The following is an 81,843-nucleotide window of genomic DNA, read 5'->3' as shown; positions in this document are numbered from 1 at the left end:
AGCCTGAAGAACTCCCATCATCGCAGGTCACAAGGCACTTCCTCGTTCCAAGAAGAGTTATCCACAGACACCGAATCGGTGGATCAAGGCTAAGGCAGTGGGAGCGGAGAGGAGGGCTGCGATCGCACCCAAGTCGACCATGTCCATGGAGCAATGCTGGATGACGAAGAGCTGACGCGAGTGCGGTTCAGCGCAGATTGATGAGACGGATATTTGTTCCCGCTCGCGGTTGTGGGCGCTCGTTTCGAATGTCTCCCAGACCGGGCCGCACGCCCGCGGCACCAGCGGTGCAGGAAACTCAAGAGATTGCGCGCTGACCCCAATTGATCAAGGTGCCGTACGTGAGTACTGGAGGAGCAGGGGGCTGGCCCCAAGCTGTCATGGGCCTGGAGGGCTGCCGTGCCTGAGGCACCTGCACCGTGTCACTGGCGACCGTGTTGCCGGTGGTCCCCCTGAGAGCCCTTGAACGGAGAGGGGGCCGTAGATCGGGCAGGGCTTGATGAGCCGATTGTTCATCCATTCCCGCCGGTGGTTACACCCCAGGCCCCGCCGCCAGCTGCCGACTAGCCGCAGTAGGTCCACTTCCTGTCTACTTCCGGTCAAGCGGCCAGATGTGCGTTGTGGCCAACTTGCGCCACTGTCGGGCCCGCTACTGGGCCTGTGCGCTGCATCGTCTCGACTGGGACTGGCATTTCGGCGCCATATCGTCACGCGGAGTGGCCGATTCCTCACCTGTAGAAATTTCTTATTCCGGCATGTGGCAAATTCTTTCGATTGCGGACCTCGCTGCCCGCGCGGACTCTGATGTGTCAAATATGCCGCGGACGCCGGCAGCTGAGGTATGCGGGCGCAACGATCATGGGGGAAACGGGTTGGACATCATGCAGGTCGCGGGGGTTGGGGCTGCCGCGCTGGTCACCGAGATGGCCAAGAGCACATGGGAATCGGCGCGGGCGGGAGTGCGACGGCTGTTGCGCCGGGACGGGGAGCAAGGCTCTGCGCAGGTGCTGCAGCTTGTCGATGCCGCCCGTCAGCAGCTGATCGACTCCCCGGCCAGTGAGAGGGAGGCGGTAGAGGAGCGCCTGCGCGGTGAGCTGATGATCCAGCTGGCGGCCTTCCTGCAGCGCCATCCTGACGCGGCATCTGAGCTACAGGAATTGGCGGAGCGGTCCCAGGGTGCGGACGACAGTGCCGGCGCCCGGACAAACGTGCACCACAACAAGAACAGTCAGGTCGTCATCTCGGGTGGCGCGATCAATGCCTCAGGTGGGTTCCACTACCGTGCGCCGGAGGCGGGCCAGTGAGCGAGACGAACGCCTTCGGCCCCGTCCCGCCAGTTCCGCCACAGCCGGGCCCGCCTGCGCCACCCACCGCCAATCCGGAGCCCGGGTTCCGGGTGGACGTGGGGAACAACCAGAACTCGAAGATCATCGTGGCGGCCGGTTCCGTGACGATGAACAACAAGCCCCAGCTACCAGTGGCGGACATCCCTCAGGCCGAGCTGGATGTGGTGGAGCTGGCCTGGGTGGACTTGAGCGCCCGCGACGAGAAGGTCCGCACCGCGGACGAGGCGATCGAGCGCCTGGCTCAAGAGGGGCCCCGGCTGGCTGTGGTGGCTGGCCCGGTGGGCTACGGCAAGCGCACGGCAGGAATCAAGGCCCTGTCGGGCATCTCCCGGCGAGAGCAGGATCTTCGGGGCGAGCCCCTCACCCTGCAGGAGATCCGCCCCGACTGGGAGCGCCCCGGTTCCCCTGATATTTCAGTGCTGCCCGACGAACCTGGTCGCGGCTACCTGCTGGATGTGGCGGCGGAGATCGCGGCATGGACCAACCCCGGCAATGTGGCCGAACAACTGCTCAGCTACGCGGAAAAACTCCTCTACGTGGGTTCGTATCTGGTGGTGATCGCCGACGACCATGGGTGGCCGGATGACTCGGGCACGATGGCCCGCGCGGTCGTCCGCGCAACAAAGCGGCCGTCCGCACACCGTGTGGCGAAGGCCCACCTGGAGACCGTGTACCGCAAGCCGGACCGAGTGCGATGGCTGAGCAACGTCCCCGGGGGTACCGAACAGACCGGCTCGGCCGCCCACCTCCTCAACGACAGCAGCCGGCCCGCCGACGGTGTCCGACTGGCCGCCGTACTCGCCGAAGCCGACGAGACGACAGAGGGCCTCAGGACCGCCCTGGGCACGTTCCAGCAATGGCACAACGATGTCCAACGCGTCTTCAAGGACACCAACGACGACCCAGAAGATCGGGCGCTGCTCGTCTCCACCCTCTTCCTCGACCGGAAGGACGCCCTCACCATTCAAAGCGGCGCGCGGATCCTACTGAACGAACCCCAGAACACTGACGTGCGCGCCATTTTGACCGGTCCAGACCTGACCACCCGACTTCAAAAGATGGGAGCGCAGGTCACTGGCCGGACCGTCACCCTCGAACACAGGCCCGGCTATGCGCGCGCCGTCCTGCTTCACCTGTGGCAGCAGCGTGCCGACATCCACCCGCCCCTGCTGAAGTGGCTCGACACCGTCACCGCGCCCAAAGGTCTCGCAGCCGACCGGCTACCCGAGATCGGCGACCTTCTTGTCGAACTGGCCATTGCCGAGAACGACATCCGTGTCATCGACCAGATCCACGCCTGGATCGACAACGGCGACAACAGCACCGAGCACCGCAACCTGATCGCTCGTGTCCTCACCATCGCCGCCGAATCCGACACCCTCGGCGCAGCAGTCCGCTCCCTACTGCTGGACTCCGCCCAGGAACCGTCACCTGCGGTAGCCACCGTCGTCGCTCTGGTCTGCCAAGGCGAGTTCGCCGAACACTACCCACGCCAGTCCCTCGTGCGGCTACGGCACATCCTCGACCGCACCGTGACAGACGAGGCCGTTCTGGCAGCCCAGGATGCATTACGGGACATCGCCTCCCGCGAAAACCAATTGCCGCGCGTATGGAGCACGGTCATCAAGTGGGCCACCGAGAAGAAGCATTTGGCTGGGCACCGAGCTTTCCTGTCCCTGCTGGATCCCAGCGTCGACCCCTATGTCCTGCAAGTCATGCTTGCGGCCGCCCAGCAGGACCCTGACGTCAAGGACGCCCTGGTGGAGGGCTGGAACGTCGCCTTGGCCGACTCCCGGGTAGATACGGAATGCCGCGCACTCCTCGTCGCATGGGCCCGTGCACGAGAGGCAGAGCAGGTACCAGAAGAGACCGTCACCGACATCCTCAACGACGTCGTGGTGCAGCACCTGTACTCCACCCCTATCTCCGCTCTCATTTTCGGAGAACCGGGCGTGGCCAACGACGCGGCCGTCATCGAATTGCGCAAGGACCTCCGGCTGCCGTCTCAACTGGCGGCGGCCCTGCCCGACGAGTCCTCACCCGCGAGGTCCTGACGGTGCCCTTCACTCGATGGGCCCCGCGTCGCACACGCAGACGGGTGCGACGCGGGCTGACCCGCTTCGACGCCCGACTGAGCTCTTCCTGCCCCGGCATCGGATTCACCTGCTGGATCACCGCCCACGTCCTGACCCAACCCCCGTTCCCGGACACAGATGCGGGGATCGTCTACGCGATCCGGACGGCCCTGCGAACGGCGGCCGGCGAAGTATCCGTCACCTGCGACCCGGCAGACACTGCAACGGCACACGACAAGATCGAAGAACACCTGCGCCAGGAGCGCAGACTGCCCACCGAGCCGCCCGTTGTCTACCGCGCCGAACTCGCCCTCGACCTTCTTCCCGATGACCAGGCGGCGGTGGAGGCCCTCCTTTCTGCGCAGCGCAAGCAGGCAACGGTCGACATTCTGCGCCGGCAGAAGACGAGGGCCATCGCGGCAGAATTCTCCGACCCAGCCGCTTTACTGGTCCGCTGGCTCGATCGCGAAGACGCAGACTGGTCGAAGATCCCCTCGCTCGTCGGGGACTTCACGAAGGCTGCGGAAGTATTCACGCAATACCGCCCGGAGCACGAGCGAACGGTCGAGCACCAGGCCCTCGAGGTCCTGCGCGAGTTCCTTACCAGCTTCCCCGACCACGCCCAAAAGCGCATGCTCTACACACTCCTGGCAGCAGGCATGGACAGCGCCCAGCGCCCCCACCACGCGGCGAAAGCTAAGGCACTCCTTAACGGTTATGCACCACCCGACCTACCGAGCGGCACGTGAATGGCACCACGCGCACGCCCAGATACGGTCGCCACAGGCGTCGCGGATGAGGACTTCGTTATGGCGATGTCTGCTGGCACCGCTCACGAGCTGGCGCGCATGGCACCTGAAGCGCACAGCCAACGGCACCCTCACCTTCGACACCGCGTGGAGGCGCGCCCGCATCGACCTACACCCGGACGAGATGCCCTACCGCCAGCACGGCCACCAGCCTGAGACCACCCGTACACAGCGCCCCCGCCTCCCCGGTGGATAGAGGCGGTCCGCGACCGCACTGCTGTGCCCACCGCCTCCGGAGTGCAGGTTGGTGAACAGCTGGGAGGACCCGGCGATGTGGCGGCGGCGAGGCAGCAACTGGACTCCGTCCTTGAGGCCAGGAGCGCCGTGTGCTGTTTACTCGGTAGCTCGCCTGGAGGCGCTCACCGAAGCCATCACGGAAATCCTGGACATCGAGTTCGTCTCCGACCTCTAAGAACTTGTGTTGAGGCTCCGCAGGCTGCAGGGCGTTCCACTTCTTGATCAGACGAGCGGCCGTTGGATAGGCTCCGCCGATACGGTGTGTGATGCACGGGGGACATCCTGTGTGCGGCCGCCGGTGCAGGGGGTGTGGGGTGTGCCTGACTCGATAGCCGTGCCGGCGGGTGTCCAGCCGATCAGCTTCGATGTGCACGCAGTCCGCGGGGGAAGCCCCGGCGGAGCCCGCGACGACTTCGAGACGATGATCGCTCAGCTTGCCGCCGCGACGACCCCAAACGTACGGTCTATCGCTGCCAACCCGGGCGACTGGGGTATCGACGCCTTCGCCGGAAACCTCGGCGGAGCGATCACCGTGTGGCAGTCCAAGTATTTCATGCCGGTCACCACGAAGAAGCACGTACAGCAGGTCGAGCACTCGCTCGACAACGTGCTGAAGGCGGCCGCCACGAACGGTCACACCGTCGCCAGCTGGATTCTGTGTATCCCTTCCAGCATGGACGGCCCCATGACGGCATGGTGGGACACGTGGACGAAGGCGAGGGAGAAGGAACACGGCCTAGTCATCCAGCTCTGGGACGAGACCGCCCTCAGGAAGAAGCTGCTCAGCCCCGAGGGCGACGACGTGCGTCGCGGCTTCTACGAGACGTACGCTCAGGCCGCCCCCGCCGCCGTGGAGCAGCTTCGGCTGGTACTCGACGTCGAGGACGACAAGGCGGCCGCCCTTGGCTCCGCCTTGTTCGTTCGGCAGATGACCGAGGCCGGCCACGTGGAGCTGGACTCGGCCAAGAGGCAGTTCTTCAATGCCGATCTGGTGGCTCGCGAGATCGCGCACAAGGATGTTCCGGCGGAGGTGGCGGCGCTCAGTTCCGCCGATGCGACGCTCCACGGGCTATGGGAGATGCAGTTCAACGAATGCGTGGCTGAGGACACGCTTCGGACTCTCCACACCCGTGTCTGGCGGGATGTACGCAACGAGCACGACAAGCTGCCGAAGTCGCTCCGCCTGGAGCTGGTGCACAGCTGGGGGCTGCTCCACCGGCTCGTGGACAACCGCAAGGCGGGCTGGGTCAAACACTGGCGGCAGATCGCCGCCGAGCACTCCGACGGCTGACCGCCGCCTGTCCTGTCAGAACTACGAGGAGTTTCGCTGTGGAAGCACACCGGCCGGTGATGATGCCGGAGGACGAGGTGACCTTCCGGCTGGCGCAGCTGTTGCTTCTTCTCGACGCTGTCGCCGGACAGGACGCGAAGGGGGTGAGCCTGGAGCGCATCGGCTACTACGACTTCCTGTCGGCGAATCCCTTCCTCGTCGTCGATTCCGACGGCCGGGAGGGCAATTTGCTCAGGCTGGCCGGGTTCGATCCGCGGGTGCTCTCCTACGCGTCCTCCTCGCAGCGCTTCACCAGTCGACGCGAACGTATCCAGCACGACCTCGGACTGCTCGTGGCTTACGGGTGTTGCGAGGTCCACAACCGCAACGGCGCCTTCGCCTATTCGATCAGCGACCGCGGTCGGGAACTCGGGTCTCGCTTCACCGCCACCTACGCCGCGTCGTTCACCACTGCTGCGTCCATCGTCGTGCGTCGCCTCCGCAAGCTCAGCGACAAGGCGCTGCGGGAACAGACCGCACGGTGGCTGCAGCCGGATGGAGAGGGCGGTCCCGGTGCCGCGCTCCTCAGCGTGCTGGGACCGGGACCGCAGGCATCTGACATGCCCTGGGAGGGATGACCACCATGCAGCCTCTGCCTGGCATCCGGATCCGGCGCCTGCGCCTTGCTGGCGTCAGCCGGAACTATGACGTCGATTTCACGCAGGACCAGCGGGTGCGGGGCCTGTCCGTGGTGGCCGGGGCATTCAGTTCGGGCAAGACCGCGGTGTTGGAGTTCATCGCCTACGGCCTCGGTGGCAAGCGCCATCCCCGGCACCCTGAGGTGCTGCGGAAGGTCCGTTCCTGCCTACTGGAAGTCGAGTTGTCTGGCGAACCGCACGTCATCGAGCGGCCCGTCGGGGAGCCGTCGAAGGTCGCCTACGTACGCCGGGGGACGCTGGACAGCCCGCCGCTCTCCAAGCCTGAGAGCAGGGCCATCGAGCCGGCGGGAGCGCCCGAGAGCCTCTCCGCTCTGCTGCTGGGGCACTGCAAGCTCGAGGGCGTTCAGCTGCGGGAGGCCCCCTCCAGCCGTGAGTCCCGGACCGACCCCCTGAGTATCCGCGACCTCATGAACCTGGCGTTCCTGCCCAACGAGCGCATCGCCTCTAAGAACTTCCTGTTCGAGAACGAGTACATGAAGAAGCACAAGCTGAAGCAGGTGGTCGACGTCGTCTTCGGCGTTCACGACGACCGCGCCGTCGAGCTTGGGCAACGCATCAAGGAACTGGGCGCCCGACTCACCCAGGCACGCTCCGAACTCGCCGCAGCACGGGCGTTCGTGGACGAGCAGGACGTTCCCACGGTCGGCGCGCTGACCGCTGAGCAGTACGAAGGCGAGCTGCGGGAGCTGACCGAGCAGCTACGGGCTCTCGATGAGGCGGCGCAAGCCGGGACCACCTTCGCCGGGCGTCTGCGCCGCGAGCATCAGCAAGCTGCCGAACGCGCCCGGCGAGCCGCCGGCGTGGTACGTGACTGCGAGACCCAACTCACCCGGATGATGCCGCTGCGGGCGCAGTACGCGGACGACCTCGTCAAGCTCAACATGCTGGCCGAAGCGCAGCGCCTGTTCGACCCCCTCAGCGTCATGACCTGCCCGGCGTGCCTGAATCGGCTGCCCGTTCCCCCGTCGGTGGAGAACGGCTCGTGCAGTCTGTGCAGCCGCGAGCTGCCCCACGGCGACGGGGACCTGACGCTCGGCACCGCCACCGCCGAGCACTCCTCAGATGAAGGGCGGCTGAATGTCGCGGCCGAGATCAGAGCCACCAAGGCCCGTCTGAAGGAGATCACTGCCTACATTGAGGGCCTGGACAGCTCGCTCGCCACGTTGAAGCTCCAGGCAGAAGACGCCGCCATCGACGAAGAACGTGCCGCGGCCGCGGTCGACGAAGCAACTTCGCCCACCGTCACCCCCTTCCTCGCCGCTCGCGACAACCTCCAGCGCCGTCGCGAGGAAGTCCTCCGGCATCTCCAGCACGCCGAGAACGCGACGAAGCTTCAAGCTGGCCTGGAGAAGCGCGCCGCGCTCGTGGAGCGGCAGGAAGCACAGATCGAACGCCTGCGGGAGGAACGCGACCGGCTGGGAGATGCCGCACAGGACCGGGACCTGGTCGTCGGCCGCATCAGCGGCCGGTACAGCGACCTCCTGCGGCAGTGGCGCTACCCGAAACTCAGCCAGCCCATGATCGACACGAACCTGGTTCCTCACGTACGCGGCGACTCCTACCGCGAGGCATCATCCGGCGCGCGAACATTGCTGACCCTGGCTTGGCAGCTGGCCGTCTTCGAGGTGGCCGTCGAAACATCGGCCGCCCACCCCGGCTTCCTCATGATCGACAGCCCGCAGAAGAACCTGGGGCACGGCGCCACCCGGGACGCGGTGATCGCAGACGCGATCGCCATCGACGACTTCTACCGCCACCTAGCCAGCTGGCTGGCTGAACAGGGGGCGGGTGCCCAGGTGATCATCGTCGACAACAGCCCGCCAGTGCTCGTGGAAGAGAACGTTGTGGTCCGGTACAGCCGCAATGAGGACCGCCCCCCGTACGGTCTGATCGACGACGAGACCACTACAGACGAAGGCAGCCCCGAATAACCAGGTTGAGCCAGCAGGCACCGACGCAGATGAGGGCTTGACGGATACGGGGATGGTCCTCGAGCTAGGCCCGGGCGGACACGCTGCTACGACTCGGCAGGTTGTCCGATCCAGATCTGGCCAGTCGGTTTGCCCTCCTCCAGCGCAGACCCAGGTGTTTTACGGTCCGCAGTTGCAGTCGACTTCGGACTTGAACCGGTGTCCCTCGGGCGACCAGGCGTGTGCGGGCGGGAAGGCCAGTGGGATTACTTGCCCCAGCTCGCCGGCGCGGATCACCGTCGCGTCGTCGGGCGGTCGCGTGTAGAAGCCGATGATCCTTGCCCTCTTGGAACGAATTACGGGTCCTTGGAGCGTGTCCAGGACCGGGTGCGGCGCCAGGCGCGCTCTCAACGGGCAGGATGCGGCGGACCCGTGAACGGCTCAATTCGACGCCTTCGGGCACGCTGCCGGAGCCAGGGAATCCAGGGTCCACTCGGGCGGTTCGGAAGGCCCACAGCTCTCCGATTGGCTCCCACCGCAGCCGCCCCGGCGGCATTCTCTTGACCAGGGCGATGAATCTCGATCGCTCCTCCTCGGTGATCCGCCCCTTGCGCCCCTGCCCGCCCAGATCGTCCAGTCCCCACAGACTTGGGCGGTTGAAGCGGTACAGCCAGCAGCGGGGCCGTCTCTGACCGCAGTCCCGTTTCTCGGCGATCGCCGGTACTCGTACTGCTGATCAGCTCAGCAGGATCAATAGTGCCCGCATCAGGCATTCCGCGGCGCCTTCCCTGCCCGCGATACTCGGTGAACGACGGCCCGTTCGTTCTCATTACGCCCCAGCCAAGCTCGTAAGACCACCGTCCAACACCGTCCCCGAGCACCCCCACCCCAATATGCGTCGCGTGCGAGGGGCCGATCTGGTCGGGATGCTCCTACATGACGTGCTCAAGAGGGCGAGAGCTACCACCAGCCGTGTGAGGAGCGATCGAGAAGGTCGCAGAGCCGAACAGCGAGTTGCGGAAACTCCCTGTGCCCCACCGCGCTGATCCGGGTGGTTTTCGATGGCATCCGAGGGACGAGGCGCCTGAGACGGCCGACTCTGGCGTACCAGTCTCGGCGAAGGTTGATGGTAGGGCTGACCCGCTGGCGCGGCCACTAGGTAAGGAGCTCATCTGTATCTGCGGAGGCTGAGTTCGGGCAATTGGCAGGCTACGGTCCGGGACGGTGCGGGCAGACGCTCTTCTGCGACGTTCCCGCTGAAGGTGCAGGCCCGCGCCTGGGGTGTCGAGCGAGAGGCGAGTCTGTGCATCCGTGATCCTCGGGATCCGAGGGAAAGTGCGGTCAGGTTCCGTGAATGGCACGCACGGTGGTGGAAGGCGAGGGTGGTCGCCCCGCGCACGATACTGGGCGACGAGTCCGTCATGAGGAACCACGTCCTGCCCTACTGGGCGGACTGGCAGCTGCGGGACATCCAGCGCATCGACGTACAGACGTGGATTCGCCTGCTCGCCGACAAGGGGGTGGGGCTGTCCGCTGTCAGACGGTCCTACCACCTGACATCGTCGCTGCTGAGCGCGGCCGTCGATGACGGCCTCCTTGTGATCAGTCCATGCCGGCATATTGCGCTGCCGCGCCTTCCGGACCGCCCGCCGCAATGGTTCACGCCCGGCCAGGCGCAGAGCGTGCTGTGCTCACTACCGTCGGCCTGGCGCACCATGTGCTTGCTGGGCTTCTACACCGGGCTGCGTTGGGGCGAGCTCACTGGTCTCCGCTGTCGCAGCGTCGACCGTGATCGATCCCGCTTGCTTGTCGTTGACGTCAACACTGGCAGGGGCATCGAGCCGTACCCGAAGACGACGAAGAGCCGGCGCGAAGTCCCGCTCCCGCCCAATGTCCTCGACGCCCTCGAACGTCACATGCGCGGATTCGCCTCCAGTGATCTGGTCTTCACCACACTCACCAAGGGCCGTGCCGGGCGACCGCTGAACGACGGGAACTGGCGCCGGTACATCTGGTGGCCTGCTCTGGACAGCGCCTATTACCTCGACAGTCTCGGTGATCAGCGGCTCGTCCCGCGTTACTCGCCGCACTCCATGCGTCATACCTGCGCCTCCTGGCTCGTCCAGATAGGGGTCTCCCTGTACGAGGTTCAGCATTTGCTCGGACACGCGAACTATCAGACGACCGAGCGCTATGCGCATCTCCAGCCCGGAGCCCACGAAGCGGTACTTGATGCGTGGGAAGGCATGGGTGCTCGACTGAGTCTCGTCGCGTAGTTCGCTGGCAAGGCGTGGAGTAGCCGGACTCGGCGACGAGGGAGACTGCTGTGTCTTTCTCAGCCCGGTGCGTTCCGGGCCCCCTCAGGCCGGCCGGGCTGTCCCAGGAAGGTTGAGAGGCTGCACTCCCGGCGGCAAGCTTGCCGGTGCGAATGCGTATGGCGGCGATCGCAAAGCTAGTGCATGGGTCCTATTTGGCCTGGCAGTGGGGGCGTGCAGAGGGTGAGGCTGCCGTGCCCACCTGGGAGACAGCTATCAGGCGCCCGCCAAACTATGTGCAGTGCTCAGGCGGCTGTCCGGTGGAACGGTGACCCCTTCGTGCCTGTCGCGATCAAAGGTGAGGTCTCTAGTCGGCCGGTCCTAAGGTGCTGGCCAGGCGGAATCGCTTGACGCTCGTCTGACGCTCAAAGGGGGTTTCGGGCAGGTGGGTGGGCCCGAAAGTGCCGCCTGACCTGGGGTTTTAAGATGATCCGATTTTCGGACCTGTTCCCGCTCGCGGAATGCGTCGACTGAGGTTCGCTTGTGCAGAACGCTCTGAGCTGCAGGTTCGAGGGCCAGCGTGGGTCTTGCGGCGACGTGGCGATGCGCAATGCAGGATTTTTGACGCTCGGATGACGCTCGAATATCGGAAGCCTCAGCCTCGGACCTCTCCGGCCCTGGGCCGCAGACCGGGGCCGTTGGCGCGGGGCAAGGACTCCGGTTTGGGTGGGCCGACTGCACCTCGCCAGCGGCGGCGCGTGCTGCTACCTCGTCGCACGCACCTCGGAACCGAGACCGCGGCCCGACCGGGCCACGAAGGACGGATCCGTATGCTTTCGCGAGATGGGGCAGCGGGTCCGCTCGGCGCGAGAATGGCGTCCCACGCGCCTTCCCCTTTGGGCGGCATCCCTTCGCCCTCCGACTGCCGAGCAGCCGTGGAGAACCGTGCGGCGCACGTCGGCGGCGACGGCTCGTCGTAGGAGGCAGGGCCGTGCGGCTCCGTGGCCGATGCCACGGAGCCGCACGTTGGTTACCGTCAGAAGCCGACGCTCGGATCGTCCGTGTCCTCTTCCGGGTCCACGCTGTACAGCGGGCGGTCCTCGATCCCCAGGGCGCGCATCAGCTCGTTGGTCGGAATCCTGTACCTACGTCCGATGCGGAGGACGGGGCAGGGGAACTCATGCTCGCGGATCAGCCGGTACGCGGTCGTCGAGCCGATTCCGAGTGCTCGGGCCGCCGTGCGCAGGTCCACTGCGACGGGCAGGTCGAACATCTCCGTGAAACTGAGGCGGCCCTCTGCCGGGTCCTTCACCCTCGCCTCCCCGCAGGTCGGACCGGCCGGGTGTCCGCGCGGCGCCTGGGCCGTCGCCTCTTCCCGGGGCTGTGACCCGCCGAACGGTCCTGCGGCCCGTCGTCGGTGTCGATGAAGATTCCCTGTCGGCGCAGATGCTCTGGGCGCACCCGGAAACGCAGCGGTGCGCACAGCCCGTCCGGGCCGTCCGGACGGTCGACCCGTACGTCCAGGCTCTCCGCCGGAGCGTCCGCCTCCTCGCCGGACGCAGTGAGAGCGTGCTCCTCGGCGATGCGTTCGATCTGGGTGGAGGGAAGCTCCCGCAGCCCTTCCCGGGCGAGATGCCACGCCCTGGCGCGCGCCGCGTGCAGCAGAGAGGAGTCGGTGAGACAGCTCGCGCCGTCCCGATCCGCCAGCTTCTCCAGGAGAGCCAGGACCATCTCGGCCTCCACGTCCGACCGGTCGGCCCGCAGGCGCGTGCAGACCCGGTGGACCGTCCCCGTCAACCGGGGCAGGGCCAGCCAGATCGCCAGGAGTTTCCCCGTGCTGTCTGGAGTCAGGTCGCTCTGTGCCGTGCGGATGACCTCCTTCCAGACCGCGTTGGCGAACTGAGGGTCGGAGCCGGGGCCGTACAAGGCCTCGTGCGTCTCGGCGGCGGTCAGCCAGACCGGATCAGCCTCGTCGGTGTGCGTGGGGACGAGCACGAAGACCGCGTCACTGGTCCGGGGATCGTCGAAGTGCCGCCTCACCGAGGCGAACGCACTGCTGCGCAGTGGATACATCAGGAAATGTCCTCTCTCGGACTGCGGAAACCTGAGTCCGGAGGTGCTGGAGATACCGAGATGCTGGACGAGGTGTGTCCTGTGGTGGAGACGTATCGCCTCATATCCGCGTCAAGCGGAGACGAGTCCCACCAGCCTCACTTTGATGCGTGAGCATGCGGTAGTGGTCTTCTCGACCAGGTAACGCCGCCTTTGACCACGAGCGTGTGACAAGCGCGGCAGCCAGGCCGCGAACTCGCCGGTGACGAAGTTCGCGAGGCTGGTGGGTGCCCGTACAGAACGGGCACCCACGAACTGTTGCGCTCAGGCGGTCTCGGAGGACGAGGTGTCCGGCGCCTCGGTGGGCGGGGTCGCCGGGGTGGTGTCCTCGGTCCGGACGGCCGCCCGCCGGCGGCGGCTCGGCGGCCAGTCGGGGGACTGGCGCAGACGGGCTGCCCGGCGGTTCCGCTGACGGCTGTTCATCGGGTTCGCGGTTCCTCTCTGATGAGTCGATGGATGACTAAGCCGCCGTTTCGTGCTTCTGCGAGCGGCTGGTGCCATCGTGCCTGGGGGTGAAGCGGGGCCGCAGAGCGAAAACTGAGGGATAACTGAGTCCCTGGGGGGCGTGAAGAAGCAAGCGCGTGTGAAGAGACACAGCGCGGCGCACGGATGAAGGAGCGCCGGCGAGGGGCCGGATCACTGACTGCGGTGCGGTGAGGGGGAGGGCGATGGAGGGGTACGTGCTGGGCCCGGTGCGAGCCGAAGGGGGCGGCGGCAGGAGGGTGGTCGAAGGGTCGAAGGTGGCGGCCCTGTTCGCGCTCCTGGTGACCTCGCCAGACTGCCGATGTAAGAGGAAGGACATAGCCGAAGTCCTCTGGGAGGGCGTCGAGGACGTCGGCGATCTGGTCAACCGCGTCGTCTCCGACCTGCGGAAGCGGCTGGGCCAGGAGTGCGTGCCCCATAGCGGCAAGTCGGGTTACTGCACGCTCCGCGTGCCGGTGGGAGACGTCGACCTGCTCCGTTTTCGCGAAAAGGTGAAGCAGGCTGAGGGGCTGACCTGCAAAGCGCAGTTCGAGCTGCTCGGCGCGGCCTTGGAGGAGTGGAACGGCGAGGACGAACCGCTGCACGGACTGTCCGAGACCGGCTTCCACTTACGTCGGGAGGAGCTACGGGCCGAGTTGATGGCCGCCGTGTACGCGCGGCTGGAGGCCGCCTACAAGTCCAGGGAGGTCAAATGGCTGCGCGAGGAGACGGAGAAATGGTTCGAGCGCGCGCCGGAATTGCCCCAGATCTTCCGGTTCTACCTGCTCGCCCACGCAGACCTGCCGGAGTCCCGACGTGAGCGGCTCATCAAGAAGTGGGAGGAGCGCAACGGAAAAGCGGACGTCGATGTACAGAGCGCCATCGACCAGGTCCGGGGAGAGGGCCGCCGGCCGGGCGGGGCGCTCCTGCCCCCCGTTCCCGACCAGTTGCCCGGCGGCAGGCGCAAGCCGATCGGGCAGGACGAGCTGATCGGTGACCTCTTCGAGGCCGTGTGCGCGGAACAGGACGCCGGCAATCTGGCGCTGGTCCTGATCAGCGGCATGGCGGGCGTCGGGAAGACCACGGTGGCCGAGAACCTCGCCGGTCGGCTGCGGGAGCGGTTTCCCGACGGGGTGCTGCGCGGCGAACTGAACGGATTCGCCGACGGAGACGTGCGGCCCGCCGAACCGGACGAGATCCTGGACAGCTTTCTGGCCGCGCTGCCGCCCTACACCACGGTGACCGGAACGGAGAGCAAGAGCAACGCGCTGCGGTCGGCGCTGGCCCACCGGTCGGTGCTCATCGTCCTCGACGACGCGCGCAGCGCCCAGCAGGTGCTGCCGCTGCTTCCCGGAGACGGTACCTGCGCCGTGATCGTCACCAGTCGTAACGACCTCTTGCGGCTGCAGTCCGAGAGAAAGGTGCTGTTCCGCAAGATGGAGCCGCTGCACGAGGCGGACGCCCTGGAGGTACTCCAGGAGAAAGTGTCGGCCGAGGACCGGACCAAGCACGCCGTGCCCTTCAGCAAGCTGGTTCACCTCTGCGGTCGGCTGCCGTTGGCCCTCGTGGTGGTGGCCCGGCTCTTGGAGGTCGGTGCGCGTCCGCTGCACACCCTCCCTGCCCTGGTGCGGGAGATGGAGAAGGAGCTGGAGCGGGCGAAGCTGGACACCCTGGACCTGCCCGAGCACGAACTGTCGGTCCGCGCCGCCCTCAACTGCTCCGTGCGCGTGCTGAATGAGGAAGCCCGGCTGCTGCTGTGGCAGCTCGCCGTCCACCCCGGGCCCAGCGCTTCCTGGGAGGCGGTGATGGATCTGGGACGGGCAGTGGACGAACGGACGCGTACCGACCTGGCCCTGGTGGACCTCGTGGCGGCGAACCTGGTGGAACATCACGGCGACCGCTACGGGCTGCACGACCTCGTGCGGGCCTTCGCCCTTCGGCACGTGCGGCCGGTGCCGGACGGCGAGAACGCGGAGATCGAGCGGGCGACCGTACGACAGGTGCTGGAACACCAACTGCACAACGTCCGCGCCTGCGACCGGGTGCTCGACCGCGAACGCACCCTGCCCACCGGCGAGCCCGGAGCGGTCAGGGTCACCGACCCCGCGGACCTCGCGGAGGCGATGGCGTTCCTGGACAAGGAGTACGCCACCGTCCAGCGAGGCATTCACTTGGCGATCAATCGGCGTATCGACCGGTATGTATGGCTGCTTCCGATGGCCCTGGTCATCTACCAGTGGCGCCGCCGCCTGCTGGATGATGCGCGGCAGAACCTCCGGTACGCCGCCGAGGCGGCGGAAACCGTCGCCGGTCCGGTCGATCGCGCCATGGTCCACCGGTCGCTGGCAGGGACCCACTGGCGGCTCGCTGAGTACGACTTGGCGGTGGGCGCCCTGCGCAGGGCCGTCCGGCTCAGCGAGGAGGACCGCAGCACGGAAGGCCGGCTGAGTCTGGCCCGTACGCTGCACCGGCTCGGGCTCACCCTGCGCAAGCAGGACGACCTGACGGGAGCGGACGAAGTGCTCTGCCGTGCACTGGAGTTGTGTCGGGAGGTGTCCGACCGGGTCGGGGAAGCGGCTGTTCTGAACGTCCTCGGCGCGATCCACCTCGACCGGGGCGAGCACGAGCGGGCGCTCCGTCGGTGCGCCGACGCTCTGGGCGTGGTGGAGCGCACGACGGAGCGCAGCGGCCTGGCCGATGTGCTGTTCACCCTGGCCAAGGTGCACCTGGCCCGTTCCGAACGGGACGAGGCCATCACCCTGTACCGGCAGGCCTCCGACATCTACCGCGAACAGGAGAACTGGCCCAACGAGGACAAGGTACGGATGCTCTTCGCTGATGTCCTGGTGTCCGCCGGCGACACCGACGCGGCGGTGCGGGAGCTGGAGAGAGTCATCGTGCTGCGTGAGCTGATGGGCGGTGAGGGGGTGCGGGAGGTCCGGGAGCGGCTGGAAGGGCTGAGGTGACCCGCCCGGTCGGCGGCCGTCGGCTCACCGTCAAAGCCGGGGCGGATGCGTGCGGTAGTACTCGGTCGGGTCCGGGCGCAGGGGCTTCGATGGCCGTTGCGAGCCGAGCTGGGGTAGGTAGCAGCGGAGCCGATCGAACACTTCACGGACATCCGCAGGGCGCTCCGCCGCCTTCCACCGGACCATCCACAGCGCCAGGGAGGCGAACTCCGGGGGTAATTTGGCGAGCCGGTCGGCCGGCAGCACCGGGGTGCCCTCTTCCGCCCACTCGTCCTGTCCGCCGTAGGGCAGGCGCATCACGGTCATCTCCAGCAGGATGCAGCCGAGTGCGAAGATGTCCGCTTGCCGCGTCAGACCTGACGGGCACGCGTCGGACTGCTCGGGGGAGGCCCAGCCGCGCGTGCCGCGTGCGCATTCCGTCTTCTGATCCGCCACGACCGCGTGGCCCATGTCAATGAGCCGGAGACGGCCGTCCGGCTGCACGATGACGTTCTCGGGCTTGAGATCGCAGTGCACCAGATTCCGGTCGTGGACTTCTGCCAGAATTTCGCACAGTTGGCCGATGACGGCCGCAACGGTCCCAGGATCCTTAACGGGCAGGGCCGCCGACAGGACCTTCTGCAGTTGGTGCCCTTCGACAAATTCCATGACCAGGCACCGGCGTCGCCGGTGTGTCCCCGTGGCGATGACTTCGGGAATCGCCTGGATTCCCGTCAGCATCATCATGCGTGATCCCTCTTTGAGGAGTTCATCGCCGGCCCAGTGGAAATCGCTCTCGGGTCCGAGGTCCCGGGCCTTCTGAAGCTTCAACGCCACTTTCTGCCCGCTGTTGCGGTCACGCCCGAGGAAAAGGTCGCCTTGGCCGCCGTCGCCGACCATGTCCAGCACTTCGTAGCGCCTCTCCACATCGCCGATCTCCTCGATCTCCCTCACGGCCATCCACCTTTCCTCCGTACGGAAATGGAGCATGAAATGTCACAGCCATGGCTGCCCCCCGACGGGGTGACCCGCACCTCCGAAGTCATCACGGTATCCGCCGGAATGTTCAAGGGTGGAGAGTTCCGATGCCCCGCCGCTGACGCTCTCAAGACCCGCGGCTACCACACCACCGACCCCGTACCGCGCCGCCGTGAGAGGCTGGAGCACTTCGCTCTGGGCCCCTTCATGGCTGCCTGCGACATCCGTTCGGGGCCTGCCGGCAGCCCGCCTCGGACACGTACCGGCCCCCTGCACGACGGTCTGCGGACCTGGTCGGAGCACGGCGTGCAGATGTACGAGTCGGCCTTCCCTCTCGACCCGGAACGTCCCCTGCACGAGGTGCTCGAGCCGTGGACGTACCGCTACCGGCCGTCCGGTCCCGACCCGCGCGACGCCCAGGAGTACCGCCTCACCGTGTGGGGCCGCTGCCTGGCTTCCCCGGACGGTGCCTACCGCGAGCTTCGTCTGCCCGTGCACCGCCTGCGGGACTTGCCGCCCGACGGCTTCACCGCGGCCGTCGCCCTGGTGCTGGCCGAGGGCGCCCCCGGACCGCCGCCGGAGCACGTACGGATCGTGGAGTTTGCGCTCTTCGACGGCCGTACGCGGGAGCTCTTCGCGGGAAGCCGGGAAGAGGCGCGCGCCCGGTACCGCGAACACGGCCCCGCCGCCTTGGCCGGCGTACTGGACGGACGGGAATACCGCCCGGGGTCCGCCTGCGGCGGATGCCCCTACCTGTCGGTGTGCCCGGCCCTGCGCAAAGCGCCCGGACTGCTGGGCATCGAGGCGCACGACCGGCCCCGCCGCACCTGGTCGGTCACCAGCGGGCGGGCCTACCGAGCCTGCCCGGCGCGTGACCACATGCGCCGGCTGCACCTGCCCACGGCGGACTCCGTCGAACGCGAGGTGACGGCCGAACGCGGCCGGGCCTTGCATGCCTACCTCGCCGAACGGCACGCCCACGGATCGCCTCGGCCCTGCACGGTCGAGGTCCCCGAGGAGTGGGTCCCGCAAGGATTCGACCTGCCCTCAGACGAACGCGCACTCGGCGCCCTGCTGTTGCGGCGGCACGCCGCGGTCTGCCCGCTGCGGTACGTCGGGGACGGCACGGATGTGCGGACCGAGCCCCGGGTGGTGCGGCACGACACCACCGCCGACGTGGTGGTCCTGGCCGCGCCCGACCTGCTCTACCGGGATGCCGGATCATGGGTGTGGCGCGAGACTAAGACCTCCGTCACCGACCGGCGGTCCGAACGCCCCCTGCTGGAGCGTTATCCGCAGTTGGCCCTGGCCGTCGTGCTGATCGCCCGCGGTGACCTGGGCGGTGAACCGTTCCGCGCCCGGGTCGAGCTAGAGGTGCTGCGCCCCGGCGGCGCCGACCTGGAGATCATCGATCCCTTCGCCCCGGCCAATCGGGTCACTGCCGAGAAGGTACTGCGGGCGATGGTGGCCGACTGGCACGGTGACGACCAGTACGCGGCCCGGCCCGGACACTCCTGCGAGCGGTGCGAAGTGGCCCGCTGGTGCACGGCGTCGTCCGTCAGCGAGGCCGCGGCATGAAGGCGGGGTCGGCCGGCCGGGCCGATCGGCCGGACGCCGGCGAGGCGCCCGAGGGCGTGGGCAGCGACCTCTTCGGCGAACTCGCCCGCATGGTGGCGGCTCTCTCCGAGGTCCAAGGGCTCCGCTCCTTCACCCTGCCCTACCCCGGCCTCGCCCAGCGGGCGCTGGATCACACGGTGATGCGCTGCCTCGAAGCGGGGGAGTCGGCGCCGAGGAGTCTTCCGGAGCTGTGGGAGTGGTGCCGGACCAGGCCGTCCGACGACTCACTCTTCGCGGTCCCCTCCTCCCTGGTCTCGCCGGGCACCACGCTGGTGCACCGGGTCGGCCGGATGCCGACCCGGTCGTGTCTCGAGGTGGCCTCGCACGGACCGGGTGGAGGCGTGGCGGCACACGCCCGCGCGCTCCTCGGGGACCTGCACGCGCGGAGCGGAACGGAAGAGCGCTACCGGCAGTGCCGGGCGTTCCTGGCGCGTCACCCGGTCGTCCACCAGCAGGACCGCTTCGCGCCGGGTTGGAAAAGGGCGGTCTGGAGCCGGGTCAAGAACCTCTACGGTCCGTTGCCCGAGTTCCTGCTCGTCGACGGAGTCTTCCTGTACTGCCCCTCGTGCAGGCTCCCCGCGCTGCCCCGGGACAGTGCCGTGCCCGTACCCGGACCGTCCGGCACCGGCGCGGAAGTCTGGTGCGAGGGGGAGGACTGCCCGCGCGACGCCCCTCCGCGGCTCATCCGTGAGCCGGACCAGGCGTGGATCCTGCAGCGCTCGCTGCGGTGGTACCTCGTACTGCCGCACCGCACCGACGAAGCCGCCCGGGAGGCACTGGAACGCGCCGAAGTCGGGTACGAGACCCTGCCCGGTCTTCTGCCCACCTACCGGCTCTGGGACACCGGCCCCCGCATCGTGGACATCCAGGTGTACGACCGCCTGCAGCCGGCGCTCCTCGCAGCCCATCTCACCGGCAACACACCCCTCGCGGACCGCACCCTCGTCGTGGTCCCCGACGCGCTCGCCGGACGGGACGGCTACCGGCAGGTCTTCACCGACGCCCTTCCCGCGCTCCTGCGGGACCGGCTGGTGCTTACCACCCCCATGGACCTCGTGCCCGACCTGGGACAGGCCCGGCGAGAGGAGAAGGACGATGCGTAGCCTCACCCCGCCCTTGACCGACGTGTTCAACGCGCTCAAAGCATTTCTGGGGTCCTCCGTGCCCCAGCCCGCGCTGGAAGCCCTCTGCCAGGTCGAACTCGGCCTGTACCTCCAGCAGAAGATGATGCCGGGCAGCCCCGCGGGCAGCGCCTGGGTGCTGTTCAGCGGGTACGGGTTCGCCGAGGCGCACCGGGCACCGCTGCCATCCGACGCGGCGAAGACCCTGCGTATCGCCCGGTACTCGCTGTGGACGCTGCGCCGGAGCCGTACCTGGCTCGATGCGCTGGACACCTACCAGAGGTTCGACCCCAGGGTGCGCGCCTACGACGTACCGGACGCCGAGACACCTGCTGCCCGCCGCGACCTCTCCGTCGCCGGCGACCGCTTCTCCGTCTACGAACAACTGCTGCGTGCCGCACCGCCGCTGGCGGGCAAGCGGCTGCCGGTCGCGGGTCAGGGCCCGCACGCCTTCCCCGTCAGTCGCACCATGGCCGTCGTTGACCTGCCGCCGGTCCCCCGCACCCCCCTCGTCGCCCACGACATGGACCTGGAACCGGCCGGCGGCGGCGAGCCCCTTGTCTTCACCAGGGAGGGGCTGGAGCGCACGGCGGCGGAAATGGACGCACAGCACACCCGCTTCGGCGAGGGACGGGCGCCACGGTGGCTGGAGCGGTTACGGTCGTTCGACCTGTCCACCAAGGAGAACGGAACCTTCCACAAGACGAGGAAGGACGAGGACTTCACCTTCACGGTCGACGGCATCCAGCACCTGCTCGGCATCGTCGGCGCCGGCAAGAGCACACTGCGCGACATCATCGCCGTCCATCTCGCCAAGCTGGGTAAGCGCACCGCCGTCGTCGTCACCGATGTCGCGGAGGTGCTGAAGCTCGTCCGGCTCTACGACCTCTATACCGACGGCGCCGCCGCACCCGTGCTGGGCTCCTCCGGCCGCGAGCGGCACGCCCAGCGGCTGCACCGCAGGCTGGCGGGCCGGGGCGAGCACCGACTGCTCGCCCACGACGACCCCGCCTTCGCCTACCTCGGCACGTCCTGCCTGCTCAACGTCAGACGGCAGGGGGCCACATCGACGACCGAACCACTCGCCTACGGCGAGGCACCCTGCTCCCGGCTCCGACCCCCGTCGGCCCTGCGCCGTGACCCGAGCGACGGACGGCACTCCGAGTGGCAGAAGAGGGCGACGAGCTGCCCGTACTGGTCCGCCTGCCCCCGTCACCACGGAGCCCGCACGCTGGTCGACGCCTCGATCTGGGTGGCCACCCCGGCCGGGCTGATCGACGCCTCGCCGCCCCGCCCTCAGAACGGCGAGCGCATCCGCTTCCTCGAACTCGCCTGCCGCCGTAGTGACCTCGTGATCATCGACGAGGCCGACCGTGTCCAGATGCAGCTCGACCGGACTTTCGCACCCGCCGTGGTCCTCGCCAGCGACGAGGACAAGGGCCTCATCGACCAGCTGAGCCGGCACAAGATCCGGGAACTCGCGGCCGGCGGACGCACCCAGCTCTCCGAACGGGACGTCGAGACCTTCGCCGCCGCCCTCAACACCGCAGGCGCGGCCACCGACCGGCTGTACGCGATGCTCGTCGCCGGGTACGAGCTGCGCAAGTGGGTGCGGACGGGCTACTTCAGCGCCTGGACGCTCCAGCTGGGGCTCCTCGACGAACGCTACGAACTCCCCGACGACAGCGGTCGGGACCACCCTCATCACGCCCCCCGCGAGGCTCTCGGGAATCTGCTCGACGCGTTCCGGGACAACCCGTTCGGTGACCGTCACCGTAGGACGGAGGAGGACTTCAGCCGGCTGACCGCCCTCCTCAACGAGCTGCTCCACACCGGCAACCCGGAGAACACCCGGCGCCGCCTCACCGAGGTCATGGACGAGGTCTTCGCCATCGACCCGAAGTACATGGCTGCCCGGCAGCGGAAGTACCAAGAGGCGTACGACGAGTGGCGGCGCGAGGAGGAGGAACAGGCGAAGAGGCGCGGACGCCGCAGGAAGCCAAAGCCTCCGCCCCAGACTCCCGAGGAATGGCGGAAGCAACTCGCGGAGCGCTTCGAGTTCACACTGTTGCTCAGCGCCCTGGAACCACGGCTCGCCATGATCAACGCCATGTGGCCCCGCGTCGAGGCCGCCCTCAGCCTGGGCTTCAACACGATCTACCGCCGGCCGCTCGACTACGGCCCGATGGTGCCCGAGGCCCCGATGGGCAATGTGCTCGGCTTCCAGTTCCGGGTCCCGGGTGAGGACAAGGGCGGAGTCCGCAGTGGCGAACTGACCTTCTTCCGGTGCAGCGGCGTCGGACGTGAGCTGCTGCGCGCCATCCCCGATCTCACCTCCGTCGACGGCAGGCCCGGTGCCCACTTGCTGCTCATGTCGGGCAGCAGCTGGGCGGGCGCGTCCAGCCGCTACCACGTCTGCGTCCCGGTCGGTGTGGTCATCGAACCGCCGGCCGAGGTGACCGAACGCATCGCCAACGAGAGCTCCATGCGCTTCGAGTTCATCGACGATGGCGACGAGAAACTGCGCATGTCGGGAACCCATCCGGACGACCGCCCGGAGAAGTTGCGCCGCATCGCGTGCCATCTAGGTGAGGGCGGAGACGAGTACGAGGTCACTGAAGGTGGTCCGCTCCAGCAGGAGTTGCTCTCTCTTCCTCCAGGGCGCGACCAGATCCTTCTGCTGGTCGGCAGCTATGCCGAGGCACGTGTGGTGGCCGACACACTGCACAACCTCAACGTCCGCTGGCGCAACAAGGTGCTGTGCCTGGTGTCGGACGACGAGGAGATCACCGCGGAGGACGAGGCGCCGTCCGCCTACCACGCCCGATCACTGCGCCGGGGCGACGTCGAGCACCTGAAGGACCTCGAGGCGGACATCCTGGTGGCGCCCCTGCTGGCGCTGGAACGCGGCCACAACATCCTCAACAAGGACGACGAGGCGGCCATCGGCACGGTCTACTTCCTGGCACGGCCCCATCCGCACCCAGAGGACCTCCACCTGGCCGTCCATGCCGCCAACGACTGGGTCGTCCGCGCCGTCACCGGCGGTGACTTCGCCACCCTGGTACAGGGAAAACCCACCGTCGAGGAAGGAGCGGAGGAGTTCCGCCGCCTCGCCCGTTCGTACTGGTACCAGGTACTCGCCCATTCGATGGCGTGGAGCCGTCTCGACGACGATGTACGGGAACAAGTCACCTGGGACATGCTGGTCCTGTTGTGGCAGGTGATCGGGCGACTGGTACGCGGTGGCGTACCGGCCCGGGTGGTCTTTGTCGATGCCGCCTTCGCCCCCAACCGCGGCGCCGTACCGGCGCGGCCCGACACCCCCGAATCCAGTCTGCTGCACAGCGTCCTCGCCGTCCTGGACCCGTATTTCAACGGCGGCACGACGACCGCTGAGGAGCAGTTCATCGTCAGCGCCCTGTACGCGCCACTGCGCAGCATGCTCACCCGCCTGCTCGCCGCCGTACCCGCCCACCCGTAAGCGCCGAACCCCTGTCCCAGGAGGTAATTCCGTGTACCACCACATTCGCGTCGCGGCCTACGAACCCGACCCGCTCCACGGACCCTGGCGGGAGGAGATGAAAGTGTTGCGGCTCGGCGAGGACCTGCACGCCGAGCTCACCGAGATGCATGCCGAGGCGGGCAAGAACTCCGTCCACCCCCACCGGCTCCCCGTGCGCAGGCTCAACTCCCTGCTCCAGGCGATGGCGCCAGGCGTCATCGCGACCGGCCGCAACGCCGGGACGGATGGCCGTCTGCCGTGGCTCTACGCGCGGGAAGCCGTCCCGCCGGACGTGCTGGCCCCGGTGGTAGGAGCGTGGGCGGCGGGAATGCACCGAGAGGACGACGACTCGGAGGGCGCCGATCTCGAGGAGAGGCTCCGCTCCGGTGACCCGGCCGAGACGGTACGTCTGCCCCACTGGGAGACGGAACCGGTCGACCTCGCCGAGAGCGTGCTCTCGGCGGGCGGAACCGCCGAACCCGCCGCGCGGCTCTACAGCCTGCTGCCCGAGTGGATCGCCTTCCGGCTGGCCGCCCGGACGTTCCGCACGGGCGGCACCACACTCCACTTCCGCGTCGAGAGCTCGGGTGACGGCGCGCGACTTGTCTCCTGGCCGCCTCAGCGATACGAGCGCCGACGGCAGACCTGGTACTACTCGGCCTGCCTCACCATCACCGTCCACACCGTGCCGTTCGCCCCGCGGTTCCGTGTCCATGTGTCCACCCAGGTACGCCGGTGGGCCACCCGACTGGACGTACGCCCCCACCAGCTCGGCGGTACGACCGTCCTGCTCGACGCTCCACTGCCGTGGCCGGAAGGGCCGGACCGGGGCCACCGGCTGATGGTGAACACGCTGGGTTACGACCGGCGATCGAAGGAACTGGCCTGGCGCCGGCACAGCCCCGCACCGCTCGTGCCCGAGCTGGACATCGTGCGCAACTATCCCCGGCCCGAAGCGCTCTTCTCCGACCCCGAACGCTGGATCAACGGTTCCGGGGACGTGGCCGCCGGCATCGTCTACCACCCGTCGATCGGCCCGCACGAGGTCGGACCCGGGCTGATGCCACGGGAGCGGGCGGATCTGGACGCCTGGGTCGAGGAAGGGCTGCGCCCCCTGCTGACCCGGGTCCCCGACCTCACGCGCGTCTCCCGGAGCAACACACCCTCCTTGCTGCCCCGTTCCGGAGCCGGACGCGTCCCGGGCGTCCGCGACGCCCAGCTGGCTCTGCAACGGCGGGCGGCGCTGACACGCGCACTGAACGGCCGCCCCCTGGAGATCGACGTCTTCTGGCAGTCCCCGGAAACCCGTGCGGCGCTGCTCGCCGAGCTGCCCAAGCTCATTGGTCTTCCCGCCGGGCAGCAAGTGCCGTCGGCCGAGGGGGAGACCTGGCAGTGGCAGTGCGAGGGGGTCGACATCCGCGTCCGGGCCCGGCCCGCGGGACCCTTGGCCGACGCCCTGCCGACCACCCGAGCCCGCGGGCGCCTCAGGGCCGTCCGGCTGGCCGAGGCCATCGAAGGGCGCTGCGGGCTAGTGGCGGACCGGGCGGATCCGCTCCTCGGCGGGGCCGGAGTCGTGATCACGGAGATCGCCGGCAAGGAGCGCTTCGCCGCCGTCCCGGACTCCGACCCCAAGCATGCGCTGCGCATTGCCTGGGCACGGCAGGGACGGCTGACCCAGTTCGTGAACTCGCCCGACGACACCGACAGCGCTCTGGAACACCGGGCCAGGTGGACCTGGCTGGACGCCTTCCGGCAGCTGGGCGCGATCAGCCCGCCCGCCCATCGGGTGGGAGCCGGCATTCCGGGCGACCTTCAGTACGCGGCGCTCTGGCTCGTACGCCACACCAGGAAGGGGCCCACGCGATGCCCCGTCCACCGGCTGGTGGCGGTGCGGGTGCGCCCCGGGGACGGACCGGGCGTCATCGAGGGGTGGGACGCAGAACGAGCCGAATGGGTGCCGTATCCGAAGCTGTTGCTGCTGCTCTCCCAGGCACGGGAACCGGCGGCGAGCGGCGGGAAGGAGACCGGCACGGGGAAGCTCCTCGATGACTCGGCAGCCCCGGGAGGATCCCGGCCCGCTGCCCGCCCGGGCGTGGAGCAGGACAGGCAGCGGGAGACCGAGCGGCAGATCCGGGCACTGCTCTTCCAGCTCCGCGACCGCCCGACGCTGCTGCTGGCGGACGCCGGCAATCTGCGCCAGTGCTGGCCTGGCCTGCGCAACGGTGCACTGGACCGCGACATGCTCGGCTTCGGGGCCGAACCCGCCCAGCGGCACACGCTCTACGGCCACGACCTGCGGGTGCTGCTCGTACGGGACGCCAACGCCCGGGGTGAAGTGGCGGAGTGGTACGCCCACGACACCGAGGACGGGGTCGGCTTCGCCGAGGGTGTGTGGGGGACGGCGGATACGGAGGGCCGTGTCTTCGCGAGTACGGCCTCGAAGCCGCACACGGTGGCGAAACTGCCGAAGGGGCTCATGAAGCTGGTGCCCACGGCACAGGGCCGGACAGCGCCTGGGAAGACCGCGTGGAACCCCGGGCAACTGGAGATCACCGTGCTCGGCTGTCTGTCGGAGAAGGCGCTGACGGACTCGGGGCGTGCGGGTGACCCGCCCGACCGGCCGGCGGAGTGGGCGACGCTCACGCACCAGCTGCGTTACCACGACGACTACCCGCCGCTCGCCCGGCCTCTCCCGCTGCACTGGGCGCGTCTCGCCGGTGAGTACGTGCTTCCGGTGGCCGGAACGAAGTCAGCGGGGAGTACGTCATCCGCTTCCTGAGCGAGGTGCCGCCTGAATGGGGCATCCCAAACGATCGACGCTGACAAGGATCAATGCTTCCCTCGTGTGAGCGCCGAAGCCTGAACCTGACCACGGGGACGGCGTCTGGTGCACTCCTTGCTGGGATCACTTTACTGGGATCACTGGGCGTCCGCCGTGACGCTCGTTTGACGCTCTTCGCACCTGGTGGCCCCAAGACGGAGCCGAGGAACGGACCTGACCTGCGGTTTTCTCTGAGTTCACCCGGGTGACATGCTTCCGATGACCCATCATGTCGAGTGTGTGGCGATTCTGGAGCCTGCCACGAAGAGCCTCTGACCTGCGAGTTCTCGGATTCCTGAGGTTCCGAGCGGGTCGGCCCGACCTGTTTTCATGGGCGTATGACGTGGAGCAGGCCGCATGCCGGACGGACGCTGGCTGACCTGCGGTTTCGATCGGTGACGGGAAGGCGGACGCGTGGTGCCCCCGGCCTTCGCTGAGGCCGTGCCGGGCCGTTCTGACGCTCATGTGACGCTCGCCCTGATGGTGTGTCAGGTTGTGTAGGTCAGGGCTGGGTGGTGCGGTTCGTGCCCGGACTGCCGGTCACCTCCTTGATACGGGCGCCCATTCCCGCACTCGGAGGTGGCCCGGCGCCGCCGAGCGAACTGCTCATCCGCCGGTCACGAGCCGGTGTGCACCATGGTCGGCGGTAGGGCCCGGGCAGGTCCCAGTGCCCGGTGGGATCCCAGCCGGATGCGGTGGTCAACCGGCCGAGGCAGGCGCGGAGCGGACGCGGAATCCGTCCCGCACCCCGGCACCGTCAGCGTTGTGACGCGGCGATCCGTGCACGCAGTGCCTTCTTGTCGACCTTCCCCATCGGTGTGCGCGGAAGCTGCGGCATCGCAATCAGCCGGTCGGGGATCTTGTAGATGGCCAGGCCGCGGCCTCTGAGGAACTCCTTCATGGCGGACGGGCGGACGTCCGCCTCGTTGAGGACGACGAAGGCGTACGTCCGCTCGCCGAGCACGGTGTCCGCCACGCCGATCACGGCCGCGTCCTGCACGGCGGGGTGGGTGCGCAGTTGCCGCTCCACCTCCTCCGCGGAGACCTTCTCGCCGGCCCGGTTGATGACGTCCTTGATCCTGCCGACGATCATGATGTTGCCGTCCGGCCTGCGCCGGACGAGGTCGCCGGTGCGGAAGAAACCGTCCGGTGTGAACGACCGGGCGTTCTCCTCGGGAGCCCGGTAGTACCCGCGGATCGTGTACGGACCGCGCACCTGCATCTCGCCGGCCTCCCCGTCGGGCACCGGGTTCCCGGACTCGTCGACGATCCGGACCTCGTCGCCCGGTGACATCGGGCGGCCGTCCGTGTTCACGGCCACCTCCTCCGGGTCGTCGAGCCGGGTGTGGGCCAGCAGCCCCTCGCTGATGCCGTACCACCGCTGGATCCGGCAGCCCAGCTCCTGGGCCGCGCGGCGCGCCAGGGCCGGGTCGAGCGGGGCACTGCCCACCTGGATCAGCAGGCGGGACAGTTCGCCGGGCGGTCGTCCGGAATCGGCCCACAGCCGCAGCACCGAGGGCACGACAGTGGTCACGGTGACTGCCTCGCGGCGGATCAGCGAGAAGACGTCGTCGGGCCGCACGCTCGACGTGAGTACCGCCTTCCCTCCCATCAGGAGACTGCCGAACACGCCCGGACAGGCGAGGGCCGCCTGGTGCGCGACCGGGTTGACGGCGAGGTACACCACCTCCGGACCCACCCGCATCGCCTCCGCGCTGGCCCGCATGACGTACTCGTAGTCGTCGTGAGTCCGGGGAATCAGCTTCGGCAGTCCGGTGGTGCCCCCGGAGAGCAGGAACAGCGCGGGGTCGGACGCGTCCACCCTGGGCAGCGCGACGTCCTGGGCGTCCAGCGACTCCAGCGACTCCAGCGAAACGAACTCCTGTGCGTCGCCGCTGACGATGACGTGCGGGACCGCCGGGATCTCCCGGGCGATCGTACGGAAGTCGAACCCGCCGAACTCGTCCTTCACCACATAGGCAACAGCCCCGGAGTGACCGCACAGATGCGCGATCTCGGCCCTGCGGTGACCGGGCAGCGCCAGCACCGGGATCGCTCCGGCCCGCAGCAGCGCGAAGACCAGGACGACGAACTCCGGGATGTTGGGGAGGTGCACCACCACCCGATCCAGGGGCCTGATGCCCAGTCCGATCAGGCCGCCCGCCAACCGGTCCGCCCGCCGGGACAGCTCCGCGTAGGTCATCCGGCGTTCGCCGCACACCACGGCCACGCGATCGGCGTTCCGTTCGCACGACTCGTGCAACAAGTCACCGATCGGCCGGCCGAGCCAGACCCCTGTCCGGCGCAGGTCCGCTGCGAGCTGTTCGGGCCAGTGCACAAAACCGTCAAGCATGATCGCGTTCCCTTTCGGCGGGTCGGTCGAGGCGTGGATCGAGGGGGCGCGAAGGTCCGGGGTGGAGCCGAGCCGCGGGTGCGCTCCGTCCGTCCGGGCCGCGGGACAGCGGCGACGCGGGGTGGAGGGTGCGTGCCTTCTCACGGTGGCGGGCGGTGTCCGGTGTGGTGGTGCGCTGCGTCCGCGTGCGAGGTGAGCCCGGTGCCGTGCGGCGGCGTGCCCGCGGTCCTTGTGTCCCTTGGCATCGTCGGCGCCGCGTTCCACCGCGCCCCGGTCTCTTGCCGACATCTGTCGAGGGCCCCGCGAATCGGCGGCGAGTGGAAAACATGGTGCGGACGGAACGACGGCCGGCCAGAAAGGCGGAGTGGATGAGCCGGATACGGGAACGCGGCTGGGTGCGGTCGATGATCGCCGGTGACCCTGCCGGCGTCCGGGTGGTGTGCTTCCCGCACTCGGGGGGGTCGGGAGTCGCCTTCGGCGAGTGGTCCGCCGCGGTGCCGCCGGGTGTGTCGCTGATGGCCGTCCAGTACCCGGGCCGCGGCGACCGCTTCGGAGAGCCGCCCGTGGACGACGTGGCCGCGATGGCCGGCTGCGTGGCGGCGGAGCTGCTGCGGTTGCCGCCGGGCGACCACGTGCTGTTCGGGCACAGTCTCGGGGCGCTGGTCGCCTACGAGACCGCCCTGCTGCTGCGGGACGCCGGTGAGGAACCCCGGGCGCTCTGCGTGTCCGCCGCACTGCCGCCCGGATCCATGACCAACAGGGGTGTCCACCTGGCGCCCGACGACGAGTTCTGGTCGACCCTGTGCGCTCTGGGCGGCATCGAGCCCGCGGTCGCCGAGAACGCCGAGCTGCGCGACCTCCTCCTGCCCGTCATCCGCTCGGACCTGCGGGCCCACGCGACCTACCGGCCCCGCCCCGGCACCCGTCCGCTGTCCTGTCCCGTGCGCAGCTACCACGGCGCGGGTGACCCGCTGGTGGAGCAGGACCAGCTGGCGGGGTGGGCGAGCGTCACCTCCGGCGGCTTTTCGGGGACCGTGCGGCCGGGCGGGCACTTCCACGTGACGACCGACGTCGCGGAACTCGTCGCGGACGTGCTGAGTCAGGGCCCGAAGTGAGGCGGCCTTGACCACCATCGCCGTGATCCCCGGTGACGGCATCGGTCCCGAGGTGATCGAGCCGGCGCTGGACGTCCTCGACGCCCTCCGCCTCGGGACGCGTACGGACGTCCTGGACCACGTCAACGCGGAGACCTACCTGCGCACAGGAACCGCGCTGACCGGAGCCGACCTCGACCGGATCAGGTCCAGCCAGGCGGCGCTCCTCGGCGCGGTCGGGGACCCCCGGCTCAGCGACACCGCGTACGTGCGTACGGTCCTCACCACCCTGCGCCTCGAACTCGACCTCTACGTCAACTACCGGCCCGCCAGGCTCCTGCACGACAGGCTCAGTCCGCTGCGCGACCCGGCCCGCCGGGCGATCGACTGCGTGATCGTCAGGGAGAACACCGAGGGGCTCTACAGCGGCATCGGCGGCGGTACGCGCACCGGGACCCCCCAGGAGATCGCCATCGACGTGGACCTCAGTACCCACCAAGGCGTCTCACGGGTGCTGGAGTTCGCGTTCTCCGTGGCGCGCAGGTCGGTGTGCCTCGTCGACAAGGCCAACGCCGTCCGCAACGGCGGACAGCTGTGGCAGCGGTGCTGGAGCGAGGCGGTCGCACGGCACCCGCACGTCGAGACGTCCCACCTCTACGTGGACACCGCCGCCCTGCGACTGGCCACCGATCCGACCGCCTTCGACGTCGTCGTCACCAACAACTCCTACGGCGACATCCTGAGCGACCTCACGGCCGCGCTGGCCGGCGGCCTCGGCGTGGCGGCGTCGGCGAACCTCAACCCCGTGACCGGACAAGGGCTCTTCGAGCCCGTGCACGGCAGTGCCCCGGACATCGCGGGTACCGGCACCGCCAGCCCGTTCGGCGCGATCCTCTCCGTGGCCCTGCTGGTCGAGCACCTGGGCCGGACCGAGGAGGCGGACGCGGTCCGCCGGGCGGTCGCTGCGGCCGTCGCGGCGGGCCGCGTCACCCCCGATCTCGGCGGGTCCCTGAGTACGAAAGAGGCGGGCGCCGCGGTCCTGACGGAACTGCGGCGGCCATAGCGAGGTGCGGACGCGGACACGACCCGACAACCGTCGGCGGAGCAACGGACGAGGGGCGAGGACGGTATGAACGGGAACGGTACGGACCGCACGGACGGGAACCCGGAGACCGTCATCGTGGGGGCCGGTCTGGTGGGTGTGGTCACGGCTCTCTACCTGGCGCCCCGCTTCGGACCGGTCACCCTGCTGGAGAAACGGGCGGACCCCAGGCGGAGCTCCGGTGGACAACGCCGGTCACTGGTCGTGATGCTGTCGGCGCGCGGCTGGCGCGCCCTGTCGGACCTGGGCGTCGCGGACGCCGTGCGCCGCATGTGCGTCCCCCTGCACGGACGCTGTGGGCACCTGCCCGACGGCCGGACGCGCATGACCCCCTACAGCCGGGACGGACAGCCCATCTGGGCGGTGGAGCGCCGGCGGCTGCACCACATCCTGCTGGACGCCGCCGAGGCGACCCCCGGTGTGCGCCTCCGCTTCGGGCAGCGCGTGGGCTCGGTGGACCTGGACGAACCCGCGGTGGTGGTGGAGGACCGGTACGGCTCGCACCGGCTGACGTGCCGCCGGGTCCTCGGCTGCGACGGCGCGCACTCCGCCGCCCGGGCCGCCCTGGACGCGCGCGGCACCCGGGCCGAGGTGCGCACGCTGGACCTGGCCTACCAGGAGATCGACGTACCGGCCGGCCGGCTGGACCCGACCATCACGCACTACTGGCCCTCCGGAAAGGCGATGTTCGCCGCGCACCCCCTGCCGTCGGGGAAGCTCTCGGGCTCCTTGTTCATGCGCCTCGACGGCCCCGCCCCGTCCTACGCGGCGGCCCGCGGCGGCCAGGACCTGTACGAGACGTTCGCCGCCCACTTCCCCGAGCTGACCGGGATCATCCCCGACATCGCGGAACAGCTCGCCACCAAGGCCGTCTCGACCCTCACGGCCGTCCGCTGTGACCGATGGGTCTGGCGAGACACCTTCGCGCTGCTCGGTGATTCCTGTCATGCGATGGCGCCCTTCATGGGGCACGGCATGAACTGCGGTTTCGAGGACGCCCGGGTCCTCGTCGACTGCCTCGACGCCTCCGCGGACTGGGCGGCGGGCCTGGCAGCCTACGAGAAGTCGCGGACCGAGGACGCCGACGCGATCTCTCAGCTCTCCTACCGGCACTACTTCACGATGGCCGGCCCACCGCGCGAGGAGACCGCTGCGGAGGTGCTGCGCGGGCGGCTGACGGTGCTGTTCCCCGACCGGTTCGTTCCGCTGTACGAGCGGTGCGCCTTCACCGAGGAGAGCTACGCCTCCATACTGCGTGACGACCAGCGTCTGGACCGGCTCGTGGCGGATTTGTTGGCCCGGTACGGCACCGAGCTGGTCTCGGCGCCCGACGACCGACTGCGCGCCTGCATCCCTTCCCCCAACCCGACCACTGACACCCCGGAGGACTCCGTATGTTCGTGATCCTGTTCAAGTCGCGCCTGTCCGAGCAGGCCGGCGAGGACTACTACGCCACCGAGGAGCGGATGCAGGAGCGGGTCCGCGCCATTGCCGGGTCCGACCCGGTGGAGGTCAAGCACTACACCGGGGAGGACGGCGAACGTCTCGCCGTCATGATGTGGCGGGACGGGGAGACGCTGGACAAGTGGCGCTGCGACCCCGAGCACCAGGTGGCGCAGCGACTGGGCAGGAAACACTGGTACTCCGCCTACGAGCTGACCGTCGCCGAGGTGGTCCGGACCAGCGCGCACGACAACGAAAGCCCGGCCACAGCGGCGGAGGGCCCGCGCCAGTAGGCGGACTACGGCCGTTGGAACGCGTGGAACGCGCGGACCCGTGACCGAAAGATGTCCGAGGGTAGTTTGAAGCGGGCCGGACGGACGTTGGCCGGGGGTTTGGCGGAGTTGTTTCGGGTGTTGGCCTATTCCTTCTCGATCTCTGGCGAACATCTTTCATGCCGGTTGTTCGAGCGCATGGGCCGCGACAAGTATCGGCACGGTTGAGGCCATTGACCGGGAAACCACTTTTGCTGGGGGCATCTGGATGGGTTGTACCGGCGTCACATCCGCGCAGGAAGCCATGTGGCTCGCGCAGGAATTCACTCCGGACGTACCGAACAACGTGGCGACTCTCTGGGACATCGACGGTGACCTCGACACCGCCCTGCTCGCCGCGGCCCTGGGGGCGGCGGTGGCGGAAGCCCACGCCCTGAAGGTGAGCTTCCGCCGCGACGAGCACGGGCTGCGGCCGGTCGCCCGGGACCTCGGGGCGTGGGAGCCGTTCCGCCTCGATGTCGGCGACGCCGCCGACCCCGCCGACGCGGCCCGCGTCGTCGTCGCCGATCTCGTGCGCCGGCCCTTCGACCTGACCGAGGATGCGCTGCTGCGGATCGGCTCGATCCGGCTGGGCCCCGGCCGCCACCTGCTCGTGCTCGTCTTCCACCACATCCTCACCGACGCGTTCGGCGTTCTCACCCTGCTGTCCCGGCGGATCGCCGAGATCTACCGCGCGCTGCGCGCCGGCTCCGCGTTGCCGGAGGGCGCCCCGAACCCGCCGGGGGACGCCGCGGCGAAGGACGCCGTCTACCGGGAGTCGCAGCGGTTCGCCGACGCCGAGCGGTTCTGGCGCGACTACCTCGCAGAAGACCTGCCCGCCGCCCGTCTGCCCGCCGGTGTCCGTCCGGGCGCCGACGCCCCTACCGGCGGGCCCGGCTACTGGGACGGCCTCACCGCACCGCAGGGGATGGCCACCCGTACCGCGACGGTCCCGGCCGTCGAACTCGCCGCCTGGGAACACGCCTCCGCCGCGGCGGGGACCTCGGTGCCCGACCTGATCGCCTCGGCCGCCACCGCGTTCCTGGGGCACATGTGCGGTCTGTCCGAGCAGCTGCTGACCATCACCGTCAATCACCGCGTCGGCGCACTGCGCCGCTCGCTCGGCCTCCTCTCCAACCGGGTGCCGCTGCGCTCGCGGGTGGACCCCGCGGCCGACTTCGTGGAACTGGCTGAGGCGCTCGGCCGGGAGCGGCGCCGTGTCCTGCGTCACGCCCGGCACGACATATCCCTGATCAAACGGGCCACCGGCCACGCCGGCGACGCGCGCAGCCCGTTCGGCGCCGTCGTCAACGTGCTCCCCTCCGTCGAAGCACTCGACCTGGCGGGCGCCACAGCCCACTTCGCCGGTGGCACCTTCGGCGTGATCGACGAGGTGATGGTCTGCGTCTACACCGACGGAAGGGCCGACAGCGACCTGTACGTCCGCTTCGACGCGCCGCGCGCGGAGTACGACGACCAGGACATCGCCGGGCTCGCCGAGCGGTTCGTGACGTTCCTGCGCAGGGCCCTCGCCGACCCGCACGCCCCGGTCGGGACCGTCTCCGCGCTGCACCCCGCCGAACACCGCGCGCTGCTCACCGAGTACGCCGGACCCACGGTGACCCCACCGCCGACGACCCTGACCGAACTGCTGGACCGACAGGCCCGCGCCACCCCGGACGCCGTCGCGGTGACCTTCGAGGACACCCGGGTGACCTACCGGGAACTGGCCGAGCGGTCTGGCCGGCTGGCCCGCCTGCTGACCGAGCGCGGCGCCGGGCCCGAGCGGTTCGTCGCGGTCGCCGTGCCCCGCTCCCTGGAACTGGTCGTCGCCCTGGTCGCGGTGCTCAGGGCGGGCGCCGCCTACGTCCCCGTCGACCCTGACTACCCGGCCGCGCGGGTCGAGTTCATGCTCGCCGACGCCGGGCCCGCGCTGCTGCTGACGGTCAAGGACACCGCGGACCGGCTGCCCCGGACGGACGTCCCCGTGGTCATGGTCGACGATGCCCCGCTCACCGAAGAGCCCGTCAGGCCCGCCCCGCACCGGGTCGACCACCCCGCATACATGATCTACACGTCGGGATCGACCGGACGGCCCAAGGGCGCCGTCGTCACGCACGCGGCGATCGTCAACCGGCTGCTCTGGATGCAGGATCGCTTCCGGCTCGACGGTTCCGACCGGGTCCTGCAGAAGACGTCCGCCTCGTTCGACGTGTCCGTCTGGGAGTTCTTCTGGCCGCTGATCACCGGCGCCACCCTGGTGGTCGCCCGGCCGGACGGGCACCGCGACCCGGACTATCTGGCCGAGGTGATCCGGCGGGCCGGCGTCACCACCGCGCACTTCGTCCCGTCGATGCTGGCCGAGTTCGTCACCGAGGAGACGGCTGCCGCGTGCACCGGTCTGCGCCGCGTCGTGTGCAGCGGAGAGGCGCTGCCGGCCGAGCTGGCCGCGCGGTTCCACCGGACCTTCGGCGTGCCGCTGCACAACCTGTACGGGCCGACCGAGGCAGCCGTGGACGTCACCGCGTGGCAGTACCGGCCCGGGGCGCGGACGATACCGATCGGCACCCCGATCTGGAACACCGCGCTCTACGTCCTCGACAGCCGGCTGCGACCGCTGCCGCCCGGCGTCTTCGGCGACCTCTACATCGCGGGCGCCGGACTCGCCCGGGGCTACCACGACCGTCGGGCCCTGACGGCCGAGCGCTTCGTGGCCTGCCCGTTCGGGGAACCCGGGTGGCGCATGTACCGGACCGGTGACCTGGCGCGCTGGAACACCGACGGCGAACTGGAGTTCGCCGGCCGCGCCGACCACCAGGTGAAGATCCGCGGCTTCCGGGTCGAGCCGCAGGAGATAGAGGACACGCTGACCGACCACCCGGGAGTGCTCAGGGCGGCCGTCGTCGCCCGGCCCGGCCGAGCCGCGGACGGAGCCGCGCAGCTCGTCGCCTACGTCGTCCCGGCCACCTCCGGCGGCAACGGCGGGACCGGCACCGAATGGGACCTGCACGCCGGCCTGGACATCGCCGAGCTGCGGGGCTTCGTCGCAGCCCGGCTGCCCGCCCACCTGGTGCCCGCCGCCTTCGTCGCGCTGGACCGGATGCCGTTGACCGCGAACGGCAAGCTGGACCGGGCCGGGCTGCCCGAGCCGGAGATCACCGGCCGTGCCCACCGGCCGCCCCGGACCGGTGACGAGAGCCTCCTGGCCGCCGCGTTCGCCGAGGTGCTCGGCCTGAGCCACATCGGGGTCGAGGACGACTTCTTCACTCTGGGCGGCGACAGCATCCGGGCGATCCAGGTGGTGGGCCGAGCCCGCGCCGGCGGCCTCGCGCTCACCCCGCGCACCGTGTTCGAGTGCCGCACTGTCGCCGCGCTCGCGCAGGCCGCGACCCGCGACACCGCACCGGTGGCCCTCGCCGAGCTCGAGGGCGGGGGCGTCGGTCTGCTGCCGCTGCCCCCCATGGCCCGGCTGTACGCCGAGCGGGGCCCCGGCCTGGACCGCCTCGCCCAGTGGCTGGTACTGGAACTGCCCGCAGCCGTCGACCTCCCCGGCCTCACCGCGGCCGTGCGCGCCGTGCTCGACCGGCACGACGTCCTGCGCTCACGGCTGACGGACGACGGCCTGCTGGTGCAGCCACCCGGCACTCCGGACGCCGGCGGACTCGTCGACCGGGTCGACTGCCCCGGGGACTGGGGCGGCGAGGAGTGGCAGATCCTGCTGCGCGCAAAGGCCGCCGAGACCGTACGGCACATCGACGCCCGGGCCGGTCGGATACTCCGGCTGGTCTGGTTCCCGGGGGCCGTGGGCGGGCCCGGACGGCTGCTGGTCGCGGCCCACCACCTGGTCGTGGACGGCATGTCCTGGCGGGTGCTGCTGCCCGACCTGGCCGCGGCCTGGCGCCAGGTCCAGGAAGGCCGACCCCCCGCGTTGCCGCGGGTGGGCACCTCCCTGCGCCGATGGCTGCACGCCCTGGCCGACGAGGCGGCCCGCCCCGGACGGGTGGCGGAGACGTCGTTGTGGCGCGACCTGCTCGAGGCACCCATCGCACCCGTGGGCTCCCGGCCGCTTGACCCCGGGCGAGACCTCACCTCCACCACGGACACCGTCCGGGTCGAGCTCCCGGCCGACCTCACGGACGCGATACTGACCTCCGTCCCCGCGGCCTACCGCAGCGGCGCGGACGACGTCCTGCTCACCGCCCTCGTCCTCGCGCTGGCCCGGGAACGGCGGGGTCTCACCGACGGCACGACGGTCGTACGGCTGGAAGGGCACGGCCGGCAGGAGGAGCTGGTGCCGGGCGCGGACCTGTCCCGCACGGCCGGCTGGTTCACCACGGTCACCCCCGTACGCATCGACGTCTCGGGGATCGACGTCGACGCCGCGATCACCGGAGGAGCCGCCGCCGGTGACGCCCTCAAGCAGGTGAAGGAGCAGCGGCGGGCACTGCCCGACCAGGGCATCGGCTACACCCTGCTGCGCTACCTCAACGACGACACCGCGGCGCTGCTGAGCCCGTATCCGGCGGACGACATCGGATTCAACTTCCTGGGCCGTTTCACCTTCGAACGCCCGGAGCCGGCGCCCGGCGAGGACCCCACCCGCGGCTCCGGATGGATCCCGGCGCCCGAATGCGCCGAGTTGGTCGCCGCACCCGCCGCGGACATGCCGGCGCCCAGCGCGCTCGAACTGAACGCCCTGGTGACCGGCACCGGCGACGACGCGCGCCTCACCGCCCTGTTCACCTTCGCCACTGGAGTGCTGACCGCCGACGAGGTCCGCGCCCTGTCCGGCACCTGGTGCGCCGCACTGCGCGGTCTGCGGAGTCTGGTCGCGTCCGGCGGGCGGGGACTGACCCCGTCCGACGTCCCGCTGGTCACCGTCGGCCAGGAGGAACTGGACGGCTGGCAACAGCGCTTCGGGCGCGTCAGCGACGTATGGCCGCTCACGCCGTTGCAGGACGGGCTGCTGTATCACACGATGCTCGCGCAGAGCGCATCCGAGGCGTACCAGACGCAGTTCGTGTTCCGGCTCGAAGGCGCGGTGGACCCGGCGCGCCTGCGGGCCGCGGGCCAGGCCCTGCTCGACCGGCACCCGAACCTGCGGGTCGCGTTCCGGCCGAGCGCCACCGGTGAGCCCGTGCAGGTCGTCGTGGACGACGTCCCGCTGCCCTGGCGGCACCTCGACCTCACCGGCGAGGCCGACGCCGCCACCCGGCTGGAGGAGATCCTCGCCGAGGAGCGGGACGCCCGCTTCCGCCCGGAGAGCCCGCCGCTGCTGCGCCTGACCCTCGTCACGCTCGGCCCCCAACACGCCGAACTGGCCCTCACCGCCCACCACGTGCTGCTCGACGGCTGGTCGGTGCCGCTCGTCGAGCGCGAGCTGATGCAGCTGTACGGGGCCGACGGCGTCGACACCGCGCCGGCGCGCCCGCACGGCTACCGGGACTTCCTGAGCTGGCTGTCACGGCAGGACACGGCACGCTCCGCCCGCGTGTGGGCCGAGGAACTCGCCGGTGTGGCCGAGCCGACCCTGCTGGCGCCCACGACGCCCGGGGCCCGGCCGGCCGGCAGCGGCAGCGGGCAGATCGACGTGCCGCTCACCGGCGAGGACACCACCATGCTGGCGCGCCGGGCCGCGGAGTGGGGCGTCACCCCCAACACCCTGGTGCAGGGCGCCTGGGCCATGGTGCTCGCGCAGCTCACCGGCCGCGAGGACGTGCTGTTCGGCGCCACGGTCGCGGGCCGGCCCTCCGGGCTGCCGGGCGTGGACACCATGATCGGCCTGTTCATCAACACGGTGCCCGTGCGGGTGCGATGCACGCCGGCCGACCCGGTCCCGGAGGTGCTCGGCCGGCTCCAGGACGCCCAGGCGAGGCTGTTGGACCATCACCATCTGGGGCTCGCCGACATCCAGGGAGCGACCGGGCTGAACGCGCTGTTCGACACGCTGGTGGTGTTCGAGTCGTTCCCCGTCGACCGGTCCGGCCGCTCGGCGGCGGGCGCGTCGGCCCAACCGGTGGTGAGCGGTATCCGCCCATACGCCCCGCCGCACTACCCGCTGACCGTGATCGCGGCGGCCGACCCGCTGTTGCGGATCTCCTTCCAGTACCGGCGCAACGCATTCGAGCGGACCGCCGTGGAGGCGCTCGCCGACCGGCTGGTGCGGGTACTGCGGCAGATCGCCGCCGGTCCGCGGACCACCGTCGGCGCGCTCGACGTGCTGTCCGACGCCGAACGTGAACAGGTGCTGCACGGCTGGAACGACACCACGGTCCCGCCCCCCGAGCGGACCGTCCCCGAGCTGATCGCGGCGCGGGCGGCGGCGACGCCGGACACGGTCTGCGTCGAGTTCCGCGGGCACCGGCTGACCTTCCGGGAGCTGGACGAACGGGCCGGCCGGCTGGCGCACTGGCTGGCCGGGCAGGGTGTGGGCCCGGAGTCCCGGGTCGTGGTGCTGCTGCCCCGTTCGGCCGACCTGGTGGTGGCCCTGCTAGCCGTGTGGAAGGCCGGCGGCACGTATGTGCCGGTGGATCCGGAGTATCCGGCCGCCCGGGTGCGGGCCGTGGTCGAGGACAGCGCACCGGTGCTGGTCCTCGACCAGGAACGGCTGGCCGGGGTGGACCTGTCCGACCGGTCCCCCCACCCTGCCCACGGCCCGCGCGTTGCGGCCGGCGCCGACCACGCCGCCTACGTCATCTACACCTCCGGCTCCACTGGCACACCCAAGGGCGTGGTGGTCCGGCACGGTGCGCTGGCGATCCTGCTGACCGGTATGCAGGATCGATTCTCCTTCACGCCGGACGACCGGCTGCTGGCCTGCGCCACCGTCGCGTTCGACATCGCCGCGCTGGAACTCTTCCTGCCCCTGCTCGCCGGCGGGCGGGTGGTACTGGCCGGCAAGGACGACATCACCCAGCCGACGGCACTGCTCGACCTCGTCGAACGGTCCGGCGTCACCGTCATGCAGGCCACCCCCGCGCTCTGGCAGAGCCTGGTCACCCACGCGCCGGCCTGTCTGACCGGGCTGCGGGTGATCTCCACCGGCGAGGCCCTGCCCCTGGCGCTCGCCGAAACCCTGTGCCGGCACGCCGCCGAGGTCACCAACCTCTACGGCCCGACCGAGACCACCGTCTACGCCACCGCCGCCCGTCTGCTCCCTGGCCACGGCGGCATGCCTCCCTCGGTCGGCGGCCCGGTCGCCGGCACCCGGATCCTCGTACTGGACCGCACACTGCGCCCGGTGCCGCCCGGCGCTGCCGGTGACCTCTGGATCGCCGGCGAGGGCCTGGCCCGCGGCTACCACGACAGGCCGGGCATGACCGCGGAGCGGTTCGTGGCCTGCCCGTTCGGGCCACTGGGCGAGCGGATGTACCGCAGCGGGGATCTCGCCCGCTGGACGGTCACGGGTGAGGTGGAGTACCTCGGCCGCTCCGACCACCAGATCAAACTGCGCGGCTTCCGGATCGAGCCCGCCGAGATCGAGCACACCCTGACCCGCCACCCCGCGGTCCGCAGGGCGGTCGTCATCGACCGTGAGGACCGGCCGGGCGACCGCCGGCTGGTGGCGTACGTGGTCCCGGAGACCGGCACCGAGCCGCCCACCACGGAACTCCTGCGGGAGGCGGTCGGAGAGCGGCTGCCGGCCTATATGATCCCGGCCGCGTTCGTGACGCTCACGGAACTGCCGCTGACGCCCAACGGCAAACTCGACCGTTCCGCCCTGCCCCGCCCGGAGTTCGGCGGGGACGAGTACCGGGCTCCGCGCTCGCCCCGGGAACAGACGCTGTGCGCGCTGTTCGCCGAGGTCCTGGGCGCCGAGCGGATCGGTCTCGACGACGACTTCTTCGTCCTGGGCGGCCATTCACTGATGGCCACTCGACTGGTGGCCCGGGTACGCGCCGAAATGGGCGTGGAAATCCCCATGCGCGTTCTGTTCACCGCCCCGACCGTCGCGGAACTGACCGACCGCTGGAACGAGATGTCGGCTTCCACCCGAATGCCGCTGCGGAGAATGACCGAAAGGTAGGAAACACCATGACCCCCCTGTCGTACGCGCAGCGGCGAATGTGGTTCATCAACCGCTTCGAAGGCCCTTCCTCCACCTACAACATCCCGCTGCTCCTGCGTTGCCACGGCCCGCTCGACACGGTCGCGCTGCGGGCGGCTTTCCGTGATGTGATGATCCGCCACGAGGTCCTGCGTACCGTCTTCGCGGAGACCGACGGCCAGCCGTACCAGCGTGTTCTCGATCCTGACGAGATCGAACTGCCCTGGCAGGACTGGGGCCGGGTGGCCCCCGAACGGATACCGGGCGTGGTGGCGTCGGTGAGCGGCAGCTGGATCGACCTGTCGACGGACGTGCCGCTGCGCGGCTGCGTCCTCCAGAGCGGCGACGAGGAATTCCAGGTCGTCCTGCTGATCCACCACATCGCCGGCGATGGCGGCTCGCTGGCCCCGCTGGCACGTGACGTGTCGACGGCCTACCGGGCCCGGGTGACCGGCACGGCACCGGACTGGTCCGAACTCCCCGTGCAGTACTCGGACTACGCGCTGTGGCAGCACGAAATGCTGGGCGACGAAAAGGATCCGGACAGCGTTGTCGCGGTGCAGAGCGCCTATTGGCGCGAGGAACTGGCTGGTGTGTCCAAGCCTCTCCCTCTGCCCTTGGACCGGCCTCGTCCCGAGGTGGCGAGTTTCCGGGGCGGATCGGTTCCGGTCGGGTTGCCCGCCGAACTGCGCGCCGGGGTAGAAAAGTTGGCGCAAACCCATGGCGTCACGACGTCGATCGTGCTCCAGGCCGCCTTGGTGACGTTGCTGCATGGGCTGGGAGGAGGCAAGGATGTGACCGTCGGCTCGCCGATCGCGGGCCGTACGGAGGAGGCACTGAATGAACTCGTGGGGTTCTTCGTCAATACCTGGACGCTGCGCGTGCAGGTGACCGCGGACCAGCCTTTCGAGTGGGTGCTGGAACAGGTACGGAAGAAGGCGCTTGCCGCCTATGATCATCAGGACGTGCCGTTCGAGCGGCTCGTAGAGCTGTTGCGGCCGGAACGGTCGACGGCGCATCACCCCCTGTTCCAGGTCGTGCTGGCGTGGCAGAACAACACCCCACCGCACTTGGACCTGCCGGGTCTCACCGTGACGATGGAACCGCTGCCCACCGGCAGCGCGAAGTTCGACCTGTTCTTCAACCTGGCGCCGGACGAGTCCACCGGCTCCGTCGTCGGTGAGATCGAGTACACCACCGACCTCTTCGACCGCTCCACGGTGGAGGAGATCGCGGCACGGTTCGTGGCCGTCGTCGAGGAGGTCGTGGCCGACCCGAGGACCCCCGTCGGCGCAGCGGGCGAGGCCGGGCCCGGCCGGTCCGGCGGCACTCTCGACGCCGCCGAACGCCGGAAGATCCTCGTCGAGTGGAACGACACCGCCCGCCCGGTCCACTGTCCGGGACCGGTCCACCTGCTCTTCGAGGAGCAGGCCGCACGCCGCCCGGACGCCACCGCCCTGCGCTGGGCCGGCGGCACCATGACGTACGGCGAGCTGAACCGGTGGGCGAACCGCGTCGCCTGGGACCTCAAGGAACGCGGCGTCGGCCCGGAGACCGTCGTCGGCGTCGGCGTCCCCCGCGGCCCGGTCATGATCGCCGCCGTCCTGGGCGTGCTCAAGGCGGGCGGCGCCTATCTGCCGCTCGAACCGGCGCTGCCCGCCGACCGCGTGGCCGGCATGCTCGCCGACGCCGGGTGCTCCCTCGTGCTGTCCACACCGGACACCGAACGCTGGGCCCTGCCGGACGGCGTCCGCCTCGTCGAGCTCACCGACGCCCGGTCGCCCGGCCCCGACCACGATCCGGAACCGGCCGCGGGCCCGGACAACACGGCGTACATCATCTTCACCTCCGGCAGCACCGGGAAGCCGAAGGGCGTCGCGGTCACCCACCGCCCGGTGCACAACCTGCTCGACTGGTGCTACCGCACTTTCGCGTTCGGCCCCGACGACGTCGCCCTGTGCGTCACCTCGCTCGGCTTCGACCTCTCCGTCTTCGACGTCTTCGGCCTGCTCGGCTGCGGCGGCGGCGTCTACATCGCGGACGCCGTCCAGCAGCGCGACCCCCAGCTGCTCCTGGACGTCCTGCTCACGGAACCGATCACCTTCTGGGACTCGGTGCCCACCACCCTCAACCAGGTCGCCTCCTTGCTCACGGAGGACGGCGGGTACGAGGGCACCGACGACCTGCGCCTGGTGTTCCTCTCCGGCGACTACACCCCGCTGTCGCTGCCCGACGAGGTCCGCCGGGTGTTCACCGGCGCGGAGATCGTCAGCCTCGGCGGTGCCACCGAGGCGACGGTGTGGTCAAACTACTTCCGGGTCCGGGAGATCGACCCGGCCTGGCGCAGCATTCCGTACGGCCGTCCGATCGACAACGCCCGCTACTACGTGCTCGACGAGAACATGGAGCCGTGCCCCGTGGGCGTCGAGGGCGACCTGTACATCGGCGGGGACTGCCTCTGCGTCGGCTACGTCAACCGGCCCGAGCTGACCGCGGAACGTTTCGTCCGCGACCCGTTCAGCGCGCGTGAGGGCGACAGGCTGTACCGCACCGGCGACCGCGCCAGTTTCTTCCCGGACGGCAACATCTGCTTCCTCGGCCGCGCCGACAACCAGGTCAAGCTGCGCGGATTCCGCGTCGAGCCCGGCGAGATCGAACACACCCTGGTCTGGCATCCGGCCGTCCGCCAGGCCATCGTCACCGCCCGCGAGGACCGGCCCGGTGACCTGCGGCTGGTCGCCTACGTCGTCCCGGACACCGGCGCCCTGCGGCCCGACGGCGACGCCGACGAACAGGTGGGGGAGTGGCAGGAGGTCTACGACCAGGCCTACTCCCACGACAACGGACACGGATTCGGTGAGGACTTCACCGGCTGGAACAGCTCCTTCACCGGCGAGCCGATCCCGCTCGACGAGATGCGGGACTGGCGCGACGCCGCCGTGGAACGCGTCCTGTGCTGGTCGCCCGAGCGCGTCCTCGAACTCGGCGTCGGCACCGGACTCCTGCTCGCGCACACCGCCGGCCGGGTGGAGGAGTACTGGGCCACCGACTTCTCCCAGGCCGTGATCGACCGGCTCGGCGACCAGGTGACCCGGGCCGGCCTGGCCGACCGGGTCCGGCTGCGGCGCCAGGCCGCCGACGACCTCACCGGACTGCCCCGAGGCACATTCGACACCGTGGTGCTCAACTCGGTCGTGCAGTACTTCCCCGACGAGCGCTACCTCGCCCGGGTCCTGGACGGCGCCTGGGAACTGCTCGCGCCGGGCGGCCGGATCGTCCTCGGCGACATCCGGCGGGCGTCCTCCCTGCGCACGCTCCAGACGGGCGTCCGGCGGACGAAGCACCCCGATGCGGCACCGGCCGTACTGCGCACCACGGTCGACCAGGCCGTCCTGCTGGAGAAGGAACTGGTGGTCGACCCCGAGTGGTTCCTGCGCTGGGCGGACCGGGCCGGGGCGACCGGTGCCGACATCCGCGCCAAGAACGGCATCCACCACAACGAGCTGACCCGGCACCGCTACGAGGTCGTGCTGCACAAGCCGGACACGGCACCGGCGGACGCCCCGCGACGGCTCGACGTCGTCCCCACCCTGACCTGGGAGGGCGACCTCGGCCGGCTCGCCGACCGGTTACGTGACCGGTCCGAGCCAGCGGTGCGGATCACCGGAATCCCGAACGCCCGCCTCACCGAGGAGGCCGCGGCGGCCCGCGCCCTCGGCTTCGACGACTCCGCGGCGCCCGAACTGCCCCCGCTCGACCCCGCCGAGATCCGCGCCTGGGCCGCCCGGCACGGCTGGGACGCGGTGCCGACCTGGTCGGCCGACGCGGTCGACCTGCTCGACGTGATCGTGCTGCGCGACGGCCCGGCCGCCGGCACCACCCTCACCGGCACGTACCTGCCGGCCACCGACGGACGCACCCCGGCGAACGACCCCGCGGCCGCCGCCGCCGTCACGGCGCTGCTGCCCGCCCTGCGCGGCCATCTGCGGGAGACCTTGCCCGAGTACATGGTCCCGGCCGCCATCGTGCCCATCGCCGCCGTGCCGCTGACCGACAACGGCAAGCCCGACCGGCGCGCCCTGCCCGTGCCCGACTACGCGGTCGGCGGCGGCCGGGCCCCCTCCACCCCGGAGGAGGAGTCGCTGTGCGCGCTGTTCGCCGCGGTACTCGGACTCGACCAGGTCGGCGTGGACGACAACTTCTTCACCGTCGGCGGCCACTCGCTCCTGGCCACCCGGCTGGTCAGCCGTATCCGTGCCGAGCACGGTGTGGAGATCCCCATCCGGGTCGTCTTCCAGTCGCCCACCGTCGCCGAACTGGCGGCCCACCTGAACACCCTGAGCAACGTCCGCCCGCCGCTCCGTCCCCAGGTCCGGCCCGAACGGCTGCCGCTGTCGTACGCCCAGCAGCGGCTGTGGTTCATCCACCGCTTCGAGGGACCCTCGGCGACCTACAACGTCACGCTGGCTCTGCGCATGCGCGGCGAACTCGACGCGGCGGCCCTGCGCCGCGCCGTGCACGACGTCGTCGTGCGGCACGAATCGCTGCGCACCGTCTTCGGCGAGGCGGACGGCCAGCCGTACCAGCGCATCCTGGAACCGGCCGTGGTCGAGGTCCCGTGGGAGGAGCGCGAGATCACCGAGGCCGAGCTGCCCGGCGCCCTGCGGGCGGCGGCGCGCCGCCCGTTCGACCTGGCGGCCGAGATCCCCATCCGCTCCTGGCTGCTGCGGACCGGTGAGCGCGAGGCGGTGTTCCTGATCGGCGCACACCACATCGCCGCCGACGGCTGGTCCGCCCTCCCGCTGGCCCAGGACCTCACCACCGCGTACGAGGCCCGCCGCGCAGGCCGGGCGCCCGAGTGGGAACCGCTTCCCGTGCAGTACGCCGACTACACCCTCTGGCAGCGGGAACTGCTGGGCGACACCGACACCCCGGGCAGCCTCTACCGGCGGCAGCTGGACTACTGGACCACCCAGCTGGCCGGCCTGCCCGAGACCGTCTCGCCGCCCGCAGACCGGCCCCGGCCCGCCGCGGCGTCGTACGCCGGCGACCTGGTGCCGCTCGCACTCGACCCGCAGCTCACCGATGGCGTGCGCAGGCTGGCCCGGGAGACCGGTGCCACGGTGTCGATGGTGCTCCAGGCGGCCCTTGCCGCGCTGCTCACCAGGCTCGGCGCGGGCACGGACGTGTCGATCGGCTCGCCCATCGCCGGACGCACCGACGAAGCGCTCAACCGGTTGGTCGGCTTCTTCGTCAACACGTGGGTGTTGCGCGCGGACACCTCGGGCGACCCCTCCTTCGCCGAGCTCGTCGGCCGGGTCCGCGAGAGCAGCCTCGCCGCCTACGACCACCAGGACATCCCCTTCGAGCACCTGGTCGAGAAGCTCAACCCGGTCCGCTCGCCCGCCCACCACCCGCTGTTCCAGGTGTGCCTGGCGCTCCAGAACAACGCGCGGCCGGAGTTCCACCTGGCGGGCCTGACCGTGACCGAGGAGCCGTTCTCCCCGGGCACCTCCCGCTTCGACCTGTTCATCAGCGTCACCGAACAGGACGAGGACGGCGCGCCGGCCCGTATCGAGGGCTTCGCGGAGTACGCCACCGAGCTGTTCGACGCCGGGACGGTCAGCACGCTGCTCGACCGCTGGCTGCACTTCCTGCGCCAGGTGGTCGCCGCGCCGGGGACGCCCATCGGATCCGTGGGCGTCCTGGCCGAGCACGAGCGCGCCGCGCTCAGCGGCTGGGGCGGCGGAGGCCGGGACGCCCGGTTCGACGCCGGCACCCTTCCCGAGCGGTTCGCCGCCACGGCCGCGGCGACCCCGGACGCGACCGCGCTGGTCTCCGCGGACGGCACGCTCGCCTGGACCTACGCCGAACTGGACCGCTGGGCCAACCGCCTCGCCCACCACTTCCGGGCCCGCGGCGCCCGCCCGGACAGCCGCGTCGCGCTCGTGCTGGAACGCTCGCCGCTGCTGGTCGCCGCCGTCCTCGGCGTCCTCAAGACCGGCGCCGCCTACGTGCCGGTCGACCCCACCTACCCGCCCGAGCGCATCGACTACCTGCTCGCGGACCTCGCCCCGGCCGTCACCGTGTACGAGGACCTCGCCGAGGAGGATCTCGACGGGCTGCCCGACTCGCCGCCCGAGGCGGAGGGCGTCGGCGAGCACGCTGTCGCCTACGTGATGTACACCTCGGGTTCCACCGGCCGACCCAAGGGCGTGGAGGTGACCCACCGGAACGTCGTCGACCTCGCGCTCGACGGCTGCTTCGGCACCGGCGCCCACCACCGCGTCCTCCTCCACTCGCCGCACACCTTCGACGCGTCGACGTACGAGATGTGGGTGCCGCTGCTCGGCGGCGGCATGGCCGTGGTGGCTCGCGCCGGCCGGCCGGACACCGCGGAACTCGCCCGGGTGATCACTGAGCGGGAGGTGACGGGGCTGTGGCTGACCGCCGGACTGTTCGCCGTGATGGCCGAACAGCACGCCGAGTGCTTCGGCGCCGTCCAGGAGGTGTGGGCGGGCGGCGACGTCCTCTCGCCGACCGCCGTCCGCGCGGTGCTCGACGCCTGTCCCGGCGTCACCGTGGTCAACGGGTACGGCCCGACCGAGACCACCACGTTCGCCTCCCGGCACCGGGTGGCCTCTGCGGCGGAGTGCACCGACCCGCTGCCCATCGGCAGCCCGATGGACGGCAGCCGGCTCCTCGTCCTGGACGACCGGCTGCTGCCGGTGCCGCCCGGCGTGGTGGGCGAGCTGTACATCGGCGGCGACGGCGTGGCGCGCGGTTACGCGGGCCGGCCGGGCCTGACCGCCACCCGGTTCGTGCCCGACCCGTCCGGACAGTCCGGGGCGCGGATGTACCGCACCGGCGACCTGGTGCGCTGGAACACCGCCGGCTGCCTTCAGTACATCAGCCGCAGCGACGAGCAGATCAAGCTGCGCGGCTTCCGCGTCGAGCCTGGTGAGCTGGAAACGGTCCTGCGCGAAGAGGACGGCGTGGCGAACGCGGTGGTCACCGTGCGTCAGGACCGGCTCGGCGAACGCCGCATGGCCGCCTACGTGGTGCCCGACGGCTCCGTGTCCACGGACCGCGACGCCGCCGAACAGGTCGGCGAGTGGCGCGAGATCTACGACACCATGTACGGCGGGACGGAGGTCGACACCGACGAGTCCGAGGACTTCACCGGCTGGAACAGCTCCTACACGAGCCGCCCCATCCCGCTCCCCGAGATGCGGGCCTGGCGCGAGGCCGTGCTGCGACGGGTACGGTCCCTGCGCGCGCGCCGGGTGCTGGAGATCGGTGTCGGCTCCGGCCTGCTGCTCGGCCCGCTCGCACCGGAGGCCGAGGAGTACTGGGGCACCGACTTCTCGGCCCCCGTCGTCGAACGGCTGCGCGCCCGGACGGGCGCCGACCCGGTGCTGTCGGACAAGGTGACTTTGCGCTGCCAGCCCGCCGACGACGCCGAGGGCCTGCCCACCGGGTACTTCGACACGGTGATCCTCAACTCGGTCGTGCAGTACTTCCCGGACGCCGACTACCTCACCCGGGTGCTCGACCTCGCGATGGACCGGCTCGCACCCGGCGGACGTGTCGTGATCGGCGACATCCGCAATTACCGCACCCTGCGCACGTTCGCCGCCGCGGTCCACCGCTGCCGGCAGCCCGACGACGGCCCGGCCGCCGTACAGGCCGCCGTCGAGCGCGCGGTGCTCGGCGAGAAGGAACTCGTCGTCGACCCGGGCTTCTTCTCCCGCTGGGCCGAGACCCGGCCGGACGCCGTTGCCGCCGACATCCGCCTCAAGCAGGGCACCCACCACAACGAGCTGACTCGCCACCGCTACGAGGTCGTGCTGCACAAGGCGCCCGCGAGGCCATTGCACCTCGGTGACCTGCCTGAGGAGGTCTGGGGAGCGGAGGTCCGCGAACTGGCCGACCTGGAGACCGCGCTGGCCCGCCAGGGCGGCCGGCTGCGCCTGACCCGTATCCCCAACACCCGCCTGGCCGGCGAGGCCGCCGAGTGGGGCGCCCCCGCCGAAGTGGGCGGCACCCTCGACCCCGCCGACCTGGAGGCATGGGGCGCCCGGCGCGGGCTCGCGGTGTACTGCACCTGGTCGGCACAGGCGGGTGACTGCTTCGAAGCGATCGTCATGCCCGACGTCGACGCCGTCTGCTGCGACGGCCTCTACCGGCCCGCCGGCGCCGGCTCGGCCCGGCTGGCGAACGTGCCCGCGGTCTCCCGCCGCGTCTCCCGGCTGCCTTCCCTGCTGCGCGAGCGGCTCGCAGGCCGGCTCCCGGAGTTCATGATGCCCGCCGACATCGTCGTCCTCGACCGGCTGCCGCTCACCGAGAACGGCAAGGTGGACCGTGCCGCGCTTCCCGAGCCGGACCCGGTCGGCGGCGAACACCGGGCCCCGCGCACCCCGCGCGAGGAGGAACTCGCCGCGCTCTTCGCCGAGGTGCTGGGCATGGACCGGATCGGCATCGACGACGACTTCTTCGCCTGTGGCGGCCACTCCCTGCGGTTGACGCGCCTCGTCTGGCGGATCCACGAGAAGCTGGGTGTGGACGTCCCGATCCGCACGGTATTCCAGTACCCGACCGTAGCCGCACTGGCGGCACAGCTGTCCGCCGACGCCGAGGCCGACTTCGAGGACCCGTTCGCCGTCCTGCTGCCGATCCGCACCGATGGGCACCGGCCCCCGCTGTGGTGGCTGCACCCGGGTGGCGGGTTGAGCTGGCCCTACCTGGGATTCGCCCGCCACGTCGAGCCGTCCCGGCCGCTGTACGGCATCCAGGCACGCGGCTTCGACGGCACCACCCCGCCGGCCTGCTCCATCGAGGAGATGGTCGAGGACTATCTCGGGCAGGTGCTCCAGGTCCAGCCGAACGGCCCCTACCACCTGCTGGGCTGGTCCTTCGGTGGCACCCTCGCGCACGCCATGGCGGCCGAACTCCAGCGCCGCGGACACGAGGTGGCACTACTGGCGCTGCTGGACGCCGCGCCCTCCAGCCACTTCGCCGACCTGGAAGCGCTGGACGAGGCCATGGTCCGCCGCTACCTCGCCAACTACATGGGACACCTGGCGGGGATGGAGGAGTACCCGTCGCTGGTCACCACCGCCTCCTCGATCTTCATCGGACAGATGGAGCAGATGCGGCGGTTCACCTCACCGCGGTACCGCGGTGACGTCGTCTTCTTCAACGCACTTCTCGACCCGGAGACCCACGACAAGCGGGAACTGGACGAGGAACTGGACGTGCTCTGGCAGGAGCACGTCGACGGTCGTGTGCAGCGCATCGACATCGCCTGCGCTCACAACGAGATGTACTGGCCGCGGAACGCGGCTGAGATCAGCCGCGCCATCAACCGGTATCTGCGGGCGGCGCAGTGATCCTGTTCGAAGCCCCAACTGGTGGAACGAGTTCTGGAGGACACAGGTGACCACCAATCCGTTCGACGACGAGAACGGCCAGTTCCACGTGCTGGTCAACGACGAGGACCAGCACTCCCTCTGGCCGGCATTCGCCGAGGTGCCCGCCGGGTGGCGCAGCGTCTTCGGCCCCGCCGCAAGAGCGGAGAGCGTCGCCTACGTGGAGGAGCACTGGACCGACATGCGGCCGCGCAGTCTCCGGGAGGCGATGAACGGCTGAGGCCGTGCGGTGAGGCGCCGTCGCGGATGCTGACCTGAGGAAGCGCGGCGCCTCTGCGGGTCGAGGCCGTGGAGACCGAACCAGACCACCACGGCCTCCGGCCCTTTACGCGTGCTCGGCCGACACAAGAACGCCGTCGGCCGGCGATGACAGTGACCATCTCTTTGCGTCGACCGGGAGGCGCGTGCTGTGGGGTGCACAACCAGCGATGTCATGTTCGTCCGATGGCCGGTACAAATAGACCTTCGGAACCGATGTAAGAGGGACGGCGTACCCCGTCTCCTCGTAGTGGAGGCGGGTGCCCGTCCGCCAGTCTGCACCGATCCGTTCGAAGACTGGGTCCGAGCGCCCATCTCCCGGGATGATCTCGACGCCCGGGTCAAGGCTCTCCAGAACCGGCTCGACGACCGGCAGATACCAACCCTTGACTCCGCCGGAACGCTCAGCTACGGACCGCACTCGATCACCATCTCGAATGTCCAGACCGAATTGATGGAGCTGCTCATCGAGCACTTCGGGGAGGTGGTGTACCGGCATGAACTCACTCAACGGCTGGCGGAACGCGTGCAGAGGCCGACGAGGAATTCGCTCGACCTCCACATCATGCGGCTTCGCCGCCGTCTCTTACCGACCGACCTGGTCATCCGCACGGCCTGGGGGCGCGGTTACGCGCTGGAGACCGAGGCCGACTAGGCGGTGCGGCGAAAGCGGGTCTTGAGCCCTCAATGATCACGCTCATGACACGGGGTGATCGCACGGGACGGCACGTGGCCCGTTCCGCATCGCGCCACCCCAGTCCGTGACGGTGGGTGAAGGCACCGGCGTGATCACCGTCGGTGCGGGCGGCACCCGCGACCCAGCCCCGAGGAGCCGGCCGTCGTCCACCCCGACGCCCAGGACGACATGCCCCGCCCGCGAACCGCCCCCGGCACGATGCCGGGGGCGGTTCGCGGGCGGGGTGGAACCGACGGGGATGCGGCCCGTTCCGACATCGCTGACCGCGGCCCGCGAAAGCCGGGCAGACCGCCTCGGCGCTGTGGACACGCCCTGGCCGGCGGCCGAAGGCTATGGGTGGTGCACCTTCCCGCGCAGCCGGCGAAGTTCCGGGAAGGGCCGGGTGACTCGGCGGGCGAGGAAGTCGACACCGCTCGACCCGCCGGTTCCGCCCTGCTCCCCGACCATCTTGGACACCAGTGCCAGGTGTGCCACTTTCCAGTGCCAGTACCCGTTCCCCAGGTCCACCAGCGCTTCCGCGAGACGGTGCAGCACGCCGGACTCCACGCCACGTCGGCAGACGTCGTCCACGGTCTGCCCGTGGTACTCGACCGCCGCCGCGAACGCCTCGTAGAGACTGCCCTGGTGGTGGCTGTTGCCCAGCAGCGTGGTCAGCCGCCGGAACTGCGCGGACTGCGCGCCGCTCGCCGTGTCCAGATAGGACCGGAACTCGGCGAAGTAACGCAGTGACAGTTTCTCCAGCACCAGAAGCTGCTGCTGGAGCACCCGTATCAACTCGCCGGACCGCAGCAGGAATTCGAGCCCGAGCTCCAGATCGTGCGTGTCACAGGGCGGCAGCAGCGCCTCGGCAGTGGCGTCCAGATCAGCCCCGAGCTGCTTCAGCCACAGCTCGCAGGACTGGTGGGTGATGATGAAGAACTGCTCGGCCAGGACGACCGCACGGCCGGCCGTGTGTGGGGTCCGCGGCTCCTGGAGCGAAAGCAGACTCTCCATTCGGAGATAGTCCGCATACGTCAGACTGCTCAAGACGCCGCCTCCTCGTCAAAGGTGATCTGCCGGCCGCGCCGGACGGTCCGGCGTGGCCAACGACCCATATGCCTGAGCGTGACACGGAAGCGAACCAGCTGATCAGCAATCTTTCGTCTCTCATTCAAGGAGAAATATCTGAGCAAGAAACACCCGGCGTCGGCGCCGCCGTTGGCACGCTTCCTGCATGACCATCCCGACCGAGCTGGACCTGACCGACGCGACCGCCTTCGTACGGCACGACGCATACGAGTTCTGGCGCGACGTGCGGAAGTCCCGGCCCGTGTACTGGCACCAGGGGGACCCCGGCTTCTGGGTCGTCGCCCGCCACGCCGACGTGCTGTCCTGCTACGCCGACGTACGATCCCTGAGTTCCGCTCGCGGGACCGTGCTGGACGTCCTTCTGAGCGGCGGTGACTCGGCAGGCGGCAAGATGCTCGCGGTCACCGACCGGCCCCGCCACCGCGAACTGCGCAACCTGATGCTGCGCGCCTTCTCCCCGCGCGTCCTCGGCGCGGTCGAACAGAAGATATGGGAACGGACGTCACGGCTCATCAAGACCGTCACCGGGCAGGGCGAGTTCGACTTCGCGGCGGAGGTCGCCGAGCACATTCCGATGAACACGATCTGCGATTTGCTCTCCATTCCGGAGGCGGACCGCGAGAAGCTGCTGCGCTGGAACAAGCTGGCCCTCTCCTCGCACGACGCCGAGTCCGACAGGCTGGACTCCCTGGAGGCCCGGAACGAGATCATCGGATACTTCATGGACCTCGCCCGGCACCGCCGCGGCGACCCCGGCGACGACGTCATCAGCATGATCGCGACGGCGGAGGTGGGAGACCGCCCGCTGACGCTGGAGGAGGTCGCTCTCAACTGCTACAGCCTCGTGCTCGGCGGCGACGAGTCCTCCCGCGTGTCCGCGATCTGCGCGGTGAAGACGTTCGCCGAGCACCCCGCTCAGTGGCGGGCGCTGCGCGAAGGGTCGGCCGCGATCGACACGGCGGTCGAGGAAGTACTGCGCTGGGCCACGCCGGCCATGCACTTCGCCCGCACCGCGACCCGGGACACGGAGATAGGCGGCCGGCGCGTGCGCGCGGGCGACATCGTGACGCTGTGGAACACCTCCGCCAACAACGACGAGGAGGTGTTCGACCAGCCGCGCCGGTTCGACCCGGCCCGCTCGCCCAACAAGCACCTCTCCTTCGGCCACGGCCCGCACTTCTGCGTCGGCGCGTTCCTCGGCCGGACGGAACTGCGCGCACTGCTGAGCGCGCTCACCGAGTCGGTCAACGAGATCGAGGTGTGCGGCAAGCCCACACCGATCTACTCCAACTTCCTGAACGGCTACGGCAGCCTGCCGGTCGCCTTCCGCTGACGGCCGTCAGCCGGACAACCGGCTCTCGACGGCCGCGGCCAGCTCGCCGATCGTCGCCGCCTCCAGCACGGTCCGGATCGACAGCGCGACCTCGAACCGCTCCCGGATCCGGGCGGCCAGCCTGGTCGCCTGCACCGAGTGCCCGCCGAGCTGGAAGAAGTTGTCGGAGAGCCTCGCCTCCGGGACCTCGAGGATGTCCCGCACGATCGCGCAGACCACGGCCGCGCAGCCATCCGCCTCGGCGGCGTCCGGTGCCCGGCCGCCGTCCGGGAACCCCTCCGCCCCCGCGTCCGGCTGCGGCAGGGCCCCCCGGTCGATCTTGCCGTTGGCCAGCGTGGGGAACCGCTCCAGCGCCGTGACCCGTGCGGGCACCATGTGCGCGGGCAGCGACTCGGCGACATGGGCGCGCAGGTCATCCGGCTCGACCGGCGCCGTGGTGGTGACGTAGCCGACGACATGCGCCTCGGCCAGCTCACCCCGCACCACGGCGACGGCGACGTCCACCGCCGGGTGGGCGGCGAGCCGGGTTTCGATCTCACCGAGTTCGACGCGGAAACCGCGCAGCTTCACCTGGCCGTCCGCGCGGCCCGCGAAGAACAGCTCGCCGTCCGGCCCCCTGCGGCCCCGGTCGCCCGTGCGGTACATCCGGCTGCCGGGCGGCCCGAACGGGTCGGCCACGAACTTCACCGCGGTCGCCCCGAACCGGTTGAGATAGCCGCGCGCCAGTCCGCTGCCCGCGATGTACAGCTCGCCCTCCGTGCCGGGCGGCACCGGGCGCAGGCTCTCGTCGAGCACGTGCACCTCGTTGCCGATCCACGGCATGCCGATCCCGATGTCACCGGCGTCGCGCACCGGCCCGCCGATCGTCGCCCCGACGGTCACCTCGGTCGGGCCGTAACCATTGAACATCCGCCGTGCCCGCGACCACTTGCGCACCAGCGTCGGCGTACAGCTGTCTCCCGTGGACATGACAGTCCCGCCGAGCAGAATGTCCTCGGCGTCAGTCTCGCTGAGCGCCACCGGGGGCAGTACCGCGTGCGTGATGCCGTACTTGAACAAGGTGTTCCACAGCGGATGGCCCGGCAGCAGGTCGTCGGCGGGCACCATCACGAGTGCCGCCCCGGACAGCAGCGCCAGGGACACGTCCCAGAAGGCGGCGTCGAAACTGATGGACGCCCACTGGAGCACGCGGTCGCCCGGGCCCGCGCGCAGGACGGCCGCCTGGGTGGCGGCCATGTCGCGCACACCGCTGTGCGGCACGGCGACACCCTTGGGCGTTCCGGTCGACCCCGAGGTGTAGATGACGTACATCAGGTGCTCGGGGCGCAGTACGGCACGGCGCTCATGCTGGGCGACGTCGTGCCCCGGCAGAGCCGCGCACGCGGCGCGGAACGCCGGGTCGTCAAGGACGAGTTCCTCCGGACCCGCGCCGAGGGGCGCCACCGAGGAGGAGCGCAGCAGCAGCACCGGCCGCGCGTCGGCCAGCATGAACCGCAGGCGTTCTGCCGGATAGCCCGGATCGAGCGGGAGGTAGGCGCCGCCGGCCTTGAGCACCGCCATGATCGCCACGATCAGTTCGCTCGACTTCGGCATCGCGACCGCGACGAGCGAGTCGGGGCCGACACCGTGCGCGATGAGCCTGCGGGCGAGCCGGTTGATCCGGGTGTTCAGCTCCGCGTAACCGAGGGTGCTCTCCCTGTCGATGAGGGCGGGTTCTCCGCCCCGTCTGGCGACGGTTGACTCGAACAGTGCCGGAACCGTGTTCAAGCGCGGTCAGCTCCTTCGGGGGCTCCCTGATCGACGGCGAATCTAATCTCCGGCGACCGGGGAGCCCGGCGAATCCTTCCCGACTCTGTCAGTACCCGCTCCCAGCACCGGCGGGTACGCGCAGAAGGTCCCGGCTGACGGCGGCGCCGTCGCTGACGTGCAGGACCGCGTCGGCGGTGTCCAGCGTGGCCCGGTCGAGCGGGAAGTAGCCCTGCTGCGGGGTGGTGTCCGTCCGGGTCCGGGCGGCGGCGACCTCGCCGGTGGGGGCCATGGCCCAATCGGTGACGCGGTCCTGCAGGCGGCTCTCGTAGGTGCCCGGCTCGGGATCGCTCAGCCCGACGGCCTCGCTGCGCCCCAGGCTGCCGACGATGAAGACGTACTGCTCGCCCAGCAGCGGTGCCACGACGGTGCCGGCCCCGGGCCAGTTGACGGACAGGTCTCCCAGGCTCCAGGTGCTCGGGGTCCGCTGGAGGTGCACATTGTGGGCGAAGACCAGCGTCGCGCCCCGGCGGCCCTCGACGCTGCGGATGTCGAGGAGGTTCTGTGCCATGAGCGCGTCCCGGGTGGCGAACAGCCGGGACAGCCGGTCGTTGTTCTCCAGGCGCTGGGCCGCCTGCCGGTGGTAGCGCAGCAGACCGAGGCCGGCGGTGAGGTGTGCCCTGGCCCGGAGCCACTCCGCGCGCGAGGTCTGCGCGATCCGCTCGGCGGCGTTGGAGTGGAGCAGGGTGAGCATGTCGTCGGCGAGGGACCACAGCCGCTCGGCCTCGGGCGTGGCGCCGACCGACATGGCCGGGTCCATCACCGCCTCCGCACGGCTCCACTGCTCGTCCGCGCCCAGCAGCCCGGCGAGGTCGAGGTCGAGCCGCAGATAGTCCCGGGCGAATTCGAGACAGCGCCGCGGGCTGGGGGCACTCGTCGTCTCCGTAGGGACGTCGAAGCCGTGAAAGCTCAGCCGCTCCTCCGGCGGCCGGCTCGCGTTGTGGTCGCGCATCCAGGCGACGAGGCACCGGTTGGTCTCCAGGTTCCCGAAGTCGTGGGAGAAGCCCTCGCTCGCCACCTCGTCGAGATCCCCGTCGCCGCCCTTGACGAAGTCGTCGACGCGCAGCGCGGCCACGCGGTCGGTCTCCAGGGCGATCGAGCGGAAGCCGTTTTCGGCCAGTCGGGCGAACAGTTCGTTGCGCACCCACCCGAAGGCGGGCTCCCGGTGGGTGGGTTCGCCGAGCGCCAGCACAGCGCACGAGGACACGGGAAGGTCGTGAAAGTCCTTGCTCATGTCTGTCAATCGAATCATTGAAAGACCCGTTGAGGCTTACAGCGATGCCGCCGGTGCAGCGGTCGGACCCACCGGGCAGCGAGGTCTCAAACCGTCGGAGGGGGCCCCGGCGCGGGAGCCGGTTCCGTGGTGGCCGGCGGTCCGGCTGGGACGCCCAAAAGGGCCACGTACCCGCCGAGCTGGGACGCCGCGCCGAGCATGGATACGCCGCGTGCTGTGAGCCGTCGCCGCCAGTCGTCGAGGGCGGCGGACAGCGCCTCGGTGCCGCCGGCCGTGCGGATCTGCCGGACCACCGTGCGGATGTGCTCCAACGGGTAGCCCCCGCGCCGCAGGAGATGGGTCAGCTCGGCGTCGCGTACGTCCGTGGCGTCGAACGAGCGGTGGCCGGTGACCGGCTCGCGCGCCGGGGTCAGGATGCCCACCGCTTCCCAGTTCCGCAGGGTCCCCGCGGTCACCGCCAGACGGCGCGCGAGTTCGCCGATGCTCAGCGGCTCGCTGCCGGCGGACGTGTGCTCGGCGAGGCCGGGGGCGGAGGTGAGGTGCTCCACCGCCCGTCCCACCGCGTCCAGCGTGGCTCGGTCGCGGAGCAGTTGGGCGTGGCCGCGGTCGACGGCCGTCAGCGCGGCGTCGAGGTCGCCGGTGTTGAGCGACCGCATGATCTCTCCGCCCGTGGCGTACCCGTACGCCTGGACGAGCGCCAGATAGGCGCGCAGGGCCGCCGCGTGGGTCTCGGTGTAGGTGCGGTAGCCGGACGGGGTGCGCTGGGCGAGCGGGATGAACCCGTCCCGCTCGTAGTTGCGGACCGCCTGGGTGGAGATGCCGTGCTCACGGGCCAGGTCGAACGGACGCAGGTGCTTCACGGTTTGAGACTTTATCCCAAGGAATCCGCTTAGCTCCTCCAAAAGTCTCAACGGACTTTGCAGGTATACGCTTGAGTCCCATGAACCGGGACGTTCAGGAACTCGTCACCACGTCACCTGACGAAGGCATGCCGCGTCCGACAAACGGGAGGGACAACATGGCCGCTGGCCAGGAGACGGACACTCAGCCTCCTGGGCTGTGTGCCGCCGACAGCCACGATCTGATCCGTGTGCACGGGGCTCGTGAGAACAACCTCAAGAACGTGCATGTGGAGATCCCCAAACGGCGGCTGACCGTGTTCACCGGGGTCTCCGGCTCGGGCAAGAGCTCGTTGGTGTTCGACACGATCGCCGCGGAGTCGCAACGGCTGATCAACGAGACGTACAGCGCCTTCATCCAGGGCTTCATGCCCACCCTGGCGCGGCCCGAGGTCGATGTGCTCGACGGGCTGACCACCGCGATCCTCGTCGACCAGCAGCCGATGGGCAGCAGTCTCCGCTCCACGGTCGGCACCGCCACCGACGCGGGCACACTGCTGCGCATCCTCTTCAGCCGGCTCGCCAAGCCGCACATCGGGTCGCAGAAGGCGTTCGCCTTCAACGTCGCCTCGGCCGACGCCTCGGGTGTCCTCGTGGTGAACGGCAAGAAGATCGAGAAGGGCTTCAGCGTCGTCGGCGGCATGTGCCTGCGCTGCGAGGGCATGGGCACCGTCTCGGACATCGATCCCGCCCAGCTCCTCGACGACTCCAAGTCGCTCGCGGACGGCGCGGTCACGGTCCCCGGCTGGAAGCCCGACGGCTGGGTGGTGCAGTCGTTCACCGAGTCGGGCTTCCTCGACCCGCACAAGGCGATCCGCGACTACACCGAGCAGGAGAGGTACGACTTCCTGCACCGGGACCCGGTCAAGGTCAAGGTGAAGGGCGTCAACACCACCTACGAGGGCCTCCTCGCGCGGGTGCGCAAGTCGTTCCTGTCCAAGGACAAGGAGACGCTCCAGCCGCACATCCGTGCCTTCGTGGAACGGGCGGTGGCGTTCTCCGTCTGCCCCGAGTGCCACGGCACCAGGCTCAGCGAGACCGCCCGGTCCGCGAAGATCGACGGCCTCAGCATCGCCGACGCCTGCGCCATGCAGATCAGCGACCTCGCGGCCTGGGCCCGCGGTCTGACCGACCCTTCGGTCACGACACTGCTCACCGTGCTCGGCCAGACCCTCGACTCGTTCGTCCAGATCGGCCTGGGCTACCTCTCGCTCGACCGGTCATCGAGCACGCTCTCGGGCGGTGAGGCCCAGCGCGTCAAGATGGTCCGCCACCTGGGCTCCGCGCTCACCGACGTCACCTACGTCTTCGACGAGCCCACCGTCGGCCTGCACCCGCACGACATCCAGCGGATGAACGACCTGCTGCTGCGACTGCGCGACAAGGGCAACACCGTGCTGGTCGTGGAGCACAAGCCGGAGACGATCCTGATCGCCGACCACGTCGTCGACCTGGGACCGCACGCCGGCACCAAGGGCGGCGAAGTCGTCTTCGAGGGCACCGTCGAGGGACTGCGGACCAGCGGCACCGTCACCGGACGGCACCTGGACGACCGGGCCTCACTGAAGCCGTCCGTGCGCGAGCGGTCCGGTGTGCTGGAGGTGCGCGGCGCGAACGCCCACAACCTGCGCGACGTCGACGTGGACATCCCGCTCGGCGTGCTCACCGTGCTCACCGGCGTCGCGGGCTCCGGCAAGAGTTCCCTGATCCACGGCTCGGTAGCGGGCCGCGACGGCGTCGTCACGGTGGACCAGTCGCCCATCAAGGGCTCCCGGCGCAGCAACCCGGCCACCTACACCGGCATGCTCGAACCGATCCGCAAGACGTTCGCCAAGGTCAACGGGGTCAAGCCCGCACTGTTCAGCCCCAATTCCGAGGGCGCCTGCCCGACTTGCAAGGGCGCCGGTGTCATCTACACCGACCTGGCGATCATGGCCGGCGTCGCCACCACCTGCGAGGAGTGCGAGGGCAAGCGGTTCCAGGCCTCGGTGCTCCAGTACCGGCTCGGCGGTCGGGACATCAGCGAGGTGTTCGCGATGCCGGTGGCCGAGGCCGCCGAGTTCTTCCGCAGCGGTGAGGCGCGGACGCCGGCCGCGTATGCCGTCCTCGACCGGCTCGTCGAGGTCGGCCTGGGCTACCTCAGCCTCGGCCAGCCGCTCACCACCCTCTCCGGCGGAGAGCGGCAACGGCTGAAGCTCGCCGGTCACCTGGCCGGAACGGGCAGCGTCTACATCCTCGACGAGCCGACCAGCGGCCTGCACCTGGCCGACGTCGAGCAACTGCTCGCCCTGCTCGACCGGTTGGTGGACGCCGGCAAGACGGTCATCGTCGTGGAGCACCACCAGGCGGTCATGGCGCACGCCGACTGGATCATCGACCTCGGCCCCGGCGCCGGCCACGACGGCGGCAAGATCGTCTTCGAGGGCACGCCCGCCGAGCTCGTCGCCGACCGCCCCACCCTCACGGGCGAGCACCTCGCACAGTACGTCGGCGCCTGACACGACGCGGCCCGCCCGCCCCGTTATCTTTTTCGCGGTCCTGCAACGGGACCGCTGGCCTCCGGGCCCGGCATGACTGTTGCCCCCTGTCGAAGACATGACCTGGGGGGTGGTGTCACCGGGCCCGGAAGGTGCCGTCGGAGACGCTGATGAGAGGTCCGGCCACCGCCCGGTCCGGCGCAATGCCGGACGGCTCACGGGCGGCAGGTCTGCATAACGTGGATGCGCGCGTACGACACCCTTGCCGAGGCCGGCACCGCCAACCCCCTGGGAAGGGTGCGATGTTCGACACCGAAGACGTGGGCGTCTTCCTCGGCCTGGACGTCGGCAAGAGTGCCCACCACGGCCATGGCCTCACCCCGGCAGGGAAGAAGGTCTTCGACAAGCCGCTGCCTAACAGCGAGCCCAGGCTGCGGGCCGTGTTCGACAAACTGGCCGCGAAGTTCGGCACCGTCCTGGTGATCGTGGACCAGCCCGCATCCATCGGCGCTCTCCCGCTGGCCGTGGCCCGGGACGCGGGCTGCAAGGTTGCCTATCTGCCCGGCCTGGCCATGCGCCGGATTGCCGACCTCTACCCGGGCGAGGCCAAGACCGACGCGAAGGACGCCGCGGTGATCGCGGATGCGGCCCGCACCATGCCGCACACCCTGCGCACCCTGGAGGTGACCGACGAAATCACCGCCGAGCTGACCGTGCTCACCGGCTTCGACCAGGACCTCGCCGCCGAGGCCACCCGCACCTCCAACCGGATACGCGGCCTGCTCACCCAGTTCCACCCCAGCCTGGAACGCGTCCTCGGCCCCCGCCTGGACCACCAGGCCGTCACCTGGCTCCTGGAACGCCACGGCTCGCCAGCAGCCCTGCGGAAAGCCGGCCGCCGCAGACTCGTCGAGGCGATCCGGCCCAAGGCCCCGCGCATGGCCGCCCGGCTGATCGACGACGTCTTCGACGCACTCGACGAACAGACCGTCGTGGTGCCCGGAACCGGCACCCTCGACATCGTGATCCCCTCCCTGGCCCGCTCGCTCGCCGCCGTCCACGAACAACGCCGAGCTCTAGAGGCACAGATCGAGGCTCTGCTGGAGGCCCACCCTCTTTCCCAAGTCCTGACGTCGATGCCCGGCATCGGCGTCAGGACCGCCGCAGTCCTGCTGACCACCGTCGGCGACGGCACCAGCTTCCCCACCGCCGCCCACCTCGCCTCCTACGCCGGACTCGCCCCCACCACCAAGCAATCCGGGACCTCGATCCACGGCGAACACGCCCCACGAGGAGGAAACCGGCAGCTCAAACGCGCCATGTTCCTCTCCGCCTTCGCCTGCATGAACGCCGATCCCGCCTCACGTGCCTACTACGACAAGCAACGCGCCCGCGGTAAGACCCACACACAAGCCCTCCTCCGCCTCGCACGCCAACGCATCAGCGTCCTGTTCGCCATGCTCCGCGACGGCACCTTCTACGAATCCCGAACCCCCACCGTCACCCTCGCCGCGTGATTGAGGCAAACACCCTGAAATCCGACAGCACAGCCTTGACGAAAGACATAGAGGCACCCCCCGCCTGGTGACAGGGGGCGGGGGCGGGGGCGGCGGGGGCGTCGACCGTGGCCGGCCTGCGCCGGGCCGAAAGTCGACGTCGCTCGCACCGCCGTACGCGCACGACTGTCTGGCTCACCTCTTTCGCCCGTACCTCTCCCGCACCGCGGCGGCGACCACAATGCGGACCGACGGCCTCCGCCCGCTGACAGCCCGTTCCGGTGTTCCCCACCGCGCGCCTGCCGGACCGCACCCACGGTGGACGGACCCCGCTCACGCCGCCCGAAGGAAGGGATCAGACCGATGTCCTCGCACGCCGACCACACCACCGTGATCGTGGGAGCCGGCCCCGCCGGGCTCACCGCGGCGCTCAGCCTGGCCAGATACCGACACCCGGTGACCGTCGTGGACAGCCCTCGGGCACCGCGCAACAGCGCGTCGGCGGGTGTTCACGGCCATGTCGGAATGGACGGCGTCACGCCCGGCGAGTTCCGGGCGCGTGCCTGGCGGGAACTCTCCCGGTACGCGACCGTCGAGCGGCTGGAGGCCGACGCCGAAAGCGTGACCCCCGCTCCGGGCGGAGGCTTCCGGGTCGCCGTCGGCGGCGGTGAGATCGTCGAGGCCCGAACCGTTCTGCTCGCCACCGGTGTCGGGGACGTCCACCCGGCCGACGTGGACGGTTTCGCGGAGTGCTGGGGCCGCAGCGTGATCCACTGTCCGTTCTGCCTCGGCGAGGAGAACGCCGGCGGGCGCTGGGCGACCGTCGCCGACAACGCGGAACTCGCGGGACTGTCGGCCGTGGCCTTCCTCGCCTGGAGCGAGGACACCATCGCGATCTGCCAGGAGTCCATGCCCGGCCTGGAGACCGCTCGCGCGACGGCGCGGAGCAGCGGGGGCGAGGTCGTCACGGGAACGGTCCGCCGCCTGCACCACCGTCAAGGGGCTTTGTACGCCGTCGAGTTGGACGACGGCCGGGTCCTGGAGCGGGAGACACTGGTCTGGACGCCACGACAGCGGCAGCAACCCGTCGTCAGGCGGACCGCCGAAGAGCTGAAGCTGACGGTCGACGACGCCGGCTTCATCGGCGTCGACGCCTCCCAGTGCACCAGCGTTCCGGGCCTGTACGCGGCCGGGGACCTGACCAGCCGCTGGAAGCAGTCGGTCACCGTGTCGGCCGCGGCGGGCGCCGCGGCCGCCGACGCCATCCACATGTCGGCGTTGCTCGGCGCTGTGCGCCGCTGAACCGGTTGCCCCGCGACCACTCGATTCAGGGTTGCGTCGGATCCGGAAAGGAACCACGGCAGATGCCAGCAGCGATCAGAACGGCCGGACTGTGCAAGCGTTTCGGCTCGCTCACCGCACTCGACCACCTCGACCTCACGGTGTCCGAGGGCACGGTGCATGGCCTGCTCGGCCCCAACGGCGCCGGCAAGACCACCGCCGTCCGGGTCCTGGCCACCCTCATCAGACCGGACGAGGGAGCGGCCGAGGTGTTCGGCGTGGAGGTGCGTGACGACCCCGGGCGGATCCGGTCGGTCATCGGCCTCACCGGCCAGTACGCCGCCGTCGACGAACTGCTCACCGGGCGTGAGAACCTGCACATGATCGGCAGGCTGTTCCGGCTGTCGAAGTCCGACTGCCGGGCCCGCGCGAGCGAACTGCTGGAACGCTTCGGCCTGGACGACGCGGCCGACCGGCAGCCCAGGACCTACTCCGGCGGAATGCGGCGCCGGCTCGACGTCGCCGCCAGCCTCATGGCGCGGCCCAGGCTCATCTTCCTCGACGAGCCGACCACCGGCCTCGATCCGCGCAGCCGCATGGAGGTGTGGCGGCTCGTGCGCGAACTGGTCGCGGAGGGCACGACCGTACTGCTCACCACGCAGTACCTGGAGGAGGCGGACCAACTCGCCGACTCCCTGTCGGTCATCGACCGGGGCAGGGTCATCGCCGGCGGCACCCCGGATGAGCTGAAGGCCCAGGTGGGTCAGGACCGGGTCGGCATCACGCTGTTGGACGGCGAAGGCATGGACCAGGCGGTGCGGCTCCTGCGGGAGCGGCTGGGCGCCGACCCGGTCGCCGACCCGCAGAAGATGGTGGTCCACGCCCCGCTGCCCGACGGCGGCACCTTGCCCGACCTGCTCCACCTGCTCAGGGAGTCGGGGATCGCGATCGGTGACGTGGCGCTCCGCCGCCCCACTCTCGACGACGTTTTTCTCGCCGTGACCGGCCGGTCCGCCGATCACGGCGTCGACCAGCGAAACATCGGGAAGGAAACCGGGCGCACATGACCTCCACCACCCTGACACGGGAGAGCGGCACGTCGTACACGCAGTCGCGGAACGCCCTCGGGTGGTGGCTCTCCGACGTGTGGCAGATGACCCTGCGCAACGTGCGGCACGTGCTGCGCAGCCCCGATCTGGTGATGTTCTCGCTGGTCCAGCCGGTGATGTTCATCCTGCTGTTCACCTACGTCTTCGGCGGCGCCATAGACGTCGGCGGCGAACACTACGCCCAGTTCTTGCTGCCCGGCATCCTCGTCCAGATGGCGCTCTACGGCTCCGCCGCCGGCACGACCATCGGGGTCGCCGCCGAGATGCGCGAGGGCCTCATGGACCGCTTCCGCTCGATGCCGATGAGCCGTACCGCCGTGCTCATCGGACGCACGCTGTCGGAGATCTTCCGCAACGTCGGCGTGGCCTGTGTGACCGTGGGAGTCGGCGTGCTGGTCGGCTTCCGGTTCCACAACGGCCTCCTGCCCGCGCTGGCCGGCCTGCTGCTGTTGCTGCTGTTCGGCTACGCGGTGTCGTGGTTCGCCGCCTACCTCGGGCTGTCGGTGCGCAACGCGGAAGCCGCCCAGGCGGTCGGTGGCGTGTGGATCTTCCCGTTCACACTGATCTCCTCGGCGTTCGTACCGACCGACACGATGCCGGGCTGGCTCCACGCGTACGCTGCCCACAGCCCCATGACTGCGGCCGTGAACGCCCTGCGCGCACTGTTCACCGGGGGCCCGGCGACGAGCTACGTCCTCCAGACCGTGGCCTGGTCGGTCGGCCTGATCGCGGTGTTCGCCCCGCTCGCGGTCCGCAAGTACGGCTCGCGCTGACCGGCGGGCGGTGCCTCCCTGACAGAAGTCCGCAAGAGAGCGAGGACGCACCGGGGGGCGACGCAATCATGGCAGCCATGACTGAACCTGTCGCCGCACCCGACGGACCCGCCCCGATGACCGAGGTGTTCGACGCCGTCTACCGCGGGGAGAGCCCTTTCGGTAAACGCCCGCCGTGGGACATCGGGGCGCCCCAGCCCGCATACGTCGCCCTTGAGGAAGCGGGACTCATCGGCGGCGCCGTCCTCGACGCGGGCTGCGGCACCGGTGAGGACGCCCTCCACCTGGCGGGCAAGGGGTACGCGGTGACAGGGCTGGACCTGTCCCCGACGGCGATCTCCCTCGCCCGGGACAAGGCCGGGGCACGCGGACTCGACGCCGTCTTCGAAGTCGCCGACGCCCTCGACCTCAAGGGCTGGGAAGGACGCTTCGACACCGTGATCGACTCCGGCCTCGCCCACACCTTCGAGGGCGACACTCTGCGTTCCTACGCGGCGGCCCTGCACCGGGCCTGCCGCCCGGGGGCGGTGGCGCACATCCTCTCGATCAGCGACCGGGGGTCCGCGGAGATGCAGACGCGGCTCGCCGAGGCCATCGAGGAGATACCGGCGCCGCTTCCGGACAACGACGAGCCGCCCGGCCTCAAGCGCTCCGCCGACCACTTGCGCCACGGCTTCGCCGACGGCTGGACGGTGGAGTCGATCGACGAGACCCACATACGGGGCATCATCCCGACCACGTCCGAACTCCTCGACGTGCACGCCTGGCTCGGACGCTTCCGCCGTAGCTGACCGCGACCACCGAAGACGGCCCTTGCGAAGGTGATGAACGATGAAGGTGCGAGTAGGCAAGTGGCTGCGGACCGTCGCGTCCTCACCGGCCGGCCGGGCGGCCCGACGGGTGGCCACGTCGGCGGGCGCCTCCCCGGCCCCGCCTCCCTGGACCGGGGCCGCCCGCGCCGCCTACCGGTTCGGTTTCGCCTACGCCGGCCTGTACTGCCTGACCTCCCCTCAGGTCTATCTGGCCCTGCGCGGGGGCGGAATGGGGCGTCTCCAGGAAGCGGCCGACTCCTGGGCGAAGCTCTGGGAGGTACGCCCGGTGCGGAACTGGATGTCCGTCCGGGTCCTCGGCAGGGAGCTGGGTGACCGCTTCGACGGCGGCGACGACCCGCACACCTGGGCGGGGCAGCTCTGCTGGCTCGCGGGCGCCGCCGCGGCCACCCCGGTCTGGTCCGTGATGGACCGGAACCGGACGGACTACGCGGAGCTGGACAAGTGGGTCCGCCTGGCCGCCCGTTTCTGCCTCGCGGGGCAGATGTTCTCCTACGGCGCGGCCAAGGCCGTCCCGCTCCAGTTCCAGATGCCGCCGTCCAAGCTCGTCGAGCCGCTCGGTGACCTCAGCCCGATGGGCCTGCTGTGGGCGCAGACGGGGTCCTCGAAGCCGTACCAGATGCTGCTCGGCTGTGCGGAGATCGCGGGCGGGCTGCTGCTCATCGTTCCGCGCACGGCGTCGCTGGGCGCGCTGGTGTCGGCCGCGGAGATGGCCCAGGTGCTTCTCCTCAACATGACCTTCGACGTTCCCGTCAAGGTCCACTCCTTCCACCTCCTCCTGCTCAGCCTGCTTCTGCTGGCCCCGCACACGCCTCGCCTGGCCGAAGCCCTGCTCACGGAGCGCCCGGTCCCCGCGGCCGCCCCCGCGGACCTCTTCCGCTCCCGCCGGGCGAACCGGATCGCCACCGCACTGCAGGCCGGGGCGGGGCTCTGGCTGCTCGGCGCACAGCTGCGCAACGACTGGTCGTTCTGGAAGAACCACGGGGGCGGACGGGAAAAGCCCGATTTGTACGGCGTCTGGGACGTCACCGACTTCTCCATCGACGGCGAGCGGCACCCGCCCATGACGACCGACGGCCAGCGCTGGCGCCGAGTCGTCGTGGACTCCGTCGACGCCGTGGCCATCCAGCACATGGACGACTCGCTCGACCCCTGCATGGCGGCGATCGACATGAACGCCCGTTCGGTCGCGCTGACCAAGATGGCCGACCCCAAGTGGCAAGTGACGTTCACCTTCGAGCGCCCGGCCGACGACCGCCTGATCCTGGAGGGCGACGCCGACGGCTACCACCTCCGCCTGCATCTGCGCCGCCGCGATCTCGGCGCCTTCCCGCTGGTCGGCCGTGGCTTGCACTGGGTGCAGGACAACTCGTACCTGCGGTAGCGGACCAGTCGACCGAACGGCACACACGGGACGGCGTCCCGCCGTCCACGGGAGGAGAACAACGGATGAGCGCGGACGTGGAGACGCTGGCCGCGGAGGTGCGAGGACCCGTCCTGCTGCCCGGCAGCCGAGGGTACGACGAGGAACGGACCGGTTTCCAGACCGGCTTCCGGCACCGGCCCGCCGTCGTCGTCGGCGCCACCCGCCCCGAGGACGTGCGCGCCGCGGTCCGCTTCGCCGCCGAGCGGAGGCTGCCCGTCGCCGTGCAGTCCACCGGACACGGCATCGTCACGGCCCTGGACGGTGAGGGCGTACTCATCACCACCCGCCGGATGAAGGCCGTCGTGGTGGACGCGGAGGGCGGAACCGTCAGAGCCCAGGCCGGCGTGCTGTGGGGAGAGGTCATCGAGCGGGCCGCCCCGTACGGTCTGGCCCCTGTCAACGGCTCAGCTCCGCACATCGGCGTCGTCGGCTACCTCCTCGGCGGCGGTGTCGGCCTGCTCGGCCGCCGGACCGGTTACGCCAGCGACTACGTCCGCGCCATCGACATCGTCACCGCCGACGGCGCGCTGCGCCACGTCACGGCCGGATCCGACACCGACCTGTTCTGGGCGCTGCGCGGTGGCGGCGGCAACTTCGGCGCCGTCACCGCCATCGAGACCGCCCTCGTGCCAGTGACGAGGCTCTACGGCGGCGGCCTCCACTTCGCCGCGGACCACCCCGTCGACCTGCTGCACGCTTACCGCGCGTGGACCCTCACGCTGCCCGAGGAACTCACCTCCTCGATCGGCCTCATGACCTTCCCACCGTTGCCGTCCGTCCCCGAACCGCTGCGCGGACGCTACGTCGCACACGTCCGGATCGCCTTCACGGGCTCCGCCGAGGAGGGCGAACGGCTCGTGGCGCCCCTGCGCGCGTTCGGCCCGCGTCTGATCGACACCGTCCGGGAGATGCCGTACACGGAGGTCGGCACCATCTACCAGGACCCGTACGTCCCGCATGCCTACTTCGGCGGGAACGTCCTGCTGAGCGAACTCGACCCCACGGCCCTGCGGACCGTCGTGGAGGTGGCCGGACCCGATGCGACCGTCCCCTGCATCGTCGACATCCGTCACCTCGGCGGGGCCTTCGCCCGCCGGCCCACCGATCCGGGCGCGGTCGGGGGCCGTGACGCCGCGTACATGCTGCGAGTGATGACCGGCGGCACGGCCGCGCCGTCCACCGCAGCCCGGCCGGTCCACCAGCGCGTCTACGACGCCCTGAAGCAGTGGGCCGTCGGCCGCAGCCTCAACTCCGTCTACAACGACGGCGCCCCGGTCCACCAGGAGCAGGTGCGGGAACTCTTCGCGGCCGAGGACTTCGAGCGGCTGCGACGCGTAAAGAGGCTGCACGATCCGCACAACCTGTTCCGGTTCAACCACAACATTCGACCGACAGCAGCGACTGACTGAGCTTTCGCGCTCTCCTGGTCTCCGGCCGGCCGGGTGCCGGCGTCACCAAGAAGGAGCCCGCCGACTCCCTCACCGCCCGCACCGGCGAGCGTCGCGCGGAGTACGTCGTACGAGAAAGGGATTCTGGATGTCCGGCACAGCGGCATCTGTCGTCGAGGTCTTCGAGCAGCAGGCGGCGAAGCGTCCGGAGGCGATCGCGGTCCGTGGCGTCGGCGGCGAGCTCACCTACGTCGAGCTGGACCGCCGGGCGAATCAGCTGGCTCACGAACTGCGCGCCCGAGGGGTGGACGTCGAGGTCCCAGTGGCGCTGCTGATGTGCCGCTCGACCGATCTGATCGTCACCCTGGTGGCCGTTCTCAAGGCGGGCGGAGTCTATCTGGCCCTGGACCACCGCCTGCCGGCGGAGCGCCGGGCGATGGTTCTGCTCGACGCCCGTCCGGCGCTGGTCATCACCGACGAGGGGGAGTCGTCCGCCACGGACGGGGGTCCGCCGTGGTGTTCGCTGCCGGAACTGTCGGCGTGCGCTTCGCGACGGCCGACGACGCGCCCGGTGACCCGTACTTCACCGGAGAGCACGGCCTACATCGCGTACACCTCCGGATCGGCCGGGAAGCCGAAGGGCGTCATGGTGCCGCACCGGGCGATCGAACGGCTGGTCGTCGGGGCCGGTTATCTGCCGATCGGGCCCGACGACGTCTTCCTGCAACTGGCCCCCATCGCCTTCGACGCCTCGACCCTGGAGATCTGGGGGCCCCTGCTCAACGGCGGCAAGCTGGTGGTCGCGCCGGAAGAACAACTCCCCCTGGGAGCAATCGCCGACCTGGTGCGCGGCGAGGGCGTCACGATCCTGTGGCTGACCGCCGGGTTGTTCCACCACCTGGTCGCGTCAGGGCTCGTGGCACGGCTGCGTGGCCTCAGGTTCCTGCTCGCCGGCGGCGACGTGCTGTCGGTGGAGTCGGTCAACGCCGCCATGGCGGAACTCGCCGGCACGACGCTGATCAACGGCTACGGCCCCACCGAGAACACCACGTTCACCTGCTGCGCACCCCTGGCCGAACCGGTCACGGCGCCGCGGGTGCCGATCGGACCGGCGATCGACGGCACCTCGGTCTACGTGCTCGACGACGCCGTCGGGGCAGCGCCGGACGGGCAGGCGGGCCGCATCCACGCCGCCGGCGCCGGTCTGGCGCACGGCTATCTCAACGATCCGGCGCTGACCGCTCAGCGGTTCGTGGCGAACCCGTTCTCCGGGGTACCGGGGGATCGCATGTACCGCACCGGGGATCTCGGATCTCGCGGCGAGGACGGTGCGCTCGACTTCCATGGACGGGAGGACCGGCAGGTCAAGATCCGCGGCTTCCGGATCGAACCGGGCGACGTGGAACACGCCCTGCGCGCGCACCCGGACGTGGCGGACGCCGCGATCGTCGCCACGTCGTCGGGGGACGAGCGCTCCCTCGTCGGGTTCTACGTCGCCGACGAACCGCTGGTCTCCGAGCACCTGCGCAAGCACATGGAAACCCTTGTCCCCCCGTACATGGTCCCGGCTGTCCTGGTGTGGTTCGAAGCCCTGCCCCTGACGGTCAACGGCAAGGTCGACCGGGACGCGCTGACCGCGTACGCGCCGCCGGGCCGGGGGGCCCTGAGCTCGGACTACCGTGGCCCCGGCAATCCCCTGGAACAGTGGCTCGCCGAGATGTGGGGCGATCTCACCCAGACGTCCCCCGTCGGCGTCGACGACGACTTCTTCGAGCTCGGCGGTCATTCGCTGATGGCCGTCCGGATCATCGTGGAGATCAGCGACCGCACGGGCGTCGAGATCGACCCCCAGGATTTCTACGCTTGTCCGACGATCTCCGAGCTTGCCGGGCTGATAGCCGCCGGCGCCCCCGAATAGGCGGCAAGAGGAGTGGGGAAGACCGGCAGTTCGCCATGAATCCGCCCATGAATCCGCCCATGAATGAGAACCGAAAGATTGCTGATCAGTATCCGCGCCAGCGTGCGATGCTCCGACCATGGGCCTCGAACGCCGTCCGCGTTCGGTTCCTGCCGCGGCTTTGTCCCTCTCGCCGGCCCTTCGAGCTCCGGCACTGCCGGGTGCCACCTGATGGGAGTTGATGTCGCAATGGAGCTGGAGCGTACGGCCCCGCTCTCCTACACCCCGCTGACCGAGGAAGAACGACGGCGGCGGGCGGAGAGCACCGGCGGCGAGCCGATGCTCGATTTCGATGTCACGAACGGCTCCGAGAGCACGGCCTACATCGGGTACCACCACTTGGACGTCCTGCTCGGTCTCCAGCACCCGCGCACCAGCGAACCCGCCGAGCTGTCGTTCTACATCACCGGCCAGATCCAGGAACTGCTCTTCAAACTGCTGTTCACCGAGGTCAACCGGATACGAGACCTGTTGTTCGCGGACGACCTCGACGAGGCCCTTCGGTATCTACGACGCGCCGGGCACGTCCAGCGGGTACTCACGACGACGTGGGAGCCGGTGAGCACCATCACGCCGGCGGAGTTCGCGGCCTTCCGCGACGAGCTGGGTTCGGCGTCGGGCATGCAGTCCTACATGTACCGGCAACTCGAGTTCGCGCTCGGCAACAAGGCTCCCCGGATGGCAGAACCGTACCGGCCGGTGGGCTGGGTGTACGAGCAGGTCATGACCGCGCTGCGGGCACCGAGCCTGTACGACGCGGCGCTCGGTGTGCTCCGTCGCCGCGGCCTGGGCGTCCCGGCCCACTGCGTCGAGCGGGACTTCGCCGAGCCGTACCAGCCGCACGCCGCGGTTGAACAGGCCTGGGCGCGGGTCTACCGGTCGCACCGCGAGCATCCGGACGTTCACGCCCTGGCCGAAGCACTGTGTGACCTCAACCATCAGCACGCGCAATGGCGCTACACCCATCTGCTGACCGTGGAACGCATACTCGGCCACAAGCCAGGCACCGGCGGAACCTCCGGCGTCAGCTGGCTGCGCAAGGTGGCCGAACACCGATTCTTCCCGGAGCTGTTGGGCGCCCGCACCGCCATCTGATGCCTATCTCCCGGTGATATGGGGACGATCCTTGAGTTTCCTCGTTTACGGCCGGTACAACCAGACCGAGCTTGATCGTCAGTATTCTCCGAGCTCCTGTGTGGACGACCTGTCTGCCTTTCTCACCTCGTACACGACGCGGAGCGCGCGAACGAGGACCGAGCTGCCGGTCAACGCCGGCATCCCGTACGGCTCACTGCCCTGCGAAAGCCTCGACTTCTTTCCGGCGCGCGGCCCACAGGCGCCGCTACTGGTGTTCGTGCACGGCGGCTACTGGCGGGAACTCGGCAAGGACGACTCCTCCTTTCCGGCGCGCCGGCTCGTGCCGGCGGGCGTCGCGTTCGCGGCCATCGGCTACGGGCTGGCTCCGCGGTACCGGCTCGACGAGATCGTCGATCAGGTACGACGCGCCGTCTGGTGGCTCGTGGAGCACGCCGGGGACCTCGGGGTCGACAGCGAGCGGATCGTGCTCGCCGGAAGCAGCGCCGGCGCTCATCTGGCGCTGATGGCGCTGCTCGACGGCTGGATGCCCGAGGGCACCCGTCCGGCGGACGTGATCGCTGGAGCGGTCCTGCTCAGCGGCGTGTACGACCTCGAGCCGATCCGCCTCACCTACGTCAACGAACCGCTGGGGCTCGACGCCGAGGCGGCGGCCCGGCTCAGCCCGATCCGCCGCCTCCCGGACCGGCTGCCGCCGCTGGTCGTGGCGCGCGGCGGCGCCGAGACCGCCGAGTTCGCGCGTCAGCACCGCGAGCTCGTCGAGGCCGCCACGCCTCGTTCGACCGCCGTCCACGATCTGGTGATCCCGCACCGGAACCACTTCGACATCACCTTCGACCTCGACGATCCCGTCAGTGACCTGGGCGCCGCGGTGCTCCGTCAGCTGGGGCTGCCCGGACGGGCATCCAGCAGAACGGCAGGCGACTCCGTTCGATCCCATCGAGACATTGGACGCACATGAGCGACAACCTGATCAAGAAGATACTCGTGCTCGGAGGCGGCACGGCAGGCTGGATGACCGCTTCCTACCTCGGTAAAGCGCTCGGCTCGACCGTTGGGATCACCGTGCTGGAAGCGCCGGCCATCCCGAAGATCGGCGTCGGCGAGGCCACGATCCCCAATCTCCAGCGGGTGTTCTTCGACTACCTCGGCCTGACCGAAGAGGAGTGGATGCCGGAGTGCAACGCCAGTTACAAGATGGGCATCAGATTCATCAACTGGCGTACTCCGGGCACCGGTACGGCCCGCCCACGGCCCCACGGGCAGTACGGGGATCAGTTCGACCACCTCTTCGGCCTGCTTCCCAACCACGACAACCTGCCGCTGTCGCACTACTGGACGTACCAGAAGCTCAACGGAATGACCGATGAGCCGTTCGACCGCGCCTGCTACCCGCAGCCGGCGCTCTTCGACCGGAAGCTGTCCCCCCGCTTCCCCGACGGCCGCCGCGTGGCTAGTTACGCCTGGCATTTCGACGCCGACCTCGTCGCGGACTTCCTGCGCAGGTTCGCCACCGCCAGGCAGGGGGCGACGCACATCGAGGACAAGTTCATCGCGGCTGAGACCGATCAGCGCGGCCACCTCGTCGCCGTCACCACCGAATCAGGGCGAAGGCTGGAGGCGGATCTGTTCATCGACTGCTCCGGTTTCCGCAGCCTCCTGATCAACCAGGTGATGAAGGAGCCGTTCCTGGACATGAGCGACCACCTGCTCAACGACCGGGCGGTGGCGACCAGGCTGGAGCATGACGACGAAGAGCACGGCGTCGAGCCGTACACCTCCGCGATAGCGATGAGCTCCGGCTGGGCCTGGAAGATACCGATGCTCGGCCGTTTCGGCACCGGGTACGTGTACTCCAGCCGGTTCACCTCGCAGGAGGAGGCCACCCGGGAGTTCTGCCAGATGTGGGGCATCTCCCCGGACACGCATCCGATGAACCACGTCCGGTTCCGGGTCGGCCGAAATCGGCGGGCATGGGTGAAGAACTGTGTGGGAATCGGTCTTTCGTCGTGCTTTCTGGAACCGCTGGAGTCCACCGGGATCTACTTCACCTACGCCGCTCTCTACCAGCTGGTGAAACACTTCCCGGACAAGCGCTTCGACCCGATGCTGACGAAACGCTTCAACAGCGAGATCGAGGCGATGTTCGACGACACGAGAGACTTCATCCAGGGCCATTTCAGCTTCGCGCCGCGCGACGACACGCCGTTCTGGCGGGCGTGCAAGGAGCTGGAGCTGGCGCCGGAGTTCGTCCGCAAGGTCGAGATGTACAAGGCCGGCCTCGGGGTGGACCTACCGGTGACCGACGAGAGCACCTACTACGGAAACTTCGAGGCCGAGTTCCGGAACTTCTGGAGCAACGCCAACTACTACTGCGTGTTCGCCGGCCTCGGCATGATGCCGGAACACGACCCCACGCCGCTCGACTACCGACCGGAGTCCGTCAAATCCGCCGAAGCGGTGTTCGCGCAGGTCCAACGGCGACGGGACGAGCTGCTCGACACCCTGCCCCTGATGCACACGTACCTGCGTCGGCTCCACGGGAAGTGACCGCTTCCTGGCGACGCCGGGACAGTGCCCGGACACCGGGAGACCCGTCACGGAGACTTGGATGGAGACAGCCATGCCCACCCCCAGCCGGGAAACCGCCGAACGACTCGACCGGACCGATCCCCTCGCCGCGGTGCGTACGAGGTATTCGTTGCCGGAGGGCGTGGTGTATCTGGACGGCAATTCCCTCGGCGCGCTGTCCGTGGGCGTGCCGGCGGCGGTCCAGACGGCCGTCGTCGAGAACTGGGGCCGGCATCTCATCAACGTATGGACCGATGACGGCTGGTGGGACGCGCCGCTGCGGGTCGGCGACCGCGTCGGGCGCCTGCTCGGTGCGCGGGCCGGCCAGACCGTCGTGGGTGATTCGACCTCGGTACACCTGTTCAACGTGCTGACGGCCGCGGCCAGGTTGCGTCCGGACCGCCGACTGCTCCTGGTCGAAGAAGGCGGTTTCCCCACGAACCACTACTTGGCCACTTCGGTCGCCCGCATCCTCGGGCTGGAGGTCCGCCGGGTACCCATGCCCGACATGGCATCCACCCTCCGCCGGCTGGGTGAGAGGAGCGCGGTCGCCACAGCGGGGGCCGTCGACTTCCGCACCGGCGAACTCTGGGACATCCGCGCGGTCACGGACGCGGCGCACGACGTCGGCGCGCTCGTCGTCTGGGACCTCTGTCACGCCGTCGGCGCCCTCCCACTGACCCTCGACGCGGACGGCGTGGACTTCGCGGTGGGGTGCTCCTACAAATTTCTGTCGGGCGGCCCCGGCGCCCCGGGGTTCGTCTACGCCGCCAGCCGCCATCACGGTGACATCGATCAGCCACTGTGCGGCTGGCACGGACACGCCGAACCGTTCGCGATGGTGCCCGACTACGAGCCCACGACCGGAATCGGACGGCTGCGGGTCGGCTCTCCGAACATCTTGTGCATGTTGGCACTGGACGCGGCACTCGACGTCTTCGACGACGTGGAGATGGCAGCGGTCCGCGAGAAGAACGTGGCGCTCGGGGATTTCTTCATCGAGGCGGTCGACGCCCACCTGGCCGGGCGCGGATTCGAACTGGTCACGCCGCGCCGTGGCGATCAGCGCGGAAGCCAGGTGACGCTGTGTCATCCGGAGGCGGAGCGGATCATGCGGGCCTTGAACAAGCACGGGATCATCGGCGACGTGCGTCCTCCGGCGCTGCTGCGGTTCGGGTTCAACAGCCTCTACATCTCCTACACCGACATCTTCGCAGTCGTAGAGGCACTGCGTTCGTGCACGCGATGCGCATGAAGCGTCGTCCGAGGACTCTGTTCACGCGACACTAGGTGGTGCGCAACTTCGTGACCACCGGCATGTGCTTGATGCCGGCCGCGAAGTTGGACGCCAGATGCTCCACCGGGCCGGCGAGGTCGAATCGCTCCACCGAGCGGGCGATCTCGGCGAACAGCGCGTTCAGCGCCATCCGCGCCAAGGCGGCCCCGACGCAGTGGTGCGGCCCGAAACCGAACGCGACGTGGGGGTTCGGTGATCGGGTCACGTGGAACCGGAAGGGCTCGGAGAAGACCTCCTCGTCCCGGTTCGCCGAACCCAGCCAAGTCACCACCGCGTCGCCCTCACGCACCTGTCGGCCGCGCAACGTCGTGTCCTGGGTCGCGTGGCGCAGGAAGTGACTGGCCGGCGAGGACCAGCGCAGGCCCTCTTCCACCGCGCCGGGCACCAATCGCGGATCGTCGACCAGTCTGCGGTACTCCGCAGGGTTCTCGATGAACGCCAGCACCGTTTGCGTGATGGCGTGCGGTGTGGTGACGTTGGCGCCCAGCAGCAGGCTGTAGCAGTTGTAGACCAGCTCGTCGTGGCGCAGTCTGCGCCCGCCCACCTCCAGGCCGAGCAGCGCGCCGATCAGGCCGTCTTCCCGGGTAGTGCGGCGAGTCCGGCGGGAGAAGTACGAGAACAGCTCGTGATGCGCCGTCGCCAAGGTGTTGAGCCCGTTCCCCAGCCGGAAATCGGGGTCTTCCGGTGCGATGGCCGCGGTGGTGAGCACGGTCAGCCGCGCCCAGTCCTGCTCCGGAATGCCCATCAACGTGCCGGTGAACGCCATCGGGAAACCCGCCGCGAGTTCGGCCAGATCCCGTGGGCCGTCGGCCAGTCGCTCGAGCAGGCGGTGGGCCACCCGCCTCACTTCCGGGGCGAACGGCTCCAGTGCCCTCCTCGACAGGAGCTTGGCGATCGGCTCGTGCAGCATCGTGTGCACCGGCGGGTCGCTGGCCGCCATCATCTTGCCGCCGGCCGGGTCGCGACTGCCGAGGACCGACAGCAAGGTTCCCCGGCTCGAGGTGAACCTGGTGTGGTCCCGCAGCACTTCGCGGACGTCATGGTGTTTGGTGACCGACCAGAATCGGCGGCCGTCCGGCAACGACTGGAGGTGCAACGGGGCGCGCTCACGCAGCGCGGTCCAGATCGTGTGCGGGTCACCGGAGCCGTACAGGCGCGGATCCATGAGATCCAGCGAGTCCAGATCCGTGGAAGCCGCCGGCGCGGTTCGCTCACTCATCTTCATCGAGGTCTCCCTGCTCTCGGCCGTCAGCCGGTTCCTGGACGCCGACAGCGGTCCACATGGCCGTCGCCTTGGCCACCAGCTCGCCACGGGCGTCGTACAAGGCGGTGCCGACCGACGCGGTGCGGCCTTGCCGACGCCATCGGCGCGCGACCACCACATGGGGTGCCAGCGGGCGGGGCGGCCTGCGCAGGACCGCGGTCATGCGGGTGAGCACCATCGGCTCCCGGACCGGGTCCGTGGTCCACCCGCCGGGGCAGTCCAGGACACTCCATACCAGCTCGGGCTGATCGGACGCCGCCGCCGTCGGCGTCCAGGGACACGCCACGATGCCGGGCGCACCGGGGACCTCGCCCGGCGCCACCGGGAAGCCGTCCGCCGGTTCACGGTCCACTCCACAGACGAAGCAGGTCGGAAACGGATGTCCCACACGCCCCCGGTAACGTCGACTCGCATCGGCCGCCGCCTGGAGCGACACCGCTTCCACGGCTGGGAACTCCGCCGAGGCGGTGGTCGTGGTCGCGATCAGCCGGTCGCCGTCCCAGATCTGGGAGCGCCGTGATCCGGGACGGAACTCCAGGGCGTGGTCGAGCCGTGGCGCCACAAGCAGCGCCACGGCGACCGGCGGGCGTTGGTGGTCCGCGGCCGGCTTCGCGAACGTGCCGCAGGCATAGCCGCCGTTCGCCGTGCCGGGCGGGCCGTTGTACCTGGCGGGTATGCGCACTGTCCGGTCCGCCATGTCACAGCGCCCGCGTGTCGGTTTCGACACCGGCTTGGAGAGCGTCGAGAAGGTGGCCGGGCGCCTTCACGAACGCTTGGTGATCGCCGTCCAGCACGAGCGAGGTGCAGCGTCCCCACCGTGCCCACCCGGCCATCAGCCCGTGCGGGATCTCCACGTCGGCGGACCAGCCGATCGCCCGGATCTCGAAGGAATCCGTCGTGGACCGGTCCGGACGGTAGACCTTGTTCGCCGCCAGGTCGTCCACCAGCACTTTGACGAAGAAGTCGACCAAGCGCTGCGCCGGCGTAACCAGTCCCAGCAGGTTCACGACCACGACCCTGAGCTCGTCCTCGCTCATGTCGAGGAACCGGCCGTACGGCCCGTCGTCCGGCGCCACTTGTGAGGACACGAAACAGGTGGTCGGTGACCTGGTGTCGCCGGACGCCATTCGCCGCGCGAACTCGAAGGCCGCGAGCGCCGCCCCGCAATGCCCGAACACACTGAAGTCGCGGTCCAGGACCGGGCCCAGCTCGGCGGTCATCTGCTCGGCCAGGTTCTCGTACGTTCCGTAGTGGGCTTCGCCCATCCGCGTTTCCCGGCCCGGCAGTTGCAGCGGTACCACGGCCGTGTCCCCGATGCGGTCGGGCCACAGGCGGTACATGGAGGCGCCGCAGCCGGAATAGGGAAAGCACAGCAGCAGATGGTCGCAGTCGTCCGGCGGCACAGTGGCGAACCAGCGGTTGTGGTTCTGTTCTTTCCCGATCACGCGTCCCCTCCGGCGGTCCTGTTGCGGAAAGTCTGTTTCAGTACATTGCCGACCACTTGCATGGATTCCGGCCTGTCCATGTCCTGATGGCTGGTCGGAACGACGTGGACCGTCATGGGGCCGTGGATGTGGCCCCGCCACGCGCCTGCGGGATCGAGCCGCGAGGAGTCCTCGCCGTCCACCGTGACCGCGCCCGCCTTGAAGAAGACCGCGGCCCCGTCGAATTCCGGCGGCAGGTATCCGGTCAGCATCGCGATGTGCTCCACGCTGATCCCCGTCACGAGGTCGGAGATCGCGTCCACATCGAGCGAATCGGCATCGGCGTACCTGTGGCGCAGGAACTGGTCGAACCCCTCGCGGATCTCCTGGCCGTCGAGGTTCCCCGCTTCGACGGCGGTGTCCGGATAGCAGTCCATCATCGCCAGCAGCTCGACCTCCTCGCCGCGGGCCCGGAGCTCGGCGGCGATGGCGTGCGCGGCGAAGCCGCCGAACGACCAGCCGAGCAGGTTGTACGGCCCGTGCGGCTGGACCGACCGGATCCTGGCCAGATAGGTCTGGACGAGCTGGGCCATCGAGGTCGGCATGGTGTCGGGGCCGGTGGGATCGAGACCGGGCGCCTGTAGCGCATAGATCGGCCGGTCGTCGATGTAGCGGGCCAGGCTGAGATAGAACCAGCCGACGCCGCTCACCGGGTGCAGGCAGAAAAGGGGCCGTTCGGCGCCGCCGGAGCGGATGGTCATGAGCGGTGCGTAGGTCTCGTCGCGGCCGTCCGGGGCCATGCCGAGCAGTCGCGGCGCCAGGTCGGCCACCGTGGGGCACTCGAACACCGTCCGGATCGGGAGGTCGATCCGGAGAACGGTGCGGATGCGGGACAGCAGCCTCGTGGCGAGCAGCGAGTGGCCGCCCAGTTCGAAGAAGCTGTCGTCGATCCCGACGTCGGGTACGCCCAGCACCTCGGAGAAGAGGCCGGTGAGCACTTCCTCGTGCGCGTTCCGTGCCCGCCGCGACGAACTGCCGGTGATCTCCGGCGACGGCAGCGCCTCCCTTTTCAGCTTTCCGTTGGCGGTCAGCGGCAGACGGTCGAGGAAGGTCACTGACGAGGGGACCATGTACGCGGGCAACTGGCTGCTCACGAAGGCACGGAGGTCTACCGCCTGGTCGGCGACCGGAACGTTGCCGTACACCGTCAGCGGTCCGGCCTGTGCGAAACCGGGCACGTACACATCGGTGCGGACGGTGTTGCCACCACCGGGTGCCGCAAGTACGACGTCCAGGTGTCCTGCGACCTGCGACCACGTCACCGCCGTCGAGTACCCCAGCCGCTCCCCGAGCGTGTAGAGCTCTTCGCGCAGCTCGCCGTCGGCCGCCGGCGCGTTGTGCTCGTCGTGGAGAAGGCCGGTGGCGCGCACGGCGGTCGCCAGGGCCTGGTGAGGCACACCGACGATCCGGACGGTCTCGGGCCGCCGCGTCCGGAGGTGCTGTTCCAGCTCTTGGAGGCCGCCCGCTTCGCTCCACCGCAGACGGGGGACGGCAGCGAGGGATTGTGCCCGAACCGGCGCCTTGCGCACCGTCACGTCGTACCGGTACTGACTCAGTTCGTTGTCGTACCAACCACGTTTGACCTGCACGTCGACCGCGCCGATCGCGGGCAGTTCGTCCCCCAGCGCCGCGAAGAAGTCCGGATGCAGGACGAGCTCGGTCTCCATGGCGATCGCCGTGGCGATGGTGCTGCGGATTCTGCCTTGCTCGGCTTCGTCGAGGTCGGCTGCGTCCTGGTGACCGAGTCGGCTGATCTGAACCGCGGTGGCGAATTCCCGCAGCAGTGCCTTGTTCCGGATGTCGCCGATGAACAGCGCGCCGCCGGGCGCCAGCAGTCCCATCGCCTTCTCGATGACGTCCACCAGGTACTGCACGCTCGGGAAGTACTGGACGACGGAGTTCAGCACGATGGTGTCGAAATCGCGCTCCGGCAGCAGATCCACTTGATCGGCCGGCTGGACGACCAGTTCGACCCGGTCCGCCCAGTCCGCCGGCACCTCGGCGAGGTGCCGGCGGAGCCCGTCGATCACCGACTCGGAGAAGTCCGTGCCGTAGTACGTTTCGCATTCCGGGGCCAGGCGAGCCAGGAGGAGCCCGGTGCCCACTCCGATCTCCAGCACCTTGGACGGCCGCAGGGACCGGATCCTCGCGACGGTCGCGTCGCGCCACTCCCGCATCTCGGCCAACGGAATCGGCATCTCGGTGTAGCTGCTGTTCCACCCGCGGAAGTCGTCACCGAAGCCGGCGTCGGCAGGGTCACCGGCGTGGTGTTCTCCGCGATACAGATCGTCATACGTGTCCCGCCATTGCTCCACCAACTCGATCTCCCGGCTCTCCTGCCGGTCGGCGGATGCCACCTGGTTCCGGACGACATAGGCGACCAGTTGCTTGACGCCCTGCCCGGTGATGTCGCGAGCGACGACCGCGGCCTGCGCCACCTGGGGGTGCGCCAGCAGGACCGCCTCGATCTCACCGGGCTCGACCCGGAACCCGCTGATCTTCGTCTGGTCGTCGACCCGGCCCACGAACACCAGCACGCCCTCGCGCGTCCAGCGCGCTAGGTCGCCGGTGCGGAACATCCGCGAACCCGCCGGACCGTAGGGGTCCGCCACAAAACGTTCCGCGGTCGGCCCGGGTCGGCCGGAATACCCACGAGCCAGGCCCGCGCCGGCGATCCACAGCTCACCGACGACACCGGTGGCGACGGGATCCAGCTCAGCGCTCAGAACGTAGACCCGGGCATTGCGGATCGGGACGCCGATGGGCACCACCGGATCGTCGAACCGCTGACGGGTGGCGGCACAGACCACATGAGTCGTCGCATTCACCGTGGTCTCGGTCGGGCCGTAGATGTTGATGACCCGGATGGCGCTGTTCGCCCGCAGAACCCGGTCGACCGCCGCGGTCGGCACCTTGTCGCCGCCGGTCGCCAGGTAGCGCAGCGTCCGCAGGCCCGACAGCTCGTCCAGCTCCTCAGACGACATGAGATCGAACAGGCCGGCGGTGGCCCACAGCGTGTCGATCTCGTTCGCCGCGATGAACCGGAGGCGTTGCGCCGGTGACTCCCTGTCAGCCGACAGCGGGACGAGGGTCCTGCCGCGCAGGAGCGCCGGCCAGATCTCGTACACCGACGCGTCGAAGGCGATCGAGGACTGGACGAGAATCCGGTCGCCCGGTCCCTCCGGCCAGCCGTGCCAGGCATCGTTCAGGACACTGCGATGGGAGACAGCGACTCCCTTGGGGCGTCCGGCCGATCCGGACGTGAACATGACGTACGCCAGATGGGCCGGGCACAGTCGGTCATGGGACGGGTTCGTGCGCTCGCCGGCGACGATGTCCGCCACGTACAGCCTGGGGATTCCTTCGACGGGCAGCACATCGGGCGTGTCGACGGCGCTGCTCGTCAGGATCAGAGCCGGCTGCCCGTCGGCCAGGATGGAACCGTTGCGCAGGCTGGGATAGGCGGGGTCGATGGGCAGGTAGGCGGCGCCGGCTTTCAGGATCCCGAGGATGGCGGCGATCAGTTCCGGCGAGCGGGGGAGTGCGACCGCGACCACTGATTCGAGGTGTACGCCGTGCGCGGTCAGCTCGTGGGCGATCTGGTTGGCGCGCACATTGAGCTCGTCATACGTGATGTCCTCGCCGCCGCTGGAGATCGCGATCGCGTCCGGAGTCCGCGCGGCCTGCTGTTCGAACAGGACGGGGATGGAGCCCTCCGGAATCGCGGCGTCCTCGGTGGCCGGGTCCGACGACCCGAGGAGTTGGTGGCGCTCGTCGGGAAGGAGTACGTCGAGGGTGCGAAGGGGTGTGTCCGGGGTGGCGACCACCGTGCGCAGAACTGTTTTGAACCGGGCGATCAACTGTTCGATGGTCTCCCGGTCGAACACGTCGGTGGCGTATTCGACGTACCCGACATAGCCGAGAGGATGGTCTCCGTCGCGGGGTAATTCCGAGATGTTGAAGAGCAGTTCGAACTTGGCTGTGCCGGTCGATATCGGCTCGAAGTCGATCTTTATGTCGCCCAGGGCGAAGGTCGGATAGATGTTGTTTTGGAAGGCGAGGGAGATTTGGAAGAGGGGGTGGTGGGCGGTGGTGCGGGTGGGGTTGAGGAGTTCGACGAGTTGTTCGAAGGGTGCG

The 81,843-nt window shown here is 69.8% G+C and carries 47 protein-coding genes; 34 read left to right on the top strand and 13 right to left on the bottom strand.

Translation table 11 applies throughout. The features are described 5' to 3' along the window. The first annotated feature begins 716 nt into the window (after positions 1–716). The 7 genes from ACF1B9_RS32765 (at position 717) to ACF1B9_RS32735 (ending at position 10,642) form a co-directional block, all read left to right on the top strand. The gene (locus ACF1B9_RS32765; RefSeq protein WP_391746356.1) at positions 717–1,304 is read left to right on the top strand and encodes a hypothetical protein; all 588 of its coding nucleotides are present in this window, start codon (positions 717–719) and stop codon (positions 1,302–1,304) included. After that, positions 1,301–3,400, top strand: a complete 2,100-nt coding sequence (locus tag ACF1B9_RS32760) for a hypothetical protein (protein ID WP_391795963.1) — start codon at positions 1,301–1,303, stop codon at positions 3,398–3,400. Before ACF1B9_RS32765 ends, ACF1B9_RS32760 begins: the two co-directional genes overlap by 4 nt. A 44-nt stretch (positions 3,401–3,444) precedes the next feature. Next, positions 3,445–4,170 (top strand): hypothetical protein, encoded by a 726-nt coding sequence (locus tag ACF1B9_RS32755; RefSeq protein WP_391746354.1) that lies wholly within the window; start codon positions 3,445–3,447, stop codon positions 4,168–4,170. 613 nt (positions 4,171–4,783) lie between these two features. Further along, a complete protein-coding gene (locus tag ACF1B9_RS32750) occupies positions 4,784–5,758 on the top strand; it encodes a serine/threonine protein kinase (protein ID WP_391746353.1) in 975 nt (324 codons plus the stop codon). A gap of 38 nt (positions 5,759–5,796) precedes the next feature. Further along, complete coding sequence (locus tag ACF1B9_RS32745; protein WP_391746352.1) at positions 5,797–6,375, top strand: ABC-three component system middle component 2; 579 nt, start codon at positions 5,797–5,799, stop codon at positions 6,373–6,375. A 5-nt stretch (positions 6,376–6,380) separates the two neighbouring features. After that, positions 6,381–8,387 (top strand): DNA recombination protein RecN, encoded by a 2,007-nt coding sequence (locus ACF1B9_RS32740; RefSeq protein ID WP_391746351.1) that lies wholly within the window; start codon positions 6,381–6,383, stop codon positions 8,385–8,387. A gap of 1,241 nt (positions 8,388–9,628) precedes the next feature. Continuing rightward, positions 9,629–10,642: a tyrosine-type recombinase/integrase gene (locus ACF1B9_RS32735; RefSeq protein ID WP_391746350.1), complete on the top strand. Its 1,014-nt coding sequence runs from the start codon at positions 9,629–9,631 to the stop codon at positions 10,640–10,642. A 1,015-nt stretch (positions 10,643–11,657) separates the two neighbouring features. On the opposite strand, the gene ACF1B9_RS32730 is transcribed toward ACF1B9_RS32735, so the two are convergent. The 3 genes from ACF1B9_RS32730 to ACF1B9_RS32720 form a co-directional block, all read right to left on the bottom strand. After that, positions 11,658–11,894 carry a helix-turn-helix domain-containing protein gene (locus tag ACF1B9_RS32730; protein ID WP_078992515.1) on the bottom strand — a complete coding sequence of 79 codons (237 nt, stop codon included), beginning with the start codon at positions 11,892–11,894 and terminating at the stop codon, positions 11,658–11,660. A 35-nt stretch (positions 11,895–11,929) separates the two neighbouring features. Further along, positions 11,930–12,694, bottom strand: coding sequence for a hypothetical protein (locus ACF1B9_RS32725; protein WP_391746349.1), 765 nt, complete (start codon positions 12,692–12,694; stop codon positions 11,930–11,932). Positions 12,695–12,997: 303 nt separating this feature from the next. Next, positions 12,998–13,156 (bottom strand): hypothetical protein, encoded by a 159-nt coding sequence (locus ACF1B9_RS32720; RefSeq protein WP_157854403.1) that lies wholly within the window; start codon positions 13,154–13,156, stop codon positions 12,998–13,000. A 245-nt stretch (positions 13,157–13,401) separates the two neighbouring features. Between ACF1B9_RS32720 and ACF1B9_RS32715 the strand changes: the two genes are divergently transcribed. Then, positions 13,402–16,161 (top strand): tetratricopeptide repeat protein, encoded by a 2,760-nt coding sequence (locus ACF1B9_RS32715; protein ID WP_391746348.1) that lies wholly within the window; start codon positions 13,402–13,404, stop codon positions 16,159–16,161. 30 nt (positions 16,162–16,191) lie between these two features. On the opposite strand, the gene ACF1B9_RS32710 is transcribed toward ACF1B9_RS32715, so the two are convergent. Further along, positions 16,192–17,094 (bottom strand): serine/threonine protein kinase, encoded by a 903-nt coding sequence (locus ACF1B9_RS32710; protein ID WP_391746347.1) that lies wholly within the window; start codon positions 17,092–17,094, stop codon positions 16,192–16,194. Positions 17,095–17,133: 39 nt separating this feature from the next. Between ACF1B9_RS32710 and ACF1B9_RS32705 the strand changes: the two genes are divergently transcribed. The 4 genes from ACF1B9_RS32705 to ACF1B9_RS32690 are packed head-to-tail and all read left to right on the top strand — an operon-like array spanning position 17,134 to position 26,140. After that, the gene (locus ACF1B9_RS32705) at positions 17,134–18,696 is read left to right on the top strand and encodes a PD-(D/E)XK nuclease family protein (RefSeq protein WP_391746346.1); all 1,563 of its coding nucleotides are present in this window, start codon (positions 17,134–17,136) and stop codon (positions 18,694–18,696) included. Further along, positions 18,693–19,838: a hypothetical protein gene (locus ACF1B9_RS32700; protein WP_391746345.1), complete on the top strand. Its 1,146-nt coding sequence runs from the start codon at positions 18,693–18,695 to the stop codon at positions 19,836–19,838. The genes ACF1B9_RS32705 and ACF1B9_RS32700 overlap by 4 nt, the downstream gene beginning before the upstream one ends. Then, positions 19,831–23,340 (top strand): hypothetical protein, encoded by a 3,510-nt coding sequence (locus ACF1B9_RS32695; RefSeq protein ID WP_391746344.1) that lies wholly within the window; start codon positions 19,831–19,833, stop codon positions 23,338–23,340. Before ACF1B9_RS32700 ends, ACF1B9_RS32695 begins: the two co-directional genes overlap by 8 nt. Positions 23,341–23,371: 31 nt before the next feature. Further along, positions 23,372–26,140 (top strand): pPIWI_RE module domain-containing protein, encoded by a 2,769-nt coding sequence (locus ACF1B9_RS32690; RefSeq protein WP_391746343.1) that lies wholly within the window; start codon positions 23,372–23,374, stop codon positions 26,138–26,140. Positions 26,141–26,939: 799 nt separating this feature from the next. On the opposite strand, the gene ACF1B9_RS32685 is transcribed toward ACF1B9_RS32690, so the two are convergent. Next, positions 26,940–28,535 carry a (2,3-dihydroxybenzoyl)adenylate synthase gene (locus tag ACF1B9_RS32685; RefSeq protein WP_391746342.1) on the bottom strand — a complete coding sequence of 532 codons (1,596 nt, stop codon included), beginning with the start codon at positions 28,533–28,535 and terminating at the stop codon, positions 26,940–26,942. 368 nt (positions 28,536–28,903) lie between these two features. Here ACF1B9_RS32685 and ACF1B9_RS32680 point away from each other — a divergent pair, with 368 nt between their 5' ends. From ACF1B9_RS32680 to ACF1B9_RS32645, 8 genes are all read left to right on the top strand, one after another. Further along, the gene (locus ACF1B9_RS32680) at positions 28,904–29,650 is read left to right on the top strand and encodes a thioesterase II family protein (RefSeq protein WP_069930380.1); all 747 of its coding nucleotides are present in this window, start codon (positions 28,904–28,906) and stop codon (positions 29,648–29,650) included. A gap of 7 nt (positions 29,651–29,657) precedes the next feature. Then, positions 29,658–30,692: an isocitrate/isopropylmalate dehydrogenase family protein gene (locus ACF1B9_RS32675; protein WP_391746341.1), complete on the top strand. Its 1,035-nt coding sequence runs from the start codon at positions 29,658–29,660 to the stop codon at positions 30,690–30,692. Positions 30,693–30,758: 66 nt separating this feature from the next. Next, positions 30,759–32,135: an FAD-dependent oxidoreductase gene (locus tag ACF1B9_RS32670; protein WP_391746340.1), complete on the top strand. Its 1,377-nt coding sequence runs from the start codon at positions 30,759–30,761 to the stop codon at positions 32,133–32,135. Beyond that, complete coding sequence (locus ACF1B9_RS32665; protein WP_391746339.1) at positions 32,126–32,467, top strand: antibiotic biosynthesis monooxygenase family protein; 342 nt, start codon at positions 32,126–32,128, stop codon at positions 32,465–32,467. Before ACF1B9_RS32670 ends, ACF1B9_RS32665 begins: the two co-directional genes overlap by 10 nt. A gap of 247 nt (positions 32,468–32,714) precedes the next feature. Further along, positions 32,715–40,511, top strand: a complete 7,797-nt coding sequence (locus ACF1B9_RS32660) for an amino acid adenylation domain-containing protein (protein WP_391746338.1) — start codon at positions 32,715–32,717, stop codon at positions 40,509–40,511. Positions 40,512–40,519: 8 nt separating this feature from the next. After that, the gene (locus ACF1B9_RS32655; protein ID WP_391746337.1) at positions 40,520–49,924 is read left to right on the top strand and encodes an amino acid adenylation domain-containing protein; all 9,405 of its coding nucleotides are present in this window, start codon (positions 40,520–40,522) and stop codon (positions 49,922–49,924) included. A 46-nt stretch (positions 49,925–49,970) separates the two neighbouring features. Beyond that, a complete protein-coding gene (locus tag ACF1B9_RS32650) occupies positions 49,971–50,183 on the top strand; it encodes an MbtH family protein (RefSeq protein ID WP_391746336.1) in 213 nt (70 codons plus the stop codon). Positions 50,184–50,471: 288 nt separating this feature from the next. Beyond that, positions 50,472–50,876, top strand: coding sequence for a winged helix-turn-helix domain-containing protein (locus ACF1B9_RS32645; RefSeq protein WP_391746335.1), 405 nt, complete (start codon positions 50,472–50,474; stop codon positions 50,874–50,876). 372 nt (positions 50,877–51,248) lie between these two features. Here the strand turns inward: ACF1B9_RS32645 and ACF1B9_RS32640 are convergent, their stop codons facing one another. Further along, positions 51,249–51,944, bottom strand: coding sequence for a tryptophan 2,3-dioxygenase family protein (locus tag ACF1B9_RS32640; RefSeq protein WP_391746334.1), 696 nt, complete (start codon positions 51,942–51,944; stop codon positions 51,249–51,251). Between the two features lie 187 nt (positions 51,945–52,131). Between ACF1B9_RS32640 and ACF1B9_RS32635 the strand changes: the two genes are divergently transcribed. Further along, on the top strand, positions 52,132–53,319 hold the full coding sequence (locus tag ACF1B9_RS32635; RefSeq protein ID WP_391746333.1) for a cytochrome P450: 1,188 nt from the start codon (positions 52,132–52,134) through the stop codon (positions 53,317–53,319). Between the two features lie 6 nt (positions 53,320–53,325). Here the strand turns inward: ACF1B9_RS32635 and ACF1B9_RS32630 are convergent, their stop codons facing one another. From ACF1B9_RS32630 to ACF1B9_RS32620, 3 genes are all read right to left on the bottom strand, one after another. Beyond that, a complete protein-coding gene (locus ACF1B9_RS32630; protein ID WP_391746332.1) occupies positions 53,326–55,086 on the bottom strand; it encodes an amino acid adenylation domain-containing protein in 1,761 nt (586 codons plus the stop codon). Between the two features lie 88 nt (positions 55,087–55,174). Then, a complete protein-coding gene (locus tag ACF1B9_RS32625; protein ID WP_391746331.1) occupies positions 55,175–56,359 on the bottom strand; it encodes an erythromycin esterase family protein in 1,185 nt (394 codons plus the stop codon). A gap of 86 nt (positions 56,360–56,445) precedes the next feature. Beyond that, positions 56,446–57,219 (bottom strand): TioE family transcriptional regulator, encoded by a 774-nt coding sequence (locus ACF1B9_RS32620; RefSeq protein ID WP_391746330.1) that lies wholly within the window; start codon positions 57,217–57,219, stop codon positions 56,446–56,448. A 158-nt stretch (positions 57,220–57,377) separates the two neighbouring features. On the opposite strand from ACF1B9_RS32620, the gene ACF1B9_RS32615 reads away from it, so the two are divergent. The 13 genes from ACF1B9_RS32615 to kynU all read left to right on the top strand — a co-directional run bounded on the left by ACF1B9_RS32615 (position 57,378) and on the right by kynU (position 74,916). Then, the gene (locus ACF1B9_RS32615; RefSeq protein WP_391746329.1) at positions 57,378–59,756 is read left to right on the top strand and encodes an ATP-binding cassette domain-containing protein; all 2,379 of its coding nucleotides are present in this window, start codon (positions 57,378–57,380) and stop codon (positions 59,754–59,756) included. A gap of 281 nt (positions 59,757–60,037) precedes the next feature. After that, positions 60,038–61,252, top strand: coding sequence for an IS110 family transposase (locus ACF1B9_RS32610; RefSeq protein ID WP_391746328.1), 1,215 nt, complete (start codon positions 60,038–60,040; stop codon positions 61,250–61,252). A gap of 342 nt (positions 61,253–61,594) precedes the next feature. Then, entirely contained in the window at positions 61,595–62,533 is a 939-nt protein-coding gene (locus tag ACF1B9_RS32605; RefSeq protein ID WP_391746327.1) for an NAD(P)/FAD-dependent oxidoreductase, read from the top strand. A gap of 62 nt (positions 62,534–62,595) precedes the next feature. Then, on the top strand, positions 62,596–63,579 hold the full coding sequence (locus ACF1B9_RS32600; RefSeq protein WP_391746326.1) for an ATP-binding cassette domain-containing protein: 984 nt from the start codon (positions 62,596–62,598) through the stop codon (positions 63,577–63,579). Then, positions 63,576–64,394: an ABC transporter permease gene (locus ACF1B9_RS32595; RefSeq protein WP_391746325.1), complete on the top strand. Its 819-nt coding sequence runs from the start codon at positions 63,576–63,578 to the stop codon at positions 64,392–64,394. Before ACF1B9_RS32600 ends, ACF1B9_RS32595 begins: the two co-directional genes overlap by 4 nt. Before the next feature lie 77 nt (positions 64,395–64,471). Next, the gene (locus ACF1B9_RS32590) at positions 64,472–65,185 is read left to right on the top strand and encodes a class I SAM-dependent methyltransferase (RefSeq protein WP_391746324.1); all 714 of its coding nucleotides are present in this window, start codon (positions 64,472–64,474) and stop codon (positions 65,183–65,185) included. A gap of 40 nt (positions 65,186–65,225) precedes the next feature. Further along, a complete protein-coding gene (locus tag ACF1B9_RS32585) occupies positions 65,226–66,608 on the top strand; it encodes a DoxX family protein (protein WP_391746323.1) in 1,383 nt (460 codons plus the stop codon). A 65-nt stretch (positions 66,609–66,673) separates the two neighbouring features. Then, positions 66,674–68,059, top strand: a complete 1,386-nt coding sequence (locus ACF1B9_RS32580) for an FAD-binding oxidoreductase (RefSeq protein ID WP_391746322.1) — start codon at positions 66,674–66,676, stop codon at positions 68,057–68,059. Between the two features lie 127 nt (positions 68,060–68,186). Next, positions 68,187–69,956, top strand: a complete 1,770-nt coding sequence (locus ACF1B9_RS32575) for an amino acid adenylation domain-containing protein (protein ID WP_391746321.1) — start codon at positions 68,187–68,189, stop codon at positions 69,954–69,956. Between the two features lie 228 nt (positions 69,957–70,184). Further along, positions 70,185–71,090, top strand: a complete 906-nt coding sequence (locus ACF1B9_RS32570) for a tryptophan 2,3-dioxygenase (RefSeq protein WP_391795962.1) — start codon at positions 70,185–70,187, stop codon at positions 71,088–71,090. A 100-nt stretch (positions 71,091–71,190) separates the two neighbouring features. Beyond that, positions 71,191–72,051 carry an alpha/beta hydrolase gene (locus ACF1B9_RS32565; protein ID WP_391746319.1) on the top strand — a complete coding sequence of 287 codons (861 nt, stop codon included), beginning with the start codon at positions 71,191–71,193 and terminating at the stop codon, positions 72,049–72,051. Further along, positions 72,048–73,640, top strand: coding sequence for a tryptophan halogenase family protein (locus ACF1B9_RS32560; protein WP_391746318.1), 1,593 nt, complete (start codon positions 72,048–72,050; stop codon positions 73,638–73,640). Before ACF1B9_RS32565 ends, ACF1B9_RS32560 begins: the two co-directional genes overlap by 4 nt. 73 nt (positions 73,641–73,713) lie before the next feature. Next, complete coding sequence (gene kynU / locus ACF1B9_RS32555) at positions 73,714–74,916, top strand: kynureninase (protein WP_391746317.1); 1,203 nt, start codon at positions 73,714–73,716, stop codon at positions 74,914–74,916. A gap of 31 nt (positions 74,917–74,947) precedes the next feature. Here kynU and ACF1B9_RS32550 read toward each other — a convergent pair whose 3' ends face one another. From ACF1B9_RS32550 to ACF1B9_RS32535, 4 genes are all read right to left on the bottom strand, one after another. Continuing rightward, a complete protein-coding gene (locus ACF1B9_RS32550; protein WP_391746316.1) occupies positions 74,948–76,177 on the bottom strand; it encodes a cytochrome P450 in 1,230 nt (409 codons plus the stop codon). Then, positions 76,170–76,919 (bottom strand): hypothetical protein, encoded by a 750-nt coding sequence (locus ACF1B9_RS32545; RefSeq protein ID WP_391746315.1) that lies wholly within the window; start codon positions 76,917–76,919, stop codon positions 76,170–76,172. Before ACF1B9_RS32545 ends, ACF1B9_RS32550 begins: the two co-directional genes overlap by 8 nt. Before the next feature lies 1 nt (position 76,920). Then, positions 76,921–77,667, bottom strand: a complete 747-nt coding sequence (locus tag ACF1B9_RS32540; RefSeq protein WP_391746314.1) for a thioesterase II family protein — start codon at positions 77,665–77,667, stop codon at positions 76,921–76,923. Continuing rightward, positions 77,664–81,843: amino acid adenylation domain-containing protein (locus ACF1B9_RS32535; RefSeq protein ID WP_391746313.1), on the bottom strand; the 4,180-nt coding region annotated here is incomplete at its 5' end. The genes ACF1B9_RS32540 and ACF1B9_RS32535, both read right to left, overlap by 4 nt.

Origin of the sequence: Streptomyces sp. NPDC014727, from assembly GCF_043083485.1 — a bacterium.
Lineage (GTDB): Bacteria > Actinomycetota > Actinomycetes > Streptomycetales > Streptomycetaceae > Streptomyces.
Note: the sequence above shows the minus strand (reverse complement) of the source record. Positions and strands in the feature narration are given on the sequence as shown.

Excerpts from the sequence above, each read along its gene's own strand:
- ACF1B9_RS32740 (WP_391746351.1), top strand. The coding sequence starts at position 6,381 with ATGCAGCCTCTGCCTGGCATCCGGATCCGGCGCCTGCGCCTTGCTGGC.
- ACF1B9_RS32730 (WP_078992515.1), bottom strand. The coding sequence starts at position 11,894 with ATGTTCGACCTGCCCGTCGCAGTGGACCTGCGCACGGCGGCCCGAGCA.
- ACF1B9_RS32725 (WP_391746349.1), bottom strand. The coding sequence starts at position 12,694 with ATGTATCCACTGCGCAGCAGTGCGTTCGCCTCGGTGAGGCGGCACTTC.
- ACF1B9_RS32720 (WP_157854403.1), bottom strand. The coding sequence starts at position 13,156 with ATGAACAGCCGTCAGCGGAACCGCCGGGCAGCCCGTCTGCGCCAGTCC.
- ACF1B9_RS32715 (WP_391746348.1), top strand. The coding sequence starts at position 13,402 with ATGGAGGGGTACGTGCTGGGCCCGGTGCGAGCCGAAGGGGGCGGCGGC.
- ACF1B9_RS32705 (WP_391746346.1), top strand. The coding sequence starts at position 17,134 with ATGTCACAGCCATGGCTGCCCCCCGACGGGGTGACCCGCACCTCCGAA.
- ACF1B9_RS32700 (WP_391746345.1), top strand. The coding sequence starts at position 18,693 with ATGAAGGCGGGGTCGGCCGGCCGGGCCGATCGGCCGGACGCCGGCGAG.
- ACF1B9_RS32695 (WP_391746344.1), top strand. The coding sequence starts at position 19,831 with ATGCGTAGCCTCACCCCGCCCTTGACCGACGTGTTCAACGCGCTCAAA.
- ACF1B9_RS32685 (WP_391746342.1), bottom strand. The coding sequence starts at position 28,535 with ATGCTTGACGGTTTTGTGCACTGGCCCGAACAGCTCGCAGCGGACCTG.
- ACF1B9_RS32680 (WP_069930380.1), top strand. The coding sequence starts at position 28,904 with ATGAGCCGGATACGGGAACGCGGCTGGGTGCGGTCGATGATCGCCGGT.
- ACF1B9_RS32670 (WP_391746340.1), top strand. The coding sequence starts at position 30,759 with ATGAACGGGAACGGTACGGACCGCACGGACGGGAACCCGGAGACCGTC.
- ACF1B9_RS32665 (WP_391746339.1), top strand. The coding sequence starts at position 32,126 with ATGTTCGTGATCCTGTTCAAGTCGCGCCTGTCCGAGCAGGCCGGCGAG.
- ACF1B9_RS32660 (WP_391746338.1), top strand. The coding sequence starts at position 32,715 with ATGGGTTGTACCGGCGTCACATCCGCGCAGGAAGCCATGTGGCTCGCG.
- ACF1B9_RS32655 (WP_391746337.1), top strand. The coding sequence starts at position 40,520 with ATGACCCCCCTGTCGTACGCGCAGCGGCGAATGTGGTTCATCAACCGC.
- ACF1B9_RS32635 (WP_391746333.1), top strand. The coding sequence starts at position 52,132 with ATGACCATCCCGACCGAGCTGGACCTGACCGACGCGACCGCCTTCGTA.
- ACF1B9_RS32625 (WP_391746331.1), bottom strand. The coding sequence starts at position 56,359 with ATGAGCAAGGACTTTCACGACCTTCCCGTGTCCTCGTGCGCTGTGCTG.
- ACF1B9_RS32615 (WP_391746329.1), top strand. The coding sequence starts at position 57,378 with ATGGCCGCTGGCCAGGAGACGGACACTCAGCCTCCTGGGCTGTGTGCC.
- ACF1B9_RS32610 (WP_391746328.1), top strand. The coding sequence starts at position 60,038 with ATGTTCGACACCGAAGACGTGGGCGTCTTCCTCGGCCTGGACGTCGGC.
- ACF1B9_RS32605 (WP_391746327.1), top strand. The coding sequence starts at position 61,595 with ATGTCCTCGCACGCCGACCACACCACCGTGATCGTGGGAGCCGGCCCC.
- ACF1B9_RS32600 (WP_391746326.1), top strand. The coding sequence starts at position 62,596 with ATGCCAGCAGCGATCAGAACGGCCGGACTGTGCAAGCGTTTCGGCTCG.
- ACF1B9_RS32595 (WP_391746325.1), top strand. The coding sequence starts at position 63,576 with ATGACCTCCACCACCCTGACACGGGAGAGCGGCACGTCGTACACGCAG.
- ACF1B9_RS32590 (WP_391746324.1), top strand. The coding sequence starts at position 64,472 with ATGACTGAACCTGTCGCCGCACCCGACGGACCCGCCCCGATGACCGAG.
- ACF1B9_RS32585 (WP_391746323.1), top strand. The coding sequence starts at position 65,226 with ATGAAGGTGCGAGTAGGCAAGTGGCTGCGGACCGTCGCGTCCTCACCG.
- ACF1B9_RS32580 (WP_391746322.1), top strand. The coding sequence starts at position 66,674 with ATGAGCGCGGACGTGGAGACGCTGGCCGCGGAGGTGCGAGGACCCGTC.
- ACF1B9_RS32575 (WP_391746321.1), top strand. The coding sequence starts at position 68,187 with ATGTCCGGCACAGCGGCATCTGTCGTCGAGGTCTTCGAGCAGCAGGCG.
- ACF1B9_RS32570 (WP_391795962.1), top strand. The coding sequence starts at position 70,185 with ATGGAGCTGGAGCGTACGGCCCCGCTCTCCTACACCCCGCTGACCGAG.
- ACF1B9_RS32560 (WP_391746318.1), top strand. The coding sequence starts at position 72,048 with ATGAGCGACAACCTGATCAAGAAGATACTCGTGCTCGGAGGCGGCACG.
- kynU (WP_391746317.1), top strand. The coding sequence starts at position 73,714 with ATGCCCACCCCCAGCCGGGAAACCGCCGAACGACTCGACCGGACCGAT.
- ACF1B9_RS32550 (WP_391746316.1), bottom strand. The coding sequence starts at position 76,177 with ATGAGTGAGCGAACCGCGCCGGCGGCTTCCACGGATCTGGACTCGCTG.
- ACF1B9_RS32545 (WP_391746315.1), bottom strand. The coding sequence starts at position 76,919 with ATGGCGGACCGGACAGTGCGCATACCCGCCAGGTACAACGGCCCGCCC.